Here is a 115343-nt window from a genome sequence, read left to right as displayed (position 1 = left end):
AGATTCATCCCCTGTCCGCCAATCGGATTATGGATATGTGCCGCATCCCCTACGAAGAAAACGTTCCCCTTCCTGTAGTTCGGCACCTGACGATGGGCGGTCCCAAAGTAAGAGAGCCATTTGGGGTTCTCTACTTGGTAAGGCTCTTTCAAAACTGTATTCAAATGCTCCTGCAAATCTTGCAAAGACAATTCATCCTGGTGAGGAAGTCCTTGTTCGGCTCGATTCATTCCAACTACCCTGTAGCTGCCATCTTTATATGGAAAGAAAGCAACCGCCCCACGGTCATTCAAATGCATGTTAATATAAATTTCATTCAGAGCAGGTACATCAACATCCCCGAGGAAAAAGGTGTATCCTTCATCTTCCCCTTCAAAAGGTACATTCAAATCCTGGCGAACTTTACTATGAGCACCATCACAAGCGAGAAGGTATTTGGCGACATACCTCTTCAGTTCCCCGTTATGTTTCGCAGTGACATACACCCCTTCGTCCGATTCCATGACTTCCACGACTTCGTGTTCCCTGTCAGCACTCCCCCCTAATGAGGAAAGGTGATCTTCTAATATACTCTCGGTCTCACTTTGAGGAATAATAAGCAGATACGGGTATTGACTATCGATATGATAGAGTTCCACCACAGAAGGTCTTTCTCCTCCGAGATGCAGCTTGGAACCAGGTCCCGGATAGCCCTTTTCCAAAAATTCCTGATGAACGCCCAGAAGTTCAAACATTTCAAGCGTCCTCGCCTGAATGCCAAGAGCTTTCGAGAGATCCGATGGACGGGACCGCTTCTCCAAGCAGATATAATCCATGTTCCGTTTTTGCAGCTCATTGGCAGCCATCAGCCCAGCCGGCCCTGCTCCAATAATCAGTACGTCTGTTTCAATCACAGATGTCACCTTTTACACCCCTTTCAATCTTGCTATATGGAAAAGAAGGTTTCAGTAGAAAAATAGATTCTCATTTACCTTACCCTTCTCCTTCTTACTCAACCATGTTAAGACACATTCCCAAGCTTATTTGTACACAGGGCTATTGTTCCTCGGAGCACTTTCTTCAGGGCACGAAATTTTATATTTTCCCACCACCATAAAAGGGCAGCCTGAAGGATATCTGACTGCCCTTTAAACACTCTTCTATTTATTTTAAAGGGAGCGTATGGCTTCTTTTACCGGTTTCGCCCCACCAACTACTTGAAACTCTTTGCCAATCGTTGACTTATTTTCCAATGTAGACAAAATTACACGAGCCACATCTTCACGGGGGATTTCGCCTCTTTCTACGGTTTCAGCAGCCTCTACTTGGCCACTTCCCTCATCATTGGTAAGCATACCAGGATGGATGATCGTGTAATCCAAATCCGTTCTTCTCAGCCAATCATCCGCATAGTGTTTCGCAGCGACATAAGGAGCGAATGACGAAGGAGCACCTTGAATGGCTTCACGGGTGGTATCAAACGAACTGATCATGACGTAGCGGTCCACGCCTTTTTGTTTCGCAGCTTCTATCGTTTTTACTGCAGCATCCAGATCGATCAGAACGGTCTTATCAGCTCCCGTATTCGGACCTGAACCAGCTGTGAACACGACGGCATCCACACCATTATAAGCTTCAGCTATTGTGTTTGTATCCTCTTCAAGATCCACTAAGACTGTTTCCGCCCCAAGCTCCTTGAAATAAGAAGCTTGTTCTTCTTTACGGATCATGGCTCTCGCTTCCATTCCATCCGTTTCTTGAATAAATTGGACGAGATGTTTCCCTACTTGACCATTTGCACCAACCACAAGTACTTTCATTTTCTTCATCCTTTCTATGCCTCTCGATGGAGTAATCTTAGTCCTACCTTAAATGTTACCCAAATGGACAGAAAGAAAACCGACAACGCTTACACAATCATGCAAGAATGACGCCTCCCTCTATCTTTTCAGAACCACAACTAAGAGACTATTTTAGTTCAAGAAAGGTTACAGGTGGCTGGAAAGGGTATGGACCTACTAACGGAAAATTAAAGGAGGATCATCATTATGAATCGAAGAATCATAGGCGGTGTTTTTTCAAAAGTAGGGCAAGCAGAAAAAGCGATTACGGATTTACAGCATCATGGATATGGATCGGACGACATCTCTGTTTTTGCAAGAGACAAAAGCAAAGTCAATGTGCTGGAAGAAGAAATGGATACATCGGTCACATCTAATCACAGCGGCCGGGGTAAAAAAGCCGGAAAAGGCGCAGGTCTAGGGGCATTATCTGGCGGTGCCTTAGGTGGTATTGGTGGACTCATTGCAGGATTAGGTCTCCTTGCCATCCCTGGCATCGGACAAATTGCTGCCGCAGGACCCATTGCTGCTGCTCTTACAGGAGCAGGTGTAGGCGCTGGGGGTGGCGGGATCGTAGGTGCACTTGTCGGAGCAGGGATGTCTGAGAAAGATGCGCATCAGTACGAAAACCATTTGAAAGATGGAAAAATCATCGTCATCGTTGAAGCGACGGAAAAATTACAGGATAAAGTTTACCGGACGTTCCTTTCCAACAAAACAGAAAACTCGTCCATGTACCCGAACGACTACCAGAACCACGACCACTCCACTCGGCATGATTCTGTTACAGGAGACTACGATCACTCTACCCGCCAGGATTCCATTTCGGGTGAAGGTGAACACTCTACCACTCATGATTCGGTCTCAAGAGAACATGACCATCAAAGTAAAACAGATGTCGTGAAAGAAAAATCATATACCAGTCATTCAGCTGGCAATTCTACCCCTTCTTCGAACGAAAGACGTTCTCGAACGGAGGAAAGACACCGCTCCACCAAACACAACTAATCCGCAATTGAGTTCTTTGGGCAGTGATTTCCCATTAAAATTTTTGAACCTTTTCCTTCTATTTGTCCGTATAATCAAGGGAAGGAGGAGATCCGCATGTTCAAAAAATTATTAGCAAGTGTTGGCGTAGGTGCTGCCAAAGTGGATACACAATTAGAAAAAGACCAATTCATTCCAGGGGAAACGGTCCATGGGAAAGTGGTCATCCAGGGAGGAGATGTTGAGCAATCCATCGACTCCATCCATATCTTCCTCATGACCGAGGCCATCCGTGAAGTGGATGATAAGAAAGTGAAAGAAAAAGTGGCTTTACAGAAGTACCCAATCGCCGGTCAGGAGACCATTAAAGAAGGGGAAACGAAAGAAATCCCATTCTCTCTTCAGCTGCCTTACCATGTCCCTGCTTCACACGGAAGACTTCCGATCTGGTTCGAAACAGGCCTCGACATCCCGATGGCACTTGATCCGGAGGACCGGGATCCTATTAAAATTGCCCCGCATCCATACATTAACCAAGTACTGCAGGCGTTAGAAAACCATTTAGGTTTTCATTTAAGAAAAGTGGAAATGGAATACTCCAAACGTTTTGGATACGTCCAGGAATTTGAATTCGCCCCTGGTGGAGAATACCGTTCTTATTTGGATGAACTGGAAGCTATCTTCTTCCTGCATGAGAACCGCATCGATGTCATGCTTGAAGTTGACCGACGTGCACGTGGTCTCGGTGGGTTGTTTGCAGAAGCTCTGGAAATGGACGAAAGCCGCGCGAAAGTAACGTTCACCGACCAGGAACTGAATGGTTCACTGGAAAGCGTTGCCCGTAAGCTGCAGCAGACCATTGATCAATATAAAAAATAAGAACAGCGGATCCTCACCAACCTTCGGCGAGGATCCGCTTTTTCTCGTTCAATCTATTATGGTGGAACACCAGATTATGATTGTTCACTTTCAGGATGGTATGTTTTTGTCCGGAGAATGAGGACAGTAAAGAAGAGGCCGCCAAAGATAAAACCTGCTCTCAACAACGGATGAGAGGTGATATAGAAAGCTGAAAATAAGAAGGAAAACCAAATCATGATGAGCAGCGATACCTTTGCACGAACAGGAATCCCACGGCCGGCTTTATAGTTTTTGATATAAGACCCGAACCATTTATTCGACATCAGCCAGTTGTACAGACGGTCTGAACTCCGCACATAACAAGCTCCCGTCAACAGTAAAAAGGGGGTCGTTGGAACAAGGGGAAGCACAATCCCCAACACGCCCAGTACAAGGGATATACTTCCAATCACGATTAATAGAACTCTTACCATTTGTTTCATAGACGATCTCCTCAACGCATCATTACGCCTTTGCTCTTCCACAGATCCAGACAGCAAAAGCTTTCTCTCCTCCTCAGCTTACTCCAGATTCTCCTCATCGTTCAACCGATGACATTCCATTTATCCTAACTGGGATGTTTTATGAAAAATTCCCAAGGGTAAACACCTTCTGTTTGTCCGCATTTCACATAAATGAACTCTATCAAATGATCCTAACAGAAGGAGGACTTACAATGGTCGTATCTGGAAAAGTCCATTATAAACATCATCAGATTGATTTTGAAGTCAGGATGAACCATGAAGACATAAAAGAAGGCGAAATTGCCTCTGAGGAAGCAAAGCATGCATTGATCCATGCCATCAACCGGAAATTCCGAGTGAAATATCCTCTCTCCAGCACGATCGATCCCGTCCATGTCCGTCAACTTTAACATTCCCCTTCCTAAAAAAAGAGGCCAAACCAAAGAATGGTTGGACCTCTTTTTTTAACCTCTATATTTGATTGTTAATCCTTTTAAGAAATTCCTGGCATACTGATCACCGAACTGTCTATAATTCTTATGCCCTTCTTTCCTTAATAAACCGCTGAGTTCCCCTTTGGTGATTTTCACATCCGCTGCGTCCAGGATCTCAATAACATCCTCATTCGTCAGCTTCAGTGCAATTTTCACCTTTTTCAACATGACATTATTCACACTGGAATAATTCTTAATCGAACGATCCGGTTTATTCGGCTGACCCGGCTTAGACGGCTGCGGCCCCCGCTCGAATGTGATGAATCCGTTTAAAAAAGACTCCAGCATGCTGTTGGTGCACTTGATGTGATCTTCATCTTCATAAACTTCATCATCTTCGGCATCATAACTATCTTCTGACTTGGTGAGAACCTTTTGAACTTCTTCTTTCGTAAGGTCCACCCCACCAAGCCTGAATATTTCAATCATGTCTTGATCTTTGATATCGAGTGCGTATCGTAAGCGAATTAGTATATCATTATTATCCATTGAAAAGAGCCTCCTATCCTATTTCTTCTTTACACTGAATTCAGGTCAGTGATGCTATTAAGGTCTAATCATAACATGTTCAAGTACATGATAGTTTAACCGAACAAGAAAAGTTTAAGCAACAATAGAAAGGACCTGGCGGATTAGTGCTTCATCAATTATCCTCACTTAGCCCATCTATGCAGGAGGAAATTTATAGGAGGGAATTGACTTTCTCATAAAAAAAGACAGCTTAGCACGGTCTTCTTGTTTCCTAACAGGAAAATCATAATAACTCTTGGATTTGACTAGCAAAATGCTCCCCATCTACTATTCTCTTTCCGCCCCCTTGAACGAAGTTCGGTTTGCCTCCGCCTTTTCCTTCAATGAGTGGCATCGACTGTTTAGCGACCTCGTTCATGTTCCGATTGATTTCCGCTCCGCGCGCAAGAACAAACTGCAGCTGGTCTTCCTGCTCACTGATGAGAATCAAATAAGCGGAGGGAGCTTCTTCTACAATCATTTTACCCAGAGACTGAAGCATCTTGATCGGACGATTACTGAATACGCGCCGGATTACTGACTGTTCTTTGGACGCTGATAGGATTTCCTGTGCTTCATAGTAAAGGAGTTGTTCCTCCAATTCAGCAATTTTCTTATCCTTTTCCTTGCTTGCCTTGATCAGCTCACCTACTTCATCGACAAGCTCTTGTTCCGGCTTCGGAACGATTCGCTTCATTTCCGACAGCACGTGATGCTTCTGACCAAGCTTTTGCAGAACCCGATGACCACACACGAATTCTAAGCGGACCTGGTTCTTATTTTTGGTCCAGCCTAAAAACTTGGCTGCCATGACCTCGCCGGTAGAGTGAGGATGCGTACCGCCACAGCCGTTGTAATCCACCTCCGGGATGATGACAAGACGCACATCTCCTTGAACAGCAAGCGTTTTGCGAAGCGGATATTCTACAGCTTCCTCGACAGACAACCATTTCGTTTCAATCGGATCGTTTGAACGGATGATTTGATTTACCTGATCTTCCGCCTTTTCCAACATTTCAGCGGACAGTTTTTCCGTATCCAAGTCAATGGTCACTGTATCTTTGCCTAAATGAAAGCTCGTGGTCGGAATATTGAACTGATCGTCGAAAACAGCTGAAATGATATGCTGTCCATTGTGCTGCTGCATGTGGTCGAGTCGACGCTCCTCGTTGACATTCCCATGTACCATTTCTGCGTTAGAAACCTCTTCCTTTATGTAATGACGCACTTCGCCATCCACTTCTTCGACATTGAATACCGCCACACCATTCAATGTCCCTTCGTCGTTTGGCTGGCCGCCGCCTGTCGGATAAAACGCGGTTTCTTCGAGAACAACGTACAAACCACGTTCATCTTCATCTGTTCTGGTCACCTTTGAGTCAAAATTCATCATATAGACATCTTCATAGTACAGCTTTCTCGTCATTAGGCGTTCCTCCTCTTCATACTTAAGGGTATCGTAACACGCATTGGAGATCGACTTCTCTATTCCATCCCCTCATATAGAAAAAGAAAAGGCCAGCGCCTGAAACGCTTGCCCACTTTCTCTTTTATATTGACAACCTTCCTGACAACTCATACATGCCTTCATCAATCTGAGCGGTTTTAAAAAAGATGTCATCAAATGCATAGCTCACAGGCGTATGGTTTTCCAGACCGACGACTCTGCCTGATTTCTCTGCAAGAAGCAGTTCCACCGCATGAGCGCCTAATCGACTCGCCAACACCCGGTCTCTTGCGGTAGGAGCACCACCCCGCTGAGTGTGGCCTAATACCGTGACACGTGATTCGATCCCTGCTTCTTCTTTCAACTTGTTATTGAGATCGATTCCACTCACACCACTCCCCTCGGCTACAATAATGATGCTGTACCTTTTATCTCGTGAAGGTCCCTCTTTAATTTGATTCACAATGGTCTCTAAGTCTTCTTTTTTTTCAGGTACTAAAATGTTCTCAGCACCTCCGGCAAGGCCTGACCATAAAGCGAGATTTCCTGTGTCTTTTCCCATCACTTCAATAATAGATGATTTTTCATGGGAAGACGCCGTATCGCGAATGCGATCAATATAATCAATGATTGTATTTAGTCCTGTATCAAAACCGACAGCCTCAGCCACGCCCGGGATGTCGTTATCAATGGTGGCAGGTACTCCCATACATGGAAAGTTCTTTTTTTGTAAAGCAGCAGCAACCGCTAAGGCTTCCTTACCGCCAATTACAACTAAGGAATCGATTCCTTGTTTTTGTAAGTTCTCAATGGCTTTCTCCTGACCTCCATCCGTGTGAATTTCATCACATGTGTAGGCTTGCAGGATCGTGCCTCCACGCTGAATAATAGAGCCCACGGAGGATGCATCCATTATCTCGAAGTTGTCATTAAACAGACCTTTAAAACCATACTTGATTCCAACCATTTCAACGCCTTCATAGATTCCTGACCTTACGACTGATCGTATGGCTGCATTCATTCCCGGAGCATCTGCCCCGCTCGTCAACACACCGATTCTATCCATCTTCATCACTCACTTTCCTACGAATCAACACTATATATTCTATACCCTTCCAATGTCTGCCACAAGTAGACCTCCTTCACCAGGAAGAGATGCCCCCACGGTTTCAGGAGAGTACCAACACGTCCAGCCATAGAATAACCTTATCCCAAACCGTTCATAATGAAACTAATGACAGGTAAAGGAGGGATTAGGAATGAAATCGAAGGCCCAAGTTTCCAAAGAAAAAAGAAGTACCTTAACAAAAACACAAGAAGTTAGATTCCAGAAAGAATTCAAACGAGCAAATAAAATAGTAGAAAACACAAGAATGAAGTAATGGTGCTTCAGATCCCCTTTCTGTCATAAGAAAAACACCGGGTATGGTCAAATGTGCGCCATGCCCGGTGTTTCATTATATTTAGAGATTAACTCTCCATCTTTATCTATATTGTTTTCTCCTCACCCACATCGTTGCTGCCCATTTTTCTCCATTGGTGACTGGTGATCCGCCATGGAGCGTGCGCTCATTGATTTCAGGGTCGGAATAAAAATATTCGAAGTAGACGCCCATGCCTTTTTGAGGAGAAACAGCTAAATTCATATGCGGAAAGTACGTTTCCCCACCCTCTTCGACATCGTTCAAATAAAGAACAAGCGTGCTGATCCTCGGATTGTTCTTCGCCTGGACCTTCGATTTGAAATAATCATAATGTGCTTTATATTCCTGGCCTTGTTTATAATTCAAGATGTGAAGTCCTTCTCCATGTTCAACGGGTACATTCATGATGTGCGCCAACCGGTTTTCGATACGAGTGGTGATATCATCCTCCGGCAGAAATGTGCTGCTGCTTGTACGGATGTCACTCACTTCATGCCGCGAGCCGATTTTTGAGCGGTTCATCCGATTTTGAGAAAGACGGATAAGCTCATCACATTCAGCATCACTGATGACGTTTCCTAAAATAGCAATCTTAGGGTCTTCCATTTTGGCAATAATCGCAATCTCGCGGTCTTCCGTCATAATCCTGTTTCCCTTGTGGTCAAAAATGGAAGCTTCTTTCACTGTTAATGTCAACTTTTCATCAACCTCTTCTTATTTTTATAAGACGTTTTCAAAGAAACGTATATCCAGGAAGAAGATTGGATATTAGAAATATATTACCACCTTTTTATGATTTATTCTTTAAGTTTTTATGAAAATTACAAAATTGTTCACAAATGATAAAAGTTTACTATTTTTGTTTGTCTGACCCCCATATAATGGCTAATTCTATAAAAAAACTACCTCTTCCACATTGGAAAAGGTAGTTTTTCTTCCTACCCATATGAATGGGTAAGTGGGAGGATAATCTAGCCATTACTGCATCTTTTTACTTTGTTGAAGAAGTTTGGATTCTCCTGTCCTTTCCCATTCCTCTACTGTTTCATAGGCTTTTTCAGGAGTATATCCCTTCCCTACAAGCAATCCCATCAAAATGAATTCTTGAAGGATATGGGTAGCATTGATTCCTCTTTTCACATCTTCCAACCCTTCATTCACCAAAAACTCCGTGTACCTCACCCATTCGTCCGGGGTCTTCCCATAGACAACGGTACTCCCATTCCCTTCACTGTTTTCTCCCTCCGCAGCCATGGCATCTGCCTTGGTCGCATGAACCGTCCCAAATGGATGATTAGGTGGAGCGTATATCGAATAAAGTTTGAGCGGCGTATTCCCTGTATTGGTTACATTATGCCATGTTCCAGCAGGGACGATGATGGCGTCATCATCATAGACGTTTCTTTCAAAACTTAGATTGTTTTTACGGTCGCCCATTTGTGCCATTCCCTGCCCCTGTTCAATACGCAGGAACTGATCGACATTTGGATGCACTTCCAACCCAATATCTCCGCCCGGGGGAATACTCATTAAAGTTACCTGTAAGTTTGATCCCGTCCATAAAGCCGTCCGATAGTTTTGGTTCTGCTTCGTCGCTTCATTGATATTGACGACGAATGGATTAGAGCCATAATCTTTTAGCATCACCCTTTCATAATAGCCATATGGTTGGTTAGGTGCAGACCAATATCCTGCAGAATTTCTGTAACCATAACCTGGCTGGTTTAAGTAATACGGATGCGTATAGGGTCCAACATACATTTTCTCAAATCCCTTCCCATTTGTTGTTTTATCCTATGTATGGAATACGTGGAGTGTCCTTGATGTACGTTTTTGGCATAAAACAACATTCTTCTGATACACACGGATATCCCTCGTGAGAAAGAAGACAACCTGAATATTTTCATAAAAAAAGCCTGCCTCTTTGTGTGATAGCGTACACACCTGGAGAGGCAAGCAGGACTACATATGTCTACCTTTTTTCTGCGGCTTTCTTATTAAAGTCGAACTTAATCTTATAGTCTTCATCCAATGTCAAAGCGGTACTGAACGGTTTCTTTCCTTTAAATCCTTTTAAGACCTTCGTCCGTTTTTTCTCGCACAGTGTTTTGATCATATTGGCTGTCAGCGTTTTTCCGGCTAATCTTTTCGGGAAACTCACCTTGCAGCCTTTTTTATATTCAGAACATGCGTAAAATTTGTACCGGTCCATAATCGAACCTGTCTGACATGCCGGGCATTTGGCGATTGGTGTATTCCATTTTTTCTTTTCGCCCGTATTTCGGATCTGAACCTGTTGAATGGAATCAGGAGTCTCCTGGATCAGCTTTTCAATAAACTGACTCGTCTGTTTGATGAACATTTGTTTCGAGCCTTCTCCGCTGCCGATTTTCTTCAAATACGATTCCCACTTCGCAGTCATGGACGGGCTCGATAACAGCGTCCCTTCGATAGCTTCACACAGTGTGATGCCTTTAGCCGTGACGTAGACGTTGTTCTTCTTCACTTCAATGTATTTTTGTGCTTTGATCGTTTCAATGATGCTTGAGCGGGTCGCTTCCGTCCCGAGGCCTTCGACTTCCTTCAGGATTTCCACGTCTTCCTCGTCATCCATGAGCTTTCCACACGTTTTCATCATGTTGATCAACTGACCTTCGGTGTAAGGTTTCGGAGGCTGTGTCATGCTTTCTTTTATATGAAGACGCGCACCAACCTCTTCTCCTTTTTGAACATTCGGAAGCAGCGCATCTTTTTCCTGTTTGGCTTTGGATGGCTTAGGAAAAAGCTCTTTCCAACCCTTGTGCACTTCTCTTCGTCCTGTTGATTTGAAAGGAAGGTCATGAACATGTGTGAAAATCGTCGTCTCTTCATAGACGTAATCATTATGGAACATCGCAAGCGTCGTCGCGAGCACCTCTGTATAAATGTTTCGTTCCTCACGACTCAGCCCATTCAGTTTCTTTTCCGTCGGAATGGACTTCGTCGGGATGATGGCATAGTGCTCCTGAACCTTCTTGCTGTCCACATACCGCTTCCTCGGTTTTAAAGAGATCGGGGTGAAAGAAGTATTCAACGTATCCTGATAGGCCTTCAAGTTGTTCACTAAATAAAAGAACTCGCTTTCGGTAATGTAATTACAGTCGGTCCTCGGATAGGAGACCAGTTTTTTCTCATAGAGCTTTTGCATCGTCTTCAACACTTGTGACGGTGTGTACTTCCAGCGTCTGTTCGCAACACTCTGCAACGTGGAAAGCGAATGCAGTTTCGGTGATTTTTGATGTTTCGTCTTTTTGTCTACACGCTGGATTATCCCTTGGTGGTCGGTCTTTTCCTTCAAGCCATGCTTGTCCATAAGCTCCTGGACCTTAGCTTTGTCCTTTTCCTTGATTTCAGCGAGACCCTTATAGGAACCTGCGTCGGATTGAAAAAGTCCCTCGATTTGGTAGAAAGGCTCAGATACAAAGTTCTCTATCTCCTTGTGCCTCTGGTAAATCAAGTAGACGGTTGGCGATTGCACTCGACCGATCGTTAAGTAGCTTCCGAACCCTTTTTTCTGCAAATGCAGCGTGAATAGACGGCTCGCGTTGATCCCTACCATCCAATCACTGATCTGACGTGCTTTCGCTTCATCAAACATACGTAAATCTTTTTCATTGTTTCGTAGATTGTTAAACCCTTTACGCACTTCGTCCTTCTCAAGAGAGTTAATCCAGAGGCGTCGAACCGGCTTCCCTTTCACCCCTGTTAAACGAAGGATACTATAGAAAATGTTCGACCCTTCCCGGTCGACATCGGCCGCATTTACAAGGACGTCGGCCTGCTGGAACAGACGCTTGACCTCTTTAAACTGCTCCCACTTCCCTTTGGATACTTTTTCAAGAAATCGGTCAGGAACAATCGGCAGCTGATCAAGCTTCCAGCGCTTCCACTCCGGCTTATAGTCGTGCGGTTCTTTCAATTCCACCAGATGACCGACGCCCCACGTGATCGTCGCCCCGTTCGGGAAAATATCATCCGGTTTGAGTACAATATACGTTTTCGTTTTTTCCTGTATTGTAAAAGCCTCTGCATATGCTTTTGCCTGAGAGGGTTTTTCGGCTAAGATGACCACTCGTGTCATGGTCTCCCACTCCCTTCATTGAACCCCAAGAGTACTATGGGATGAACTGTAAATCAAGGATTGCTGTCGTTCTTTTATACTTGGTAGTAGGGTGCGGGACCTTTTGGGTGATGTGCTCTCCGTTTGGCGCGGCTCGCTACTCCTTTGGCGCGACTCGCCACTCCTTTGGCGCGACTCGCTACTCCTTTGGCGCGATTCGCTCTCCTTTGGCGCGACTCACTCTACCTTTGGCGCGACTCGCTCCCCTTTGGCGCGACTCGCTCCCCTTTGGCGCGACTCGCTACTCCTTTGGCGCGACTCGCTCCCCTTTGGCGCGACTCGCTACTCCTTTGGCGCGACTCGCTCCCCTTTGGCGCGACTCGCTACTCCTTTGGCGCGACTCGCTCTCCTTTGGCGCGACTCGCTCCCCTTTGGCGCGACTCGCTCCTCTTTGGCGCGACTCGCTACTCCTTTGGCGCGACTCGCTACTCCTTTGGCGCGACTCCCCCTCTTATTGGATTAGCACTCTAATAGGAACCTTGCTTTTTTAGTAGAACCACTTTTCCCCTTACAATAAGCGCTCAATAATCGATACACCACATGTCTTGAACCTACCTTTAAAAAATCTCTAGCTTCTTTATTGCTAATTGTTTTGGCAACAAGCACAGCATATTCTTTCAAGGCTTGTTCATGAGCAAGAAAAGAGTGATGAGAACAACCTGGACATACCCATTTCATTTTTGTTCTTTTCATTGAATACTTTCCACATGCCGGGCACCTGACTCCTTTGATCAAATCCGAATAACTCAAGTTGAAACGCTTCATGTAATCCGGCACATGATCCTGGTGGGATTCAGCCAGCGCTTGGCCAATTTGTAATAGCTCCTCCTTCTTGAATGTCTTCCCCTGTGCACATCCTCTTTCTTTTCCACGGCATCGACGAGAGAGGAAGCGCGTATTACTTTTTCATAGATGCGAGAGTCTGAGGAGTCAAACTCGAGGGTACATCGACGATTCGTGAATACCACCAGGAAGTCGATGGGGATACGAATCCCTAGCTGCCGCCATAACCATTCATCTAATAAACGCTTCTGCCGTTCCGCCTGTTCCACAGGATCATGGAATCCTTCCGTGTCGCGGCGCATTTCCTTTTTTTCACGATGGATAGAGATCTGACCGATCATATTTTTTGCTTCAAGAATCAAAATGAAGGAAGGAAATAAGATAACCGTGTCGATTTGAAAAAAGTGGTGCCCGTCATGCAGACGCAGGTTGTGAAGGATGTGATGAGGGCCTTTCAAATAATCGAGGTGAAAATCAAGGGACTGTTCGCCATTCCAGCCGGCTTTCATTGCAGAGAGGGTCTCTTCTACTTGGGGGACAGCGGGGTGATGAGGCTTGAGGCGGTTCTTTAGTATTTCCAAATGGACAATATCAGGAGGGATGGTGCGGGGTTTTATGATCATAAGTGAACTCCTTTCCCTTCTATTAAAGTCGAACGCCCCTTTTTTGTCCAGAAAAAAGAGACCAGTCCAGTGGTGGACTGATCTCTATAAGTCTTCTATTTAGAAATCAACATCCTGCCCATAATAAGCGGCTACAAAGAGTTTCTTCATTTCTTCTACGGATGTTTCACGCGGGTTCGTTCCTGTACACGGATCTTCTACCGCGTTTTCAGCCATTGTATCGACATGTTCTTGGAATAATTCTTCGGACACACCAAATTCCTGCAGTGTATTCGGTACGTCCATTTCACGATTCAACTCGCGGACCCATTCAATAAGAGCATCGACGAGTTCCTGATCATTCTGCCCTTCCAAACCGATTCTTTTTGCTAGGGCAGCAAAACGATCTTCGACAACACTTCTGTTGAACTGGATGACATAAGGGAGGTAGATCGCATTGGCACAGCCGTGTGGTACTCCGAAGGTCGGACCACTCTTATGCGCCAGGCTGTGTACATTGCCTAATACCGCATTGGAGAAGGCCATACCAGCCATCGCCTGAGCATAATGGACTTTTTCACGACTTTCTTTATCTCCTTTATAGGAGGAAAGAAGGTGTTCTTTCAATATTTCAGCCGCTTCTTTTGCAAGCGCATCTGTAAATGTCGTGCGTGGTTTCGCTACATACGCTTCAATACTGTGGGTGACCGCATCCATACCACTGTATGCTGTCACACGTTTCGGCATGGATTCAACCATGACAGGGTCGATGATGGCGAAATCGGGTGTCAGTTCAAAGCTGGCTAACGGATATTTCACGCCTGTTTCTGAATCAGTGATGACAGACAGGTTGGAGATTTCGGATGCTGTCCCACTTGTCGTAGGAATACCGATGAATCTCGCCTTGGAACGAAGTTCAGGCAGCTCAAACGGTTTGGTCGCATCTTCAAAACTGAGGTTCGGATGTTCATAGAACAACCAGAAGGCTTTAGCTGCATCCATCGGTGAGCCGCCGCCGATTCCAATGATCCAATCAGGTTCAAAACTCATCACCGTATCCAGATGTTCTTGTACAAGCTTCGTGGAAGGCTCTTCTTTTATTCCTTCAATAAGCTTGGTTTCTATATTCGCTTCTGCTAGATTTTTTTCAATCGTTTCCAGGTTCCCGTTTTCTTTGACGGAACCTCCACCAATCACAAGTAAGGCTTTCTTTCCTTCTACAGATTTCAATATATCAAGAGCATTTTCACTAAAATAAATATCGCGTGGAATTGTAAAACGGTTCATGAAATCTCCTCCTACTTTTTGGTTACATTCGGGAATATTGCCGGTTTTCTTTTTCACCAAACCATTCAGTAGGTTTCATCCTTGAATTCAGTCCATTTGTAACCCCTTATTTAGTGAGAAAGCACTAGTGAACTATATGTTTATACTCCAGCGACCATATGCTGAATTCCCATCCGAACCAGGAATCCTCCTGGGCATGATTTAAGCTAATGAATATGGATTATGATAATATATGTAAGTTAACACTTTGATTTAAGAATGGAGCATCCTTATGGTACAAATCGCAAAACGAGGATACACCTTTTTTATAAGCTTATATGTCCTCATGCATTTTGTCGTTTATTTTATAGGTGGAGACATGCTTTCCACCACTCTTTCCTTATTCGGTTTAGCGGCCTTTGTACTGGGTTACTTCTTCCTGCCGGTGAAACAGGCAGCGATTTCCCTTTTGCTGCTCATTATCGCCTTAATTGTTCATATTTCTGCCGGGACCTCTCTTATTGAAGGGACCGTATCCGGGTTTACCGTGATGAGCGGACTGATCGCGCTCTTACTGATCGTTCCTACGATCAGCTGGGTACTGGAGGAAAAGCCTTATATCGAATCGGTCATCAATTTCGCTCAAAACCTCCTGAATACAAGTCGGAAATTCTATTTCGGAATGATGGTGATCACTCAGATCATTTCCTACTTTTTATTATTCGGATCGATTCCGATGGTTTACAGCATGATCAACGACTTTTTGAGCAATCAAAAAGGAGAGGCATGGGAGAATTATAAAGGAACAGCCCTGTTGCGTGCGTTTTCCTTAACGACGATGTGGGTTGTCAGCATTCCAAGCTTTATTTTTGCCGTCGATGCCCTTGGAGCATCCTTAGGCTTATCCATCTTACAGGGTTTCTTCATCTCATTTGCGGGAATCTTGTTGTCTGTCTTATTCTCTTATTATCAAGAACGCCACTATGGCGTGGATCTAACAGCAGGCATCCAGGAACAGCTTAAGAAGATTGCCGACCAAAAGAAACAGGATACGAAAGGGAACCGTGATGCTCTTGAATTCGGCTTTCTTTTTGTGACGTTATTCGGGTCGATCTTTCTGCTTAATGCGCTTTGGGACGTTCAGCTTCTGCTAATTATACCGATTGTAATCGTGGCCTGGGTCATTCTCTACTTCCTCATTCGTAAGAGGAGCAGCGCGATTACAGAGAACGGAAAAACCTATGTAGCTAAAAGCATTCCCAACAAGGCCCAGCAGTTTTCGATTTTATTAGCCGCCGGGTTTCTGATCAACGCGGTGAATCAGTCGGGATATGGTGAGTACATTATCGATGGCCTCTTTTACGTGACGGACGCCGTACCGTTCCTGAACTTCTTATGGGTTCTTCCTTTTGTTGTGATTATCCTTGGATTCATCGGACTCGGTCCGTTGACGGTCATCGTCCTCGTCTCAGGGATTCTGCAGGGCGTCGATCTTCCCTATCCACCAGAAATCGTTGTACTTGGAATTACATCAGGGAGCGTCATTTCCATTATGTTATCTCCGCTGATTTTACCATCAATCATTTTGAGTTCTGTGAACAAGTTGAGCATCATTAAAAACGGATTGATGTTCAACTATAAATACGCCCTGGCCTTTTATGTCATGGTGCAGATCTACCTTCAGCTTTTTGTGCTGTTTTTCTTATAAAAAAATAAACGGAAACTTATGACGGGCCTTTTCCACTGCCCGTCTTTTTTTCATGATCTCTTTGTTTAAATGTGTTTCTTCTAGAAAGAGAAATGACAGACCGCATTGTTGAATAGGATTTAAGAGAATATGCTTAGCATTCTGGAGAAACAGGAGGGACACCATGAATACGAATGAGAGCTACATTGAAGTGGAACCGGGAATTGAATTATTCGTTCAGGAAACCGGTACAGGAGACCCCCTTGTATTCATTCCGGGTTTTACTTTCACCACTGAAGTCTTCTCTGAACAAGTGAAACATTTTTCAAAAACGCACCGAACCATTGTCATTGATCCCAGAAGCCATGGCCGATCCACGATGACCGTCCATGGGAATGATTACGTCACACACGGGACGGATTTACAAAAAGTGCTGAAGGAATTGAAGGTTGAGAATCCAACGCTTGTCGGCTGGTCCTTCGGCTGTTTGACCGTATGGGAGTACTTTCGCCAGTTTGGAACCGATGGGATCAAGTCTGTCATGATGATCGATATGCCGCCGAAATCTTTATCATTGAAAGAAGACGAAGACTGGGTGGAGGGCCCACTGGATGACCTGGCTGCCGCCTATACGAACTTCCTCCGTCATCCAAAAGGACAGCGGGAATTCATCTCGGCCTATGCCACCGGGGTCATGGTCCAACGGGAACTAAAAAAAGAAGAATTGAAATGGATGGTAGAGCAGTCTTTGAAAACCCCCTACTATATCGCGGCCATCTTATTCTCTTCCGGTCTCTTTTCGGATTATCGAAAAGAAGCGGAAGAAAGCAGTGCATCCGTTCCGACGCTTTTCGTTGTCGCCGAACATTGGGGAGAGACAGCGGCCACTTATCTTAACAAGCTGACGCCTTCCGCTTCCGTGAAGACTCTGGGAGGACACCTCATGTTTTGGGAGCATCATGAGAAGTTCAACCAGATGTTCGAAGAATTTTTGAGTGAGTCTCATTAATTCTTCCTGCTTTCTGCCCAGGGTTCCAAACACCACTATTTATTAGGAGGGCCCTTTTGAAAAGGCTTGATCCAGACAAACTTTTCGTTGAGTTTAGACCTGGGGTTACAAAAAACACTCCCCTGTTAGGACGTAAGTATACACTGACCCACTCCGACATAACGGCAGAGCTTTTTCTTACGCTGGGATTGTCGTATGCCTATGACAAAATCACTCAGATGAGAGATGAAGTGCTTGCGGAATGGAGGATAGAAAATGGTCGTCCCTATCTCTATATCTACGTTTATGTGGATGGACAATATGGATCTGACCAATCCGCTGTTCGAAATGCCATCTTCAGAAGTGAACTACCCTTAGCCCTTGAAGCTATCAGGTATGGGGACCGGTATTTTTTTGAAGCCTATCCCGAATTGGATCATGCTCCCATTCTCATTCGTTTTGATTCCACAGATCCCCGATACAATCGCTATGAGTACTGGGGTACCCCGAAGGATTATAAGTAGACTCGACGGGGTGATCCTGCCCAAGTCACAGATATACAGAAAAAGGTTCATCCACTGCTTTGGATGAACCTTTTTCTCGTTAAGTCAGCCAGTATCGTGTATTCAGATCCTGGTTATTTTTTTAGCACTAACTTCGCCACAGATTCCACATGATACGTCTGCGGAAACATATCCACGGGCTGAATGCCTTCCACTTCATAGCCGTTCTTTACTAAATATTTCATATCCCGCGCCTGTGTTTCCGGGTTACAGGACACATAAACCACTCGCTTCGGCTTAAGCTTCACAACGCTTGATAAGAAGGCTTCGTCACTACCGCTTCTCGGCGGGTCCATAATTACGACGTCTGCTTTCTCCCCGCGCGCAGCCATATCGACCATGAATTCACCAGCATCCCCTTGGTAGAAGCGTGCATTGGTCACGCCATTGCGCTTCGAATTTCGGATGGCATCCCGGACCGCATCCTTGTTCACCTCTACTCCAATGACTTTGCCAGCTTTGCGGCTTGCCACAAGACCGATCGTACCAATTCCGCAGTACGCATCAATCACGGTGTCGTTTCCAGTCAGCTCGGCCATTTCAATCGCTTTTCCATAAAGCTTCTCCGTCTGAACAGGATTGATTTGGTAAAAGGACTTTGCTGAAATTTCAAATTCCAGCCCGCACAACGTATCTGTAATCGTTCCCTTGCCGAACAGCACTTTCTCCTGTTCGCCCAAAACAACACTTGTGTCCCGTTTGTTCACATTCAACAGCATGGTCGTGATATCAGGGTGAGCTTTTCTTAAAGCTTTAACGAAGTTGTTTTTCCCCTTGAACTCAGAGGAGGCAGCAACGAGTACCACCATAACCTCTCCGCTGACTTTGCCGACTTTGATCAACACATGCCGTAAGAAGCCACGTCCAATGTCTTCGTTGTACGGCTGCATTTTCGAATTCCTCATGTAATCCTTGATGGTATCTATGATTTCGTCCGCTTTCGGATCATGAATGAGACATCGATCCATTGGAATGATTTCATGCGTGTGCTGCGCATACAGACCGCCAATGACCTGACGCTTGTGATTCAAACCGAATGTATTATGATTCTTGTTGCGGTAATCATAGGGGTGGTCCATCGTGTAAATAGGATCCGGTTTTCCAAACGGTTTCATCAATTGATCAATGGTTTCCTGCTTGAAACGGGCCTGGGCATCGTTACTCATATGCTGAAGCTGACACCCTCCACATTCATAATAATATGGACAAGGTGGATTGACTCGTTCTTCTGCAGAAGTGATCACATTCTTCACCTCTGCGTCCAAAAACTTCCCTTTTTGAACGATGTTCACCTCAGCCTTTTCACCTGGTAACAGCAAAGGGACTTCCAACTGTTTTCCCTTCCACTCGGCAAGCCCCTTCCCTTCATCAGTGAGACCTGTGCACGTAACCTGTGCGGTTATAGGTTTCTGCCCCCGTGCAGGTTTACCCTTAGCCGTTCTATTCAGAGAAGAATTCTGTTTCCCGTTTGGCCTGCCCACCTTTTTCGGTTTCTTATTCAGCTTTTTATTTCCTTGATGCTTTCGTTTACTCATAGGCACTTCCTGTCTTTGCTTATTTGCCCCTCATTATAAACTACCGGGAGCCGGCGGTAAAACAGAGAGAAGAAAAACGAGCCTCACCCTTAGATTGGGAAGGCTCCTAAATTAACTCTTTTTAAGTATTTGAACCATAAGGAATCCTGCTGTCATCGTAAAAAAGATCAGCAATAGACCCGCAAAACCGTTGGTGAAACCTGTGCGCTCAATGGCAAATCCGAACATTGGAAAGCTGACCATAATGATAAAGCTCTCCATTAAACCGATCAATGAAAAGAAGGTGGATCTGACATTGCTTTTTAATAAGTTTTGCACAAATGAACTGAAGATGGGTTCGAATAAACTCAACAGCTGTGCCAGGAATAGGAAGGATAAGAGAATAGCCCAGTCCACAGCGAAGATGAACAGAATGAAAAACAAAAAGAACAGGCCTAAACCGTAATGTAAAAGATTGAAAAACTCAAACCGTTTTTCGACCTTGTAGGCGATTTTCGCCATGACAACACCCAATAGCCCCTCCACTGTAAAGACAGCACCCACAACAACAGAGGAGTAACCTAACTGGATAAAGTATTCCTGTCCATAAAAAACGAGTATCACCATTACCGCACTTGCCAGAATAAACAACACGACAGGCTGATGAAGGACAGAATTCTGCTTCCATACATCGACGCCTAATTTAAATTGATGGACCCACTGGTTATACCATCGTCCCCCGATGTCCTCTGTCTTCTCGCGTTCCGGTTCTTTCAATAAAAACAGAGGAACCAATGCAAGGATGTGGGTGAAGATGGTTGATCCATAGACCCATTCCCAGCTGATCTCTGCCATGAATCCTCCGAGGAACTTAGCAAGGCTCAAGGATAATAGTGCAAGAGCCGTCATGCTTCCGATCACCTTCGTATAATCTTTCTCCCGGTTTTCATTTTTTAACGTATCGTAAGCAAATGCCTGTTCCGCACCAGAATGGAAAGTAACCATGATTCCCATCGATAAAAAGGCGAGTGTGAACATCGAAAAGGTACCACTGATCAACATGAACAGGCCATAAAAAAGACTGAACACATTCCCGATGACTAAGCTCACTTTTCTCCCGTACAAATCAGCAATCATTCCTGTGGGTACCTCAAACAGGACAATCGCCAAGTGAAGAAAAGCTTCCAGCAAACCAATCTGACCGAACGTCATCCCTCTGTCTCCGAGGTAGATGACCCACAAGGCCCGGTCAAAAAACAACTGAGCAAAAAAGATATAGAAATACAGCATATAGATACTGCGTTTTGTTTTAAACATGGTCATTCGTCCTCTCTTCTACATAAAAAAGCCACACGTGATCATTCCCGTGTGGCAGCCTCCGCTATTTAAAGGAAATCATACATACGTTCACTCTATGGAATTCAGCTAAAAAAGGACACACCTGTCCCTCTGACCGCTGATTTTCCAATAATAGACATCATGAAAAGCAGGTGCTTATCCTCACTTTTGATGTCTAAGGTGAATGCATGCATGAATTTCCCTCCTTTATGTACAAGATTGATCCCCATTATATAACGGTTCAGAACTTAAGACAACTTCATCTGGTCCAATAGCAATCCTCTGACGTTTTTCTCTATTTCATCCGAAAGCGAATCGATCTTTTCAAAAACAGTCCATACAATAAACGACCTTTTTGTTGTATCTCTATGAAAACAATGATACTATACTATTCAGTAATAGTATGACACATTAAAACGAATGAGAACAATTAGTGTGACATAATAAAAGGGGCATAAATGCAGGAAGCTGTACATAACATCATCGCTTTCCCGGCCCTCCTCATCACTAAAAGTAAGGGAGATGGATTGTGACTACTAAAGAAATGGTGTATATCGTGTCAGATTCAGTCGGGGAAACGGCTGAATTAATGGTAAAAGCTGTGGCGAGTCAGTTTTTTGGTCAGGATGTTGAAATCCAGCACTTCTCCTATGTAGAAGATGAGCAGGATATTAATAATGTCATCACAGTGGCGAAGTATCGTCCATCCATCATCGCTTACACCATCGTCCTTCCTGATTTGAAGGAATACCTTGACCACAGGGCTGAAGAAGAACAAATCATTGCGGTGGATTTAATGTATCCGTTGATGAATGCGTTCACTGAAAAATTCAATATGCAGCCTAATCGTCAACCGGGACAGATGAGAAAGTTGGATGAGAACTACTTTAAACGAGTGGAAGCAATTGAGTTTGCTGTGAAGTATGATGACGGACAGGAAGTCAGAGGATTGAAACAAGCCGATATTGTTCTTGTCGGCGTGTCACGAACCTCAAAGACTCCTCTTTCTATGTATCTAGCGAATAAGCAATTCAAGGTGGCCAACGTCCCGCTCATCCCGGAGGTCCCGCCTCCAGAAGAACTTTTTAACATCCCTAGAAAAAAGTGCGTGGGATTGATCATCTCACCGGAAAAGTTAAATGACATTCGCAGAGAGCGATTAAAAAGACTCGGGTTAACAAACTCAGCTAGTTATGCCTCATTGAATCGAATTTTTGAAGAATTAACATGTGCGGAAGACATCATGAAAAAGATTGGATGTCCAGTCATTGATGTCTCCAATAAAGCCATCGAAGAGACGGCCGATATCATTCTGGCCATGTTTAATAAAAGGGGGAGCTTTGCCTAATGGAAAACAATGTTGTATTCATGTTTGATCATGCAGAAAGCGGCAAGAAGGAACTTCTAGGTGGAAAAGGCGCAAACTTAGCGGAAATGACCCGTATCGGTTTACCTGTCCCTTATGGTTTTACGATTACGACCGCTGCCTGTAACGCGTACTATGATGCAGGTGAAGTCATTTCGCCGGAAGTCAAAGCCCAGGTATTACAATCCCTTCAAACTCTTGAATCCAAAACAGATAAACGCTTAGGTGACCCAACCAATCCGCTGCTTGTTTCGGTGCGCTCGGGTGCTGTACATTCCATGCCCGGGATGATGGATACTGTTTTGAACCTTGGCATGAATGATGAAACGGTCAAAGGAATGGCAGAACTTACGAATAACCCTCGCTTTGCCTATGACTCCTACCGCCGGTTCATTCAGATGTTCGGGAATGTTGTTCTGGATATAGAAAACTACCTTTTTGAACAACAGTTGGAAGAGATCCGTGAAGAAAAAGGGTACCACTCCGATACAGAATTGACAGCTGAAGATTGGAAACTAGTCATCGAAGCATTCAAAACCATTGTGGTCAAATATACAAAACGAAGCTTTCCTCAGGATCCCAAAGAACAACTTTTCCTTACGATACAGGCTGTGTTTGACTCATGGAATAACCAGAGGGCCATTCTGTACCGCCGCCTGCATCAAATTCCCGGACACCTTGGGACAGCCGTCAATATTCAAAGCATGGTTTTCGGAAATATGGGGGAAGATTCCGGGACGGGCGTCGCCTTTACACGCAATCCTTCTACTGGTGAGTCCAAACTTTATGGGGAATACTTGATCAACGCACAGGGAGAAGACGTTGTGGCAGGGATCCGTACACCTCAGCCGATTGCGACGCTCAAAGATGAGATGCCGGATGTTTTTCAACAATTGGTGGATACTTGTCAGCTGTTAGAAGACCATTACAAAGATATGCAGGACATTGAATTCACCGTAGAACGCGGCAAGCTGTTCATCCTTCAAACACGGACAGGCAAAAGAACCGCACAGGCTGCCATTCGTATCGCAGTTGAAATGGTGAAAGAAAAAATCATGGATCAGCGTGAAGCTCTTTTACGTGTGGACCCAGATCAGCTCAACCAGCTGCTCCACCACCGCATTGATCCTGACTACAAGAGAGAAAAATTAGCGGCTGGCTTACCTGCTTCCCCTGGGGCAGCCACCGGCCAGGTCGTCTTTGATGCAGATGAAGCCGATCAGCTGTCCAAGGATGGAAAAAAGGTGATTCTCGTCCGACCAGAAACGACGCCTGATGATATCCATGGCATCATCGCCTCTCAAGCTACCGTTACGAGCCGGGGCGGGATGACCAGTCATGCCGCCGTAGTCGCAAGAGGTATGGGGAAAGCCTGTATCTGCGGATGTGACGCGTTGAAAATTCATTTGGAATCCAAACAGTTCATTGCAGGGGATACCACTGTGAACCACGGAGATATCATTACGATCGATGGTTCAACCGGAGAAATATTCCTCGGTGAAATTCCGATGATCGAACCGGAACTTTCAGAGGAATTCCAGTTACTTCTACGCTGGGCAGATGAAGAAAGAAAAATGGGTGTACGGGCGAATGCCGACAATTCAACAGATGCTGCGAAAGCTCTGGAGTTTGGAGCCGGTGGCATTGGACTCTGCCGTACAGAGCATATGTTTATGGACAGCTCCCGCATCCCTACCGTTCAAAACATGATCCTATCAGAATCCATCACGGAACGGAAGGAGTATCTCGATCAGCTCCTCCCGATGCAGCAGCAGGATTTTGAACAGATTTTTGAAACGATGCAGGGCCACCCGATTACCATACGATTGCTGGATCCACCACTTCATGAATTTATGCCGGACAAAGAAGAACTGCTTGTTGAGGTGACGAAACTGCAAATCACAAGTCCTGACTCCAACGAGCTGCAGGAAAAGCAAAACCTTTTACGCAAAGTACGATTATTAGAAGAGGCGAATCCTATGTTAGGCCTCCGTGGCTGTCGCTTAGGTATGATCCATCCTGAAATTTACGAAATGCAGATCCTGGCTATTTTCGAAGCGATGTCTACCGTCATGAAAAAAGGAATCGCCGTGAAACCGGAAATCATGATCCCTCTTGTCAGCCACGTAAATGAACTGAAAGAAATGCGTCAATTGGTCGTTCGGATCAGCCAGCATGTTCAGTCGGAAACAGGACAGGAGTTCGAGTACCTTATTGGAACCATGATTGAAACGCCACGCGCAGCACTTACGGCCGACCAAATTGCTGGAGAAGCTGACTTTTTCTCCTTTGGAACCAATGATCTAACTCAAACGACGTTTGGATTCAGTCGAGACGATGCAGAAGGTAAATTCCTCCAATATTATGTAGATAGCGATGTGCTCCAGAGAAACCCATTCGTTTCCTTAGACCAGTACGGCGTCGGGAAACTGGTGGAAACTGGTGTGAACCTCGGCAAAGAAACAAATCCTGCACTGAAAACAGGGATTTGTGGAGAGCACGGTGGAGAAAAAGAGTCCATTCAATTCTGCTACGATTTAGGACTGGAGTATGTAAGCTGTTCTCCTTTCCGAGTTCCATCGGCAAGACTCGCAGCCGCTCAGTCCACCATCCGCAGTGAACGGAACAAGTCCCTGAAAGAACCGCAGTATAATTAATGGTAAGATGAACACCGAATTTCCTTCTATCTTGATAAAAAATCACGCTCCATCCTCTTGGGATGGAGCGTGATTCTTTTCTGCTTATTCCCTTCTATTTCACGATCCTGGATCATCAATCCCCTACTATAACAAAGAGAAGGCCCCCCATCATTCATGTACGCTTCTCAAGCCATACATTGTGATAGAGGCCTTCTCTATAGACTTTTATTTGGTTACAGCTTTTTTAGATTTAGGAACTGTCCCTGCTTCCGCTGGGTGAACGCCATGCTGGTAGTAATCAGCGTCGATTGGATCCAGTGGCTGACGGCCAAGGATCAGGTCTGCTGCTTTCTCTGCCAGCATCAATACAGGAGCATGGATGTTTCCGTTTGTCACGTAAGGCATAGCCGATGCATCGACCACGCGTACGTTATCAAGTCCGTGAACCTTCATGGATTCCGGGTCTACGACAGACATAGGATCCGATTCAGGCCCCATTTTAGCTGTACAGGATGGGTGAAGAGCTGTTTCCGCATCTTCTCTTACCCAATCAAGGATTTCTTCCTCTGTTTGAACCGTAGGACCAGGTGAAATTTCACCGGCATTGTATGGTTTCATAGATGGCTGGGACATAATTTCACGTGTGATATTGATGGCTTCGATCCACTCACGTTTGTCCTGTTCTGTAGAAAGATAGTTGTAAACCATGCTGGGATGCTCTTTCGGATCTTTTGATTTAATCTTCAATGATCCGCGGGCATCGGAATACATTGGTCCGATGTGCACCTGGAACCCGTGATCTGTCGGTGCTTTTTGTCCATCATAACGCACCGCTACCGGAAGGAAGTGGAACATCAAGTTCGGGTAGTCCACCTCATCGTTGGAACGGACGAAACCTCCGCCTTCGAAGTGGTTCGTCGCAGCTGGACCTGTACGTCCAAGCATCCACTGCAGACCGATCCAAGGCATGCGGCGCTTCTGAAGGTTCGGCTGTTCGGAAACAGGAACCGGGCAAGCGTGCTGGACATATACTTCAAGGTGATCCTGAAGGTTTTCTCCGACACCTGGAAGATCAACGACTGGATCAATGCCAAGGGAACGAAGGTGTTTCGCATCGCCTACACCAGATAGTTGAAGAAGCTGTGGCGTGTTGATCGCACCACCAGCAAGGATGACTTCTCCCGCTTCTACTTGATGCATTTTTCCGTTTCGTTTATACGTTAACCCTTTTGCTTTGGTGCCATCGAAGTCAATGCTCGTAACGAAAGCACGAGTCTTAACTGTCAGATTTTCGCGGTCCATAACAGGGTGCAGGTAAGCACGGGATGCGGACAAGCGCTGCCCTTTGTACACATGCTTATCAAACGGTCCGAACCCTTCCTGGCGAAATCCGTTGACGTCAGGGGTACGGTTATAACCAGCTTCTACAGCTGAATCAAAGAAGGCTTGGAAGAGAGGGTTCTTCGCTGGACCGCGCTCCAATTTGATTGGACCATCGTGACCGCGCATATCATCATCCGGTGATGCCAGCGCATTTTCCAAACGCTTGAAATATGGAAGGCAGTGCGCCCAATCCCAATTGGTCATGCCTTCGTCGGCACCCCAGCGTTCATAGTCTTTCGGGTTTCCACGTTGATAGATCATCCCGTTAATGGAACTGGAACCCCCGAGTACTTTGCCTCGTGCATGAGGAATACGGCGTCCATTCATATAAGGTTCAGGATCGGATTCGTACTGCCAGTCATAAAGGTTTTTTCCTGAAGGGAACGGCAGAGCAGCAGGCATTTGGATCAATAGATCCCAAGAATAGTCACTGCGTCCTGCCTCCAGTACAAGTACACTTTTTTTGCCATCTTCACTAAGGCGGTTTCCCATTACAGAACCTGCACTACCGCCTCCAACGATTACGTAATCATATGATTCAATCATAGCCATACACTGTTCCTCCTTGATGTTAAATTCGGTCAGAAGGAGGTCAAAGTACCCCCTTCTCCCTTTATCTGAGTTTGATCATGAATGTTAAAAATAAATGGTCAGCTTAGAACCAGTTGATTTGTTCTGGTTTAAGGTTTTGGAAAATATGCTTCGTTTCTGTATATTCTTCAATTCCTAATTTACCTAGTTCGCGTCCAATTCCGGACTGCTTGTATCCACCCCACGGCGCGTGTGGGAAATAAAGGTTGAATTCATTAATCCATACCGTACCCATGCGCATCTTCGCTGCACAGCGCTCTGCTTTTGCGATATCGTTTGTGAAGACACCGCCGGCAAGTCCATAGATGGAATCATTCGCAAGTTTCACAGCTTCTTCTTCTTTCGTGAACTTCTCAACTGTGATGACTGGACCGAAACCTTCTTCCTGGACGACCGTCATGTCGGTTGTGCAATCGGTGAAAATCGTCGGCAGGAAGAAAAATCCGTTTTGTAATTCAGGGTCTTCCGGACGTTTACCGCCAACGGCTACTGTAGCCCCTTCTTCAATTCCTGCTTCTACATACTTTTCAACTTTCGCAAGGTGGTCTGCGGAAATCAGTGGTCCCATTTGGGTATCTTCGTCAAACCCGCTTCCTAGTTTGAATTTCTTCACTCGCTCGACAAGCGCGTTTACGAACTCATCGTGAATGTTTTCTTCAACAATCAGTCTTGTCCCAGCAGAACAGATCTGACCGGCGTGGAAAAATACGCCGTTCAATGCCTGATCAACAGCAAGGTCAAAATCAGCATCTGCGAAAATGACATTCGGGTTTTTCCCGCCAAGTTCAAGAGCGAGCTTCTTCACATTCGCACTTGCTGCCTGCATGATTTTCTTCCCGGTCACAATACCGCCGGTGAAAGAAATGAGGTCGACGTCTTCATTGCTGGACAACTCTGAACCTACCGTAGCGCCTGCACCAAGGACAAGGTTCGCTACACCCGCAGGTACGCCCGCTTCCTCCATCAATTCAAATACTTTGATGTGCGTAAGCGGCGTGATTTCACTTGGCTTCATAACTAATGTGTTACCAGTTACAAGCGCTGGAGCCAGTTTCCAGGACGCTTGAAGTAGAGGATAATTCCAAGGGGTAATCTGTCCACAAACACCAACCGGTTCGTGAACGACTTTACTGATGGAGTTCGGCACTGGAGAATCGATGATCTCGCCGCCGTTCTTATCCGCAATCTCTGCATAATAACGGAAAACTCCAGCGATATCGTCCATGTCTCCACGGCTCTCTTCTACTGTTTTACCAGTATCCAAGGATTCTAGATTCGCTAGTTCTTCTTTATCTCTCTCAATTAATTCAGCGATTCTACGTACGATTGCCCCACGCTCCGTTGCCGGGGTCGTCGGCCATTCGCCGTGATCGAAAGCTTCTCTTGCGGCAGCGATGGCTGCTTGTGCATCTGTTTCGTCGCCTTCTGGAACGACAGCGATCGTTTCTTGATTGAATGGATTGATAATCGTACGCGTATTCTCTGAATTTGCGTCTACCCATTTCCCATTAATGTATTGTTTCAATTTTATATTTACGTTCATTTGATCAACTCCAATTCTGAAGTGAATTAAGTTTGTTAAGAATTTATTTAACGTTTTTAACACTAACATGTCTATTAGAGGCTGTCAAAGAAATGGGAACAAAAAATATGCTCCCTCCTCCCCACAAGATTACTTATTCAAAGCGGAGATAACCGCTTTCTCATAAATAAAAGAATCCGTCTAAGAAAAAAGTTTCTTAGACGGATTCTTTAAATTTTTTAGATACACTGCCAATCTTGGGTACCTAACAGTCTCTAAGTCTTGTAAGCAGTGCCGGAGTATCTTCACAGTCTCCAATGAAGGTCATTGGGTTTACTTCGGCCATGAATGTTGTCAAGAATGTATCTCCTGCGAAGTTAGTAGCGAATACTGTCCACGTTCCCATATTCATCTCGTCAATGGACAAGGTAATTTCTACTTCAAATACTCCACTAAATACATCCCCCTGTGCTCTCGCTGTACCTCGAACACGCGCAAATGAGTCACCTTCACATTCAATTTCAAATCTTCTTCCTTGGATGAAGTTAATGGTAGTTCCATCTGAACCAAAGGCCACGTTGAAGTTATCAACCGCCGGGTTACACATTGGACTAGCAGTAAAGCACTGGACCGCTGTTACGTTGATCGTCCCTTCCAGCGTATCACTAAAGCCATTCTCCGTAATGTCTACGACTGCAGGTGCTGATCCTCCTTCAACTCCAATACGGAATTTACAAGGACAATCCTCTCCTGGACATTCAACGTTTGATCCAACCATCGTAGTGACTGTTGATCCATCAACCGTTGTGGTGGCTGTAATGACTACTGATGTTGGCGGAGTTCCTTCAGGTATTGTGAGAGTCGTAGCAAATGTTCCGTCAGCTTCTGATGTTGCAGGGTTAGGAACGAAAATACCGATCTCAGGGAAAATGCTGAAGGTGATTTCTGCATCCTCAACAGGCAGAGCATCACAGAAAATGGAGCCCGTAATATCCCCTTCACACGAGATTTCAGCAGGGACATTCAACGTCAGCTCACAATCTTGTTCACAGGATACGTTTGTAATGATGGTATCCGTGAGAATCTGTCCGTCGACGGTTGCTGTAGCTGTGATCTCAACGTCAGTCGGAGGTGTTCCATCAGGTACGCTGACACCTGTGAAGAAGTTACCTGCAGCTCCTGTAGTCGCAGGGTTCGGGTTAAAATCTACAATAGCAGGGTTTGCAGTAAAGGTAACTTCAACCCCCTCAATCGTCCCATTTCCACAGCTGATATTACCATGGACCATTCCACTACAGTCAATGGATTCCGGTCCAAATAATGCAAGAGTACATTCTTCTTCTGGGCAAGAAACAGCGGTTGGCTGCGTGTCTGAAACGACTTGATCGTTTACATTTGTAGTCGCTGTAATCGTTATATTCGTAAGCTCTGTTCCTTCTGGTACAGTGACTGTTGCGACAAATGTTCCATCGGGACCTGTAATGACTGGATCCGGCGTAATAGTTACAATATCCGGGGAAGCCGTAAAGAAAACTGTTGCTCCTGAAACAGGCTCACAATCACACACCACCATGCCTGATATTTCACGCTCACAAACGATCAAAGCAGGTACAAACAATTCGATGCGGCATATTTCACATACAAAAGGGGCATCTTCAGCATTTTTCCTAATTTCCAGATTCGTCTGTGTGACGATCCAGTCATAAACCTTTTGAGTATTTATACACAGGTTTTCCACCTGGGAAACCTCTATGTTCTGAGCCGAATTCTTTTCATTAATAATAACGGTTGGAGTATCTTCTTCAGACATCTGACTTCCAAATCCTAAATCACACTGCGGTGGTAAGGATACGTTTCGCGGGCAGGAATCCAGTTCAATTAAACCCCTTGGCTCACAAAACTCGCCTGTCAATTCAACAGTTACATCAGTAACTACTTGGATATCCTGGCAAATATTCAAGAAGATTTCTAAAGATTCGTAAAAACCCTCCTGACAATTTACACAGGCATAGCATTGGAAGTTACTAACTTCACAAACAATTTCCGTCCCCTCAGGAGCACAAAGCAACAAGCTTTCTATCCTGCAGAAGGAAATGGCCTCTGATACACAAGTGTCCGTCCCGTCCGTCACCTCTACAACGATATAACCTGATTTACGGATCATGACTTTTTGCAACGTGACCTCTTGCCCACTCGGCAAAGTTACAAGAACATTCTCTCTCCCATTTGGTCTTGTGATTTCTTCGCAAATGAGTGAGCTAGGGGTGAGGGGATCCAGAGGGTTACCATTTTCGTCTGTTAAAAAACAGGTGGTAATCCCTCCCCTGGCCAATAACTCGCATAGTTCAGGATTCATAAATTCACGCCTTTCTTTAAGCATTTATGATAGCGTATGTGTGCCCATAGGCAATTGAATAGTAAAAAAACCTAACAATATGTACATTGTATTCGGGAACTCCTCAGGAGGTTAACAACACTTTCACCAGATCTTTTGGAGTCATGCGCATTAGACAGCCATAATCTTCACACAAAAAAGAGATAGCTGCCTTAATAAGGCAGCTATCTCTTTCGTTTAGTAACTTTTACTCAAACTATAAGGATCACCGTTTCATTCAAAACGGTTCCAATTAACAACACTTTCTAAAGGAAGACGTGTTTTTTGGAAACCAGCTTTAACTCCTTTCCCCAGAGAAATCAACATCACAGACGTATATTCCTCAGGTACATGGAAAGCTTTCAAGAACTGCTCTTCATCGTATCCACCCATTGGTACGGTATCGTATCCTTTCGCTTTTGCAGCGAGCATGAACTGCATCGCAACGATTCCACCGTCAATGTGAGCAATTTTCGCCAGACGCTCTTCAGGGAAGTTTCCATAGTTGTCAAAGATGCTGTTGACGTACATGTCTTTCACATCTTCAGGCATATTGCCTTTTTCAGCGATTTGAGAATAAATTTCGTCCGCTTTCTTATAGGCTTTTTTATCACCAAGAACAGCAATTACAGCCGAAGCATCCACGATTTGCTGCTGATTATTCGCAATGGGAAGCAGTCTCTCCTTCTCTTCCTGCTCGTCTATGACAAGGAAACGCCACGATTGCAGGTTGGATGAAGACGGTGCCAGCGTCGCGGTCTCCAACAGCTCTTCAATTTCTTTACGCTCAATCTTAAAATCCGGGTCATACTGACGTACAGAACGGCGTTCTTTCGCTATGGTCAGAAAATCGGTATCTTCAAGGACTTTCGGAGCTTCCTTCGTCGTATCGATTTCTTTCACTTTATTGAGATATTCTTCTTTGTTCATCGTTTTATTGGACATGGATCCGCACTCCTTTAACTGTATCTTTAACAGTTACAGTATAGATTGTTAACTGTTGTTTTGTCAAATACAGTTACTTATAAAAAGAAAACGAAACCTTATCGTTTCGTTTTACTGTTCAATAAGATCAGATAGAGATTTCGTTTGTAACCCTTCCAAAATCCAAGTCTCCATTTCCTTTTGCAGATCACATAGAGACTGTTGGGAAGTACCTGAAAAACAGTGTTTCCCTTCCGTCTCAAAGTAGTCTTTCACCACGGTTTCAGCACGAATGGCTTCATACACTTCAGAAAGCTTAATGTCTTCAGGCTTTTTACTAAGGGTGTATCCCCCATCACGGCCTTCTTTCGCACTTATGACCCCCGCCTTGACCAAGTGAGTCAAAATCTTACGAAGATAAACAGATTGAGACTCTAGCTTTTCTGCAAGCTTTCCACTCGGACAACGGCTTTCGTTTTCAGCTAAGACAATCAATGCTTTCAGTGCCATACTGAACCAACGCGCATGATTCATTTTATCTGACATCGTTTCACCTCTTCTATCCAAAGTATATTTTGATGCATGTGAAATCAAAAGTCAAAACAATGGAATAATCACACTTCTGTTTTCTTCATGTCGTCAAAAAGTGCGGAATTTGCAAAAATGAATCTTAAGTAACAGCATCTATGAAAACTTATCAAAATTCATCATGGATCTACCTATGACGAACTATAGATTCGACATCCTCCCTCAATATTCTCCTTTTTCTCATAGGTAAGAAGGACATGGAAAGCCACTATCTCCTCGTTTTATACCAAAAACCAAATAATTACAATTCTGATAAACTACCAATAGTACGGTTCTATTACGATTTAAGAGGAGGAAATCGATTTGTCTAAGAAAGCCATCCCTTTCATGTTAGCCGCTGGATTAGTTTTAGGCTCTGCACCTGCTGTAACTTTTGCTGACCCACCCGCTCCAAATGAACAAGCTGATCACGCCTTTGATAATAAGGTGATTAAAAAAATCAGTGCCGAGCGTCTTTTCGACCGGATAGACCTGCTCTCTAAACAGCCGAGGGAAGCTGGAACACAAGGCGAGTATGAGGCTGTTCAGTACATTAAAAGTGAATTTGAAAGCTACGGTTATGAAACAGAATTACAGCCTTTCACCATCCAAGCGTGGGACGGAGGAACTTCCTCCATTTCCATCAATAGCTCAGACTTTGCTGGTGATGTTCATACTTTTAATGGGTCTGTAAACGGTACAGTCGAAGCCTCCCTGGAGTATGTAGGCCTGGCTTACGCTGAGGATGTGCCGGATACCGTTTCCGGCAAAATCGCGTTGATTGAAAGAGGCGAAATCAGTTTTTACGAAAAAGTAAAAAACGTGATCGATAAAGGTGCTGTAGGTGTGATTATGTTTAACCGTGAAGGAGCAGAAGGCAACGATTTCGGTTCTACATATGAAGGGCAGAACATTCCCGCTGTTGCGATCGACCGGGAAGCTGGATTGTCCCTCGTAAATCAACTTCAGTCAGAAGAAGTCACGGCAGAAGTATCCGTACAAAATGCAGGCCCCATCGATCAAACATCTTATAACGTGATTGCCACCATGAAACCGCATAAAAATAAAGATACCGGACAAATCGTCACGGTTGGTGCCCACCATGACTCTGTGGCTGGCGGACCTGGAGCCAACGATGATGCTTCTGGGGTGTCCGGGGTGCTGGAATTAGCTAAGATTATGGCGAAAACTCCTACGGACACCGAGTTGCGCTTTATGACCTTTGGAGCGGAAGAAAAAGGTTTGCTCGGTTCTTATCACTACGTCAGTACACTTAGCGATAATGAAATCAGCCGAATCTCCGCCCATTTTCAAATGGACATGATCGGAAGCCGCGACTCTGGGGATCTAATTATGTTCACACCGGATGGAGAGAAAAATCTAGTCACAGATTTAGGAGCGTCTGCAGGGGCAAGAGTGGCAGAAGTAGTCGAATACGGACAGCTTGGCCGGAGCGACCATGTACCGTTTTATATGGAGGGAATTCCTGCTGCACTGTTCATCCATGCGCCTCTTGAGCCATGGTACCACTCCCCTGAAGATACGTTAGATAAAATCAGTAAAGAGAAATTGAAAGAGACGACAGAAATCGTAGGAGCAGCCGTCTATCAAATTGCAAGACCAGATACACCTGCCCTTGAAAATGCACGCGTTGCGCCTGGTCCTGTTCATTATGAGTTTGATGATCGTCCTCTATAATTTTTAAGTTTTATATAAAGAAGCCAGTCTATCATAGACTGGCTTCTTTATATATTTAATGGATTACGTGAAGAGTTAAAGGCAAGACCTCCAGAATAGAATCATAGCCCCGAGTATTCTTACTAGACACCTTTAATATATGAACCTTTAGGCAGAATGAATTAGTCATGAGGAATAGTTGGAAAAAGAAGCTGCCCCAGATTCAATTACAGGTCAGCTTTTTTTCCTCAATGGTTATGCTCCATTTCTTTAAAATTATTGCTAGGTTCAGCTCCATTCGTACCATGCATATTCGTGTACATCTCTCTTATTTCCTGAATCGTCATTTCTGGATGAATTTGTTCCATTAGATTTTTTGCTTGGCCAAAATTGATGACCGCATTTGATTCTGACATCATTTGATGCATTCTTTCCATTTCCATCATATGATTGTTTTTTTCTTGGGGCATTTCCACCTGGCTGCTTTTAGCGCTAACTCCCGTCACACCGCCGGCAGCAATTATTCCGAATGATAATGCGCCAATAATCCATTTTTTCATCCTTATCAGCTCCTTTTTGTTAATAACCTTAGTATCAATTTAAATTGTCGAGAATTTATGGAGAATCCGTTAAGATTTGGTGACAATATTGGCTTGTACATTTTTGTTTTTTGGTTGGACACCGATCATCCAGTCCGGAAGTGAATGATTATTGCAATTCGAATGATGGACCAAATAAGGAACTACAAGTAACAGGGAGAATCTCACAATCTCAATTAGAAGGAATGCATATACTTACTTTTCTAACAAATGAAAACCTCACAATAAAAGTAATTCAGGCAAAAATAATTCTCATCCACTCATCATAGAGTTAAGTAGGAACAGATTATGTTTTTGAGGAGAATAAGAATGAGTGACTTTCAAATCTTTATTACGTTGGCTTTACTAATGATCGTTATTTTCTCATTTTTATTAGCGAGAAAATTTCACACTACCCTTCACCATAGCCACTGTATGGTCATTTCAATGATGACAGGGACAAGTATTGGGCTTGTCATTGGATTAATGATGGGTTCGATTTTTCCGGGCAATTTGTTCCTTGCTACGGTTTCAGGTATGTCAACCGGAGCATTAATCGCCGGGGTTTGTAACTGGAAGTTAGGAATGGTTTCCTGTATAGAGGGGATATCAGCTGGATTAATGGGTGGAATGATGGGAGCTATGCTGGGAGAGATGATTTCTATTGCCGAATCCATCATTTTATTAGAGCTATTCATTACGTTGGCTGTATGTTCTCTGGTTTTATACCCAACGTTCGCATCCACATCTTCTCCGGAACCGTTCATTCCATCAAAAAAGTGGTTCCTCAAACCTTTGCTTGTATTCTTTCTAGTCGTTGGTTTCTTATTAGCAGGAAGTTGGTATGTCGGTGAACCTGTGAATCAGCAAAAACCACACATTCACCATTCGTCATAAAAATGGAAGATACTTTTTTATTAAAAAACACCCAAGTGGGAAAACCACTTGGGTCTTGGTTCATCTATTCAACGATAAATTTCCCTACCATACCTGCTTCTTTATGACCGGGGACACTACAGAAAAATTCGAATTCCCCTTTTTCTTGAGGTATAAATTTAATCCTTACGGTTTGCCCCGACTTTGCATTCATATGAATCGTTTTAGGATCTTCTCCGTGTCCACCATCATGATCTCCACTTGCATGTACTTTTTTAACGCCGAACATTTGATCAAGAAAGGATAATGATTCAGGATGCTCTGCCATTTCACTCATAAAAGTAATTTCAACGTCCATCTCTTGTTGAGTTAAATCATGGAAGATATCCCCGTCATTGTTTAGGACAAGTTCATATTCCTCACCCTTCTTCAGCTTAATTTCTTTAGGATCATATCCCATTTCAAAAGCGGAAACATTTATAACGTGATCGTTTTCACCGGAGCTTTCATTAGTCTCTTTTCCCTTCTTTTCTTCCGTGTTGCTTCCCTGCCCCTCACTCTCGTCTGCCTGCACTTCCTCTGCAGATGATTTACCTTTAGATGCATCTCCTGATGTTGAACATCCCGCTAGTGAACCACCAATAATAAGTAGAGCTCCTATCAAAAAGAATACCTTACGAGCAATCATTCGACTTCCTCCCTGTTTCCATGTATGACTTGTCTATCTATAATGATAGCCAAAACATTTGATTCCTTATAGTAGAAATCAGTGTACTTTACACCAAGGAGGGTAGTATTACAAATGGTACTATCAGTACCCGGAAACGGTCTTTAACCCTATATTTATTGATATAATTCCCAACAATGCCCCCCTATTATTGCAGGTACTCATCTACGATCCCCTTTTTCACAGCGAAGTCAGCCGCTTGGTGCCGATTTTTGACATGAAGCTTTTGAAGGATATTCCCTAAATGTTTTTTGACTGTGTGCTGACTAATAAATAACTGCTCCCCGATTTCTTCATTAGCCAGACCTTTCACGACAAGGTCCAGGACTTCCATTTCTCTGTCACTCAGGTTATATTGAGAACTTTTCTGACTTTGGAGTTGCTCAGCCATAGACTTAAATTCGTTTAGGAGTTTATTTGCTAATCCAGGTGAAAAAGAGGCTTCTCCTTTTAGAACTCCATGGATATGAGCGAATAATTCATTTAAGTTCATATTCTTCAACAAGTAACCATTGGCTCCGTATTTTATGGATGTATATAAATCTTTCTCTTCATCTGAGACCGTTAACATGATTATTTTGACTTCTTTATTATGCTCACGTATTTCTTTCACCGCTTCCAAACCACTGCATACAGGCATTTGGATATCCATTAACACCACATCAGGTTTCATACTTTCTGTATGCGCCACAGCTTCAGATCCATTGACCGCCTCCCCAATGACTTTCATGCCTTCTTGTAAATTTAGTAACTCGACGATGCCCTTTCTTAAAATCTCATGGTCATCACACACTAAAATTTTTATATTTTTCATCATGCTCTCCTTTCCAAGGGAATCGTCAAAGTAATCTTTGTCCCTTTTCCCCTTATGGTATCTATGCGTAAGTCACCTTCAAATAACTCTGCCCTTTCCTTCATGATTTCCAATCCATAATGTCCTTGGCTGGGCTCAGCCCCTTCGTATTTAAATCCATTTCCATTATCTTTTATCGTTATTTCGAGTCCCCCACTCATTAGCTGGGACGCTTCAAGAGTCACCTCTGTAGCATTGGCATGTTTCGTCACATTTGAGAGTGCTTCCTGAATAATACGAATGACGTGCACTTTTCCATGTTGTGATAATTGAAGATGATGATCGCTTAAAGAATGACTCACTATTAATTTCACTCTTATCCCCGTCTGTCTTTCGAAAATATCAGCATAATTAGCAAGTGATTCATCAAATGGCTGGTTCATTCGAAATGGAGTGCGCAGGTTAAATAGATGATGCCTGATTTCATGGTAAGCTTCATTGGTAATCTTCTCTAAATCATCCGCTAGCGTTTGCAATTTCATAGAATCAATATTCTTTCCTTTATGAGAATGAATCAGACTCTTCAGCACTTGTAATTTCATAGAGATCGATCCGATATCTTGTGCTAAACCATCATGCATTTCACGAGCTAACCGCTCCCTTTCTTCTAAAATCGTGACCCCCTTAAGCTTTTGGTATAATTGACTATTTTCAATTGTAATGGAGAAGATTTGTTTAATACTTTTTACTACCTCTTGCTGGTTCATAGAGGATCTAACCTTATCCGCTCCTCCAGCCACAATGAATCCTAAATTTTCGTCATTACTTTGAAAAGGAATGATTAACTGATCTTCTTTAAATTCGAAATCCTCCCACTGTTTCTTCTCAAAGAACTTCCCCTCGGGAAGATTAAAGCTCTGAGTCGAAGCCGCTAATGAATAGCCATCCTCATCAGGAGGCCTGATTAATATGGCTACTTCAGCTACCTTTAATAGTTTTTGAATTTTATATGAAACAGTTCTGAGTATGGCTTGAGCATCATAATTACTAAGCTCTCGAATAGTCGCCATCTTACGTGATATCTGGTATAAGATTTCTGTCTCATAATGTTTCTGAGTGGCTTCTGCGTAAAGATCTTTGATTACATTCTCCATCTGCTTTCTTTCGGATAGGTCCCTTGCAATAACAGCCATTTTATCTTGATGACCTGGTAAATCTTTCAAATACGAAAGCGTTAAACTCACCGGAACTTCCTTTCCATCCTTCCTCTTTACATAGCTCTCCCAGATACGGGGGGCTTCACTCTCTCTTCTTTTGTGATACTGATCGAAAGAGAGAGACGTATGAAAGAGCATTTCAAACGATCGTGCGTCTTCCAACCCCCATCCACTTAGCCTCTTTGCTCCTTGATTCATATCAAGAATTTTGCCGTTTGAATGAAAGACAAATATCCCATCTACACTGTTATCGAACATGGCCTTTGCTTCAATTTCTTTTTGGTAGGTTTGTAGTTCCAGTTTTTCTAATGCATGAAAAATCCGATGTGAGATGATGATGGAAACCACGATAAAAAGAAGTGAAGAAAAGAGAATATCTATATCTTTTTGTAAATAATCGATGAGTATATAATGTCTGACCAGCTCATAGCTGACAATAAAAAAACTAGTGACGATGATTGCTAAAAATTTATATCTTGTATATTTTTTCAATACTTGTCACTCCACTCATGGTATGAATGATAAGAGAAATGAGGCATTCTCAAGATCTCTTGCATTAAATCATATCACTCTTATACATCTCCATTCACCCTATGTTTTAAAAGGTAAAAGCTTTACATGTAAAAAAGTAGGCTGAATCCTACTACGCTGACACTTTAGCGAGAGGATTCAGCCTCGTTTGTCTTCAAATGTTGGAATAAGATTCGTTTACTTTTCAGTTGAGGGACCTAGCTTAAGTAGTTAACCAATAGCCAACCCAATGTAATAAAAACACCTAGTGATACGATTAAGATTATAATTCCTGTGATGAGCTCCTGTTTGCACTTCCATAGGTATTGATCATAGCTCCATTCCCCTGAGGCAAAACGCACTCCATTAAGATTGGGTTCAATTGAATAAATCTTCCCACTTTCGTCACGTAAGAGAATCTCTTTAATTAATGGATAGGAAGCTAAACATCTTCCTTCATTGCTCCTATTTAGATTGACAGCCTTCCCGTCATCTAAAACTATCCTGGTTAGTTCATAGATAGAATTGTCCTGGATTTCTTTTAAAAAAATCCTAGCCTGATTTTCCATTGCACTGCGTTCTACACACACCTTTACCACCCCTCTTTTATTTTATTTCTAAACTAAATAAAGGTGACCATTTAACAGGCGCTGTAATTCAGGTGCTAGAACTTCCCTCTTGGAGGAGAGATAAAGAGGCGTAATCCTCCTCCCTTATAAATAAAATAAAAGAAGCCTAACGATCAAGAGGAGAGATAGGTATGCTGAAGAAGTTTGTGGACCCCCTTCCCATCATGAATCCCCTTCGCCCCACGAGTCATATTCAAAATGTACCATTCTATGAGGTGACGATGCAGGAAACCTTTCAGAAACTGCACAGAGACCTGCCTCCCACGAAGGTATGGGGCTATAACGGGCTGTACCCTGGTCCAACTTTTCACGCACAGAGACATCAGCCGATCCACGTGTTATGGAAAAATGAACTTCCTGAACGTCATTTTCTTCCCTTTGATACAACCGTTCATGGGGCCGGGAAAAATAACCCGGAAGTGCGGACCGTGGTGCATCTCCATGGAGGGGTGACGCCAGATACAAGTGATGGGTATCCAGAAGCATGGTTCACCCGTGATTTTCAAAAAGTAGGACCCCATTTCACTAATAAGCTCTACACCTACCCCAATCATCAGCCAGCGGCCAACTTGTGGTACCACGACCATGCCATGGGGATCACACGACTCAATATTTACGCCGGGCTTGCCGGTATGTACATCATTCATGACAGGGAAGAAACACGCTTAAATTTTCCATGTGGCCCCTTCGACATCCCGCTGATCATTCAGGACCGTTCTTTTCATAAAGATGGCCGTCTCTTCTACCCATCGGAACCAGACAAACCTGAAACAGCTCCCCACCCCTCTGTCGTACCAGATTTCTTCGGAGATACCATCCTGGTGAATGGCAAAGTATGGCCTTATATGAACGTAGAACCAAGGAGATACCGTTTCCGCATTCTGAACGGCTCAAACTCCCGCTTCTATCGTTTGACCCTTTCCAACGGGACACCTTTTATACAGATTGGCACTGATCAAGGGTTACTTGAAACCCCGGTCCGCGTCCCTTCACTTATATTAGCGCCAGCGGAAAGAGCGGATGTGATCGTCGATTTTTCTACTTGTGTCGGAGAATCAATCGTCCTGCAAAACGATTTTGAAAGGAAAGGGGAAAAACCCGACCCGGAGACGAAGGGGAGTGTGATGCAATTTCGTGTAGTCAATACTCTCAGCTGCCAGGATAAAAGTTCCATACCCGCTCGCCTGGCATCTGTACCCAAACTCACACAATATCAGCAAAATAGGACCTTACGCCTCAACATGCGAAAAGATTCCTACGGGCGCAACATCCACTTGTTAGACGACCGGCTGTGGTCAGAACCCGTTTCAGAGACACCGAAGCTTGGTCAAACGGAAATATGGACGCTGATTAACGAAACCCAGGATATACACCCTATCCACCTTCATTTAGTCCGGTTCCAAATTCTCGATCGCCAACCCTTCGATCGTGATGTCTTTGAAAAGGAAGGACGGCTCATTCCTGCAGGTCCACGTGTTCTTCCAGATTTAAATGAAAGAGGATGGAAGGATACCGTCCGGGCTAATCCTGGTGAAGTTACGCGGATCATCATTCCATTCGGTCCTTATCCTGGATTATTCGTATGGCACTGCCATATCTTAGAGCATGAAGACTATGAGATGATGCGTCCGTATTTAGTCATAAGGTACAGGAAAAAAGGGGAGCAGTAAAAACAAAAAGTTCCGCTCGAGAGAATATCGAGAGCAGAACTTTTTTCATGGTGCGCAAAGAATGAGTTTATTTAAAATTCATTCCGCAACACCGGCAAAGTAAACAATTTTACCAAGCCAATGATTCCTAACAACAGAAAGATCAAGCTATACGTGGAATAAGCCAATATCCATCCAAACACCGCCGGTCCTAGAATCGCCCCGATATTCAGCACAATGATACAGATGCTGAACCCTTGAGCTGGGAACTTCGGAAAAACTTTCGCACTCCAAATGGGCAGATATGCGGCGTATAACATGAAGGAGATTCCAAACGTCAATCCTGAGAAGCATACAATAAGCCATCCTTGAGATAAGAACAGGACCGACATGCTGAGGGAATAAAGGACAATTGTGAGTGTAAAACTCAACCTCATCCCCCACTTACTGATGAGTTCTCCCCCTAACAGTCCGGCCAGTCCTCCTACACCTGTGATCAAGAAGAAAATCGCATTTGAATTAGCGATAGAGAAATTATCCTGAACAAAGTCCGCAGAATACGTCCAATAGGTAGACTCCGTAAATCCGAACAAGAACGACGCGGCATAGAACGGCTTCGTATATTTCGTGAACAATGGATGAAGATCCGCGATTCTGATCCGCTTCACACTTGAATACTCTTTCTGATAGGGTACCGTCTTATACGCCCACCAATAGATGAGGTAGCCCGCAACAGCTCCACCACCCCAAACCAGTCTCCAATTTCCGTCCAGGAGCAAGTAGATGAGAGAAATGAAAATCAACCCCACCGTTGATCCCGTACTGATGATGGCAAGCGTCCGCTTCTGAATATTTTCAGGCAGGTGCTCGCCCACACTTTGGGAGAAAGAAGACCATGTCAGACCGGGACTGAATCCTGCAAGTAAACAGGAGGCTGCAAACACAAGCCAGCTTCCCGTAAGAGAGGCAACCAACAATCCTGTCGAAGCCGTCATGATTCCAGCCATAATGACATGGCGGGACCCAAACCTTGCTACAAAAAGGACAACAATCAATGCCCCTATTAAAAAGGTGACAAATGTAAGGCTGGAAATCACCCCCAGCAAGGAAGTGGAAAGACCAAAAGCCTTCTTAAATTCACTGAACAACAAACCATAGCCGTACCGAAACCACCCAAAAATAATCATTAGCGCAAGCAAACCGATTATTGATATGGAGGGTATTTTCTCTGTTTTAATCATACGTCCACCCCATCATCTCTTAGTTGTTTTCCTGGAAAAGATTTTCCCCTTCTTATTTACCTTTAAAACTTAGAATTGATGAAAAAATTCATAAGAAATTTCTTTTCTTCGTATCACTTTTACTTTAAAAAATTGTCTGGACGAAATAAAAAGAAGTTGGGCTCTCTTTCATCGAGAGCCCAACTTCTTTTTTAATTTATTCACTTATTCCTTAACAATCTCTGCCAAACGATCCACTCGGTTCGTCCAAATCATCCCATCATAATTCTCAGGGATACGTTGAAAGTCTTTCCGATCATCAAAGCCTTCCGACCATTTCCCCTCACCAGCAACAAAAACCACCTTCGTGTTTACTGACTCCATCCTGTTTAAGAACTTAGCAGGAAATCCCCATATCCATGGGGCATATTTCTCTGGTATATGCAGTTGCGTATTTTTACAACTGGAAGGTATATATCCTGACCAGCCTACCGATTCATAAGAGATCAAGCAGCTTTTCAATGTTTCCATGGACATCACACGTAAGCCAGGTACCTCTTCTTTCAATACTTGTATAGGGGCATCTCCCCCATAAACAGAAAGTTTCTCTATCCGTTCCTTTGGAAGCGTTGAAAGGTACTGGGCTAATTGTTCACCTTCCTCAGAATCATTACTCTTTATATTTATAAGGAAAGGTTGCTCAGGGAAACGATTAAGTACCTCATCCAAAGATGGCATCAGGCCGACCCCTTCTCCTCGGAATGGAAACGTTTCTCCGCCGTCCGCCGTGTAACCATAGCCCACATCCAATTGTTTCAATTCTTCTAAGGTATGCTCTCTTGTTACCCCGTGTCCATCGGTTCTACAATCCAAAGTCCAATCATGGAATACGGCAAACTTCCCATCTTTTGTAGGGTGAATATCAAACTCCACAATGTCGGCCCCCTCTTCGAAAGCTGCCTCCATGGAAGGTATCGTGTTCCCAATATAGGGGTGTTCTGGTTCGTAAATTCTTTCAGCCGTACAGGTATCATTTTTGATATTGTCCATGGGATAAGTCTGAGCCATACCTACATGGGCTAAGAGTACAGGGTCTTCCGTACTTTCATTCATCAAATAAGAACTATTGTTTATAAAGATAACCAAAATGAAAACGGCAAAAATAACAGCAACCCGCTTCCCTATCTTTTTCTTTTTCTTTTTCGCTTTCACATTCCCGCCTCCTCCATCCATATATAGCGTAATGGATGACGTCTCGAAACTCGTACAATCGCATTTCATTATACAACACTTTTTCACTGGATCATCCAATAAAAAAATCATGCGCTCCGATGTTATCGGAACGCATGATTTTGCAACTAGTAAAATCACACTTCATCATTAATGGTCAATCGAGACTTTAGATCACAAACGAATAAATCGAATGAGGCGCAAACGTTACAGGACAGGATTTACCATGTAACACGACACTCACCTCTTCGGCTTCATCTGTTTCATTCATCACGACAAGTACAATCGAGTCATCCTCATTTTGAAAAGCGACCCCCTGAAGGGAGTGGTGGTCCATTTGAAGCTTAATTCTTACGGCATTTGGCTTAATGAACTTACTAAAGTGACCAATATAGTAATAAGAACTATTATAATGAAGCTTGTTCTTTTGAGTATCCACAATGACGGGCGCGTCGCAATAATTCCCTACATGGTTTGGTCCGCCTTCTTCATTCAGGACAAGGTTCCAGTCGATCCAGCCTTCCAGCCAATTATTTAAATCGCCCATAATATTTCGTCCGTAACGTTCTCCTGTATGCCAGGCGCCCAGCTGAACTCCGCCTTCAATACAACCTTCTGTGAAAATGATATGTTTATCCGGGAATTTTTCATGGATTTTCGTTAGATTTTCGAACTCTTCACTTACATACCAGTGCAAACCTGTTCCCCATACATATTCAGCCGCTTCAGGATCGGAAAGGATCGTTTTCGCTCTCTCATAAGCCATATCCCGGTTATGATCCCAAACGATGATTTTTTTATCGCCGAGACCCTCACCTTTCAAGGTTGGTCCTAAATGATCCCGAACAAAATCGCGTTCCTCTTCAGCGGAATAACGGCAGGAATCCCACACCTGGGTGGCGTCTGGTTCATTTTGAACCGTTACCCCCCAAATCGGAACACCTGACTCCTCCATGGCATGAATATACTTCGCATAGTAACGCGCCCATGTTTCACGATATTCGGGTAAAAGCTGTCCACCATGGTTCATCTCTTTATTCGTTTTCATCCATGCGGGAGGACTCCATGGAGAAGATAAAATCGTTAAGTCTTCCCCTCTCATCACCCTTGCATCCTTAATCATAGGGATGACATACTTATGTTCCCGATCAATGGAGAACGTACGCAGTTCCTGATCCTCTTCTTCCACATATGTGTAGTTACCCAGAGAAAAGTCACAGCTATGTATATGCGTCCTTCCAAGAGAGTAACCTAATCCCTTCGATGGATGATAGTAGCTCTCGATTACCTCCATCCGTTGTTCTTCAGGGATTTGCGACAACGTATAGGCAGCCGCCTCTGTAAAAGCACCCCCGAATCCCATAACGGTCTGATAGCGCTCTTCAGGAAGGATGGTTATCGCCGGCGCTCCTTCTTCTACTCCCTGCTCGGTAAAGGACAGCTCCTCTTTTTCAGCCAGACGGTCATTGGTGTTTTTAATGGTTTGAATCAATCTCACGTTCTTACCCTCCTACCATTTATTTTTTTAATAGTGCTGATTCATTCTTTAACAAACTCCTCCCTGTCTATCTCATAGCTATCCAAACAGGCAGGGAGGCATGACTTAATTTAAAATGACCTCTATTTTCTTAAACGCACGGTTCCGGACTTTCTCAGCCCATTCTCCTTGGATTTTCTGCCCGTCAATGACCGTTGAACCTTCCTCATCATGGAGAATATAACGAACAATAGATGCTCCTCCGTCTCCAAAAGTTGGTTTCCGGTTTTGATTGTAATAAGTCACTTCAGTCTCTCCAAGGAACGTAAATGTCAATTGATTCTGTTCATCAAACAGCCATTCTGGTAGAACAGGCTGTAGTTTTAACGTTAATTCACTGTCTTCTACTACAAACATCTCTTTACCGGTCATCATCATCTGCCACATGGATAAAAACTCAGCTGTTGTTCCGCTTAAACGGGCTACAAATCCCCTTCCGTGCATCCTTTCGTCAGGATTGACACTGCTTGCGATAAACGATGAATTCTCAAGCGTACTTCTTCCATAAACAGCAGGATCCATAAATGGAGGCAGGGCAGCCTTTAAATCGCTGAAAAAGTCTTCATATAAACCAGCATTCAGCAGGCTTAATAAATACTTGAATTCCATATGCATAAACACAGATTCCCGCTCCAGCCATCCAGGGGTAAAGGCTCTCGCTCTTCCCACTTCATAACTCATTTCATCTAACGAAGTGGATGTTTTATACATAAGTAGTTTTTGGTCGTAAAGGTCAGACTTTCGAACAGACTGATGAAGTTCTTCAGCTGTTTCGGCGCTCATGCCTTTTAATGCTCGTGCAGGTCCTTCTAAGAAGTGCGGAAGCACATGAACATCAAAGGATTGAACATTCACTAGAGGAGCGCCTTTTTCGTTTTTCATCACTTGTCCTTCTTCATCCCGCTTCACATCATATTGAGAAGCTTCATAGTAGAAGTAGGTCGGAATTAACCCTCCCCCCAGTTCTTTCGCTTCTTCGATACCTGCGTCTACTTTTGCCATGAAGAGTTGAAGAATTTCCTGAACATCCGCAGCTGTCAGCACTTCTTCTCTTCCATCCAGTCCGTCCTTAATGGCGGTTCGATAGGATTCTCTAGCTGTAGAAACCGTATCCCAATAGTCAAAGGAGGTAAGGTTCTGGTGTAATGCCGTCTTCACTTCCTGTACCAATGTAAAAATCTCAACAGGCAGAATCGTCTCTTCTTCCAATTCACACTCCAGGATAAATTGCAGCAGTCGTTTCAATTCCACGGTTTCACTCATCCCTGAACCAAAAATCCCAGGCAGTCCATTCATGGAGTCATTCCACCCCGGCTTATTCGCTTCCATTTCAATCCCCATACCATAAGGATCCATGGTTGTGAATTTAAGAAGGGCTAAGGAAAACAATTTGGAAAATAACGTACTTTGATACACTTCGCCTTCCTTTGTCTTCAGCCAGTGACCAGCCTTAGACTCTTGCCATTCGGCAATCGCCCCGTACTGGCGCACCTTCCCATCGGACAATACATATTTTTCTGAACGTGGTTTTATATGAACAGGGCTGGAAAAGTATCGATAGGAACGATCCTTAAATAACAGGGCCTGCTTTTGGTCCGGGAATACTTTAAGGTAGTTCTTAATTAAATCCAGGTTATAGGTCCAATGATCGACCCAGTATCCTTCACCAAACTCTGCATCAATTTCCTGTTCACTATGTGAAAGTACGGTACGTAAAAATTCTTCAGGTGATACGGTTAAACGTAGGTTTCGGTCTACAATCGACTGCACAATCACTCCTGGTGTGAACGCACCTTCCAACTGTTTCTTCATAACATTGACGTCTTCCGCGCGGGAGAACAGGGATTCCAGCCATAAGAGATTTTCTTTTTCAGTAAGCTCAAAATACGACCCTTTCACGACTAATGGGTTATAACCGTCTGCCTGCACTAAACTCATAAACAGTTTGATATTGTAGTCGCCCACTTCGGGATTGAAGAATATATCATTCCGGCGATTCTGATTCACATCCCTGAAGTTGCCGTTCCCTTGAGAGAAGAATTCCGGTGCCACAGAAAAGAAGTTATAATCCCTTTCAAGGTCCCCGTGTTTCCTTGAATAGACATAATAGAGGAATGGATCTTTCTCATTCTCTAATAAAACCGGGTATCCGCCCCGCAGGACATTATCCAAGTAACTTTGCTTCGTATACCCATCAAACATTTCGTTTCCGGATCTGGTATGAATATCACTTGTCAATTCGTCTACAAGAAGCTGAGCTTCCTTGTATTTCCCATCAAAATACCCAGCAGAAGCCACTTCCTCCCGCTTTTCTTGAATGATATCCAGGTCATTGACATGCCCTATCATCGTTCGTAAAACGGATGATTGATGAGGGGAAATCTCCGCGGCATAGGCTGAAAAACCACACGGTACGTTATTTGCCGTGATCTGTTCCTTCTGTAAAAGTTCGGCAACAGATTGAGATTCAAAGTGGTCCGGAAAGCTTAGTGACGTGTTCTCACCAAAGAGAATCGCAGCATCGACGATCGGTTTTAATAAGGATCCGTCTTCGACAAAGCTGGCATAAAAATGTCCTTTCGTGATCTCCTCCACTTCCGCTGTATCCCCTGTTGAAGAGCGGACACGGTAGTAAGGGAGATGATTTTGTAAATTGAACACATCCATCCAGCTTTTCAACGTGTTTCCAACTGCTTTATAGGCCGCATCTTCAATCCCGAAAGGCAGAATGGCAGGAAGACCATCCACGACTTCCATGCTTACTTGCTCTTCAGAGATATTCTCCACTTCCACTTTCCGCATAAGCGATGCATAATTTTCATGCGGCAATGTGAAATAGGTGACCGTCGTTTGAATGCCGTATTCTTCATGACGTTCCCTTACAATCAGTTCATTTTCCTTGATGAACATCGTCCGCTTCCCTTTTCCTTTCAAGCGATCATTAAAAGGTTCAAATAAAAAGGAATCATTCTTGCGTTGAATTTTTATGAAGGTACGAAAACCATTTGTCGACACACGCTCATAAGCCTGATTGGCCGGGTAAAATTCTGTAATCGCATGGCTTTTATCCTGGACTCCAAAGCTCACCATCCCCTGGCCTCTGTTCACATAAAAGGCCCACATCGGCACCCCGTACAAACCAGCCAGTCCAGGTAAAAAGCTCGAGAACGTCTTAGCCTGATCAAAACCTTCAATTACAAAATATTTTTTATCATTAAATGCATAATTCACCATGCATCAGCACCTCTTTCTACACGTTTGATTCGGCCCCAGCATAGGAAAATAAGGAGAAAGTTTAGCACCCTCCTCCTTATTCTCCTGAAAGAAACATAAACCGAAATCGATTTCGATATGGGCCATACTTCTATTGATTTTCATGAATAGGCTCAACCCTTCGTATGAAAGGATCAGATGGGCTTTACCCTTTCACAGATCCAGCGGAAATACTTGTAATAATATATTTAGAGAAGAATAGGAACGCGATCATAATCGGCACAACAGAAATGGCGATCCCGAGATACAATGATCCCAGATTCTGCGCTACCGGTGATCCCTTCAGGAAGCCCATTAAGACTGGTAACGTGTACTTTTCCGGAGAGAAAATAACGACCAATGGCAGAATATAGTTGTTCCATGAACCGATAAATGTAAATATGGACATCGTTGCCACCGCGGGCATCATGATGGGAAGAGCGATGGTATGGAAAATCTTCAGTTCACCTGCTCCATCCATACGGGCTGCTTCCAACAAGGAAGTGTGCAGGGTGGATGCCAGATACTGCCTTAAGAAAAACACAACAAAGGGGCTGGCGATTGCAGGCACGATCAACGGAATAAAGGTATCTAAGAATCCGAGTGTCTTGTTCAACTCATAGAAACCTATAAGCCCTAACTGCCCGGGGACCATCATCATCAGAAGCATAAAGATAAAGAGTTTATTTTTCCCTTTGAAGTCATATACGGCGAAACCGAAAGCTGTTAATGCCGAAAAATACCCACTCAAGATCGTCACCGTAATAGAGACGAACAGGCTGTTTTTAAACCCGGCCCAAATATTGACGTAACTCATCATATTTTTATAGTTTTCCACCAGTTCACTGCCTGGAATAAAGGAAAACCCCATGATGATGTCTTTTGTCTCTCGTGTGGCATTAATAATCATCATATAAAATGGAACAAAGCTGATAATCGCTAATAGAGTTAAGAGACTATATATAAGTGTTTTGTTTAGCAACTTTTTCTTGAACATTCACATTCCCTCTCTTCTTCGCAGCTTTGCTTTTACGTTTTTCCGCTTTAGCCACCGCTTTTTCTCCACTGGCTTCCCGGTACATGGATTTAAAGGTGATGGCAGAAAAGACGACCGTAATCAAGAACAACATGTAAGCAATCGTTGCTGCATAGCCGTAATTGTTGTAGCGGAACGCTTGATTATAAAGATACAAAACCATCGTATTCAAAGCGCCATCAGGATTTCCGAGGCCATCCGTCAAGAGCATCGGTAGGTCAAACAGTTGCAGCCCACCGATCAGGGATGTAATCATGACGTACAGCATAATCGGTTTCAGCAATGGCAGTGTGATATACATGAACGTCTGCATCCGGTTCGCCCCATCAATCAAGGCTGCCTCATAATACTCCTTGGAAATACCGGATACCCCTGCCATCAAAACGATAAAGGTGTAACCAAACCACATCCACGTCAAGATCAGGGAAACGGATACTTGAGCTGTAAATGGCTGGTTCAACCAGTTGATCGGCTCGCCAATCAAACCGATTTTCAATAAGAATTGGTTGATTGAACCGTAATGCCAATCAAGCATAATGTTAAATAGGATCGCAACGGAGCTGATCGTAATTAAGTTCGGCAGGTAAAAGATCGCCCGAAAGAACCCAAGGCCCTTGATACGGAAACGAAGATCTGAGAATAAGGCAGCTAAAAACAAGGCAATTCCCAATTGAAGAGCGAAGTTCAGCCCCCATATTTTCCATGTGTTCACAAACGCTTCCAGGAAATAAGTATCTGTCAGGATGCGGGCATAGTTGGCTAAACCGATAAACTCCGGCGCCCCATACCCTTCATAGTGAGTAAAAGTATAGTAAAAAGTTAAAAGAACAGGGTAAATATTAAACACAAGAAAAATGACAAAGAATGGAGCGATAAAATAATAGCCTTTATGATCTAATTTCTTCACCATGTACACCTTCTTCCTTTTAGGGTGGAAAGAAGACAAGTCCACCTCCCATGAAGGTGACCAACTTGCTTCCTTCTCTTTCTCTCCCCTTTCGTAACTGAAACGAAGGATGAAAGAAAGAGGGGATAGAAACCAGAGGTTTCTATCCTTTCATTGTTTATTCCGGTGTTTTTATATTTGGATATGCATTTTTAACAGCTTTATAGAATTCTTGAATCGCTTCTTCTTTGGTCAATTTACCGTCTACATATTCCGTAACTTTTGAACCAAGCAGCGTATCAATCTGCTGATCATACTCTGTCACGATTCCAGGCTCAATTTTCTTCGCTTCTTCCAAGAAGAATTCATAGTTGTTTTGTCCACCCAGGAATTCCTCGCTGAAGTCATCTTTGATCTTGTTGGTAACAGGAAGATAAGATAGGACATCCCCTGTATCTTTCGCCCAATCTGTCAAAAACTCTTCATCATGTGTCATCATCTTCACGAAATCCCAAGCCAGTTCCTTCTTCTCAGAACCGCTGTAAATACCTAACCACGTTCCACCCCAGAAATAAGGAGACGGACCTGTTGTAACGGCCCAATCACCAGCCGTATCTTCTGCATTCAGTTTAAGCACACTGTGTAAGCCCCATGTTGGAAGAGCATAAGAGAAGACTTCCGTTTTTTCTCCTGAGGCATTTTCATCTACTTCATCCCATCCACCGTTATAGGCAATCGGGCCATTCATAGAAGCGAGCCAGGACGGGGACCACTCTGGTGCAAAGGCAGTGTAATCTTTTTCACGAAGCTTTTTCGCTTGATCAAAATAATTCAACTTGGCTTCTGTCATGATTAATTCATCATTTTCATTCACCCAAGGCTGCGGATCTTCACTCTTAGCGAACCAGCGAATAGATCCTTCATCCGGGAATAAGCGGTAACCTTCGGCTTTTAACTTGTCGCCCACTTCGAACATCTTGTCCCAGGAAGACATCATGCCTCCGACTTCTTTCGGATCTTCTGTACCTAATACTTCCTTAGCGATACTGCGACGATAGAAAATACCGCCTGGTGTCGTCTGCCATGATAACGCCTTCACATTTCCTTCTGAATCCTTACCTAAGTCATAAACGTAAGGGACGTAATCTTCGCTCCATTCGTCTGCGTTATACGGATCAGCCGATAAGTTTTCCCAGTAATCACGTTCGATCCACTGCTTCAAGAAAGCAATTTCACCAGTAAAGACATCCGGTGCACCCACTCCACTTTCCAAAACCGGCTTAAGTTTCGTAGGGTAATCAGCAATTGGAATGATCGTTAACTCTACTTTGACCCCATTTTTCTCTTCGAACGTTTTAATCGGCTCCTTCAATTCATCAGTGAAGGACCAGACTTTCAATACATCATCTGACTTTTCGCCAGTATCGGATGAAGCGGAATTTGAACATCCTGCAATGATTCCCGCAAGCAAAACCAGGGTAAGGACCATACCTAAGATTCGTTTCATGTATCTTACCTCCTAATTAATATGAAAAATAAATGATAAAGACGTTGACTCTTTTGTGCCTGAATCGGTTTCGATTTTTCAAGTTCAACTGGTACGAAACCGGTTTCCATTTTGAGTAAAAAAATTAAATACTTCGGCATGAACTTCTGATCATCAGTTCGACTGGAACAACAACACTTTCAACATTTTTCTGTCTTGTATGGATTTGATGGAGCAGCAGCTCTCCTGACTTTTCGCCAATCAATTCGGTTTGCTGACGGAGAGTGGTCAAGGATGGGTGAAACATTTCCGAAAGTTCGATGTCATCAAAACCGATGACCGAATAATCGTCCGGTACTCCAAATCCAGCCTCCCGTATTGCTTCCATAGCTCCAATAGCCAGGTTATCTCCTGCTGCATATATAGCTGAAGGCGGGTTTCTCAGTACTAACAGTTTCTTCATGGCTTCATAGCCACTCTCTCTTGAAAAGAATTCTCCATCCACAATGTAATCCTCTGGCACCGGCAATTCGAGTTTCCTCATAGCCTCTGCATATCCCTTTAACCGTTGTTTACCGGCAAATGTCGATGAGTGGCCGGCAATGTGAGCAATTTTGCGATGTCCCAAAGAGTAGAAATACTGAACGGCCTCAAAACTACCGCGAACGTTGTCTGAGTAGACCACACATGATTTGTCACTTTTAAGATCAATGACGACAGACGGCAGACTGCTGTTGATCAACTCCTGCACCTGTTCGTCTTCATAGGTTGAGCTGACAATGACCACACCATCTACACCACGATACTTAAAGTAATCCAGGTAACTCTTCTGTTTGTTGCTTATGTTTCTTGAAGCAAAAAGCAAATCGTACCCCTGGACTTCTACATGCTGCCTGAAACTTTCAATCACGGCGTTGAAAAACGGGTGCTTCATGCCAATCCCCAGCGATTCTATAAAAACGACCCCAATGATCCATGATTTCTTAGTAATGAGAGATCTTGCATGGGAGTTTGGCAGATATCCCAGCTCTTCCACAGCATCCAAGATTTTTTTCTTGGTCTTTAAATTGACATCCTCATAATTGTTTAACACCTTAGAAACCGTTGCCGGCGAAAATCCCGTTGCCTTTGCAATGTGGTAAATCGTGACCATATTTGAACACCTCTTGTGCTTCGAAGCAAGAATCGAAAGCGAAATGAAAACCCTTACAAAGATGATTAAAAAAATAGGGCTTCCCATTCTTCCTTCTCTTCAAAAAACTGCTGGAACCTTCCCCTGACCCTCCTCATTTGTTTTGATTAACCGCTTACAAACTTATTGTAATCGACTTCTTTTGTTAATATAATGAACCGAATTTTACATAAGGTGACAGATTTTTAGGTTTATATATGATTCGTCGAAAAAAGGGGTATAGAATATAATTTAAGAATCATAGGACCCGTCTCTTCCTTTCTTGATTAGATGTGTACAAGCATAAAAGAGCACAAAAAAAGGCCTGTGTCAGGAACACAAGCCCGGAGTACTCAATAAAAAGTACGTTCTGTATTCAATTTTTCCCGGTATTCCTTTGGAGAAACTCCCTCCAAATCCCTGAAAACTCTCGAAAATTGTTTGGAATTACCGAATCCTACCTGTTCACTTATTTCAAAAATCTTATGGTTGGGATCAGCTAATAACTTCTTAGCCTTTTCGATCCGGACTTTTTTCAAATAATCGACGAAATTATTTCCCGTATAGTCTTTGAAGGCATGACTGAAATAGGAATAGTTTAAAGAGACATGGTTTGAAACGACGGCCATATTCAAATCCTTATGGGCATTTTCATGGATGAAGGCTATGGCCTTATCCAGGATGGTTTCTCCCGAATACACGCTTTTCATCTCCTTCATATATTCATGGAGACGTATTGTCAAATTTTCAACCGCATGAAAATAGTCATACACATTCTCAAAATTGGACATATCCCCCACTTGATCGTAAAGCTTAAAAACTTCGATGGATTCCATACCAATCTGATTAAAAGCCTGATCAAAAAGGTCCCTGTTAATCGCGTCATTCAGTTCTTCTAAGCAGGAGATTCTACATTCTTTCACCTCTTCTATATTAAAAAGGTGAACTAACGATAACCTGATTTCATCATTTCGATTTGTTCCTAACATATTGAAAATCTTTTGGATCAATGGTTTGTTCACCATCGTACAATCATCTTTTTTAGCCTTTACTTGTCCATATGTGAGGATTTTTTGGTGAGGAAAGATAAATTGATAGGCTAATGCTTCCTTCGCCTGTTCATAGGCCTCCACTAATTTTCCCATGGAAACATGTTGATCACTGATGCCAGCTGCTATATGACTGGCTATATCGAATGGGTTTTCTTCAAAAACCGCATAGAGTCCCTCCAGGCATTCGGTAAATACAACAAGGTTTTCATAACTGTCCACGAAACATAAAGAAACATCGTCATACTTCTGAACCTGGTTCACGATGTGTTGAAAGAAATCGTCCCTGGTCAAAGTGCTTTGGTGACTCTTCCACTGGAAGACCCCAGCATAGAAGCCGGAAGAATACTGATGGAGCTGAAACTTCCGAACAGCTTCTTCCACTTTTTCTTCATTCATTTTTGGATTGAGTAACATATAATTCAATTGGTTGACCAGGTACTCATCCTCATCTTTCTGTAAAGATAATTTCGTCTCCAGTTTTTCTTTGGCTTTGTGAATCAACGCAAACAATTCATTACGATCAACAGGTTTCAGCAGATAGTCCATCACTTGAAATTGAATGGCCTGCTTGGCATATGAAAAATCATCATAACCGCTCAGAATGATCACCAACGGAGGGGTCTCCCTTTCATGCAGATGTTCAATGAGTTGAATCCCATCCATATGGGGCATTTTTATATCGGTGATCACGAGATCAATCGGATGATTTCGACACAATTCCAAGCCTTCTTTACCATCTGCTGCAAGCATGATGTCCGTCTCTGTAAACTTTCTTTCAATCATCGCTTTTATCCCTAAGCGGATCATTCGTTCATCATCTACCACAACAACCTTCATCATGCGGATAACCCTCCCCCTTCTTTAATGACTAAACATGGTACGGTGACGATCACCTCTGTGTAGTGCCCTTCTTTACTATTAATAGTCAATCCATATTCCTTACCATAATACAACTGAACACGTTCATGAACGTTGTAAAGCCCGATGCCGCTCCCTGTCTTCATTCGCTTCGATGTCTCAGTCGTATCTGTCCCTTCTGATAAAGAGACCCTTAAATTTTGAAGGGTTTCACGTTCCATCCCGTCCCCATTGTCTGTGAGGACCACTTTTATATCCTTTCCTTCTGTATAGGCCCGGATGGAAATGATCCCTTTTCTCTCGTTCAGGATATGCTGAAGCCCATGCTTCACTGAATTCTCCACAATCGGCTGAAAAGTCATCTTCAGCACTTCCTGCCCTTCCAAATGAGGGGGAATATCGACCTGTAGATCTAAACGGTGATCTAAACGTATGTTCATCAGCTCAATATAGTTGCGTATATGATTGACTTCCTCCTGTAAGGAGACAAAGTCTTTTTTCCATTTAAGATTGTAGCGCATCATTTCCCCTAATGATGTTAAGGCATCAGAAATATCATATTTCCCATCAATCTCAGCCATCATTTTTATATTCTCTAAGGTATTATAGAGAAAATGGGAATCAATCTGCATTTTCAAAGCATGTAACTCTGCTTCTTTCGTGGCCGCTTCTTTATTGACCGATTCAGCAATTAACGTGTTGATCTTACTTAACATATTGCGATAGTGATTGGATAACCTGCCGATTTCGTCACCACTCTGGATATCTACATCAACCGTAAAATCTCCTTTCTCCACTTTTTTCATAGATTCGATGAGAAGGTGGAGTTTTTTTAGTATGAGCGAGACTAATCCATGGGTGATTAAGGAAAGGAGAAAAATGAGCGAAAGAGCTCCCAGGATGATCATCGTTCGAAGTTGATCCCTTTCCATAAAAGTCTTTTCTAGAGATTTCACGTGCATCAGGTGAATGCCCAGGTCTTCTATATAAGAAGATACGATAAGAAACGGTACCTCTTCATTCGGGTACACCATTGTTTGATTCAAGTCACTGGTATTTTTCTGATCAAACTTCTCCTTTAATTCCTGTGGACTCATGTTGATGTCCTTCAATAAGGACTGGGATTGTTCAAAATAAACACGATTCGCATCAAGGACAAACATCTGCGACTCCAGGTTTTCTACATGGTTAAACACTTTCGGGAAGAAGTTTTCTAAAAGCATCGTCACTTTAATAAGACCTAAATGCTCATCTTTAGGGTATTCCAGTTCCCGGTATAAGGATATTTTTTGAGGTTCTTGAAGAGTTTCCCCTTCACTCCCAGCGTCCTCCTGATGATTCAGTTTCCACATCTCTGTACCCTCGTATTCGAGAAGTTCCCCGAACCAATCTGAATTCTCGATCCGCCGTTCATCATAAATGAGCGGCCACATTTCTTTCACCTGATCATTAGCCGCATAAACATTGATATCTTCAATGGCTGGATTATTGTATTTCAACTGTAAAACATCAGAGAACGTTTCATTTTTAAAATCAAGAAGCTGTTTTACTTCCTGCTCTTCTTTCTGGCTGATAAACTCGGTAAGCTCTTGATTGGCTACCACAATCTGTGCGGTCCGACGAATCTTTTCCTTATTCTCTTCGATGTTCATTTTTTCGAGTTCTACTAAATATTCACTCTCTCTTTTCGCATCATAAATCGATGACTCAAACCTATTCTTAGAAATATTCCAAGTGAAGATCAGAATGGGAACTAAGATAATCACTACATAGAGAACCACCAATTTTTTATGGAGGGAAAGTTGACTCATCCATCCTCCTATCCTTTTGAAGATTTTCTTCCACTTCGCACCCATGTCCTTTCCCCTCCCCACTTCCAATAAATGAATCCTACCTGCTTAATTTCTGCTGATTTTCCTCGTAAACTTTTTGTCTATGCTGTTCCACTATAGAAAGCCCATATTCCTCACGCTTTTCTAAGAAGGATTGAAAAAGCTGATCAAACTCTTCTTCCGATTCAGCTAATAATAACAGCGGCAGTATCCGTCCCCATTCCTCTTCAATCTTACTCGCAGCAATTCCCGCTTCTGATGTCCCGGTAGGTTCAATACCTTCAAATCTACTAAAATTGACGGTTTTTCCTTTTGTCCAATCTATAGATTGTTTAAGTGGAGCCACCGGGTCCGGGGCCCATTCCAGGTATCTATTCGTGTCCATCAGCATCCAATACGTATAAGAAGCTCCGTATTTCTGGTTAAAAGACCCGCGGTCAGATTGAAGTTGATCGAGCACCTCAGGGAGGAATTGCTTTTCACCATTGACGTGATCCCACGTGACTCCTTTTTTACCAAAGAAAACATCCTTCTGGCCTTCATCGCTAATAAGATAGCTTAGAAAACGGATCGCCCGTTCAGGATCCTTCACATCCTTGGATATGAGCGTAACGGTCCATCCTGAAATTCCATCTGCCGGGAGGGTAGGAGCATCGAGATCAGCATTAGCCGGACCATCCACCGCTATATAGACGGAATCTGGATCCTTCGCATATAGCTCTTTCTGCTGGGCCTCCATATCACTCCGTTGATAAAGCATGGCAAAATACCGGCCTTTCGAGATTTTTTCTTCCATTTGAGCACGTTTATCAATATAGATATCTTTGGAAAGCAGCCCCATCTCATTGGCTCGTCTGAATGTCTTTAACCATTCGATATACTCAGGATCGGTTTTCCTATCATAAATTTCCCCTTCCTGCTCCATAGGGATCGCTAAGAAGTTTTGAAGGTGCTCTTCTAATGAATCGTTACCATCGGAAGTGAATTCATGCAGCCCTAATGGAATGAGAGGTTCACCATTCACTTCAGGGAATCGTTCTTGTGCTTCTTTTAAGGCGTCCAAAAACCCTTCAGATGTTCTCATATCCGGTCGTCCTAAAGCTTCATACATGTCTTTACGTACTAAAAACGTTTGATTCGATGGTTTCACACCTTTGTATCGATCAAAATCTTCCGGAGACGATGAAGCATTGGGATACCCGTACACGTGACCGTCTTCCTGCTTATACCATTCCAACTTTGAGTCGTCCGTCACTTTAAAAAAGTAGGGATCGTACTCCTCAGCAAGTTCATCTAAAGGTCGTACCAGATCCCGTTCAATCATCTTTTTCGCTCCATCTTCCCACCAGCCGATGGTTATAAAATCAGGAAGAGAACCGGAAGCAATCATCGTATTTATTTTTTCATTTTCATTGCCCTTAGGGGAGATGAAATTAATCTTCACTCCTGTTTTTTCAGTGATATAATCAGAAACGATATTGTTCCCCCACTGCGTAGTGAACCAGGAAAAATTCACATACCAATCAAAGGTGATCGCGGAGGTATCCACCTTCCAGCCAGGTTGATCACGAGTGATCGGTTGTTCTTCAGCTTTTTCCGCTTCTTGGAAACCGGTTTCATTTTTCTCCATATCTTCACACGCCGCTAGGAAAGCCCCCACCAGCATAAGTAGGATAAGTGTTCTAATTAGAGACTTTATTCGCATGTTCATCCCTCGCTTATATTTCTAGTATATCGAAAAAAGTTGTACGTTCGTAGGGAGATTTGTAATAAACAATCTGAAAATTAAGAATCATGTGCTCGACATGGCGAAATGTTGGATTTTATTATTGCAGTCCTTCTTTTTAGAGGAAATAACCATCTCGTCAGTAGAAAGGGTTTATTGTGGATCAACGTTTTTATAGAAGATTACTATGAAAGTCGATCCACATCTGGAAACCTCGATATGTAAAAGTGCCTGCCCCGTAATTAGCAGGGCAGGCACCATATATGGAACATTATCTATGATCTTTGTTTATGACTGAATAACCGAGCCATCTCAACCGGATAATCAATAAACGGATTCCGATTTCCCTGAAGCTCAAAAATCGCCTGATTCCGGTGAAATTCATAGATTTCAGGTGGTTCATTCCTATGCCACTCAAGCATAAGATCCACATCGATCTTTTCTCTATGATTTGAATCCAATTCATCCGGATATCTCAGCAAGAAATAAAGCATCGCTCGAGCCACCGTGCCTTTGGCGTATTCCGGTTCAAATAATTCATCCTCTGCTTTCCCGCATTGATCCTCGATTCGAAGAACCCCTGCCTCTTGTCCAGCCGGATAATCATGAAAATCATGATAAGGAAAATTACTTCTGATTGAATTACATAGAGGTTCACAAGTGAATAGATGATGCAGATCCCCCCGCATGGGCTCCTGCGCGTCATACCAGGATTGAGGAACGGCATGTTCACAATTGTATTTAAAGGCGGTAACGGCCTCTGCCATCACGTGCAGCAGATTCTCCTCCTCTTTGTTCGCTCTTATCTTTTGTTCCCGTTTTTGGGAAGCAGCATAATCTTCCTGGATGACGTCCTCCGGTTCTCTTACCTCTCCTGAATAGATGCTCTGCAGCTTGCCATCCGGTCGCAGGTCTACCCAAGGATAAACGTATGAGCTCGGGTCGTAGTGCAAATAGTTGTTATGTGTCGACTGAATTAATTCCATAACCTTTTCTATTGCCGTGCTGTTGGCAGGATCCGAAAAATCAACAGGCGCATAATATTCTTGTTTCGTTTGTTCGTTTTTACTTTCATCAAAGTAGAGCTGTTGATTCTTATCAATCGCTGCCTTGTTTTTCTTCGCTTGTTTTATGATTTCGTCTATTCGTTCCGGGTCCGTAGATACGGAAATCGCCTTGCTGATTATTTTATCCATCCATTGATCCCTCCTAATAATCTATGTGAACTGTAAAGCTTTTCTCTACTCTATGCATTCCACTCATTCGTTTCATTCCCCTTTTATAGAAGTAATAAATTTGAATAAAAGTACAGAAAAGTTTACAAGTCTATTTGAATTTTAGATACATGATGAAGAGAGAGGATTATAATAATAAATTGAAAATGCCTGCTCTCAATTCACTAAAATAATATATTGTTAAGGAGTAAAGAATTACAAAAAAAGATGGCGAGCAAATGCTCGCCATCTTTTTATAGCATAGGGAATGACGTAATTACCTCTAGCTACCCACTTATTGATTAAAATTGCTTAAAACAGAAACTAAATTTCTTCATATATCAACCATTTCAACTAAACAAAGATACTTTTTTTAATCAATAGCACATTGATCAATATAAGTATGTTCCAGTCAAAAATCAACCTTGTCTTGATAACTCTGTCACGTATTCAAAAAACTCATCACGGTTCACTTCATACACAAGATTAACCTTACGGCCGTTCTCAGACAACTCCGTTCTTCCCTGGCTCACCCCAGAGTCATGGACGATGCTCTTCACTGTTCTTTTCTTCACGAGCCCTTCATTGCCGACCGTCGCCGTCGTCAACACGTCCCACAAAAAGTAAGTCGAGTTCGTCTGATTATGGACAAGCGGCGGAACCATCGCATAGCACTGACCGAGAAAATCAATGCCCAGATCTTCGCGCTGTGATGCCCATTTTTGACGGACGTCGAGCGTCAACGGAACCATGTTCGTGCTCTCAAGAGCGACCAAGTCGATGACGATCGAGCTGTCCCAGACACGCTTCGCCGCTTCAGGATCCCAGAAGGCATTCCATTCTGCTGTTCCGTCGTGCTCCGGTTCTTCAACGTTTCCAACCTCAAGGAACGTACCGCCCATCCAGATCAATTTCTCGATCTTACCTTCAATATCCGGTGCTTCAGCCAGGGCGCGGGCAAGATCCGTAAGCGGTCCGATGAACACGAGCGTCGTCGGGTCCTCCGTTTTACGGAGTGTCTGAATCAAATGCTCGTGAGCTGGAATCGAGGCAAGCGGTGCATCGATGTTCCCTTTTTCATTCAACAGAGGCAGGGCGTCCACGTAGAACGCATGCATGCGCCAGTCCTTCGGAAAAGCGTTCACCCCGCGCGAGTTCGATGCCGCAACTTCGACCGACTTCCCATGTCCGAACCGATCGATGATCTTACGGCTCGCATAAGCAGCAGGCTCCAAATAGCAATCGGCAGGAATGACGCCCACCCCTGTCAGTTCCACATCATCCATCTGTAATAAAAGGAAAAGCGACACAAGATCGTCGACTCCACCATCATGGTTCAAATATACATTCTTCATCATCCATCTCCACCTCTCGTTGTATGCACGAAAAAAAAAGACCTCTTTCCCGTAAATGAAAAAGGAAAGAGGTCTCGCCGCGCGGTTCTCTCCTTATAGTCCAGCTTTTCTCGGCAGCTGGGTAGAAACGTGTGGGCCATCTTTCCACATATATATAAGGAATGCTGATTTAATTGCTTTCATTTTAGCATAGGGGGGTAAATGGAGGCAATGCTTCATACGCAAGCGATGAATAGTAAGAAAATATAATAGTTCACAAAAAAGATGCTTCTCACTAGTGAAGTTCACTAGTGAGAAGCATCTACTATTAGCGCAAGTGAGGTTCATCCATTACCTCAATTGGGCTTTTGTTTGTCTTATCTTTTTTATAATCTGGTTAAGCACTTCCGAGAACACGAGCCCAAATGCAATGGCACCGGATATCATAAAAGCTTTCGCTGCAATAGAGATAGCGGCGCTGTAGTCATTTTGTACAAAGTTCCGCATCGCATCATAAGCGAGACTGCCTGGTACGAGAGGAATAATCCCTGGTACGCTAAATATAATCATAGGCGTTTTGAATCTCCTCGCCAGCGTCTGGCTGACCAGGGCAATAACAAAGGAGGCGATGAGTGTAGCCGGGACAGTGTCGACTTCTTTCCATACTAAGAATGCGTAAATCATCCAACCAACCATGCCGACGAGACCACATTTGACGAGCGTATTTCTTGGCGCCTGATAGATGATTCCAAAGGCAGCTGATGCAAAAAAGCTTGCTATGGCATATTCAATCCACATAGTCATTCCTCACGATCTCTAAAATAGTGCAAACATAACAGCAATACCTGCCCCAATTGCAAAAGCCGTTAAAAAAGCCTCCGCCCCCTTGGCGAGTCCTGAGATAAGATGACCTGCCATCAAATCTCTTACAGCGTTGGTGATGAGCAGACCAGGGACCAACGGCATGATTGAACCGACAACGATCTTATCAACTTCCTTCCCAATACCGAATGAAAAAAGGGAGAAGGCTGTAAAACCGATCAACAACGAAGCAACGAATTCAGCAACGAATTTAATTTCAAATAATCGAATAAAGTTAATCAATGCAATAAACCCCAGTCCTCCTGCTAAGCAGGCTGGCAGGAAATCGTACCAGCTCCCCTGAAACATGATAGTAAAGAAACCACTCGCTAACGTGGCAGAGATGATTTGCATGAGCATGGAATAGTCTGTAGGACTGGTTTCAATCTTTCTGAGCTCTTTATACGCTACGTGAGTAGACATTTCCCCACTTGCGATCTTTCTGGAGACATTATTCGCAAGGTTCACTTTCTCGAGATTTGTCTCTCGTGCCGAAACTCTTACTAATTTTGCATGGGCACCAGGGCTAATCGTAAACATAATCCCAGTAGGTGTTACATAACTTTGGGATTCATCCCGTCCGAAAGATTGGGCAATCCGCGTCATCGTATCTTCCACACGATAGGTTTCCGCTCCATTTTGTTGCATGATCTTCCCCATTAATAAACATAATTCAATCAAGTCCTCTGTACGATCCACTCGGTCACCTCAATTCGTATTACAGTATGTTTAGTGTATCTATTCATGTACTAAAAGCTTAAAACCCTTTTTAAAATTTCCACAATCTCGAAACTTCTCCACTTTCTTTTGCACGACTGGCCGGATCTTAGCTCCATATTTGTTCTTAAAGGCTTCTCAATGTTGATGTTCATCAAAGAAAATTCGTCGTAGAATATTCGTCTCCATACAGGTACAATACCACATCATCAAGGGCTGTAGTATTGTCAAAAGTTATACATTCTTTACTTTAAACAAAAACTAATAAAAGAACTATCAGGAAAAGAGGTGTGCATTAGTCCCTTTCAACCATTCGGCTATGGGGACTTTAGATATTAATAATATCTGCTATTTTTTCTGTTGGCTAGAATTTACGGTCTTCTAAAAAACCTGAAATGCAAATTTTAAAAGCAAAAAAGGACTACCTCCTTTATTTAGGAAGTAGTCCTTTAATTACTAACTATTTATACATTACTTGAAGAGTTTCCAGCCAGACTTTTTTGTGTGTTTCAAACTTTTTATAGAAGAATCCAGTCAAAACTTATTTGTAATGCAGAAAAAAAACCTATTACATAAGTGGTTTGAGCGTTATTACATCATGCCGCCCATAGGTTCTTTGAGGTAAATAAAGAAAAATAAAGTACAAATTATCTGTAGTTACCAGCAGAATTAGGCTAATTCCCATTATCTTTGATGAAAGGAAATAAACAAAAGTGAGAGAAAGTATGTCAAAAAGTATGCCATTTTTATAGTGACACCAAGCTAGTAAATGATATCTGGATATCCAAATTAGAAAGTAACAAATCATATGCTCAACTTTTTGAACCCAACGTACAGCTTTTTATTGATGACCAACCCAAAATATCTTCCTATTGCTGCTCATCCAGGATAGGCTTCCCTATGCGCTCATCTTCTTTCCACACTTGTTTTACCATCTCTACAATTTATTAAAGATCGTAAGGATCATATCAGCTACCAGATGTCTCTTCTAGCGTGATGTTTCTTTTACCACAATAAGAAACATCTCAAGACGCTTTTTGACCTGGAGCATTACATAAAAATCCAATTATTAGTTTCCCTCCCCTTAAACAGGAACACTTGTTCTGTTATTGTTATATATAATACACTTAATGATTAGTAAACTGGAGGGGTTTTAATGAAGATGTTCAAGGATTTAGAGTTAGCCATCTTTTATAATGATGATGCTACAAAAATAAAGATGAACGAAGAATGGCTGGGAGACCAGATAAGGTACAGACCTGCTCTGGATGATCAGGGAGACCCACTCATCATGTCGATGAACTTTATGGGGATGCCTGTGGAATTTAGTGAAGATGTTGAGGATTTTGAGCTTAAGAGTGAAGACTAACCAAGTTTACATAAAATTCACAAAACAAATTTCTCAAAAGATGACACCAAATGCCTCCTAACTAACGATTATAAAGTAAGGAGGCGAAAAACAAATGAACAATACAATGAAAAACCTGGACAAGTGGCAAGAGGTTTTAGTGGAGCAGGATTTGAACGATGAATTGAAGCAGGTCCTAAAAGAGATGCATATGTATTTTGGTGATCTGGATTATGAGATTAATCGATTGAAAGTTAAAGCTCTTACTTATGAGGGGTATTTAGAAGGTTTGGGCCAAGGAGATTTAATTATGGATGAGCTGTATATGAATGAGGACAAACACTAATTTAATACACCTGGTTTCGTCAAATTCGACGGAGCCAGGTGTATTTCCAATCAAAGGCAAGCTATATTAGACTTCCCAAACAAATCAACGGCTTTTACTTTCAAAATCCATAGTTTGGTCAACAACCATATTATTCGAGCAACAACTTAGAAGGCTGTTGGGGTACGCAGGACTAATAACAATAATTTACGACTAAATCCTATTGTATCAACATGCAAAAGTGTTAATTATAATCTCTTCGGATGAAAATGGGGCAATAATAATAAAATTCTGCCCCATTTATGCCCCAAGAGCATCTCCACATATTTTTTCGAGTTTCTCCATTATAATACGAGACATCTTACACACTTCATTCCATTCCTTTTTCAAAGTAGGCAATTGTTGAGGTAATTCTATTAAAGTGTACTAATAAAGCCTATTGAACTCCACGTTCACATGATTGATACGAGTTTAAGCAGATTAATTAGAAGCTTATTAGAAGAATTTGGTTAACAAGTCGGCATACATTAAAGAGCCCTTAAAAATTGAGAGCCCACTTTTAATATTCCAATTGGATAAATGGTAACTATTAAATTTCATTATAATATTAACCGTTTCTTTAAATAGCTGGAATCCCATTTTGTTTTTTCATTTTACTTTCCCTTTTCCGATATTCCTCTCTCAAGCTATGATGAAAGGGGGAAAATATCATTCTGATTCAGATAATCTATATTGTGATAAAAAAGCATTAAATTGATCAACTGATACTTCTACTGGTCCACCTGAGCCATTTAGTGATTCCATCACACCATCTATAAACCCATTCCATTCTTTTAATAACCCTAAGCGATTCATCTTTGTATATTCTTCTTTGCAATATGAAGGAATCCTCACTTCATCCTCAGAGAGACCAAATTCTTCTCTTTTGAATGGATATTTAAAGTCAAAATAGTGCATATATTCTTTCTTCGATACATACCGCGCTTTAGGAAGCGTATCCTTTAATCGCTTCCACTCTTCCTTCTCAAATGTTTCATCATCAAAATCACAATAATAACCATTTTTAACTTCTACAATTTTTCCACTAGTAAAAAAAGATTTACCATGTACAAATTTCCTGTTCAAAATATACTTACCTGTTATGAATATAACAATATCCCCACTCATTATTTCAAAAATATTCTTCATTAAATACTTCTTGGATACACTTGGATATCTGAAAGCCCATTTTTTGTGCTTTTTACCTTTTTCTATAAAGTCTTTGTAACTTCCTCCACTTTTAGAAAGATAAACTACCCAATATTTTTTGGTCCTTGAATTATAGTCGGTAACATGATTACTGATTGTACTATCTACGATGTGCTTAGCTCTATGTAAGAACCAATATGATAGCTTTTCAGGATCGATAACACTAACGCTATCTGGATTTATATAGTCAAGTGAGATATCGTTATCCAATGTAATGATGAAGCCTTTACCATTAGCGTAATATTGATTATATACTTCCTTACCGTGTGATTTAAATTTACTCACCGACCACTCAACCTCAATGTTAAATGAGCTACCATCACTAAGGATTACTTTAAAATCAGTAATGTGATTAATGTGGTTCTCTTGTAAAGGAAATTCAGGTATTATAACTTTTATATTTTTACCATTATCTAAATAGCCAGTTGGGAATAATTCACGTAATAAATCAACATTACTATATGATAGTTGTTCATAAACGTATCTTTGAAATGTATTCTCTTTCAATAGGTTTTTATTTTCAAATGATCTGCTACGTTTCACCATAGTTTTCCTCCTTGGGTGAAAGTTTCTTCCTATGGACTTATTTAAAAATTGTTTAGCCTTCCCAGTGTCTATTAAAATTCATTAAATTATTTTTCATTTTTAAGGAATTCCCCACGAAAATTTGGTTTATCATACAAAGAGGATTTACTAACCTTTCCATTGAAACCTAGAGTGTTTATCACTTCTTTTAAAGAACAAAAAAGATCTCTACTCATTCTTGGATGAAATGTTACTTCTTCCAAGATTTCATTTGGGTCAACATTGATACTAAATATGTCCTTTTTGATATTCCACTTGTTTCTAACCATGGAAGAATCAATTTCATCTTCTATGGGGGCCTTAAACAATAACCTTACCTCATTCTCGTATTTAAATGCCTCTCTTTTCGTCAATAAAGTATTAGGGATGCTCAATTCGTTTCCTGACGATAATAAAGGAGTTATGTTATTGAATAAATCACTAATTCTTTCATTACTAACGTAATGTACCTTTCCGATAAAATATGATAATTGATGGTAGGGGTTATTTACGTCATAAAGGGCGTTCATAAGTTTTGATACCGTACTCTTCACTTTTATGCCCGTGTGATTGGGTGAATATGTCTTCCATAACCCATCGCATTCACTTTCAAGTGTCCAGCATTGGCCATAGTATTGTTCTCTCATTGGTTCGAAAGTCACTTCTATACCATCAGGGAGGACACCTTTAGAATTTAAAAAGAAGTTTTCATATGGATCTTCCCATAACTTCGGTTTAACTAAAACTAGCTTATTTGTATGTAAAAGTTGTAGGAACCTTTCTAAAGAAAAAACCCTATAAACGATAGTATCTTCGTCAATATCCAGATAGTTTAACTTCATATATTCCTCTTTTAAATCAAGGACACTTTCCCCTTTATCATTTCTGAATTCCAAGTCTCTCAACTTTGCCTTTCTATCAATAGTCATTGTATTATATAACCCCCTCATTCTTCTATCATCTAATAAATAAGGCTTCCTTTTTACTTTCTATACGGTTTCCCATCATGAAAAGCGATTCTTTTTTTCGGTGAATTATTTAATAACGGCGCCTGACTCCGCAGGAAAAAACTTTAGGAAAGTAAGGGGGGCAGGCCCCCATATTATATTAATGCTTTAATTCTTATGCGTTTAAAATTGTTTTAATTTCTTGTGCACTTAAGTGGCTATCATATCTGTCAGATTCTAGTTTCCAAACCTTTAACATCCTCCTATATTTCTCAAGTCGTGGAGAATGAGTGTTATAATCAGGATATTTTTCATCATCCCAAAGTTCCTTATACCTGTCTAACTTGTGAAGTACAAACTTTGTATAAAACATGTGTGTTGTTTCATTGTTGCCATCAAAACCTCGAAATTTAATATCGGTCTTCTCTAACCCCTCTTTATCTTTTAATTTGTCATAAGAGAAAGTAATGGACCTATACATTTGAAGAATATCCCATACTTCTTTGGTTGTAATCTCTTCAACTTCTTCAGCCAAAGTTTGATATAACTCTCCATAATCTTGCACATATCCATTTTCTACAATCTCTTTTTTTAGTCCATAGTATGCTTCATAATCAGGATCTAACTTCTCGAGAATTGAATACTGATTTAGGAGAATCAATCTTTCTGAATTAGATAAACTCAATAATTTCACCTCCTTCATCTTCCATATTTCGGCAAAAGGAGTTAATTTCCTGCAAATTTAAAGTAATTTAAAAAGTTAAATAAAGTCTTGAAATAAGTAACAGGTTACAAAGGCTAGCGTACCTGTTCCCCACCCCGTTAACACTCTAGGGAAGTGGAGGTCAGGCACCAAAACTACTACCCTCCATCCAGCTACAATATTGCTGTGCTAAAAATAAAACAATTAATAGCGCAAAAAAGATGACGAGCATTTGCTCGTCATCTTTTCATAAAATAGGGGATGATGTGATTACATCAGCCCACACATAGGTTCCCCAAGATAAATAATGGAAAATAATCTCCAATTCAAGTCGATTATATATTAAGTTAGACTTCCCTCCCTTATCATGAATAACAGAATATAATCAGAAGAGAGAAATAGTATCCAAAAAGCATGTCATTTTATGGTTACTTACTTCAACCCCACATTTGCCGAGTGTATGTGATACAAAAATGGAATGCTGAGTAAGTTTCTATCCTTATAACAAGAAGCACCTCTAAATTTCACATTCCCTGTAGCGTACATCTACAATAATTCTATAATGTTTTTATAAAATTTCCCTTCTTCTGCAAGCGCGCGTATTTTCTTTTCCAACACAAGATTAAAGTCAATTTCTCTCTCTAAAGATAAAACTAATTCTTGTATAGTCATCAAAACAATATTTACAGTTCGACCTGAACTAAATGCCGCTAATGCTTCTTCGGAAAAACCCGAAAAACTTATAAAAAATCCCCGGGTAAAGCGTGATTTAGAAGAAACTTTTTCGTTAAATATCACCAACTCCCCTTTATCTACTAATTTTTTTGTCCACTTTGCTTCTAATAGATAAATTTCATTCATAAATATAAAACTGCCATCTATCTGCTCACTAATTATTTTAAAACTCTTTCTAGGATTTAAATGATTTTTTTTGAAGAAATCATTTAAATATTCTTCAAAGGCATATCCTCGTTCTTGACTATTTTCTATTTTTGCTAAATTATTTAAAGACTCTATACTTCTTTTAAAATCAAAATCCGTATATGTTTTCGTTTCCACTGATTTCCCCATTAATCTCTTTGCGATATCAACACAATTGTAGAAAATTTCGTCTTCGTCGCTCGAAATCTTCAAATGTAATCTTTTATATTCTAGTAATTCCAACAAAAGCTTCCCAACTCTAATGTCATCAAAATCTAACATCAAATGTCTTAAAAGTTTAGCTTTTGACTTATATTGATATTTCTGGTAAATATCTACATTTAATGAATCTAAAATAAAATCTTGAAAAGTACTATTAGAAAAATCTAAAACATAACCACTTTCCATTTGAAAAATTTTCTCAAAGTATTTTTTTTCATTAAAGCTAAGGTTTGCCATATCTATATACCACCTATCATATTTGGTACGATCGCTCTGATTCTATGAGGAAACTAATTAGATAACCCCATTCAGCAAGTAATAAATTAAAGTAAGATATATATTAATGAACTATTATGCTTAACTTTCTTTCTTACAAAGTTCTTCAATTTTTTTCTCTCGGGAGTAGGATATGTATAAACTATCCTCCCTTTTATTCTTCTCATTTCCCAATTCTTATCTGCGATATAATAAACAGAATCTTTTTCAGAAAAAAGTAAGCCTATATAACTTTTTCAGTCCACTTCAATAGTTTCTCTAAAGACATGAGGAGGTTGTCCTGCACATTCTTTGATTGGACTTATTATGCTTATATCATTCAAAAACCTGTTTGTATTGAACTTAAAGAAATCATTCATCTGGGATATTATGGTTAATTATAACATTATTTAAAAGAGTATCACAGGTGATTAATATTGTGGTATTCGACTCTACACTGGCAGCACGATCACCTATAAAGTTCAATTATGATTATTCACTATAAACCCCTCCATTATTGTGTTTTATGATTTATCTATAGAATTTATAATGATCGAAATATATGATTGTGGACGAGTTTGGTCAATAATCATATTTTTCGAGCAGCAACTTAGAAGGCAATTGGAGTAGGTACGATTGCACAAGATTGACTAGTACAGAATACTATTAAATCAACTTTCTATATGGTTAAAGTGGATATCTAAAAATAAAAATGGGGCAAAAATCATCAAATCCCGCCCCATATACTGTCCCAAATTGTAAAAATTATATAGAGTTTCTTCATTATATTATTTTCATTTCGTGTCAATTATCCATACAATTAATGTATTGCTAGATAAACAGAGAGGAGAAGGTATCAATGTCTCAAAAAAATAAATGGATAAAAGCAGTTATAACATCCTTAAATAATTTGGGCGGTCAAGGATCACTCAATGAAATATATGAAGAGGTAGAAAATGGAAATACAATCAAATTAAATTCATATACAGATTGGAAAGCACAAATTAGGAAAAACCTTTATTTGCACTCAAGTGATTGTGAAATTTTTCGTGGTACTCCCGGTGATGAAACTGACTTAATATACGCCACTGATGAAAAAGGATCAGGAAAGTGGGGACTACGAAATTATAAAGAACCAACAAACATATATTCATTTATCAGAGGACAAGTATATAAACGCTCTGACATTCATGATAATTTTGGGGGTAATAGACAAAGAGGAATATCAGCCTGCAAGAATCATCCAATGATATTTATCTTTTCTGGAAAATCTGGAGAAGACTACGGTTATAAAGATGGCTGGCAAGATGCCAATACCTTCTTTTATACAGGTGAAGGACAATCTGGGGACCAAGTTTTTAAAGAGGGAAACAAAGCACTAAGAGACCATATTAAGAACGGGAAAGATGTTTATTTATTCGAGAAGACAGAAGCATCCCCTTCTGGAATGTATGAATTTAAAGACCAACTTACCAACATTGGATATCATACTATTACAGGTAACGATAAAGAAGGTAATCATAGAAAGATGATTGTCTTTGAGTTTGAGACCACACAGAAAATAAATAATGATAGTAATAGCACAGAACCCACAATAGCCTCAAATGATCTAAGTGACTTGCGTAACATGGCTCTAAAAAATGTAAATGAATACCAAAATACAACCTACCAACAACGCAAAACAATTATTCGAAAGAGAGCAGCAGCAATTAAAAAATATGCTCTAAAAAGGGCTAACGGAATTTGTGAAGCATGTAAAGAAGACGCTCCCTTTCAAACACAAGATGGAAGTCCATTTCTTGAAGTACATCATCTCCAAAAACTTTCGGATGGCGGCCCTGATCACCCTGAAAACGTAGCTGCTATATGTCCTAATTGCCATCGAAAAGCTCATTACAGTAGAGATGCCAAAGAATTCAACAAGTATATAGTTGAATTAATCTCAGAGCAAGAAAATACTCTAACTAATAAAATAGGTGAATAAACTTCAAGATCTAAAAAATGCATATTGTGGAGAGCTACTAGGAGGAATTAGTATTGAAGCCAATAATTAATGTTGTGGGAGTTGTCATTATGAGTAATGGTTATATCCTTTGCGCTTTAAGAAGTGCAAATATGTCACTTGCTCACCATTGGGAGTTTCCAGGAGGCAAAATTAAAGAAAACGAAACACCAGAGGAAGCACTGAAGAGAGAAATAAAAGAAGAACTTAATTGTGACATAGTTGTCCACTCGAGAGTTGAAGAAACCACTCAGGAAAGTGACTCCAACATTATAAACCTTTCTACATATAAAGCTAAAATTATTGCTGGCATACCTGAGGCCATTGAACATGAAGAATTACGGTGGGTGACTATAAAAGAACTTAATAACCTCAAATGGGCACCTGCAGATATCCCGACAGTTAACCGTCTAATGTATGAAATATAAATACTTCATTTTATACATTGACCACTTTCCTTTTATCTTTATAAAGATAAACAGACAAAATCGTGCTTTTCCTAAATGAACGAATTTTCCTTCCGGTTCTAGCAATAAATTAAGAACATGATTTTCGCGGACCTCCAAAACCTCGAATAATGTTTTCTAACCACAAAGGAGATTCTTTACATCCCACCCCACCAAGTGGAGCAGCACATGGACAAATGACATTCATCTCTTCAATGATTTGGTAGCTATCTACATTTACAGATTTATTAACTTCAAAAACCGTGCCTCCGGACAGAATTCGAAATCTTGAAAGGTAAGTTATAATGAAAGCAACTAATTATATGGGGGTATAAAAATGAGTGAAAGAAATGCGGTAATAAAGTTGATTCAGTTCAGTATAAACATCACTAATTTTCATGCAAAAACTACGAGAATGGAATGGGACTTAGATGATATAGTGGATGAGTTTGCACAATCCATTGATGTAGGCGAAGCGGTAAGAGAGTATTTAGACAATGCTCTCCACCAGGACTATATTGATTGGGAATTGACTGCACAAGCAGAGAACGGTAATTCAGCGGAAGAGATACTTGCGAGACTTGAAGCAGATGCAGCAGAGATAAATGGCAGCCCTTAATGAGCTGTTTTTTATTTAGTTTTTCCACCTGCTGTTATGAGTGAAACACAATAGAGGTGCACCATAAATCATAGAATGGAGTGTCTGATATGAACGAAGAGATGAAAGCTTTGGCCGTAGCTCTGATTCAGGTTGAGTTGGACTCATATAGAACCATTAATGACAAGAATGGAGATCAGGATGTAATGGATATAAGCAGCTCTATTATAGAGAACGCGCAGATTACGTCTACGTTGTCTGAAGTGTTCGATGACGGAGTGAATGATTTATCTCCGGAAACGATAGGTGAACGGTTAGATGAATATGCGAAAAGAGGACTTAGTGCTAAAGAAGTTTTTGCGATGTTCAAAGATTCCAGCGAGAAGTTTCAATAAAAAAAGCAACCCTTATCGGGTTGCTCTTTTTGGTCTTGCTTTCTGATTTGTTTTTCTTGCGCCTGACGGGTGAACAGCAGCATCATTAGGAAATCTCACATCTACCTGCTTTGCAATTCCCATCTAATAGAGCCATCCTTTTAATTGTTATATATTCCATTTTTATACATATCGCTATGTAACTATCTTCCCCATTTGTTTAAGACTCGAAACTGAGCTAAATACTCATGACCATCTGTATTTAACATACCCTTTATTAAACTTACTCTTTTGACGTCCATTGTTATTGATAGCTTAACGGGAGATCTATCCAACCTAAAAATTTCATGCTTTTGTTCATCTATCCTGTTCCATTAGTTAGATAGCTTAATGCCTAGATATTCTTCGTGCATAAGTAATAAAGGGCTAAAGCACTATTGAGCAATCGTCTCCCATTACTTGAAGACTTGACCCCGAGATACTTTCTAGTCTTTTAAGAATCACCATGTCTAATCAGTTTGTCAGAATAAAATTCCAATGCTCTAGGGAAACTATTAATCCAAGGATCATAAGAAAAAAGAAAGGTAAGAAATGGGGAGGCATTTCGCCTACTTCCAAGTTTTCACCTGTATCACTGTCATTTCATATTGCAATTACCCTAAGATTTCGGTTTTAAAATAGCTACTACTATTTAATTCATTTTCCACTAATTCTTTTAAAACGTTTATTTTATTGGAACCAGGAATAACACCATATATATCTCTTTCTACTTCATTCTTAATTGAAATAACATGGAGATTATCATTTTTCTCTCTAGAAACTTCTACTCTAAAAATGGACTCATCATTTAACTCTATACTTAAAGTAATATTGTCCTTTTTTTCTTCTAAGACTTCTACTTCATAGACATTTAAATTAAAGTCGATAGTACACTCTAACCATTCATCAAATTGGGATATATAAAATACAGTTTCATCATTCTCAATTCCGTCGCCCCAAAGAGCAATACTACATACAGTAGCATCATTAAATATAAGATGAGCATCTGAAAACTCACCTCTATTTCCCTCCGTAATTTGAATTGCTGTTTCTATCACTTTCCCATTTATTGGAATGTGTTTTCCCACTAGACCTTCTCTACTTATCACCCTATCACTATTTACAACTTTAAATTGATAAGGGAAGCTACTCTTATCATTCAAAAAAAGCATTTGATTATTTGAGAAAGTGATTTCAGTTGTTAGATAGAATTCATAATCACTTTTCTTTTCAAAGTATTGTATAGCAGTTTTTATAGTTTTCCCTTTCACCTTTGATATCTTTTCTAAATCATTAATCAATAGAAGGCCCCGTTTCTAATGGTAATTAATTCATTATTTTCCAAACAAATAATACACCTCATTTTAACATTTCTTATAGTAGAGAGGTGAATATAATCATAAAGTCCAATCCTTAACAAAATTATTCTATATAAGTAAGGTGGGAAAATCTTACTATTAACTAGCTTATGCATGTATTAAAAAGGATGGGGGATAATCCCCATCCTTTCCTCTTAAATAAAAAATTCTTTTTCTATGTTAGAGGTTCATTTTCCTTCTTACATAGGTCTGACCATTTATCAGACATTATTTTATTTGCAACAGCATTTATAAAGTTGGCGTTATTCTGAGCTAAAGCGACCACTTGTTTTTCCCCGGTACTTTTAAGTGTAAATGTTCTTTTCTCTCCGTTCTTATCGACTGAATGACCTGTAATATCAATCCAATGCTTACGATAACGCAACCAATCAATCTTGTGTAATCTCTCTTTAAAGTCTTCAATAGTTAGTTTTGGCGTAGCGCTCTCTTTTTCCTTTTCTTCTTCTAATAAACGGTTGAAGTTATCTTCCGCACTCAACAGTTTATTTGAATTATTTTTTTCAGAAGACATTGCATTAACAATTGGTGTCAACTCATCGACCTTAGCATTAAAGTACACCTTTGCCAGTGCCTTTAATGCAAACGGCCATCCATGAACATAAAGTCTTCGATAGGTATCTTCTTTTTTAGGATTTGGTATAGGATGTTTCCAATCTTGTCCAAATTCTTCTCCTAATATCTCTAAAAACTCTTTGCAATATTTTTCTACATGTTGAATATGGTGATGCTTTAAATCTGAAGGCTTGAATTTCCCATTAGTGGTAACTTCCATGAAAATTTGAGCAAGTGTATTTAAGTCGATAATATTTGCCGTTGCAGTTACAGATGTTCCAGTAGTACGACCATCCGCTAACCTTCCTTCAAAAACGGTTCCAGGAACTACTTGAAGACGTAACTTACTTTGCGGTGAAGATGTATCTAACTTTTGAACCAGATTTAAGTTCTTTTTGGTCCCTCTACCATTTCTATCAGCAAAACTATTACCCGCCATTGTTTCATTCATATTCAACTCGATCTCTAAAGTTACAGTTAATTTATCAATTTCTCCAGAGTCCCTTGCTTCCTTAGTATCTGCAGCACGAAATAAAGCAGCAGTCTGAGTCTGTCCATCTGCTTGCATTACTGCTTTTTTAGGTAAGAAAAGGCGTCCATAAAGAGCATTAGGGTTATTACCATCTAATGATACGAATACAGTATCATCGAAATACTCTTCGGATTGCCACCCACAGATTGTTGGCAAATATAATGGTCGGATCCCCTGAATCCCTTCTAAAATATATTCTTTGAAGTTATGCATATTTTTCATTTTCTGCCCTTTAAAGTCACTCTGTGTTTGTTCATGAGCCTCTCTCATTTCTGCAGAATCGTAACCCTTGATAGAGTGAGGATCAGATGGATCGTATTTCACGACATCAACAAATTGTTGAAGAGATAAATGTGAAAAAGCAACTAAACGGTAGTCAGCAGGAGTTCCTTTACGTGTCATAGTAACAGTCAAGGGGATGTACTTGGTGGGATCCTGTTGAAATGAGTACCTCACGTTTTGAAAATTATCCTCTGCTTCTTCATCATTGAAACAATCAACAATACGCATACCTTTATACTCTTCAAATTTAGGAACCTGGTCGCTTGTGATAACCTTTTGATGTGAGAAAGTTCTCATTAATTAATTACCTCCTGTAAATCGTATTTTTTAAAGTTCACTGCCTGTCCAATAGCACCTGAACCTGAACCAGATAAGACCTTTCCAGCATTCGCCAACCAGTTAGGAACAGTTACTAGTTCTATAGCTAAATTCAAAACACGAATAGTTTTGACTAGTTCAGGTTGGAATTCAAAAGCAGCAATTACTCCAATTACTTCCGTATCAAAGTTTGTTTCCAATTTTCTTTGAGTGACATAAGTTAACACTTGACCAAGTGCTTTGTAGTCAGCATATAACTTAAATTCCCATTCTCTGAAAACATCATTTTGATCGACAGTTTGCAGGTCTACCCTGATTTTACTCTCTTCATATGAGGTTTCTCTTCCAATAACAATTTGCCCTGGTTTCAGTTGGTCGATCTGCTGTCCATACTCGTCTCTTATAAGACACTCCTTTTCAAACTCCACTGGCTCCATAATGATCCTCCATTTCAGAATATATTAAACTACAACGCACTAGCAAATCTCGATAATCACACTTTGTATCTCCGAGATTAGTTTATATGAATATATTACCAGCTGGTATCAGCCAAGTCAATTAAATCTTCGAGATTTAACTATAAAACTTATAAAAATATAGATTCCCTGAAATTGATAGATTCTTGAAGGGCTGGGATAGCTAATTTTAGAAAACCACATTCCCAACCTACAAATGAAAATAATTCCTTTTTAAAAGCCGTTTAACAATATTGGGGTGAGTCTTCCTTATTACCTCAATGCTCTCCATTATGCTCCAGATAATCTAACAGAGACCCCCATTACGAGCAACCTCCTCTTGCTCCGCGCTTACATTTTTATCCATGCAACACTTCCTTCTCTCTAAAATTAGATATAAAAAAAAAGACAGGGAGAAAAACTCCCTGTCTAACGTTCACCCGCTACTGATAATTCCTTCTTAAAACCACTAACTTGAAGCTGGTTGTGTCTCTTTAGCGCTGATTCTTTTCTGACGCTGATGGCTGATACTTTCTTCCACTGCTTGCTTCGCATCCTTCATCGCTTGGCTCTCAAAGATTGAGGTCGTAACACAGCTTTCTAGGTTTTGGTCCATCGCAAAACCGTTCATTAGTTCCAGAAGGACTTGCGTATTTTTATCGCTTCTATTGGCCGCTAAACGCAATCGCTTCATCTCTTCAGTAAATACGTCTTGAAAACGTTGAGCCATTAAACTCATGAGATATTCTTGAGAATGGTCTTTCGATTTTTGTGTTTCCCACTCCTCAATCATTCGATCTAAAGCTTCACCAGGATAACGAATATGTTGCTGTTCCTGATACTCCTTAATTAAGGCTATCGTTTCATCATGCAGAGTGACATTTTGACGCTTTCCCATTCATATCCCCCTATCCTTCTCTCTCAATTTCTCGTTCCAATTTTTTATGATCCAAATCATTAATAAACTGGTCATACGTTTGCCTCAACGAACGTTGAATGCTTCTCAAGGAACGATGCAATTGAATACCTGAAGTCATGGACTTATAAGGGGCATTTGTATTGGTAGTTTGTCCAGGATACTGCTGACGTTCGTACCGTTTCATTTCTTGTAAGAAAGCATTGCCCATTCGTTTATAGAGATCATCCAACTTGTTTTGTTTGTAATATTGATAGCGTTTCTTATCCTTCTGTCCACCCCCATAGGCTTGCTTCAATGCATTTACTTCCTTGTCCAATTTTTCATGCAGCTGCTTCATATCTTTGCCATGATACTTATCTAAATACCTTGTCGTTAGTTCATCTATCTTCGGTCGAATAGGATTCAGCGTTTGATAGCCATAGTGCCACTGTCGCTTATCCTTAGGCAAGTGATTATACACTTCGAGGAACAAGGGTTTCATTTCTTTATTACTCCATTTCATGCTATTATCTTCTTTCTTTTCCTTCACCATATGGTCACGGATCAACGAGTTTATTTGATTCCGTTCTTGCGTTCGATCTAAAAATCCATTCACGACTTCACTTTTCATCGCGTCTAATGTTTTCGGCTTTCGCTTTCCACGGTCACGAGTCGGGTTTGGTTCGACTGTGGCCACATGAATATGAATGTTATCGGTGTTATAGTGAATAGCAGCAGACCAAACCGCACTCTCTTGTAATCCCTCTTTTTTCATCATCGACTGCATGGATTTTCTTGTCACTTCCTTCAAAGCATCTTCATCTAATGTGTGTGTCTTTGAATCATAAACGCCTCGGTTTTTAAGCCAATCATTATCAAAGGTAATGACATCCTGCCACATGATACTGTTCTTCTTTTGAGCTTGTTCAAACAAAGATTTAATGCCCTGCTTTCCTTCCACCGATAAATGGTCCGACTGCTGAGTAAACAAAGCAGATGTTTTATCTGGATCGTCCATATAGTGATTATATAAACTAAACATGGACCGATGAGTATCGCCCTTGCCTTTAGCCTCCTCACGGTCTACGTATTGCACATAATCTTGAAAGCCTTTTTTATTTGCGGTCACGAATTTTGTTTTTAAAACCACTCCAGGCGTTACGGTTTCACTCATGCTTCTTCACCTGGTTCTTCAATCTGCAAGAGATCGTTCATTTCTCGAATCGCTGTATAACAATGAGCCATCGTTTGAATGTTTCGATCGACTAATTGCTGGAGTCTTTGTTCACGATTATTTTCTTCCTGAAAGACAGCTAACTGTTGCAACTGAGCATGCAAAAACTCTTGTCTGCTTAACCCTTTTTCATTCGCGAGTTCGTCAATTCGTTGGACGGTTTTCGGATCCATATAACGAATTCTTACTTCCATAAAAGTCCCTCCTTCTGATTAAGGTCCTAAAACTAGTGAATAAAGAGAAGAGCATAAGGGGTTTTTGTTCCCACTTGGCGTGTGAATCCCGGCAGAGCCGGGCAAAACGAGGGAACAAGAAAATCTCCAGATGTGCGGTCGCTGTGTGGCTAAAATAGGAACGTTCATTCGTGTATTCACCTTGATGTGTGGCCCCTGCACAGAAGATGTGTGGTCCGTGTGTTGACCTTTTTCACAACCTACACCCCATTTAGTTCGAAATCATCTCCCGTTTCTCTTGCAACATCTCAACTTTTTCAACGATGGTTTGGATAGTTAGTTCATGTTCAGCTGCCTCTTGATTGATCTGATCATTTTCATTTTCTAGCTGATGAATTCTAGCCTCCGTTTGCGTTTTCTCCTCCTCTGTTTCGTAAAGAAGCTCTGACTCTAATTCAACGGTTTTCTGATCAATTTCTTTGATTCGTTCATTGATCGTTTGAATGCTTTCCTTCTTCTCTTTTATAGTTTCTTTCGCCTCTTCGATCTCTTCAGATACAGCAGCAACTTCATATTTCTGCTCCGTTAAAATGGTTAGTTTTTTGTCCATTTCCACTTTCCGTTGATCTGTATAAATACGTGCCAGCTCTTTCTTTTCCTCACCCCCTTTCAAGGAATTTTGAGTACTCTCTTTCGTTAAAAGCGGATTGGTATTTTCCTTATTTACATCTAAGGCCATGACATCAAAGGAAGGACTTACCTGTTGGATACTAATGACATATCTACTTTCATCGCTGTACTCTACGTGCGTTGGAAGATCACGTTTTGGATGCTCTTTTTCCTGAGCCGTGAAGCTTAATTTTTCATCTAATAAAGTGGTTGATTTATTAAGGTTCAAGGTGACAACCATCAACTTTTTCGTTGGATTATAAACCCAGTCCTTTATGGTCAGTTCGCCTGATCCTTGTAAGTTCAAAGGTTCATTGACAGGTGTTTGTTGAACTTTACTCTGCTCTTCATCACCAAAGATAAAACCAGAAAATAGGAAAAAAAGAAGCGCCATGGCCATGACGCTTAATCCAGTAAGGTATTTTTTTGAGGTCCCTTCGGTAATATGTTTCGTGTGTTTCTTCATGAATAGCCCTCCTCTTCTACGTCTTGAAAATCTGTTATCTTCCACTGTCCTTCTTCCCTATGAACTTTTATATTTAGAAACACGGGAGACACCTGTTGCTGATCGCTCTGTAAAGAATAGAGCGTGTGTTTAAACTTAACTAATACGCTAGCTTTATTGTTTGTGAGATTACCTGTTTTGATGAATATTTCTACTTCATCCACCTCCGTTTTCCTGTCTCCTTTATAGTTAGCTGTAGGAAAGAAGGTTGCAGCTAAATCTTTGCTCATCACCTTGTGTGCTTCTTTTTTCCTTTCTTGGTAGGTCTCTTTATCCTGTTTAAAAGCAACCTCTATAAACACAGAAACCTGCTTCACTAAAGCGTCATATCTCGCTTGAATGTCAGCAGGTTCCTGTTTTTGTAATGTCATCTCTAATTCAGTGTTTTCTTCCATAACCTTTTCGTTTTTCACTTTTAATTGATGCAAGCTTTTCTGTAGATCATCACTCGATTCTGTACGTGCAGCATATATATTAACCGATGTGAGAACGATTAACAGAACGACAAACAGGACAAAAAGAACACGTCTACTCATCAACGTTCTCCTTTCTTAAAGTCCAAGATATGGTGCAGGATTCACATCAGAACGATACTGTTTTTTGGTCCGAACTTCGAAATGTAGATGGGGACCTGTAGAGTTTCCTGTCGAACCACACTTGCCTACTTTTGTTCCTTTTTGAATCATCTCCCCGTTTTGTACACTTATCGTATACAAATGAGCATAGTGACTATAAAGTCCCTCTTCATGTTTCACAAGAACGTTATTTCCATATCCTGAGTTTTTTCTTACCACCTCAACCACTTGACCGTTATCTACGCTTTGAATAGGCGTTACGGCGTTAGTACAAGCAAAGTCTACACCTCTATGCATGTCCGGTGTTCCATCAAAGGGGTCTGAACGCATTCCGTAATCAGATGTCTGTGTGAGTGCTCCTTCAATGGGCATAACCCAATCTCCCGTTGGTTGTAAATCTGCTTCAATAACACCGCCTTTAAGGTAACTTAAAACGGCCTCAACATAACCAATATCCCCGTAACAAGCTCCTGTTTCTGCCGACTCAGGTCGAATGCAGGAATACATGCCTGTATGCTTCAATTCCTGGTACTTCATTCTTGAAAATTCGATTGCTAACTCTTTGCTGTATTCTCCATTATTGTGTTCGTTTGCGTAATCAATGAACCCTCCACCGAAGTTATAAGCTTGGAGTGTTAGCTTAATATCTCCCCCTGCTTTCTCCAGCATTTCAGAGAAGTATCGGATCCCGACATTAATACTTCTTTCAGGGTCCTCTATCGTGTTTGGAGGTAGACCGAGAGACTCACTTGCTTGCATCACATCATCCAAACGTCCACCAGATTCCTGCATCGTTTTGGCCAAGAGAAGCTCCACATACATGGACACCCCATACTTTTCGGCATATTCTTCAAACAGAGGACGGTACTCTTCTAGTGCAGCTGAAACTTGCGCAGTTCCATTTACCATATCAACGGACCTCACATCCTCACTGGAGGAAGACTTTTGATAACCGATCAGCCCTGTAATGACAGAAGCATATAAGAGCATTTGTAGAAGGAAAAGAGCTACCAGAACACCAATCAACCATAGCCATACTTTCCGAGGGACTAACCCCAGGAGAAGGGACCAAGGCATCCTTATGCACCTCCACCAAACAAGGCTAATTCTTCGTCCGATACCTCCACCTTGAAACGAATGTTTTCAACCGCACGGATGCTTAACATCGTCTCCCCTGTTTGTAGGTAAGGGATATCTTTTAATTCACTTTGGCTTAATTGCCCCATGAATATTTGCTGCATCATCTCTAAGTTGTTACTATCTTGCTGCATAATAATTTTGTATTGGGTCAGTTCAAAAAGCTTCTTGATTTCCTCTACCATACTCTGATCCGAACCCTCAGGAACAAAATCACGAATGGTGTGACTGGCATAGAGAAGAGCACCAAAATACTTCCTGGCCTCCCGGCTAAACTTTGTAAGAAAATCAAGAGCACTCTCACTTTTCTTCTTTGTATTAATGATGTGGTGAGCTTCATCCATCAAGATGAGATATCGTACAGCGTCTTCAAAAGCTAATTCTCCCCGATTATAAGCATCAAACTGAGGTGAGCCGTTCGTTAGCATGGAGTCCCATAAGAGGTTGAGTACATTAAACAATTGCGCTTGGAAAACCTCTGCCCTCATTTGCGATAGGCCCCTCAGGGTAAATGTAACGACCTGTTGCTCATCAAAGTGTTCGATGGTTGATATTCCATTGAAGAGATGCGCGTAAGTCTCTACAAGGTTACGAATGTTTAATTCGATGCTTTCCAGGCGTCGTTTCCTTTCCTGACTCAACTTCTCCTTTTGCTTCCCTTCCTTGATATTTTCATAGAGTTGTTCTTCGATAAAAGCAAGAAAATCGGTGAAGATAGGGTACTCATGGACAGAAAGTTCGGTTATATTTGAATTGGAATCATCGCTCCATAAGCCAAGCTTTTCATAGAGCTTTCTTAAAAGATTTTCATATTCTTTCAATTCACTATCATTCGCTTCAGGTGCTAAGAATTTATAGAATGTCGTCAACTTTGATAAATGCTGAGTAAAGGACGTATATTCGTCCTCTGCCGTTCGATACACCTGCAAAGGGTTGATGACCCCATCTGAACCATCCAGAGCAATTTGCTTCCCGCCTAAAGCTTCCGTTAACTCCACAAATTCTCCTGTGACATCAAACGTCCGGACCTTATATCCTTTAATTGCATTATCCAGCATGATTTTCTTAAGCGTAGTAGATTTCCCTGCCCCCATCGCTCCGACCATGACTCCGTTATAACTTTTACGCTGCTGGTCTCTATGAAAAAGATCAAAGACGACGTTTCCTCCGGTGAGTGTCGTGCCATAGAATGTACCGTAAGGATCGTTTAAGCTAGTAAAATGAAAAGGAAAGCCACCTGCTAACCCTAGTGCGGGTATCGGGTGTCCTTCCCTCTTGTTTCTATAAGTGGATTGTTCTGTATAATTGGTGAGTAGTGATCTCCATTCGAATTCCTGTTCGTTTAAGAAGATGGATCCTCGAAAATTCTCGTCCTGTAACGTCGATAAGACGACTTTCACTTTGTCTTCCAGCTCTTCTCTTGTTGGTGCACTTACATAATGCCTAAGGTGAACACGTTTAACGATTTCTCCTTCTTCAGACACCTGATTGTACAGCTGCCGTAAATCATCATAGTTATTTTGCGCTTCTATAATACCTGCATTATCTTTTTCATTAATCATTCTGGAACTCTGTTCAGCCATCCCTTTGTTTAAACCATCTCGAACTTTGTACCGATCGTCAGAGACAATATCCATTGTAGTAATGACATTCTCCATATTGAAAATAGGTTCTAACCAAAAGTCTGAAACATTTTTAGGGAAGGAATAGACATGGACACAAACTTCATAACCGTCTCCTTTTCGAGTAAAAGTTTCGTGAAATTTAATTCCTCCTTGCGGTTGGATATGGGCCAGCAAAAAAGGGTTATATCCTTTTTCTTGTGTTTCTTCGGCATCACTTTTCTTTTTTAGAAATGAGAACATTCCTTAACCCCTCTTCTCTAATTTAGAATTTTGATTATATAGCTTATAGAGCAAATCAAGCTTCTTTTCATCAGTTAACTCAAGGACCGGAGCGACTCGACCAAGATAGCGCCGACAATTGTTTCTATACTCAGCAAGCTGTTTAAGGCTAGTCGCGTAAATGTATAAATAAAATTCTCTGTTTGTCCGGTAGGTCTCTAAAAAGTGCAGTTCCTCCCTTTTTCTAATTAAAAAACGTTCATAAAGAGGCGCCTTGTTCTGTGTAATCTTGTAATTAATCGCATCTAGTTGTTTTTTCATATTAACCGGAAAATTCATAGATACGATCTTGATATCCGGCGCATATGATTGAAAGAACTTAGCCATCTTCATGATGTCGTACTCGGTTTCCTGGGTAGATGGAGAATAAATATCTTTACTCTGAAGTTGCATCACGTCCATATAGCCCGTGTCTCCTTTTAATTGAAAGGATCCTTCTTCGGTCATGTCCTGAATGGGAAGAATCTCAGCTATAGATGGAATTGCCACCTCTCTCTTTTTCTTTTTAGCGTTCGACCTTTGCTGCTTCTTGTTTTTCTCAGTAGTTTTTCGTTCATCAAAAAGAGCCATTTTTTCGGAACTGTCTTCTTTAAAGAAAGGTTGGTCTTTCTTATTCTTCTTCATTTAAAGTCCTCCCTCATTTTTCTTTCCTGCTACTTCATGAATCAGGTCAAAAATTACGCCGACCGTTTCATGCTCCCATCCAGACAACCACCGAATCTTCCATGCTTCTATTTTTGTTAAGTCTCGTCCAAGCTGTTCCTCAAGAAGTGCCTTAAACCTTTGAAACGTATATCCTTCATCTTTTAACTCTTCATATTTGATCACTATTCCTACCATCCTCCCTTTCTTTTTTATCGATGGCACAATAAGCAATTCGGTCCCTTGTGACAGCTAAGAACAGCGCTTTTGCCATACGCAGCTTTGGATTCGTTTTGGGTCGGATTAACCAACCAACCATCAATAAGATCCAAAAGATTGCATACCACCAGACGAATGAAGAATGAACGACATACCGAAATGTAAAGCCTATGCCGCCGAGGATGAGGACCACAAGTAAGTCTGTAAGGTAAAATAGACGATTGATCTTCAACTCACTTCCAATTTCGGATGGAATCTTATATTGCAATAAAAACACTCCTTCATAACAAAACGCGGACCAAGTTAAGACTCAGGCCCGCGTTTCTTAATTTTATTTATCCAGTTCTCCGTAGTGTTTCGAGATAAGTTATACGTCCGTTTTGCACTTTGAACCTTAGGATTATTAGTAAGTCGCTCACCCAACCGATCTTTCATATATCCTCCTACAGTTCGCTGCTCTGTTCTATATTGATTAGGCATAGGAATATCATCTGGACTTTTTGGAGCTTTTACGTCTGGTGTTTCTAATTTGGCGCTTGCAGCTATTTGGTTTGTCTTTTCCTTAGGTTCATTATCGTTTGCATCTAAACGTGCGCTTCCTGTTTCACTACTACCTATATCTTTCTCTTGTTTTTTATCTTTCTGAGGTTGAGTATATATAGGTTGCTCATTGCTTTGGTTCGATGACGGTACGTCCAATCCTCCTGGGGAATCTTCTTTTGTAGTGTTCATAGAGGACTCTTTCTGAGAAGAAGGATGAGACTGACCCTGAGTTTCATAGCTGGATGAACGATTTCCTGCCTCCGGACTTCTAACTTCTTTTCCTCCCAACGAACCCTTTTGCCCTTCCTGATTGAATCTCATTGGACTTGGCTCTTGTTTTTTTCTATTTCCTTGACTTCTATTTCCTTCAGTTGATGATGAATCACTTTTTCCATTTGTCTTAGATTCCCTCTCATCTTTGCGTCCATAGATACCAGCGACCGCACCAGCTGTCCCGGCACCTGTATTCATCAAGGCTGATACACCACCACTTGTAATAGCTCCTGCAGCTTTCTTCACGGGAGGTCCGAGTGTTTTAGAAGCTAGGTAACCACCCATCGCCACATGCCAGGCATTTTTCAATCCAGCATCAATTCCAAAGAGTTTTTGCACGATATTAGGACCATCAATGACAGCCAAACTTCCTGCAATTAAAGCAATCAGATACCCTAGTCCTTCAAGATTATTATTTATAAAAGTTGTGTAATACATATACACACGAAGACTTAAGAAAATCATGATAAGCGAAGCAAAAATGCTTCCAATATTCTTAATGATCGCTTTCAATCGCTGGCCCGTGGATATATCAGAATACGCCATAATTAGCGCCACGATATGATTAAAGCCAAGCTCAAAACAGAGCTTGGCTACTTTAATCGATATTAATATCATGGTAAAAGCCATAACGGAAAGAGTTACGATGGCAGTAAACCAATCCACATGCCACCTGTAATAATTTTCTGGAAGGAAATCAAACAGACCACTTTTTCCTAACTCAACAAGCCCTTCTTCGCCATTTGATTCCAACCCTACTTTGTTCATTACAAGCTTTTGTCCTTTATTTGATAGGCTATCGCCATTAGATTTTTCAAAACTATCGTCAATCGTTTCATTAATGGATATTTTATCAATTGAGTCTGGGCTTATATGATGTTGTTCTTCTACATCTGGATCTGTCCAGTCTGTTTCTTCATAAATGACTATGTCTGTAATATGGTCTCCCATTACTCGATCGGAGGTGGTAAAAGAATCTGTTTGTACTTTCGCTACGTCCATTGCATCTCCAGTAAAGTCATTAATTTTCCCCATTCCAAAAGACAACAGAGAAATCGTCATGATCGATATAAATAGGTTCATTGGAATGTCAGATCGATTCTTTTCTTTATTAAAGATTAATCGAAAGCCGATCATTCCCAATGAAATGGCCAGCATGATATAGAGAACAGGCTGGATGGTTTCGAGAAAGTTAGTCACGGGATCGCTCGAAAAGAAATCCGTTAAGGTTAAGACCTGATCAACCATTCCTTCCAGACCATCAACAATCATTTTCAAGAATAATATCGTTCCCCACCCTACGATCCTTAACCCAGATGTAAAGATATTATTCGTTGATAAGACTTCGGAAAACCTTAACAATATCTCTAACAGTTCTTCATCGGACACTCCATCACCACCTTTATTATTTTTCCCTTTTTCATCCCTGCTCTACTGGTGTTTCCTGTTCTTCAATTAACTTATCTATTTGTTTGCGAATGTGACTATACACTTGTCGGTTAATTTCTTGGTGATCGCCTAAAAGCTTTAAGTTATAAAGAAAAGCTTCCATAGGTTCATCATTCATTTCCTCCTCACTGTGTTCTAAATGAGGAGCAATTTGTTGGTGGATCAGGGAGAATGTGCTTTTATCAAAGAACTCACCGACTTTTTCCTTCCTCCACCATTCCATAGGTTGTTCTGAATCACTGAATGGTCCATTTTGTGAGTGATTTTCCATATCCTCTACCGCCTCGTCTGTCTGTGCTTTATTAGAATAGCCAGTTTGAAAATCAATAACTAAGTCTGCTGGATGAACATGGCGGTGTGGGGTAGAAATCTCTTCTTCCGTAATTGATCTACCTGGACGGAATTCTGAACTAAGATACGTGTGAGCATATTTCATACTGTACTTTCCTGTATTATAAATAGGAAAGGCACGAATCTTTCTTCCTTTCTTATCACGACGTAATAGCACACGTCGCACTACCGTATCTCCTTCCTCCAATTCCTGCAGTTCATTGGCCGTTAGAAGGTCTCTTCCTTCCGTACTTTCCGTTTTCGACTTATCCAGGGAAAAGGTAGATCCAGACCGTGTTTGAGTATTTAACGTTTGCTTTCCTAACTTGGAAGAAAAATAGGAAGCAGAATCATAGTCAGCACTCAATATATAAATTTCATTTCCACAGTTACCACGAATGGTGGCTTGCCCATCTTCTCCATACAGATCTTTTAATTGAGCATAGGATTGAACAACTAAGTGAAAGCGAATGTTTCTTCCCAAACATACCGTGATTTTATTATCCATATCTGCTATTGCAGGCATATTCCCGAACTCATCTAACATAAAGACCACTTCTCGTAAGCATTTTTGTCCTTTGGCAATGGCTGCATTTTTTGATAACACATAATACAATTGGCTAACGAAAATAGACGGTATAGCATGAGTAGACGTATCATAATCGGGTGTAACCATAAACACAGCAATAGGCTTATTGGAGTTAATAATTTCTTTTACTTCCATAGTGCTACTAGCAGAAATATAAGAAAAAGAAACCTTGCCCGTTTCCTTCTCTACTTTGTCAATCCGAATCGTCGAGCTATCCTTTTGAACTTCTTTAACTTTTGAAGATCCAGGAGCCAAGTCTTGAGAAATAACTAAATGATCTCCGACCTCTAATGAGGTTTTAAAGTTAATGGTCCATGTCCCACTCTCTCCTGATTGATTGATTTCAGTGGTTCCATCCGGAAATGAAATCATTACTTTGGAAAAAGGGCGACCTCGCCCCTTAATACTTTGACCGAAGCCCACTCTTTTTAAATCTAAAGAGTTTTTTGCTGTCATTTTAGCTGTTTCACTCATAGTGAATTTCGTCAATCCATTCATCGCTGTCGTAAAAATGCTTGATCGAGTATTCCCTTTGGAAAAATTACTCGTTGCATATTGACCTTTCGCCACATGGGATTGGGGTAGTTCTTGGAAGAATTGATCCAATGCATTGTATTCTTGGCCATCTTCATCCATTTCATTTCTAGTCCCTAACTCTGAGAGCATGTTGGCGACCGTGTACATCGTAATTTTCTCTTCCATCCCTTCGGTTATGCTTTTCTCTGTAACCGCAAGGATCATAGCATTCACAAGTGATTTAGCTGAATCATCCCACATAGGTTCTTTAGCATTCGGATTGTGGTAAAGCATATGAGTAATGGTTTCGCAAAGAGTTTGAGCTGTAGAATAATCCCCATCCTTATAAGATTGTTTTACCAACTCTAGCAAATTGAAGCTCATGCTTTGCATGGGATTCATTAAGTTTAAGACCTCAACCTCATAACCTCTTCTCTCCAGCGTCTCCCGGCTAGAAGCAAATAACTCGCCTTTAGGGTCATTGATGACTAAAGAGGGCTGATATTCAGCACGAGAGTAGGCATCTATGGTTGGAATAACATAGGTTTGGCCCTTACCACTCCTTGTCGTACCAATAATTAGATTATTGACAGGTGACGGATCAATAAAAGCTTTGTCCCCTTTTCTAGATAATACAGGGCCTCCTTTACCTTTATATGGTTGTTTTCGATCAGGAATGGCCCTGTACTGTTGTTGAATTTCTTTTCTCGTTGCAAATCTCTGGGAACCTTTTTCGTCCGTGCCTACGGGTTTAAAGTTACTTCTAAGTTTGTAAATCATGTTGGCTATACCGACTAAGCCGATTAAGGCCGCTATTCCATAGTAGAGAGGTTGTTCTTGCATATGAAAATCTGTCAAAAATGAAGCTTTAATTTCTATTGGTTTACTGAATTCTGGGAAAGTCTTTAAGGTCGACCACATGGCATATCCCAAATTCCATACGAAAGTACTGACCAGCATCGTGGATATAAAAAAACAGATGCTTAGGAGAATAAGCACCTGTTTTTTAGCAATGACTGATTTCAAATGAATCACCCTCTTATATATTGTTCTTTTGGCCCTCCAGCTCATCTTGTTGTTCCTTAAGCGAATCGATTTTAGATTGATTTTGATCTTCCGACTTTTTCTCTGTTTCTATTTGGCTGTTTATCTTCGTCAACTGTTCCACAATTTCTTGATACTCATTAATCTTTTTATTCAGTTCATCATTTTTCGCTTCACTGGCCATCTTTTTTGCATCTTCCAATTGACCAAGCCTCAAATAAGCGATCCCCTTTTGTTTATACAGTTCAGGAGACATCGCCATATCTTGAATATCCACCGCCTGTTTGTATTCCCCATTATGAAAGGCTATTTTAAATTCACCCAAAGGACTTGGATAAGCTTCTTGAAAGGAAATCAATTCTTCCAGACCATGAACTTTCATGACTTGCTCAGCCAGTGAAGAAGAGTTTTTCTTGCCCACATATTGCAAAGCTTGATCATACTTTTTAAGTTCCACCAGAAAATGAAGCAATGTTTTGCGCTCCGATTCCGTTAAGGTTTCCATTCCTTGTAACTGATCAACAGCTTTTTTCTGCTGACCTGTCCAATAACCTTCATAAGCCGTTTTTACATTCTCCGTTTTTTCCAGCTCGTGTGTTGTGGCTCTTAGATCTTTGCCTTGATTGCTTAGAAGTATAAAAAGAGTGATGGATGTAACTATGGCTACCACTAATGTGGTACTGATCATACTCACAAAAAATTTGCCACGCTTACCAAGTTGCTTCCAACTCGATTTTTGTCCTTCCTTTTCTTTCAATACTCCTGTCATATCAATTTGATAAGATGCTGGTGTATTAGAAGTTAATTGTTGAAGAAAGACATCCCTTTTTGTTTCTTCATTTTTATTTTGCATGGGTAACTCTAAAAGCTTTTGACAAACATGGTCATAAATATTTGATGTTCCTTCTGCTCCCATTTCATATGAGCCGTTGTACAGCTTGTCTCCTTCTTCATTAAATATCATGAAATCTAGCAGAATTGGCTTGGCATTTTTCTTCTTTAATTTAGCATCCAATTTTGCTGTTAGAACGACAATTTCCTGGAAGGAATAAGGGTGAAAGCTCGAAATTTCACCATCCATTTTTGATGTGAATAATACCCTCATGAACCTACACTCCTTTAAAAGATCACCTGACTGTCAATGTATTCAGCGATAGCTGTAGCTCCCATTAGAACGACAAGTCCAACGGCACCACCAATGAACCACACGATAGAGCTTTGGCGACCTCTAACTCCACCCCATATAAGATGGTAGGCTCCTATACCAAAAGCAATGGCAGCCGAGATAATACCCAAAAGCTGCATGGCGGTTAAAATTGATGCCCCAGTAGATTGTAAATTACTAATGGCAGCAAGCATGGAATGATCCGCAAAGTACTTCATTAATATCTCCCCTTATTAAATATTTTTATTGTTGTTTTCTTCATCCACCCCTTTGTAATGGAGCAATGACTTCATAACGACATCTTGGTTTTGTTGAATGTAGTCTTGGTGCTTTTCATGAAGCCAATCATTGTAAGAAATGTCTTGGATGGTTAGCAGTGTTTGAACTAAGTCTTTTGATTGCTTAAGTTCACGATTAGTAACGCCCATTTACCTTCACCCCCTTTCAAGGTTTTTATCCATAAAAAAAAGAAGCGATCTATTAAGGATCACTTCCATTAGGATGATGTTTCGTTGATGAATTTTTGTATGGCTTTATCCCTATCTTCAAGGGTTTTGTATTTCTGTGTTTTTAAGGAGATACGATCCTGTAATTTTCCATCCTGATAATAACTTAGAGATTGGAACAGTTCACTACCTTCCAAACCTATATCATTCAGATCCATATCCCCATCAAGAATCTTTTGATTCTGAGCATTAATTTCTTTCACATTAATTTCTTCAATATTTTCTTCCACTACCTTGATATATTCATCTCTTTTTTCTTCCTCAGACGCATCAGTTACTAAAATATAAACATTGTCACTGTCTTGCAGAGTTTCTTTCATGTCACCTGGTGATAATGACTCGACTTGACCTGTGGCTCCTTGAGATCCGCAACCAACTAGGATTAAAACTATAACAAATCCAGCCAAACCACCGACCCAACGCTTTGCCATCAGATCAATCTCCTCTCAAGTGATTTGTATAACGATTCTAACACCTACTAAAATATAAATCCACATTATGGAAGATAGATCTTTATTATTGATGATTGTTTATGGCGAGATACAATCAACCCTATGTAGAATGATTATTTTTCTACAATGCACATCGTTTCTAGCCTATACGAAGAACTTTATGTATCTAGGATAAACTACATAATGCTTCATCAGTTTATACCTCACTTTATATAAGTAATCCATAATAGATACAACGCTTACCCGGTCACAAGATGCGTTTCACGTAACACGCACCAAACGGTCATCGACTGTTAGGAAAGTTTTATGACCTTTCAATTTCCTAACATAGATATATAGTTTTCAATGTTCAATGTGTGCTATTTAAGCACGTGTTAAAATCGTTATATTTACTTGACAGGTTTCAGCTCACTCATAGGATTTTTGCGTTTAGCAATGGTTCTGAATTGATCATCTTTTACGGTTCGAATTAGATAATAGATACTGGCCAGCTTTTCAGTAGTACCATGACGATCAACCGCCCAAATACCACGCACATCATATCTTTTTCCTTCAAAGGTTTTTACATTGTCAGCTTGTGAAGCAATGTCATAATAAGCAAAGTGCTTTTTATTTGATTTCACCTTTTCTTACCTCCCAATTATGGTTCTCCCGCCACACTAAGATTCGATTGTTCTAATAAAACGTCAATAGCTGAGCGTTTCCCTTCCCGAATAGAAGCTATATCTTCTTCAGAAATGTTATATCGATCATCAATAGAATCAAGAATGTTCTCTCTCGATCTTTTTAGCTTTATCGATAACTCAATGGTTCGAGCTGTATCTTCGATGCTAGGTTTTTTATTTATATGATGCTTTTCTTGTTCTTCACGATTTTTAAACCATTCCGGTAATACCTCCTGACTTTGTGATTGTTTGGAATACGGAGCTTTATTAGCCTGCTTGTTCTTATATTCAATTTCTTCAGCATCCGCCTGTTCTACTGTTCGTATCCCTTTATTTATCCAGGATTGAAGGATGCTCTTAACGTAGCCCCATGTCGGTTTATTTCGGTCCAAGGAACGCTTCATAGCCTCCACAATTAATGGATCCCCAAGGTCTTCAACCCATTTCACTATTTCTTCTGAGATTTGAGGACGTATAATCCCAAAGTTGTTTTGGTAAAATTGAATGCTGTCACAATCCAATCGTTCAGAAGTTGTTGTAGTAATGAATTCTTTTACATTCTTAACTTCTTTAAGTTCTCTGCCATTCTTGTATGTGTCTTTCTGCTGTCTCTCTGGTGACGAGGAGTTGTCGTCTTGCTGTTTTTCTGCTGTTGTTTTGTTGTCGTATTCTTCATCGTTAGATTGATAAATCCCCCAGTTTTCAACGGTTATTACACTATATTTGTTGGTGGTATTTATACTAATGACACTGTCTTCCTGAAGTATTTTTATATAGTCACGAACGGTGGATTCATTCATACTTAATTCAGAAGCAGCTTTTTTACGGCCAAATATAAATTGTCCAGGTTTAAGAGTAACCTTTTGCCTCCCTACTCTCGATTCTGTACTTTTATGGCTTGCCTTCGTCAGACAATAAATGAACACTTTTAACAACTTCTCATTTTCAAAAATTTCACTATGAAGAATTTTACGATGCAGCTTTAACCACCCCTGCACAACCTCACCTCCTAATTTAATAATCTCTTAGAATATAGAGTTTGGTGATGATCCTTCCAAAGCTTTAGCCAATTGATTTCATATCTTTCACAAACAGTAGCTAAATACAGGGTAGAGAAATGAATAACACCAGTCATAATTTCAGCTGATTTCCGTATGTCATGAATCTTAATAGAGTGCTTATCGTGTAATTTTGCAGTTAAATTTACATTAGCTAATACATTAATAGCCTTCTGTAGTTCTTCCTCTAATAGAAGTTGTAAGAGAAAATTATCCTCTTCTACTTCCGGTCCCTCTAAGCGAGAGATCCCCCACCCAACATATTCATTAACAGCTTCAAGTGCTAACCAAGGATTGTTATACTTCTCAATAAAATATTTAGTGGATACAGGAGGAATCTTCCGTTCTCCCCCTTCCTGTTTAGAGATATACTCTCTTGACTGAAACATATCTACAGCTAACTGTTGCTGGGTTTTATTTTTGTTTTTTCTTAAATCCTTCATTAACTGCGCTGATTTGCTTTTATTAATAGTTTCCCCTCCTTACTTATGGATTTGTACCATTGATTGCTTTCTCAGAGGTATATACTAGATTCATAGAGTCAAACAACACCAAAGTTTCTTTCCGGAGCAATATCATCAGATACATCAACATGATTTCTAATCCATGTAATGACTAAATCCTTAGGGTAAAGTGTCCGGCCACCTACATGAACTTTTGGAAAGTCCTTGCGCTTTAATACGTGAGCATCAAGAGATTGTACACTGACATTAAACACACGCTCAGCTAATTTTGTTCGATCAAGTAAATAGGGTAATTCCATTTCTTTCTGAACATCTTCTTGTGCTTTTTTAGCAATATCATAAAAAATATCATAAACCTTGTTATTAAAATCAGATTCGGGTTGCAGTTTAGCTTCAAACATCTACAACATCTCCTTATAAGTTTTTTGTTCCTTTAAGGAACATTGATTTTCAAAAAAATTTGTCCACTTGAACTCTAGAGCAAAAGCTATGTCCTTCGCTGTTTCTACTGTAGGATTTTTAACTCCTGATTCAATATGGGTATAATAGCTTCTCGATATGTTTGATTTAATAGCTGTTTGTTGTTGAGTTAAATCCTTCTGAAGTCGAATCTCTTTTAACCACATCCTCAATTTATTCACCTCCTAAAGTTCCTTTAAGGAACATCTTACAATGTATTATAAGTTCCTTTAGGTAACATTGTCAACAATATCCATATAATTTTTTTACACTTTTAGGAACTTTTCTTTAAGTTACTTTGAGAAACATTTATAATGGATACATAACACACTTTAATCTAGTGAAAAGCATGGTGGTATAAACATGAATTTTTCAAACAGGCTGAAAAGATGCCGACAAATAAAAAAAGAGGAAAATCCAAATTGGACCCAAGATTATATTGCAAGGCAAATCGGCGTAGCTCGAACAACTTACACAGCATACGAGAGAGGTACCAAAATTCCTACTTTAGATACTGTGAACAAGATCGCTGACCTTTTTGATGTATCCACCGATTACCTTTTAGGCCGATCAGATATTTCAGATTTGGATAAAAGCAATGAATTTGATTCCATAAAAGAAGTAAATAAATTGATGGACCAATACGGAATCGAAGATGCAGCTTTTTTTGATTTGGAAAAGTGGAAATCAATGAGTCCAGAGCAAATAAGGGAATTGGAAAGTTACTTTCAATATTTAGTGAAAAAATCTAAAGAACTCGAAGAAAAAGAAAATAAATAAAAAGCAGGGAACTTCATTTATAGGAAGTCCCTGCTTTTTTGTTTAATCTGGATAGAGTGTCCAATTTTACATTTTTCATCCTAAAGAAAAGCATGGGTTATAATAAATGTAAGAAAAAAGATAACCCAACCTATGAACGAATAACATTTACCCTGCCGCAACCACCAGGAGTGCCAAATCTACCGTCCCAATTATTTTTAGTGAGACCTGAGCTGGCATAGAGGAAAGAAGTAGGAACCGTTCTATTGCGAAAAACAATTGCACGACCGTTTCTTTAATAAATATAGTATATTTGGATAAAAGACCCATTCAAAGAAGAGGGCAAATCATAAGAAGAGGTGTTTGAATTGAAAAGAAAATGGAACTACATCGTGGTGGTTCTGCTGACCATCTTTATAGTCGGCTGCAGTGAAAATGCAGAAGATACGTCCACCGGAAATGAAACAGCAGATGTACAAGAGAAAACCACAGCACAGGCGGATGAAAATAAGGAAGAAGAGGGACAACAAGAAGAGCAAGAAGAAGCCGCCCCGGCAGTTGCTGATGAACCAGAAGTGGAAGAAACGAAACCCAATACGAATGAAGACCTCTTCTCGGGCTACGACCGAATAGAGGTGGATGGTGGCGACCAGAACGGAGATCGAGAAGCGAATGTTGTCGTGGATATTGGATTTGGGGACCGGGAATACTGGGCTTTCACCAATAAGCACGGTCAGTTGGTGAGAGTTGTGGCGGAGGAAATCATCCTGCAGGACGACGATACAGAGCCGGTCGTCTCATCCGGAAGATACTTCTGGGACGAAGCTCAAGTGCCTGGGGTCGAGAGTGACCAGTTAGATCAAGGACATGTCATTGCGGACTCTCTCGGAGGCGTCTCCAATGCTTATAACATTACGCCTCAGGAAAGTACGCTGAATCGCCACGGGGATCAAGCCTACATGGAAGATGCCATCCGGGACGCCGGGGGCGCTACTGATTTTGAAGCCATTATCACATATCCTGATACGAACACACAGATTCCTTCCCATTATGAATATACTTATACGATACAAGGCAATGAGGTTGTCGATACCTTCGATAATCTCAATCCGGATGACGTCAATGAATCACTTGGACTCACCGGAGACGACTCCACCGATTCATCCGATTCTAATGGTTCCACCGGGTCCACTGAAGAAGGGGATGTTTCTAGCGTTGATGCAAATGGTAATGGTCAGGTGACGATCCAGGAAGCAAAAGATGCTGGTTTCAGTATGCCGATTACCAGCGACCACTGGTTGTATCAATACATGCAGGATAGAGATGGAGATGGGATGGTGGGGGAATAAGTTCCTCGCTTCTCCCGCATAACACTGCGGTTCGAACCGGCTCCCTCATAACCGAGGCTTTCGTTTTTTTTAGACTCTGCTAAAGTTTAGTGTTAATACGACTACAAATAAAAGGAACTTCCAATTTTATGGGAGTTCCTTTTTTAATATTTGATTTATTCAACTAAAGCCCCCGTTAGTGAAAGACTCGAATTCAAGATAATCTAATTTGAATTCAAGTCTTAAACTCCTCTTAGCTGGAATAGAAAAATACACACAGCAGATTTTTTAAAGGGAGAAAAATTGATTTAACAATCTTTCTAAATTGAATTCCTCTTCACAACTTAAACTTTCCATTTCAATTTCTTTCCCCTTACGTACTGTTTTATCGACCTTCTCCCAACCTTGTTCTCCCCTCTTCAGTTCAATCATGACATTTTCATTAGAAAAATTTTTATATAACATAAATGTCCTATGAGTTGGATCGTCCAAAACGTAGTAAAGCCGGCGCTCTCCCTGGGCTACACCCGCGAAATATTTCCTTAAGCTTTCAATTTGTGTATGCTCTTCCTCCAACAATGCATTGATCATAGAGAGATCATTGGAAGTAAAATAATGTACGTCTTCATAGTTATTGAAATACTCATAAGAACTTAATACGTCCTCAAAAACTCTGTCCTTAAATTTCGCATCTCTTTCCTTCATTAAATTAATGCAGTTATCTGAAGGCTGAGGATTCTCACTCATTACATTACTATGTAGTGGTGTAAGAACTAAGCTCAGTACTAATAAAGACTTAATCATTTGTTGATCACCTCAATACTAAGGTACCTCTTATCAGCAGTTATATCCCTTAAAAGACTAAGCTGAATTCTGACTTTTAAATTGTCTAAACAACGTAGGACCTTATTTAGCAATTGCCCCCGTTTCCGTAAGACTTGATTTCGAGATATTTAAGATGATTAGGAGCTCTTCATATGATTCAATACTATTAGGTGAAAACAAGGTTCAAATAATCTCCATGACCTCTTATAAGTTCAACCTCATTTTCAGATGAAATCCAAAAAAAATGAAAAGTTAGCCCTTCTTCTTCTCCCCCGCCTGTTGGCTTGTAGCCCCATTCATCTGCAACATTTGAGACAGTTATTTTATAAAAGTATCTGTTATGTATAGCACCGTCATCATTCTCCCATAAATCTTCAGCAAGTAGTTGTTCCACATGAAAGTCCCTTAATCCTGTTTCTTCTTCTATTTCTCTTACAACTGCATGTTGGGTGGGTTCTCCAGGCTGTACCGTTCCCTTTGGTATTTGTATCCCTGCCTCAGCAATAGGATGTTGAAATACTAATACCTGTGTCTTACCTTCTTTTTGTCTTGTTACATATCCATATGCTTTTTTAATAGGTGTCACTTTCATCTCTCCTCCCAAGAACTACTAAAACAGTTGCATTATTGAAGAAGTGACCGTCTATATTGAACAAACGTCCCCGTTTCTTGAAGACTCGATATTGAGACATATTTAGATATTTTATTAACCACATATTTAAGTTAGATGCCTAATTATACATATGGACCAGGGTTACATCGATAAAAATTAATATAAAGAAGGTTAATGCGCTCCCATATAGATAAACCTTTTTTTCCTTGAATATCCAAGCAGCTAAGGTTAAAAGTGCAAAAACAACTATGGAACCCTGTAATTTTTGTAATCTATCCTGCTTCTGAACAATATCAAGCATTTCTGAAGGGTCACCTTTAAAAGGTTGTTCATTGATTTCCTTACCATACCAGTTATAACTAATAATTCGATAAGTGGAGGATTCCTTTATATACTCTAACTTTTTAAAACCTAACACTGGTAACTCAATTGAAAAAACAAAAAGTAATCCAGCTATAATGAATATTAATATTTGTGCTAATGTCTTTTTTTTCAAAAGAAACCTCCTTATGAGTAAGTTTAATTGTTTAAAGCTAGGCTTTGTTCCATGTAACTCGATTGGTTAAAATAAATAAGCGGTCGTTAATTGAACAATCGCCCCCGTTTACGTAAGACTCGACTTCAAAGTAATATTAACCCTTCTTTCTTTAACAATAGGAACATTGGAATAAAATAGATCACGTTAGCGACAAATTATTACCTTGTATCTTTTTCCTTTAAAGCTCTCTTTATATCAAAGAAACCAAACGCTCCACAAACAAATGTGCCTAAAACTAAAATAAATGTAAGAATCCAATTTTGTCCCCAACTGCTAATTGCACTGTAAAAACAGGCTAAAGCTATTACAAATGCACCATATTTGTCTCGCCATCTATCTAACTTTGATAACCTTTGATTCATCACACACGTACTCACCTCCAAGGCCATTTATAAATAAAGAAAAGCCACCATTATCGTAAGACTCAGTTTCGAAATAACTCTTACTTTAACAGCCGTTAGTGTAGATGTTCATTAAACACATGCTTTATGTCCCGAAATTACCGAAAAAAATCATTAAAACAATATACATCACTATGCACATAAAAAATACCATAGCAATAGAAGAAATAATTAAAGCAATTATTTTCAAAAAACCTTTCTCGCTTTTCAGTGCAGTAATAAAAGAGCCCAGTAAAAGAGAACCCAATAATAAAAATGACAAAGGTCCAAGTACCAGATTCAATAGCCATACATAAACTAAAAATACAACTATTGAAGCGACTATTAATAATAAAGAAACTAGAGCTAAATTTTTTCTCAACAAACACCACTCCTCGCTATCATTTATTATGAGGGTACAATAAACAACATTCTATTTTTCTTGTTCTATTCTCTTCTTCCGTTAGCACTATAAAAGATGTCCACTATCAACTACCACCGTTTCATTTAACTCTACTACATATACGATAAATGACTGCAATAGTTTCAGTAACGTCTATTATCTCGAAACTGAGTCTTCAACTAACCTGCCCGTTTCTGGAAGACTCAGTTTCAAGATATTCAGAATGTTACTTAATACCAATTATTTCAAATCCTTCTCTTATCTACAAGCCTCTCTTACAACAAACAGAAGGCGCACCATTTGGAATAGGCACGCCTTCTAGAAATATTTACTGTAGAAATCCTGTCTTAACTTACCACTTAAATGTGCATATATTTTAGTTGTTTCACTTTTCTCATGCCCTAACAAGCTTTGGATTACTTCAATTGGCGCTCCATTATTAAGCATGTGGGTAGCATAACTGTGTCTTAATTGATGAGGATGTATTTCTTTATTAATAGCAGCGCGAATGGAGATCCGTTTAATAATATATCGGATAATTTCAATGCTCATTCTCTTTTTAGGTCTTCTCTCGGTAATAAATAAACATTCATCATGATCCTTGCGCTCCTCTATATATCTTTGTAGCCATAGAGAACAACGAATACTAAAGTAGACTTCTCTTTCTTTATCTCCTTTTCCTTTTACAATAACCGATCTTGCAGAGAAATTGACATCCTCTCTATTCAGATTCACTACCTCTCCGATACGACACCCAGTTGAATAAAAGAATTCGAAAAGTGCCTTTTCCATGGAAGTTAAGCATGAGTCTCTAAGTTGTTCTATTTCCATCTCCGTTAGAAATTTTGGGATTCTCTTGCCAACTTTAGGTTCTTTTAATTTTTTAGCTGGATTTTCGTTGATAACACCCTCTTCATGTAGCCACTTGAAAAAGGATCGAAGGAACCGAACCTTGTTTCCAAGACTGGAAGGCTTCAAATGTCCACCCACCTCAACCAGGTAGCTCTTTAAATGATCAATAACTACCTCTTCTGTATTAACGTCTCCAAAGTATTTGACCAACATATTGAACTGTAAGCAATAGGTTTTTAAAGTTAGCAACGAATAACCTTCAATCTTTTTATCGACATAATACTTTTCCCAAGCTTCTGATAAGAACATCTTCTATCACTCTCCAAAACTATGAATCTTAATTTCATTATGGTTCTGAAGATGAATTACTATACTTTAGACTTTTACAGAAAAAGAATTCCAAATGTCCTTTACAGTAAGTCTGCATTTATATCCAATTAATGTAATTAAATATTGATTAATAGAACACATGTTCGTATAATGCTTGTAAGGATGGTGATTAGTTTGAGGTTTCCTTACTACACAACCACAATTCTAGAAGACCTAATAACTCAATGGTATAAATGCCACAAATTTACAGAGCCGGACGATTTAAATGTTTACACCATTGGATCCGAGTCCCAAATATTTGTGACTTGTAGACCTACTCAGGCTAGTTACATGAGGGTAGGGAAGTTTCAAGAAATCGTATTAGATAGTCGCCTCCCTTATATACACCAACGAGAGCAATTCTTCCACGAGCTTTGTCATGCTTTGAGGCATGCAGGTCGACAATCTTTCATGCCTTATTCTTTTTATGAACTTCAGGAAAGGGATGCCAGGCACTTCACTCTATACGCCTCGCTCCCCACTCATATGATTAATGATTATAACCTTTCAAATCCAGCTATTATCGATCAGTTGTCACATGACTTTATGATTCCAAGAAAAGTTTGTATTGAGCGTTTAGAAAAAATTAAGAGTCGAATTGTACCGTCGGATAAGTCTAATTTGATTAATCTAAGGAAGGAGGGATAAATATGGCTAATTACCGGAAAAGAGGTAACAAATGGTATTTCCAAATATATACGGGAGTAGATCCGTCTACTGGGAAAAAGAAATTTACATCTAAAGGAGGGTTCAAGACAAAAAAAGAAGCTCAGATGGCCGCAGCTGAAGTAGAAAAGGAAGTATTTGAAAACACATATGTTAAAGAACAAAATATTACCTTTCAGGAATTTACTTTAGAGTGGCTTAAGACTTATCGTGATACCGCTAAAATTAGTTCTGTGAGAAATCGACAGCATAACTTGGATCACTTAAATAGGTTCTTCGGAAATAAAAAAATAAAAGATATCACGCGTAAACAGTATCAAGCCATGCTTGCTTCGCTTCATAATGCAGGCTATGCGTTTAATACTCTAGATGGTATTCATGCAACAGGTAGAATGGTTTTTAGGAAAGCTGTGGAATTTAACATAATTAAGGACAGTCCTTGTGACTTTGCAAAAATCCCACGTAAAGTAGAAACCGTTGAGGAGGTGGAAAGCAGTAAAGGGGAAATCAAATTTATGGAGAAAGAAGAACTTATTCGTTTTCTAAATGCTGCCAAGGAAAGTGGCATTGATAAAGATTACCCCATGTTTTTGACACTTGCTTATAGTGGACTACGAGTGGGTGAGCTAATCGCCTTAAAATGGTCGGATATAGATATGTATAAAAAAACCTTAAGAGTAACAAAAACGTATTACAATCCCAACAATAGAACAAAAGAGTATCAACTACTGACTCCCAAAACTAAAGGATCGATCAGAACGCTAAAAATGGACGCTGGAGTTATTGAGGTCCTTAAAAGACACAAAGAACACCAAGATGATCTCATTGAGAAAATGAAGAACGAATATACTCAATTGGACTTTGTCTTTGCTAAGGAAGTTCAGAACCTGGGATACCCTGAGTTTTTAAAGACCGTAAACACCCATATGAGACGTTTATTAAAAATTAGTGGTATCCATAAGGAACTTACCCCACACTCCTTGCGACACACCCACACATCTCTATTAATTGAAGCAGGTGTAGGAGTTAAAGAAATTCAACAACGATTAGGTCATGGAGATATAAACACAACCATGAATATATACGCGCACATTACTGAAAACATGGAAGAAAAAGCCTCCCAAAAGTTCAGTGAACTTATGAGAGGCTCGTTAGATTTATAGTGTTTTCTCCGCCAGGTATGTCAAAAGTATGTCATTTTGACTTTTGGGGTGAAGCTAAACCCTTGATATCAAGGGTCATGGGGGCATGATTACATCATGCCGCCCATTCCGCCCATGCCACCCATGTCAGGCATGCCGCCGCCATTATCCTCTTCAGGATGATCAGCGACTACCGCTTCTGTTGTTAGGAACATAGCGGCTACGGATGCTGCGTTTTGAAGCGCAGAACGTGTAACTTTTGTAGGGTCAACGATCCCTTGTTCTACCATGTTCACCCATTCGCCTGTTGCTGCGTTGAAGCCTACGCCGACTTCTTCAGCTTTCAGACGCTCAACGATGATGGATCCTTCAAGACCTGCGTTGTGAACGATTTGGCGAACCGGCTCTTCAAGCGCACGAAGTACGATGCTTGCACCTGTTGCTTCGTCGTCTACAAGGCCAAGACCTTCTACAGAATTGATGATGTTGACAAGCGCTGTACCACCACCGGCAACGATTCCTTCTTCTACTGCTGCTCGCGTAGAGTTCAGGGCGTCTTCGATACGTAGTTTACGCTCTTTCAATTCTGTTTCTGTTGCCGCACCGACTTTGATGACAGCTACGCCGCCAGAAAGTTTAGCAAGGCGCTCTTGTAGTTTCTCTTTGTCGAATTCAGAAGTTGTTTCTTCTGACTGTGCACGGATTTGAGCAACACGGGAAGAGATCTGCTCAGGGTTTCCTGCACCTTCGACGATTGTTGTATTTTCTTTAGTGATGACTGCTTTAGACGCGCGTCCAAGCTGGTCGATCGTTGTATTCTTCAATTCCAGCCCAAGATCTTCTGTGATGACCTGGCCGCCTGTAAGTGTCGCGATATCTTCAAGCATCGCCTTACGACGGTCACCGAATCCAGGAGCCTTAACAGCTACCGCGTTGAATGTACCACGAAGTTTGTTCACAACAAGTGTTGCAAGTGCTTCGCCTTCAACGTCTTCAGAGATCAATAGAAGTGGCTTGGATTGTTGAACCACTTGCTCAAGTACAGGAAGAACTTCCTGGATGTTGTTGATCTTCTTATCTGTAATTAGAATGTAAGGATCTTCAAGAACCGCCTCCATCTTATCCTGGTCTGTAACCATGTAAGGAGAAGCATAGCCGCGGTCGAACTGCATACCTTCAACCACTTCTAGTTCTGTGTTGAAACCTTTAGATTCTTCAATTGTGATAACACCATCGTTACCTACGCGCTCCATCGCTTCAGCAATCAACTGGCCGACTTCATTGTCAGCAGCAGAGATGCTGGCAACCTGTGCGATTGAATCGCGGCCTTCGATAGGTTTAGAGATTTTGCGAAGCTCTTCTGTTGCTACAGCAGTCGCTTTCTCGATACCTTTACGAATACCTACAGGGTTTGCGCCGGATGTAACGTTTTTAAGACCTTCACGGATCATTGCCTGTGCAAGAACCGTTGCTGTCGTTGTACCGTCACCAGCGACGTCGTTTGTTTTGGAAGCTACTTCAGAAACGAGTTGTGCACCCATGTTTTCGAAGTGGTCTTCGAGTTCGATTTCTTTAGCGATTGTCACACCATCGTTAGTGATGAGTGGAGAACCGAATTTCTTATCAAGTACGACGTTACGTCCTTTTGGTCCAAGTGTAACTTTAACAGCATTTGCTAATGTATCTACACCACGCAGCATAGAGCGGCGTGCGTCTTCACTAAATTTGATTTCTTTAGCCATTTAAAATGCCCTCCTCATTAAAATCGTATCTCTTAAGTATTTTTATAGGAATAGTGACTACTGAATAACAGCTAGTACATCTGATTCGCGCAGAATCAAGTATTCGCTGCCTTCATACTTCACTTCTGTTCCTGCGAATTTAGAATAGATCACGCGGTCGCCTTGTGCGACTTCCAGTGCTACTTTTTCGCCGTTGTCTGTGATGCGACCTGTGCCGACAGCAACAACTTTACCTTCTAGTGGCTTTTCTTTCGCAGAGTCCGGAAGTACGATTCCGCTCGCAGTAGTCTGCTCTTCTTCAACTAGTTCAATAACAATACGATCACCAAGTGGCTTTAACAATTAGGACACCCTCCTTGATATGGTTGTTTCAAATTTTTGTCGTTTATTAGCACTCGTCAATGATGAGTGCTAACACAATTATTATAATAAGCAATTCCCTATCGTTTTTCAAGTAGAAACTATAGAAATTTTGCACTTCTTTTTCGACAAAATTCTTACACTGACCCTTATTCCTTACGTCTGGTTTTGAAACTGTGATAGAATACATAAAGTATGTATATTGAAGCTATTAAAAGGTATTTATAAAAGGAGTCGTGCCTTTATGCCGAAACATTATTGGTACATCATTGTGACCTATCTCATCACACAGGTTTCTGCCATTGCGGCTGTCCCGGTTCTCGTCAAGGCAGCGGGGATGTCCCGCTTCGATGCGATTGCCGTCTGGTCTGTGTTCAGTTTTACGATTGCCACCATCATCATCCTTCTCCTGCTCCGCCGCAATCCACAGGATTCCTTAGCCCGGAGCGAGGATAAAGCAGGACCGGGGAAAGTCGTCCTCTGGTCGATCGCCGGTGTCTTTTTAGCATTGTTCGCCCAAGCCATTGCCGCGACCATCGAACGTGAATTGTTCGGTGTCTCACCTGGATCTGAGAATACAATGGGACTGATGGAGATCGCCCGCGAATCGCCGTTATTCATCCTCCTTCCTGTCGTATTCGCACCGATCACGGAAGAGATCATCTTCCGTAAAATCATTTTCGGTTCGATTTATAAGCGGACGAATTTCTGGCTGGCCGTGCTCGTATCCGCTCTCGTCTTCGGAGCGTTCCATTTCGATTTCAGCCACATGTTAGTCTACTTCTCCATGGGAGTCGTTTTCGCCTTCCTTTATGTCAAAACAAAACGAATTATTACACCAATCGTGGCTCATATGGCGATGAACTCGTTTGTTGTCGTTTCGCAGTACTTCCTCACTGAAGAGGATATCCGCCGCATGCAGGAACAGCTGGAGACCATCTTTATTGGAGGCTTTTTATAATATGAGAACATCACCCTTATTCATGGCTTTTCTTTACATGATGATGGGTGTCGCATTCACCTACATCGCCGCCCAGTCGGCAGAAGAAACGGTATGGAATGCGATGACCATTATTCTGGCCATTGTCGCGACATTTAACATTGCCGTAGCCATCCGGCTTTTCAATCTTCACAACAAGATTAAAAATGCCAAGAAGAAATAATGTCGCAAAAAAAGCAGGTCCACACGCGTGGGCCTGCTTTTTTCTATGCTTCCTGCTCTTCTTGATCATCCTGCACCCCTTTTAATATGAACGAAAACGGAATCGCGATAATCAGCACGATCGCAGATACGAGAAACGCTTCATTGAGCGTCTGCAGAGTGGCTGCCTGCATATCGATATCCGGATTCGCAGATACTTGCGCACGTCTCACTTCATAATAAATGGAGAAAAACACGATCCCCAGGGAAGAGGATATCTGCCGGATGATGTTGTTCATCGCAGAGCCTTGAGCAACCAGATGTTCCGGAATGCTGTTCATCCCTGATGTCGTTGCCGGCATGTTCCCCATGCCCATCCCGAGGCCTCTTACCGTGTTCAATAAAAGAATCAGCCAGTACGGGGTGGACAGCTGTAAAAAGCTTAAGCCGAGGGTCGCAAGCGCCATGATCGTGAGACCCGGTGGCACGACGTATTTTGGTCCTTTTTTATCGAGAATACGTCCTCCGATGGACATGAACACCCCACTCGCGGCAGCGGCGGGCAGGAACAACAGTCCAGTCATCACTTCGTTCAAGCCGTACACATTTTGAATCAGTAACGGCAGCAGGAAAATCCCTGAGAACAAGCCGATCGATGCGGCTGAAGTGACGACGATGGAAACGGAATAGGTCGGCACTTTGAAGACAGTCAAGTTCAGCAGTGGGTCCTCCTGGCGGTTTTCGTAAAAGACGAAAAGGACAATGGCGATTAGTCCGCCAACGATCAAGGCGATGTTCAAGGGATCGAACAACGTCTCAAGCGTCCTTCCCCTTCCTAAGGCAAACAGCACCGAACCAATGCCTGCCGCTATAATCAGGAAACCGACGAGGTCAAACCGCTTCGTCGGGTCCGTTTCGGTCCGTTCAAGAAATTTCGATGATAAAATAAGTCCCGTCAGTCCGAACGGAATGTTGAAGGCGAATAACCACGGCCAGTCCAGATACTGGATGAGAAATCCACCGATGGTTGGTCCGATGGCAGGTGCGACCATGGCGGCAACGCCGTACACGCCGACCGCAAGTCCACGCTCATAACGTGGAAACGAGTTAAAGATGAGCGCCATGGCGATCGGCATCATCAACCCGCCGGCCATTCCCTGGATCGCGCGGGATAGGATGACCATACCGAGCGTCGATGAAAAGAATCCGAGCGTGGAACCTGCAAGGAAAATACAGAGTCCAACAAGATACACTTTCTTTTTCCCGAACCGGTCACCGAAATAGCCGGTAAGCGGCATCGTCATCCCCATCGATACCATGAAGATCGTTAAAATCCACCCGACCGCAACGGCATCGGATTCAAAAATCTCGATGAAGCGCGGCAGAATCGGGTTCAGCATACTATTGTTCAAAATGACCGTGAATGTCCCGAAAAGGACCGACACGACCACGAGCCATTTATGAGGCAGTTTACTCAATCGTCTCACCCGCTTTCTTTCGATACGCGAACTAGTATTTACTATACCACCTGAGCTGTTCGTTAACCATGATTCCGCATGTTTCGACTGTAAGCGCCTTCTGTTCTCATGGAGGTTTACAGGGATTCTGAGAGCGGGTATGAGTGATAGCAACGAACAAAAGGAGGTTCTTTTAATATGGGACGTTTAGATAATAAAATTGCCGTCGTGACCGGATCGGCTACAGGAATCGGTGCGGCAACCGTAAAACGCTTCGCCAGTGAAGGGGCAACGGTCGTGTGCGGAGATATTAATGTAGAAGAAGTACAGAAAACCGTGGATGAAGTAAAGAACGAAGGTGGAAATGCAGAAGCAGTCGAACTTGATGTTTCTGATGTGGATAGTGTCCAGCAGTTCGCCAATTACGTAAAAGAGCATTACGGGAAAGTTGACATCCTGTTCAACAATGCGGGCGTCGATCAGGAAGGCGGAAAGGTCCACGAATACCCTGTGGAACTCTTTGATAAAATCATTGCCGTCGATTTGAGAGGTACGTTCTTGACGAGCAAGTACATCCTCCCCCTCATGCTTGAAAATGGAGGCTCTGTCATCAATACATCATCCATGTCCGGCCAGGCCGCAGATCTCGACCGCTCCGGATACAATGCAGCTAAGGGCGGCATCACCAACTTTACAAGAGCGATGGCGATCGACTATGCGCGTGAAGGCATCCGTGTCAACTCGATTTCTCCGGGTACCATCGAAACGCCGCTCGTTCAGGAACTTGCAGGGTCCAAGCAGGAAGAAGAAGGCCGGGAGTTCCGTGAAGCGAATAAATGGGTCACTCCGATGGGACGTCTGGGACGTCCAGAAGAAATGGCAAACGTCGCCCTGTTCCTTGCTTCTGATGAGAGTTCGTATGTGACAGGTGAAGACATCACCGCTGACGGAGGCATCATGGCCTACACGTGGCCGGGCAAGATGCTCATGGACAAAAGCTGGAAAGAAAATACCGAATAACATAAAAAAAAGCTCAGCGTCAGGCTGAGCTTCTTTTTTATTCTGCATTTTTATAATAAATCAAGTTGTCCGTCCATTCCCCAAACTCATGGATGAACCCTTTCCGGGTGCATTCATACTCAAGGCCGATACTCTCTGCCATCTTCATGGAAGGCGCATTATCCAAATTGATATGGGCCTCGACCCTGTGGTAATTCAATTGATCAAAAGCGATCCTTAACGCTTCAGCAACCGCTTCCTTGCCATAACCCTTCTCCCAATGCTGGTTATGCAGCGCATACCCGATTCTTCCCCACTGGAAATCATATCTTACTAAGGTAGAAAAATCGATCATCCCCACATGGGTACAGTCTTCCTTCAGAAAAACACCGAAGACATAGGCGGTATCCTCCATCGCTAACTGCTGATGTTTCTCCACGAGCTCATCAAACCATTCTTTCGTACAAACACTCATATCAAGACGGCCTTCATCATGGCGGCGCTTAGACGGAAAACGCCCCTCATATCCTTGAAGCCAGCTTTCATAATCTCTTTTCTCAAGCGGTCTAATGACCAATCTTTCTGTTTCTGAACCAAACGATAATGTTTCCAAACCCTTTCCTCCTAAAAAAAAGAGAGTGAGAAACCTCAATGATTTCACACTCGTATGTCTTTCTTATTGGTCTTCCTCTGCTTCCTCTTCGTTCAGTGGATAATGCTTCAGGAAATAAACGAGAGCCTGCAGCTCGATAGCAAGGTCGATATGATGAACCCTGACATTCGACGGCACACTGATTCTCGCTGGTGTAAAGTTGAGGATACCTGAGATCCCTGCATTCACCAATCTGTCGGCAATCCCTTGCGCAGCGGATGACGGAACCGTAAGAATAGCAACAGAAATGTCGCCGAGTTTTTCTTCTAAGTCGTCAATGTGCTCGACCCCGACTCCACCGACTTCAGAACCGATCCGCTCCTCGTTCGCATCGAAGGCGATTTCGATTTTCGTATTGTTGTTTTTCGTGAAATTGTAGTTTAAAAAAGCCGTCCCCAGATTTCCGACACCAATCAACGCGACACGTGTCGTTTCATCCTGGTCGAGCGTTTTTCTGAAAAAGGAGAGCAAATACTCGACGTTGTAGCCGTATCCTTTTTTCCCGAGTGCTCCGAAATAGGAAAAATCGCGGCGGATCGTCGCTGAATCGACTTTGACCGCATCGCTCAGTTCCTTCGAAGACACACGCAGTTTGCCCTGGGTATGAAGGTTATTCAAAAAGCGATAATAGAGCGGCAGCCGCTTCGCTGTCGCCTGTGGAATCTTCGTTTGTTCGATATCCATTAGCACCGGACTCCTTTATCTGTTTCTCGTGTAGTCGCCATTCTTCCCGCCTGTCTTTTCTTTCAAGTAGGTCGGGCCGATGACCATTCCTTTATCTAACGCTTTGCACATATCGTAAACCGTGAGAGCTGTGGCGGAGGCGGCCGTTAGCGCTTCCATTTCCACCCCTGTGCTCCCCTTCGTTTTGACGGAAACCTCGATGTGTAAGGTCGGCTGATCTTCTGTATCCCAATCAAAGGACACATCAATGCCTTTTAAAGACAACGGATGGCACATGGGAATCCAGTCGGACGTGTTTTTCGCTGCCATGATGCCTGCGACCTGGGCTACGGAAAGGACGTCCCCTTTTCCGATCTCATGGTTGGTGATTTTATGATAAATCTCTTCGTTCAATTGTACACTTGTTGCTGCGATGGCCGTCCGTACAGAATCTTTTTTGTCTGAAATATCCACCATACGGGCGTGGCCCTGATCATTAAAATGACTGAACTCCGCCATTTTCTTCTACCCCTTTTTGTAAACAGTACTGATTGAAACACTACTCTTATTCTACCAAAAAATCAAACGGAAGTCGTTAAAGATTTCACATACTTCAGGAGCATTGTGTTGCTAGGGGACGCGCCTATGAGATACACTGATTTTATTGAGGTGAAACGACATGATTCTCATGCAATTGAACCAATTGACGAAGCGTTTCGGCGCCGAGTTGATTTTATCGAATATCAAATTGGAAGTGCAGATGAACGACCGGATTGCCATCGTCGGTCGGAACGGAGCAGGAAAATCGACCTTGCTCAAAATGATGGCTGGTGAAATGAGCCACGATGAGGGCAATATTTTCAAATCGAAAGAAACCACGATGGGCTACCTGGCCCAAAATACAGGGCTGCAGTCAGAGGAAACCATTTGGAACGAGATGGAGAAGGTGTTCGAACACCTGAAGGACCTGGAGAAAGAACTCCGCTCCATGGAAGTGCAGATGGCGGACCCCGAACTGCTCGACGATCAAAAACGCTACCAGCAGCTGCTGACGGATTACGACCGCAAGCAGGAATACTTCAAGACGGCCGGCGGCTATCAGTATGAAGCAGATATCCGCGGCGTGTTGAACGGGTTGAATTTCAAAAACTTCAACTGGGACACACCGATTAACTCCTTGAGTGGCGGGCAGAAAACACGCCTGGCGCTCGGAAAGCTGCTGCTCACCAGTCCGGATGTCCTCATCCTCGATGAGCCGACCAACCACTTGGACATCGATACACTGAGCTGGCTTGAAGGTTACCTGCAGGGCTATCAAGGAGCCGTCGTCATCGTCTCCCACGATCGCTATTTCCTGGACAAGATCGTCAACACCGTGTACGAAATCGCGTTTCAATCATCCAAGCGGTACCACGGCAACTACAGCGACTATTTGAAAAAGAAAGAAGCGGACTACGAACAGGAACTCAAACGCTTTGAGAAGCAGCAGGAAGAAATCAAGCGTATGGAAGATTTTATTCAGAAGAACATCGTCCGGGCGACGACAAGTAAACGGGCCCAAAGCCGCCGTAAGCAGCTGGAGAAAATGGACAAGCTTGAAAAGCCGAAGGACGACAACCAATCGGCGAAGTTCAGTTTCCAGACAGCGAAACGAAGCGGCAACGATGTGCTGAAGCTGCGCAACTATGCGTTCCGTTATGATGACAGTGAAAATTACCTTTTTGACAACGTATCCCTTGATTTGAACCGTGGCGATTCTGTGGCGCTCGTCGGTCCAAATGGTGTCGGAAAAACAACGTTATTGAAGACACTCATCGGTGACTTGGAACAGTCGAAAGGTGAAAAGCTGATCGGAACGAACGTGCAAATCGGTTATTACGATCAGGAGCAGACAAAACTGAACTCAACGAAAACGGTTTTGAACGAGCTCTGGGACGAATATCCGATGAAAAACGAAAAGGATATCCGCACCATCCTCGGCAATTTCCTTTTCTCAGGAGAAGATGTGCTGAAGCCTGTCTCCGCGCTCAGTGGTGGCGAAAAAGCGAGACTGTCCTTAGCAAAATTGATGATGCAGGAAGCGAACTTTTTGATTCTCGATGAGCCGACCAACCACCTCGATCTTGATAGTAAGGAAGTGTTGGAAGCAGCGCTTGTGGATTATCCAGGCACCCTTTTATTCGTTTCCCACGACCGTTACTTTATCAACAAGATCGCGACACAGGTTGTGGAAATGAATCCTGAAGAGACCCGCCTGTTCCTTGGTGATTATGATTACTATGTTGATAAGAAGCGGGAAGAGTACGAGCTGCAGCAAATCGAAGAAGCGGAAAGACTACAGAACGAACCGAAGCAGCAGGAAGTGCAGCAGAAGAACAGCTTTGAAGAAGACAAAGCCGCAAAGCGTGAAGAGCGGAAGAAAAATCGACGCATCGCTGAAATTGAAGAAGAAATTGAACAGTTGGAAGCGAGACTCGAAGAAAACGAAGAGCTCCTCTGTGACCCGGACATCTTTCAGGACCACGAACGATCCCTGGAAATCACAGAAGACAACAGCCAGCTCCAGTCTAAACTCGAAGCCCTCATGGAAGAATGGGAAACCCTCCATGACTGATACAGGTAGAAACAGGTGTACCAGGTCATCCAAAATATGGATGACCTGGTACACCATTTTTTTCCACAAATATCATTCTATTCTTTTTTATTGATGGATTCTGCTCACATGTATAAGCGTGTATGAATGATGATTCAGTATCCACATAGTTTTCAACAGTTGAATAGCTTTATTAACAGTTTTCAACAGGGTTATGCACATTATCCACAAAAATATTTATATTTATCCACAAAATTGGTACCGTTTTCTTTCCTGTTTATACTTATCCACTGATGAATTATCCACTGTATGTTTATACACATGTGGATAGAAGTCTTCCCTCTATAGTTCCCTCAAACTTATACACACTCTTTATAAAAAGGGAAAAGCCCTCCTTATTTAAAAGGAGAGCTTCGATCGTTCCTGTTCACGACCTTATTTTTTACGTGCCCCAAAAAGCTCGAGATCCAGTCCTGGATTGGCATTCAAGTCCCATCCAGCCCGGTGCCCCTGATTGTACGCTACAGCTCCAGCCGCAGCAATCATAGCGGCATTATCTGTGCACAAATGAAGCGGTGGAATCAGCAGCTCAGTTTCACTGCTTTCGAATTTCTCCTGCAAGGCTGCTCTTAATCCCTCATTGGCAGCAACACCACCAGCAACAATCATTTGCTTTACACCATACTCCTCAGCAGCACGGAACGCTTTTGTGGACAACACGTCCACAACACTTGCCTGAAAGCTTGCGGCAACATCCTCAGGTTTCAAATATTCATCCCGCTGCTTCGCTTTGTGAAGACGGTTGATCACGGCTGACTTCAATCCACTGAAACTGAAATCATAAGAGCCATCTTCAAGCCAGGCACGAGGAAAATCGATCGACTCTTCCCCTTCCTGAGCAAGACGGTCGATTTGAGGACCTCCTGGATAAGGAAGCTTCAGCGTCCGTGCCACTTTGTCATACGCTTCTCCTGCTGCATCGTCCCGCGTTTCACCAATAATTTCGTAGGATCCATGTTCACGCATCAGCACAAGCTCCGTGTGACCGCCGGATACAACAAGGGAAAGAAGCGGAAATTCAAATTCTTTTTCCAAACGGTTGGCATAGATGTGGCCCGCAATATGGTGCACGCCTACGAGCGGCTTCTGTTTGGCAAAAGCGATCGATTTCGCTGCATTGACACCAACAAGAAGGGCGCCGACCAGTCCAGGTCCTTCCGTTACCGCAATGGCATCCATATCATCAATGGTCATCCCCGCGTCTTCAAGGGCTTCTTCAAGTGTAATCGTCATCTGTTCGATATGGTGCCTTGAGGCAATTTCCGGTACCACACCACCGAAACGCTTATGACTTTCAATTTGAGAAGCTACGATGTTCGTCATCAGTTCTGTTTCGTTTTTGACAATTGCTACGGCTGTTTCATCACAACTCGTCTCAATCGCTAAAATATATTGATCTTCCTTCATTTTAATCCCACCCACATCACTAACGCATCTTCACCATTGTCCGAGTAATACCTTTTGCGGATGCCTCCAGGTACCATGCCGAACTTCCGGTACATATGCTGCGCGGCTGTATTTGAAACTCTCACTTCAAGCGACAGCTGGATCGCTCCATGCTCGATCGCTTCATTACACGTATGGCGAAACAATCGCTCTCCATACTTGTTTCCTCTATGGTCTGGATGAATGGCGATATTCGTGACATGCGCCTCATCAATGATCAACCACAAACCACAGTATCCAATGATCTCGTCCTGTTTTTCTACGACATAATAATACGCGTAAGGATTGTCTTCCATCTCTTTTTCAAAAGTTTCTTCCGACCACGGTACGGCAAAAGAAGCCTTTTCGACTTCCATAACAGCTCCTACATCATTCTTCGTCATTCTCCTGATTGTCGCCATCCTACTTCTTCCCCTGCTGCTCCAACCATTTAGCTTCCGCCTCAGGAATCCGCAAATAGTTCGGAACGAGGTCATGCAACGGGCCAGGTTCCTTTTCTTCTGCTATAGAAGCGATGATAGCAGGGCGAGCATAGTGATAAGGAGCTTTCGGAAGAACCGCCTGATCGCCAAGAATCTCGACGATCTTTTCTTCATGCACAGCTATATCCTGACTCAGGAAAAGAACAGGTTCGTCCAGTTCCTTCAATTGATGAAGCCAATCCTCCATCAAGACGTTCGTCTCATCCTTTTCCAGTGTCATATCTGATCGATACAGCCCTGTATAGACGAGCCCTCGGCGTGCATCAAAGAACGGACAGACATATCCTTGGAAAAAGACTCCCTGCCTTGCTACAGCTTCTAAGCTCGAAACACCTACAACTGGGATTCCGAGCGACCACGCCATCGTCTTTGCCGTCGTCAACCCAATTCGTACACCCGTATAGGACCCAGGCCCATGTGCAACCGCAATTCTGTCCAAGTCACTTGGCTGCATGTCCGTTTCCTTCATGACCTGATCGATCGCAGGCATCAAACGGATGGAGTGGTTCTTTTTGATATTCGTCACATATTCGCCAGCTACAGCCCCATCTCTGATGACCGCAACGCCCATGACATAATTCGAGGTATCTATTGCCAATACATTCATCCTAAAATCTCCTTACATAACGATTCAAAATGATCGGATGCCGTTTCGAATGTGAACACCCGCGTCACGTCGTCCATATAACGAATCGTAATATCCAGCCGTTCATCAGGTAAGAATTCCTCAATGAACTGAGCCCATTCTACGACCGTTACTCCGTCCCCTTCAAAGTACTCATCAAAACCAAGGTCCTCATCACTCTCTTCCAAGCGATAGACATCCATATGATAAAAAGGGACACGCCCCTGATATTCTTTCATGATTGTAAAGGTCGGACTGTTGATCGTCCTTTTCACACCCAATCCTTTGCCCAGACCTTTTGTGAACGTTGTTTTTCCAGCGCCTAAATCGCCCTCTAATGTCAGTACATCGCCCGGTTGCAAACGTTCCCCGAGCTTTTCTGCCAACTGCTGCGTTTCTTCTGTAGAGGAGCTTCTCCATTCAAATGTTTTCATTCAATCACCCTTTTCCTTCAAATGAGTATAACCGGAAGAGGTCAAGGTCTCCCACTTTCCCTTTCGATGAAGCATCACAGCGGATGCAGTCCCCTCTTTCTCTTTCACGTGTCCGATTTTACTTACCATAACACCTGCGTGTTCGGCAGCTTTTATCACTTGTGGCCAGTCTTCCTCAGGCACGGATCCAAGCAATTCAAAATCTTCTCCACCGGATAGTCCCCATTCCTCATGATGTTCAGGGAAAACCTTGCGGATCGCTTTAGAAAAAGGGATGGCTTCTGACTCAATAAACAGATCAACATTAGACGCCTCCGCAATTTCCTTCGCTTCATTCGCAATTCCGTCACTTACATCATTCAAAGTTATCCGTTCAATCTGGGATAACTGTGAGGCAAAAGAAACCCTCGGCACAGGAGTTTGATGACGTTCAATAAGGTATGTAATCTCCGCAGACTTTTCCCGTTGTGGATTCAACAAGCATTCCAAACCTGCCCTGGAATCTCCGAGGCTTCCCGTGACAAACAATACATCCCCAGGCTTCGCTGTGGAACGGTATCTCGCTTTTCCTTTATGAACCATCCCTATAACCGTAACACTTAACGAGAGTTCTCTCCCGGAAACCGTATCGCCGCCGATCAAATCCATTTGATAGGAATCTCCAAGCTTCTTCATTCCCTCATAAATACATTCAAGTTCCTGCTGACTCCAATCAGAAGGAATAGTAATCGAAACCATGTAAAAAGCAGGCGTACTGCCCATCGCAGCAAGATCACTGATATTTGCTGCCAATACACGGTAGCCAATCTTCTCAGGTTCCATCGTCTTCCTTGTAAAATGGACTCCTTCCACCATCGTATCCACAGCTGTAACGATATCATAACCCGAAGGACGGAAGACCGCCGCATCGTCATCAATCCCTTTTATTAAGGAAGATTGTCGGTAGTAATCCGGCTTAATCGATCGTATAAATGAGAACTCATCCATATATATGTCCCTTTCTCTTATGACCGCTTTCTTATCAAAAACCGGTCGGTCGTATAATCGTAATATTCCTATTATACCAAGAGAGAGGCACATTTAAAAAATTCCATAATAAAAGCCTTAGGAAAGGTTCCTAAGGCTGAACGTTTAATTTTAAGTAGTGGCGGTCCGGACGGGACTCGAACCCGCGACCTCCTGCGTGACAGGCAGGCATTCTAACCAACTGAACTACCGGACCAAAATTTTTCATAAAAAAAGAAAGTCAAAAGACTTAATGAAAATTGGTTGCGGGGACAGGATTTGAACCTGTGACCTCCGGGTTATGAGCCCGACGAGCTACCAGACTGCTCTACCCCGCGATAATGTGGGATTACTTTAATAAGTACCCATAAGATTTAATTGTGAACTATTTTCTATTGTACTACATTTTAGAAAATAAATCAATGTGGCGGCGTCCTACTCTCACGGGGA

At 41.7% G+C, this 115343-nt stretch carries 110 protein-coding genes, 2 tRNA genes, 1 pseudogene and 1 riboswitch (1 of these 114 running past the window's edge); of the genes and pseudogenes, 26 read left to right on the top strand and 87 right to left on the bottom strand.

Annotation, left to right across the window (positions count from 1 at the left end; all coding sequences use genetic code 11):
• A protein-coding gene (locus tag J0K78_RS10850; protein WP_206946895.1) for an FAD-dependent monooxygenase crosses the window boundary here: on the bottom strand, positions 1-902 show its 5' portion. The gene continues 718 nt to the left of window position 1, outside the view; 902 of the gene's 1620 nt are visible here — the first part of the coding sequence; the start codon lies at positions 900-902; its stop codon lies beyond the left edge, outside the window.
• A gap of 246 nt (positions 903-1148) precedes the next feature.
• The gene (locus J0K78_RS10845; RefSeq protein WP_206947251.1) at positions 1149-1799 is read right to left on the bottom strand and encodes an SDR family oxidoreductase; all 651 of its coding nucleotides are present in this window, start codon (positions 1797-1799) and stop codon (positions 1149-1151) included.
• Positions 1800-2027: 228 nt separating this feature from the next.
• Between J0K78_RS10845 and J0K78_RS10840 the strand changes: the two genes are divergently transcribed.
• Together J0K78_RS10840 and J0K78_RS10835 are read left to right on the top strand one after the other, a co-directional pair.
• Positions 2028-2828: a general stress protein gene (locus J0K78_RS10840; RefSeq protein WP_206946893.1), complete on the top strand. Its 801-nt coding sequence runs from the start codon at positions 2028-2030 to the stop codon at positions 2826-2828.
• Between the two features lie 96 nt (positions 2829-2924).
• Positions 2925-3686: a sporulation protein gene (locus tag J0K78_RS10835; protein ID WP_206946891.1), complete on the top strand. Its 762-nt coding sequence runs from the start codon at positions 2925-2927 to the stop codon at positions 3684-3686.
• A gap of 74 nt (positions 3687-3760) precedes the next feature.
• Here the strand turns inward: J0K78_RS10835 and J0K78_RS10830 are convergent, their stop codons facing one another.
• Positions 3761-4150 (bottom strand): YbaN family protein, encoded by a 390-nt coding sequence (locus J0K78_RS10830; protein WP_206946889.1) that lies wholly within the window; start codon positions 4148-4150, stop codon positions 3761-3763.
• Positions 4151-4383: 233 nt separating this feature from the next.
• On the opposite strand from J0K78_RS10830, the gene J0K78_RS10825 reads away from it, so the two are divergent.
• A complete protein-coding gene (locus J0K78_RS10825; protein ID WP_160915936.1) occupies positions 4384-4581 on the top strand; it encodes a hypothetical protein in 198 nt (65 codons plus the stop codon).
• A 54-nt stretch (positions 4582-4635) separates the two neighbouring features.
• Here J0K78_RS10825 and J0K78_RS10820 read toward each other — a convergent pair whose 3' ends face one another.
• The 3 genes from J0K78_RS10820 to J0K78_RS10810 all read right to left on the bottom strand — a co-directional run bounded on the left by J0K78_RS10820 (position 4636) and on the right by J0K78_RS10810 (position 7688).
• Positions 4636-5154, bottom strand: a complete 519-nt coding sequence (locus tag J0K78_RS10820; RefSeq protein ID WP_206946887.1) for a YehS family protein — start codon at positions 5152-5154, stop codon at positions 4636-4638.
• 265 nt (positions 5155-5419) lie between these two features.
• Entirely contained in the window at positions 5420-6601 is a 1182-nt protein-coding gene (locus J0K78_RS10815; RefSeq protein ID WP_206946886.1) for an alanyl-tRNA editing protein, read from the bottom strand.
• Positions 6602-6725: 124 nt separating this feature from the next.
• Entirely contained in the window at positions 6726-7688 is a 963-nt protein-coding gene (locus J0K78_RS10810; protein WP_206947250.1) for an ATP-dependent 6-phosphofructokinase, read from the bottom strand.
• Positions 7689-7881: 193 nt separating this feature from the next.
• Here J0K78_RS10810 and J0K78_RS10805 point away from each other — a divergent pair, with 193 nt between their 5' ends.
• Complete coding sequence (locus tag J0K78_RS10805) at positions 7882-8004, top strand: YfhE family protein (RefSeq protein WP_160915927.1); 123 nt, start codon at positions 7882-7884, stop codon at positions 8002-8004.
• 102 nt (positions 8005-8106) lie between these two features.
• On the opposite strand, the gene J0K78_RS10800 is transcribed toward J0K78_RS10805, so the two are convergent.
• From J0K78_RS10800 to J0K78_RS10775, 6 genes are all read right to left on the bottom strand, one after another.
• Complete coding sequence (locus J0K78_RS10800; RefSeq protein ID WP_206947249.1) at positions 8107-8688, bottom strand: 2OG-Fe(II) oxygenase; 582 nt, start codon at positions 8686-8688, stop codon at positions 8107-8109.
• 336 nt (positions 8689-9024) lie between these two features.
• Entirely contained in the window at positions 9025-9690 is a 666-nt protein-coding gene (locus J0K78_RS10795) for a cupin domain-containing protein (protein WP_370551114.1), read from the bottom strand.
• Positions 9691-10018: 328 nt separating this feature from the next.
• Entirely contained in the window at positions 10019-12166 is a 2148-nt protein-coding gene (locus tag J0K78_RS10790) for a type IA DNA topoisomerase (RefSeq protein WP_206946882.1), read from the bottom strand.
• 498 nt (positions 12167-12664) lie between these two features.
• Positions 12665-12898 (bottom strand): hypothetical protein, encoded by a 234-nt coding sequence (locus tag J0K78_RS10785; RefSeq protein ID WP_206946880.1) that lies wholly within the window; start codon positions 12896-12898, stop codon positions 12665-12667.
• Between the two features lie 68 nt (positions 12899-12966).
• On the bottom strand, positions 12967-13611 hold the full coding sequence (locus J0K78_RS10780; RefSeq protein ID WP_206946878.1) for a nuclease-related domain-containing protein: 645 nt from the start codon (positions 13609-13611) through the stop codon (positions 12967-12969).
• A gap of 99 nt (positions 13612-13710) precedes the next feature.
• Positions 13711-14877 (bottom strand): iron-containing alcohol dehydrogenase, encoded by a 1167-nt coding sequence (locus tag J0K78_RS10775; protein ID WP_206946876.1) that lies wholly within the window; start codon positions 14875-14877, stop codon positions 13711-13713.
• Between the two features lie 271 nt (positions 14878-15148).
• Here J0K78_RS10775 and J0K78_RS10770 point away from each other — a divergent pair, with 271 nt between their 5' ends.
• The 3 genes from J0K78_RS10770 to J0K78_RS10760 all read left to right on the top strand — a co-directional run bounded on the left by J0K78_RS10770 (position 15149) and on the right by J0K78_RS10760 (position 18055).
• Positions 15149-16564: a hypothetical protein gene (locus tag J0K78_RS10770; RefSeq protein WP_206946874.1), complete on the top strand. Its 1416-nt coding sequence runs from the start codon at positions 15149-15151 to the stop codon at positions 16562-16564.
• A gap of 163 nt (positions 16565-16727) precedes the next feature.
• Positions 16728-17552, top strand: a complete 825-nt coding sequence (locus J0K78_RS10765) for an alpha/beta fold hydrolase (RefSeq protein WP_206946872.1) — start codon at positions 16728-16730, stop codon at positions 17550-17552.
• Positions 17553-17608: 56 nt separating this feature from the next.
• Complete coding sequence (locus J0K78_RS10760) at positions 17609-18055, top strand: staygreen family protein (protein WP_206946870.1); 447 nt, start codon at positions 17609-17611, stop codon at positions 18053-18055.
• 113 nt (positions 18056-18168) lie between these two features.
• Here the strand turns inward: J0K78_RS10760 and rlmD are convergent, their stop codons facing one another.
• Together rlmD and J0K78_RS10750 are read right to left on the bottom strand one after the other, a co-directional pair.
• Positions 18169-19629 carry a 23S rRNA (uracil(1939)-C(5))-methyltransferase RlmD gene (gene rlmD / locus J0K78_RS10755; RefSeq protein WP_206946869.1) on the bottom strand — a complete coding sequence of 487 codons (1461 nt, stop codon included), beginning with the start codon at positions 19627-19629 and terminating at the stop codon, positions 18169-18171.
• A 111-nt stretch (positions 19630-19740) separates the two neighbouring features.
• On the bottom strand, positions 19741-20925 hold the full coding sequence (locus J0K78_RS10750; protein WP_206946867.1) for an MFS transporter: 1185 nt from the start codon (positions 20923-20925) through the stop codon (positions 19741-19743).
• 550 nt (positions 20926-21475) lie between these two features.
• Between J0K78_RS10750 and J0K78_RS10745 the strand changes: the two genes are divergently transcribed.
• Positions 21476-22294, top strand: a complete 819-nt coding sequence (locus J0K78_RS10745; RefSeq protein ID WP_206946865.1) for a pyruvate, water dikinase regulatory protein — start codon at positions 21476-21478, stop codon at positions 22292-22294.
• Positions 22294-24969, top strand: a complete 2676-nt coding sequence (ppdK, locus tag J0K78_RS10740) for a pyruvate, phosphate dikinase (RefSeq protein WP_206946862.1) — start codon at positions 22294-22296, stop codon at positions 24967-24969. The genes J0K78_RS10745 and ppdK overlap by 1 nt, the downstream gene beginning before the upstream one ends.
• 207 nt (positions 24970-25176) lie before the next feature.
• On the opposite strand, the gene betA is transcribed toward ppdK, so the two are convergent.
• The 5 genes from betA to J0K78_RS10715 all read right to left on the bottom strand — a co-directional run bounded on the left by betA (position 25177) and on the right by J0K78_RS10715 (position 32291).
• A complete protein-coding gene (gene betA / locus J0K78_RS10735; RefSeq protein WP_206947244.1) occupies positions 25177-26880 on the bottom strand; it encodes a choline dehydrogenase in 1704 nt (567 codons plus the stop codon).
• Positions 26881-26989: 109 nt separating this feature from the next.
• Positions 26990-28468, bottom strand: coding sequence for a betaine-aldehyde dehydrogenase (gene betB, locus J0K78_RS10730; RefSeq protein ID WP_206946860.1), 1479 nt, complete (start codon positions 28466-28468; stop codon positions 26990-26992).
• A gap of 244 nt (positions 28469-28712) precedes the next feature.
• Positions 28713-30803, bottom strand: a complete 2091-nt coding sequence (locus J0K78_RS20090; RefSeq protein WP_483300000.1) for a BMQ_0737 family morphogenetic spore coat protein — start codon at positions 30801-30803, stop codon at positions 28713-28715.
• Positions 30804-31055: 252 nt separating this feature from the next.
• Positions 31056-31766 carry a nitroreductase family protein gene (locus J0K78_RS10720; RefSeq protein WP_206946858.1) on the bottom strand — a complete coding sequence of 237 codons (711 nt, stop codon included), beginning with the start codon at positions 31764-31766 and terminating at the stop codon, positions 31056-31058.
• A 111-nt stretch (positions 31767-31877) separates the two neighbouring features.
• On the bottom strand, positions 31878-32291 hold the full coding sequence (locus J0K78_RS10715) for an RrF2 family transcriptional regulator (protein ID WP_206946856.1): 414 nt from the start codon (positions 32289-32291) through the stop codon (positions 31878-31880).
• Between the two features lie 345 nt (positions 32292-32636).
• Between J0K78_RS10715 and J0K78_RS10710 the strand changes: the two genes are divergently transcribed.
• Positions 32637-34010, top strand: coding sequence for a M28 family peptidase (locus tag J0K78_RS10710; RefSeq protein WP_206946854.1), 1374 nt, complete (start codon positions 32637-32639; stop codon positions 34008-34010).
• Between the two features lie 227 nt (positions 34011-34237).
• Here J0K78_RS10710 and J0K78_RS10705 read toward each other — a convergent pair whose 3' ends face one another.
• Positions 34238-34549, bottom strand: a complete 312-nt coding sequence (locus tag J0K78_RS10705) for a hypothetical protein (protein ID WP_206946852.1) — start codon at positions 34547-34549, stop codon at positions 34238-34240.
• A 348-nt stretch (positions 34550-34897) separates the two neighbouring features.
• Here J0K78_RS10705 and J0K78_RS10700 point away from each other — a divergent pair, with 348 nt between their 5' ends.
• Entirely contained in the window at positions 34898-35464 is a 567-nt protein-coding gene (locus J0K78_RS10700) for a hypothetical protein (protein WP_206946850.1), read from the top strand.
• Between the two features lie 64 nt (positions 35465-35528).
• Here the strand turns inward: J0K78_RS10700 and J0K78_RS10695 are convergent, their stop codons facing one another.
• From J0K78_RS10695 to J0K78_RS10680, 4 genes are all read right to left on the bottom strand, one after another.
• Positions 35529-36131, bottom strand: a complete 603-nt coding sequence (locus J0K78_RS10695; protein WP_206946849.1) for a plastocyanin/azurin family copper-binding protein — start codon at positions 36129-36131, stop codon at positions 35529-35531.
• A gap of 187 nt (positions 36132-36318) precedes the next feature.
• Positions 36319-36984 (bottom strand): response regulator, encoded by a 666-nt coding sequence (locus J0K78_RS10690; protein WP_206946847.1) that lies wholly within the window; start codon positions 36982-36984, stop codon positions 36319-36321.
• Positions 36984-38672, bottom strand: coding sequence for a PAS domain S-box protein (locus J0K78_RS10685; RefSeq protein WP_206946845.1), 1689 nt, complete (start codon positions 38670-38672; stop codon positions 36984-36986). The genes J0K78_RS10690 and J0K78_RS10685 overlap by 1 nt, the downstream gene beginning before the upstream one ends.
• A gap of 236 nt (positions 38673-38908) precedes the next feature.
• Positions 38909-39280: a hypothetical protein gene (locus J0K78_RS10680; protein ID WP_206946843.1), complete on the bottom strand. Its 372-nt coding sequence runs from the start codon at positions 39278-39280 to the stop codon at positions 38909-38911.
• A gap of 170 nt (positions 39281-39450) precedes the next feature.
• On the opposite strand from J0K78_RS10680, the gene J0K78_RS10675 reads away from it, so the two are divergent.
• Positions 39451-40989 carry a multicopper oxidase family protein gene (locus J0K78_RS10675; RefSeq protein ID WP_206946841.1) on the top strand — a complete coding sequence of 513 codons (1539 nt, stop codon included), beginning with the start codon at positions 39451-39453 and terminating at the stop codon, positions 40987-40989.
• 71 nt (positions 40990-41060) lie between these two features.
• Here J0K78_RS10675 and J0K78_RS10670 read toward each other — a convergent pair whose 3' ends face one another.
• The 16 genes and pseudogenes from J0K78_RS10670 to J0K78_RS20330 form a co-directional block, all read right to left on the bottom strand.
• Positions 41061-42209 carry an MFS transporter gene (locus J0K78_RS10670; RefSeq protein ID WP_206946839.1) on the bottom strand — a complete coding sequence of 383 codons (1149 nt, stop codon included), beginning with the start codon at positions 42207-42209 and terminating at the stop codon, positions 41061-41063.
• Between the two features lie 204 nt (positions 42210-42413).
• Positions 42414-43400 carry a glycerophosphodiester phosphodiesterase family protein gene (locus tag J0K78_RS10665; RefSeq protein WP_370551112.1) on the bottom strand — a complete coding sequence of 329 codons (987 nt, stop codon included), beginning with the start codon at positions 43398-43400 and terminating at the stop codon, positions 42414-42416.
• Between the two features lie 187 nt (positions 43401-43587).
• A complete protein-coding gene (locus J0K78_RS10660; RefSeq protein WP_206946837.1) occupies positions 43588-44916 on the bottom strand; it encodes a glycoside hydrolase family 30 protein in 1329 nt (442 codons plus the stop codon).
• Positions 44917-45021: 105 nt separating this feature from the next.
• Complete coding sequence (locus J0K78_RS10655; RefSeq protein ID WP_206946835.1) at positions 45022-48189, bottom strand: cellobiose phosphorylase; 3168 nt, start codon at positions 48187-48189, stop codon at positions 45022-45024.
• A gap of 184 nt (positions 48190-48373) precedes the next feature.
• The gene (locus J0K78_RS10650) at positions 48374-49204 is read right to left on the bottom strand and encodes a carbohydrate ABC transporter permease (protein ID WP_206946833.1); all 831 of its coding nucleotides are present in this window, start codon (positions 49202-49204) and stop codon (positions 48374-48376) included.
• Positions 49164-50150, bottom strand: a complete 987-nt coding sequence (locus J0K78_RS10645) for a carbohydrate ABC transporter permease (RefSeq protein ID WP_115825043.1) — start codon at positions 50148-50150, stop codon at positions 49164-49166. The genes J0K78_RS10650 and J0K78_RS10645 overlap by 41 nt, the downstream gene beginning before the upstream one ends.
• Before the next feature lie 157 nt (positions 50151-50307).
• Positions 50308-51636, bottom strand: a complete 1329-nt coding sequence (locus J0K78_RS10640; RefSeq protein WP_206946832.1) for an ABC transporter substrate-binding protein — start codon at positions 51634-51636, stop codon at positions 50308-50310.
• Positions 51637-51760: 124 nt separating this feature from the next.
• Positions 51761-52768 (bottom strand): LacI family DNA-binding transcriptional regulator, encoded by a 1008-nt coding sequence (locus tag J0K78_RS10635; protein ID WP_206946830.1) that lies wholly within the window; start codon positions 52766-52768, stop codon positions 51761-51763.
• A gap of 371 nt (positions 52769-53139) precedes the next feature.
• The gene (locus J0K78_RS10630; RefSeq protein ID WP_206946828.1) at positions 53140-54678 is read right to left on the bottom strand and encodes a response regulator transcription factor; all 1539 of its coding nucleotides are present in this window, start codon (positions 54676-54678) and stop codon (positions 53140-53142) included.
• Positions 54675-56552: a sensor histidine kinase gene (locus J0K78_RS10625; protein ID WP_206946826.1), complete on the bottom strand. Its 1878-nt coding sequence runs from the start codon at positions 56550-56552 to the stop codon at positions 54675-54677. Before J0K78_RS10625 ends, J0K78_RS10630 begins: the two co-directional genes overlap by 4 nt.
• Before the next feature lie 34 nt (positions 56553-56586).
• On the bottom strand, positions 56587-58233 hold the full coding sequence (locus J0K78_RS10620; protein ID WP_206946824.1) for an extracellular solute-binding protein: 1647 nt from the start codon (positions 58231-58233) through the stop codon (positions 56587-56589).
• Between the two features lie 296 nt (positions 58234-58529).
• Complete coding sequence (locus J0K78_RS10615; RefSeq protein ID WP_206946822.1) at positions 58530-59450, bottom strand: endonuclease; 921 nt, start codon at positions 59448-59450, stop codon at positions 58530-58532.
• Positions 59451-59887: 437 nt separating this feature from the next.
• The gene (locus tag J0K78_RS10610; RefSeq protein ID WP_206946820.1) at positions 59888-60826 is read right to left on the bottom strand and encodes a nucleoside hydrolase; all 939 of its coding nucleotides are present in this window, start codon (positions 60824-60826) and stop codon (positions 59888-59890) included.
• Positions 60827-60899: 73 nt separating this feature from the next.
• Positions 60900-61001: riboswitch (purine riboswitch) on the bottom strand.
• Between the two features lie 152 nt (positions 61002-61153).
• Positions 61154-61600: a threonine/serine exporter family protein gene (locus tag J0K78_RS10605; protein ID WP_206946818.1), complete on the bottom strand. Its 447-nt coding sequence runs from the start codon at positions 61598-61600 to the stop codon at positions 61154-61156.
• 18 nt (positions 61601-61618) lie between these two features.
• On the bottom strand, positions 61619-62362 hold the full coding sequence (locus tag J0K78_RS10600) for a threonine/serine exporter family protein (protein WP_206946816.1): 744 nt from the start codon (positions 62360-62362) through the stop codon (positions 61619-61621).
• Between the two features lie 42 nt (positions 62363-62404).
• Positions 62405-62569 (bottom strand): annotated as a pseudogene (locus tag J0K78_RS20330) (IS91 family transposase); the annotation flags it as partial.
• Between the two features lie 967 nt (positions 62570-63536).
• On the opposite strand from J0K78_RS20330, the gene J0K78_RS10595 reads away from it, so the two are divergent.
• Together J0K78_RS10595 and J0K78_RS10590 are read left to right on the top strand one after the other, a co-directional pair.
• Entirely contained in the window at positions 63537-63749 is a 213-nt protein-coding gene (locus J0K78_RS10595) for a hypothetical protein (protein WP_206946814.1), read from the top strand.
• Between the two features lie 94 nt (positions 63750-63843).
• Positions 63844-64074: a hypothetical protein gene (locus J0K78_RS10590; protein ID WP_206946812.1), complete on the top strand. Its 231-nt coding sequence runs from the start codon at positions 63844-63846 to the stop codon at positions 64072-64074.
• A 687-nt stretch (positions 64075-64761) separates the two neighbouring features.
• Here the strand turns inward: J0K78_RS10590 and J0K78_RS10585 are convergent.
• From J0K78_RS10585 to J0K78_RS10570, 4 genes are all read right to left on the bottom strand, one after another.
• Complete coding sequence (locus J0K78_RS10585) at positions 64762-65847, bottom strand: hypothetical protein (RefSeq protein ID WP_206946810.1); 1086 nt, start codon at positions 65845-65847, stop codon at positions 64762-64764.
• Positions 65848-65933: 86 nt separating this feature from the next.
• On the bottom strand, positions 65934-66794 hold the full coding sequence (locus J0K78_RS10580; RefSeq protein ID WP_206946808.1) for a DUF2971 domain-containing protein: 861 nt from the start codon (positions 66792-66794) through the stop codon (positions 65934-65936).
• A 193-nt stretch (positions 66795-66987) separates the two neighbouring features.
• Complete coding sequence (locus tag J0K78_RS10575) at positions 66988-67497, bottom strand: YfbU family protein (protein WP_206946806.1); 510 nt, start codon at positions 67495-67497, stop codon at positions 66988-66990.
• Positions 67498-68061: 564 nt separating this feature from the next.
• The gene (locus J0K78_RS10570; protein WP_206946805.1) at positions 68062-68895 is read right to left on the bottom strand and encodes a restriction endonuclease; all 834 of its coding nucleotides are present in this window, start codon (positions 68893-68895) and stop codon (positions 68062-68064) included.
• Between the two features lie 877 nt (positions 68896-69772).
• Between J0K78_RS10570 and J0K78_RS10565 the strand changes: the two genes are divergently transcribed.
• The 4 genes from J0K78_RS10565 (at position 69773) to J0K78_RS10550 (ending at position 72354) form a co-directional block, all read left to right on the top strand.
• Positions 69773-70897: an HNH endonuclease gene (locus tag J0K78_RS10565; RefSeq protein ID WP_206946803.1), complete on the top strand. Its 1125-nt coding sequence runs from the start codon at positions 69773-69775 to the stop codon at positions 70895-70897.
• Between the two features lie 53 nt (positions 70898-70950).
• Positions 70951-71343, top strand: a complete 393-nt coding sequence (locus tag J0K78_RS10560) for a (deoxy)nucleoside triphosphate pyrophosphohydrolase (RefSeq protein ID WP_206946800.1) — start codon at positions 70951-70953, stop codon at positions 71341-71343.
• A 355-nt stretch (positions 71344-71698) separates the two neighbouring features.
• Positions 71699-71980 carry a hypothetical protein gene (locus tag J0K78_RS10555; protein ID WP_206946798.1) on the top strand — a complete coding sequence of 94 codons (282 nt, stop codon included), beginning with the start codon at positions 71699-71701 and terminating at the stop codon, positions 71978-71980.
• An 89-nt stretch (positions 71981-72069) separates the two neighbouring features.
• Positions 72070-72354: a hypothetical protein gene (locus J0K78_RS10550; protein ID WP_206946796.1), complete on the top strand. Its 285-nt coding sequence runs from the start codon at positions 72070-72072 to the stop codon at positions 72352-72354.
• A gap of 632 nt (positions 72355-72986) precedes the next feature.
• Here J0K78_RS10550 and J0K78_RS10545 read toward each other — a convergent pair.
• The 24 genes from J0K78_RS10545 to J0K78_RS10435 form a co-directional block, all read right to left on the bottom strand.
• Complete coding sequence (locus J0K78_RS10545; RefSeq protein ID WP_206946794.1) at positions 72987-73673, bottom strand: hypothetical protein; 687 nt, start codon at positions 73671-73673, stop codon at positions 72987-72989.
• 232 nt (positions 73674-73905) lie between these two features.
• Positions 73906-75414 (bottom strand): DNA sulfur modification protein DndB, encoded by a 1509-nt coding sequence (locus J0K78_RS10540; RefSeq protein ID WP_206946792.1) that lies wholly within the window; start codon positions 75412-75414, stop codon positions 73906-73908.
• Positions 75414-75872 (bottom strand): hypothetical protein, encoded by a 459-nt coding sequence (locus J0K78_RS10535; protein ID WP_206946790.1) that lies wholly within the window; start codon positions 75870-75872, stop codon positions 75414-75416. The genes J0K78_RS10540 and J0K78_RS10535 overlap by 1 nt, the downstream gene beginning before the upstream one ends.
• Positions 75873-76359: 487 nt before the next feature.
• Positions 76360-76788: a hypothetical protein gene (locus J0K78_RS10530; protein WP_206946788.1), complete on the bottom strand. Its 429-nt coding sequence runs from the start codon at positions 76786-76788 to the stop codon at positions 76360-76362.
• Positions 76789-76798: 10 nt separating this feature from the next.
• On the bottom strand, positions 76799-77962 hold the full coding sequence (gene mobP2 / locus J0K78_RS10525; protein ID WP_206946785.1) for a MobP2 family relaxase: 1164 nt from the start codon (positions 77960-77962) through the stop codon (positions 76799-76801).
• Positions 77959-78216, bottom strand: coding sequence for a hypothetical protein (locus J0K78_RS10520; protein WP_206946783.1), 258 nt, complete (start codon positions 78214-78216; stop codon positions 77959-77961). Before J0K78_RS10520 ends, mobP2 begins: the two co-directional genes overlap by 4 nt.
• Positions 78217-78466: 250 nt before the next feature.
• Positions 78467-79330 carry a hypothetical protein gene (locus tag J0K78_RS10515; protein ID WP_206933057.1) on the bottom strand — a complete coding sequence of 288 codons (864 nt, stop codon included), beginning with the start codon at positions 79328-79330 and terminating at the stop codon, positions 78467-78469.
• Complete coding sequence (locus J0K78_RS10510; RefSeq protein ID WP_206933056.1) at positions 79327-79905, bottom strand: hypothetical protein; 579 nt, start codon at positions 79903-79905, stop codon at positions 79327-79329. The genes J0K78_RS10515 and J0K78_RS10510 overlap by 4 nt, the downstream gene beginning before the upstream one ends.
• 15 nt (positions 79906-79920) lie before the next feature.
• Positions 79921-81021: a lysozyme family protein gene (locus J0K78_RS10505; RefSeq protein ID WP_206946781.1), complete on the bottom strand. Its 1101-nt coding sequence runs from the start codon at positions 81019-81021 to the stop codon at positions 79921-79923.
• Positions 81022-81023: 2 nt separating this feature from the next.
• A complete protein-coding gene (locus tag J0K78_RS10500; protein ID WP_206946779.1) occupies positions 81024-82946 on the bottom strand; it encodes a VirB4 family type IV secretion system protein in 1923 nt (640 codons plus the stop codon).
• A gap of 3 nt (positions 82947-82949) precedes the next feature.
• Entirely contained in the window at positions 82950-83609 is a 660-nt protein-coding gene (locus J0K78_RS10495) for a hypothetical protein (protein ID WP_206946776.1), read from the bottom strand.
• Positions 83610-83813 (bottom strand): hypothetical protein, encoded by a 204-nt coding sequence (locus tag J0K78_RS20085; protein ID WP_242517831.1) that lies wholly within the window; start codon positions 83811-83813, stop codon positions 83610-83612. It lies immediately after the preceding gene.
• Entirely contained in the window at positions 83800-84123 is a 324-nt protein-coding gene (locus J0K78_RS20080) for a DUF5592 family protein (RefSeq protein ID WP_241655963.1), read from the bottom strand. Before J0K78_RS20080 ends, J0K78_RS20085 begins: the two co-directional genes overlap by 14 nt.
• 26 nt (positions 84124-84149) lie before the next feature.
• Positions 84150-86051: a pLS20_p028 family conjugation system transmembrane protein gene (locus J0K78_RS10485; RefSeq protein WP_206946774.1), complete on the bottom strand. Its 1902-nt coding sequence runs from the start codon at positions 86049-86051 to the stop codon at positions 84150-84152.
• A gap of 31 nt (positions 86052-86082) precedes the next feature.
• On the bottom strand, positions 86083-88572 hold the full coding sequence (locus tag J0K78_RS10480) for a VirD4-like conjugal transfer protein, CD1115 family (protein WP_206946773.1): 2490 nt from the start codon (positions 88570-88572) through the stop codon (positions 86083-86085).
• A gap of 13 nt (positions 88573-88585) precedes the next feature.
• Positions 88586-89671, bottom strand: a complete 1086-nt coding sequence (locus J0K78_RS10475; RefSeq protein WP_242517830.1) for a hypothetical protein — start codon at positions 89669-89671, stop codon at positions 88586-88588.
• A 38-nt stretch (positions 89672-89709) separates the two neighbouring features.
• Positions 89710-89973, bottom strand: a complete 264-nt coding sequence (locus J0K78_RS10470; protein ID WP_035541924.1) for a hypothetical protein — start codon at positions 89971-89973, stop codon at positions 89710-89712.
• 15 nt (positions 89974-89988) lie between these two features.
• A complete protein-coding gene (locus J0K78_RS10465) occupies positions 89989-90183 on the bottom strand; it encodes a hypothetical protein (RefSeq protein WP_115895028.1) in 195 nt (64 codons plus the stop codon).
• A 68-nt stretch (positions 90184-90251) separates the two neighbouring features.
• Entirely contained in the window at positions 90252-90692 is a 441-nt protein-coding gene (locus J0K78_RS10460) for a hypothetical protein (protein ID WP_160841182.1), read from the bottom strand.
• A 410-nt stretch (positions 90693-91102) separates the two neighbouring features.
• A complete protein-coding gene (locus J0K78_RS10455; RefSeq protein WP_115895029.1) occupies positions 91103-91336 on the bottom strand; it encodes a hypothetical protein in 234 nt (77 codons plus the stop codon).
• Positions 91337-91353: 17 nt separating this feature from the next.
• Positions 91354-92376 (bottom strand): DnaD domain-containing protein, encoded by a 1023-nt coding sequence (locus J0K78_RS10450; protein ID WP_115895030.1) that lies wholly within the window; start codon positions 92374-92376, stop codon positions 91354-91356.
• A gap of 11 nt (positions 92377-92387) precedes the next feature.
• Positions 92388-92879: a helix-turn-helix domain-containing protein gene (locus J0K78_RS10445; protein ID WP_008590611.1), complete on the bottom strand. Its 492-nt coding sequence runs from the start codon at positions 92877-92879 to the stop codon at positions 92388-92390.
• Positions 92880-92977: 98 nt separating this feature from the next.
• Positions 92978-93301, bottom strand: a complete 324-nt coding sequence (locus J0K78_RS10440) for a hypothetical protein (protein ID WP_008590613.1) — start codon at positions 93299-93301, stop codon at positions 92978-92980.
• Complete coding sequence (locus J0K78_RS10435) at positions 93302-93532, bottom strand: helix-turn-helix transcriptional regulator (RefSeq protein WP_035546713.1); 231 nt, start codon at positions 93530-93532, stop codon at positions 93302-93304.
• Between the two features lie 190 nt (positions 93533-93722).
• On the opposite strand from J0K78_RS10435, the gene J0K78_RS10430 reads away from it, so the two are divergent.
• On the top strand, positions 93723-94139 hold the full coding sequence (locus J0K78_RS10430) for a helix-turn-helix domain-containing protein (RefSeq protein WP_206946769.1): 417 nt from the start codon (positions 93723-93725) through the stop codon (positions 94137-94139).
• A gap of 347 nt (positions 94140-94486) precedes the next feature.
• Positions 94487-95467, top strand: coding sequence for a DNA/RNA non-specific endonuclease (locus tag J0K78_RS10425; protein ID WP_206946768.1), 981 nt, complete (start codon positions 94487-94489; stop codon positions 95465-95467).
• A gap of 267 nt (positions 95468-95734) precedes the next feature.
• Here the strand turns inward: J0K78_RS10425 and J0K78_RS10420 are convergent, their stop codons facing one another.
• The 6 genes from J0K78_RS10420 to xerA all read right to left on the bottom strand — a co-directional run bounded on the left by J0K78_RS10420 (position 95735) and on the right by xerA (position 99366).
• Positions 95735-96250 (bottom strand): hypothetical protein, encoded by a 516-nt coding sequence (locus tag J0K78_RS10420; RefSeq protein ID WP_206946766.1) that lies wholly within the window; start codon positions 96248-96250, stop codon positions 95735-95737.
• A gap of 187 nt (positions 96251-96437) precedes the next feature.
• Positions 96438-96863, bottom strand: a complete 426-nt coding sequence (locus J0K78_RS10415; RefSeq protein ID WP_206946764.1) for an NUDIX hydrolase — start codon at positions 96861-96863, stop codon at positions 96438-96440.
• A gap of 139 nt (positions 96864-97002) precedes the next feature.
• Positions 97003-97380: a hypothetical protein gene (locus tag J0K78_RS10410; protein ID WP_206946762.1), complete on the bottom strand. Its 378-nt coding sequence runs from the start codon at positions 97378-97380 to the stop codon at positions 97003-97005.
• A 200-nt stretch (positions 97381-97580) separates the two neighbouring features.
• Complete coding sequence (locus J0K78_RS10405) at positions 97581-97784, bottom strand: hypothetical protein (protein WP_206947218.1); 204 nt, start codon at positions 97782-97784, stop codon at positions 97581-97583.
• A gap of 124 nt (positions 97785-97908) precedes the next feature.
• The gene (locus tag J0K78_RS10400; protein WP_206946760.1) at positions 97909-98184 is read right to left on the bottom strand and encodes a hypothetical protein; all 276 of its coding nucleotides are present in this window, start codon (positions 98182-98184) and stop codon (positions 97909-97911) included.
• Between the two features lie 339 nt (positions 98185-98523).
• On the bottom strand, positions 98524-99366 hold the full coding sequence (gene xerA, locus J0K78_RS10395) for a site-specific tyrosine recombinase/integron integrase (RefSeq protein ID WP_115895038.1): 843 nt from the start codon (positions 99364-99366) through the stop codon (positions 98524-98526).
• 171 nt (positions 99367-99537) lie between these two features.
• Here xerA and J0K78_RS10390 point away from each other — a divergent pair, with 171 nt between their 5' ends.
• Together J0K78_RS10390 and J0K78_RS10385 are read left to right on the top strand one after the other, a co-directional pair.
• A complete protein-coding gene (locus tag J0K78_RS10390) occupies positions 99538-100074 on the top strand; it encodes an ImmA/IrrE family metallo-endopeptidase (RefSeq protein WP_370551111.1) in 537 nt (178 codons plus the stop codon).
• 2 nt (positions 100075-100076) lie between these two features.
• Positions 100077-101255 (top strand): site-specific integrase, encoded by a 1179-nt coding sequence (locus J0K78_RS10385; protein ID WP_115895040.1) that lies wholly within the window; start codon positions 100077-100079, stop codon positions 101253-101255.
• 89 nt (positions 101256-101344) lie between these two features.
• Here J0K78_RS10385 and groL read toward each other — a convergent pair whose 3' ends face one another.
• Both groL and groES read right to left on the bottom strand, forming a co-directional pair.
• A complete protein-coding gene (groL, locus tag J0K78_RS10380) occupies positions 101345-102976 on the bottom strand; it encodes a chaperonin GroEL (protein ID WP_160915994.1) in 1632 nt (543 codons plus the stop codon).
• Positions 102977-103033: 57 nt separating this feature from the next.
• Positions 103034-103318: a co-chaperone GroES gene (gene groES / locus J0K78_RS10375; RefSeq protein ID WP_089654972.1), complete on the bottom strand. Its 285-nt coding sequence runs from the start codon at positions 103316-103318 to the stop codon at positions 103034-103036.
• Between the two features lie 262 nt (positions 103319-103580).
• Between groES and J0K78_RS10370 the strand changes: the two genes are divergently transcribed.
• Positions 103581-104297 carry a CPBP family intramembrane glutamic endopeptidase gene (locus tag J0K78_RS10370; RefSeq protein WP_206946758.1) on the top strand — a complete coding sequence of 239 codons (717 nt, stop codon included), beginning with the start codon at positions 103581-103583 and terminating at the stop codon, positions 104295-104297.
• Position 104298: 1 nt separating this feature from the next.
• A complete protein-coding gene (locus J0K78_RS10365) occupies positions 104299-104499 on the top strand; it encodes a YdiK family protein (RefSeq protein ID WP_089654970.1) in 201 nt (66 codons plus the stop codon).
• Between the two features lie 43 nt (positions 104500-104542).
• Here J0K78_RS10365 and J0K78_RS10360 read toward each other — a convergent pair whose 3' ends face one another.
• Entirely contained in the window at positions 104543-105955 is a 1413-nt protein-coding gene (locus tag J0K78_RS10360) for an MDR family MFS transporter (RefSeq protein ID WP_206946756.1), read from the bottom strand.
• A gap of 177 nt (positions 105956-106132) precedes the next feature.
• Between J0K78_RS10360 and J0K78_RS10355 the strand changes: the two genes are divergently transcribed.
• On the top strand, positions 106133-106954 hold the full coding sequence (locus tag J0K78_RS10355; protein ID WP_206946754.1) for an SDR family oxidoreductase: 822 nt from the start codon (positions 106133-106135) through the stop codon (positions 106952-106954).
• Between the two features lie 37 nt (positions 106955-106991).
• On the opposite strand, the gene J0K78_RS10350 is transcribed toward J0K78_RS10355, so the two are convergent.
• The 3 genes from J0K78_RS10350 to moaC form a co-directional block, all read right to left on the bottom strand.
• Positions 106992-107546: a GNAT family N-acetyltransferase gene (locus J0K78_RS10350; RefSeq protein ID WP_206946753.1), complete on the bottom strand. Its 555-nt coding sequence runs from the start codon at positions 107544-107546 to the stop codon at positions 106992-106994.
• 63 nt (positions 107547-107609) lie between these two features.
• On the bottom strand, positions 107610-108269 hold the full coding sequence (locus J0K78_RS10345) for a redox-sensing transcriptional repressor Rex (RefSeq protein ID WP_206946751.1): 660 nt from the start codon (positions 108267-108269) through the stop codon (positions 107610-107612).
• Between the two features lie 15 nt (positions 108270-108284).
• The gene (moaC, locus tag J0K78_RS10340) at positions 108285-108767 is read right to left on the bottom strand and encodes a cyclic pyranopterin monophosphate synthase MoaC (protein ID WP_206946749.1); all 483 of its coding nucleotides are present in this window, start codon (positions 108765-108767) and stop codon (positions 108285-108287) included.
• 160 nt (positions 108768-108927) lie between these two features.
• On the opposite strand from moaC, the gene J0K78_RS10335 reads away from it, so the two are divergent.
• Positions 108928-110862, top strand: coding sequence for an ABC-F family ATP-binding cassette domain-containing protein (locus J0K78_RS10335; protein ID WP_206946747.1), 1935 nt, complete (start codon positions 108928-108930; stop codon positions 110860-110862).
• Between the two features lie 414 nt (positions 110863-111276).
• Here J0K78_RS10335 and tsaD read toward each other — a convergent pair whose 3' ends face one another.
• From tsaD to J0K78_RS10300, 7 genes are all read right to left on the bottom strand, one after another.
• Complete coding sequence (tsaD, locus tag J0K78_RS10330) at positions 111277-112308, bottom strand: tRNA (adenosine(37)-N6)-threonylcarbamoyltransferase complex transferase subunit TsaD (RefSeq protein ID WP_206946745.1); 1032 nt, start codon at positions 112306-112308, stop codon at positions 111277-111279.
• On the bottom strand, positions 112305-112748 hold the full coding sequence (rimI, locus tag J0K78_RS10325) for a ribosomal protein S18-alanine N-acetyltransferase (RefSeq protein WP_206946743.1): 444 nt from the start codon (positions 112746-112748) through the stop codon (positions 112305-112307). Before rimI ends, tsaD begins: the two co-directional genes overlap by 4 nt.
• Before the next feature lies 1 nt (position 112749).
• Complete coding sequence (gene tsaB, locus J0K78_RS10320) at positions 112750-113436, bottom strand: tRNA (adenosine(37)-N6)-threonylcarbamoyltransferase complex dimerization subunit type 1 TsaB (protein ID WP_206946741.1); 687 nt, start codon at positions 113434-113436, stop codon at positions 112750-112752.
• The gene (gene tsaE, locus J0K78_RS10315) at positions 113433-113888 is read right to left on the bottom strand and encodes a tRNA (adenosine(37)-N6)-threonylcarbamoyltransferase complex ATPase subunit type 1 TsaE (RefSeq protein ID WP_206946739.1); all 456 of its coding nucleotides are present in this window, start codon (positions 113886-113888) and stop codon (positions 113433-113435) included. Before tsaE ends, tsaB begins: the two co-directional genes overlap by 4 nt.
• A complete protein-coding gene (gene thiL / locus J0K78_RS10310; RefSeq protein WP_206946737.1) occupies positions 113889-114875 on the bottom strand; it encodes a thiamine-phosphate kinase in 987 nt (328 codons plus the stop codon).
• Between the two features lie 158 nt (positions 114876-115033).
• Positions 115034-115110: transfer RNA gene (locus J0K78_RS10305), tRNA-Asp, on the bottom strand.
• Positions 115111-115154: 44 nt separating this feature from the next.
• A tRNA-Met gene (locus tag J0K78_RS10300) sits at positions 115155-115231 on the bottom strand.
• Positions 115232-115343: the final 112 nt, after the last annotated feature.

It is taken from the genome of Halobacillus sp. GSS1, from assembly GCF_017307035.1.
In the GTDB taxonomy this organism is placed as follows: domain Bacteria; phylum Bacillota; class Bacilli; order Bacillales; family Halobacillaceae; genus Halobacillus; species Halobacillus litoralis.
This window is presented reverse-complemented; position numbering and strand designations above follow the sequence as displayed.

Excerpts from the sequence above, each read along its gene's own strand:
- J0K78_RS10535 (WP_206946790.1), bottom strand. The coding sequence starts at position 75,872 with ATGGAGCCAGTGGAGTTTGAAAAGGAGTGTCTTATAAGAGACGAGTAT.
- J0K78_RS10335 (WP_206946747.1), top strand. The coding sequence starts at position 108,928 with ATGATTCTCATGCAATTGAACCAATTGACGAAGCGTTTCGGCGCCGAG.
- J0K78_RS10825 (WP_160915936.1), top strand. The coding sequence starts at position 4,384 with ATGGTCGTATCTGGAAAAGTCCATTATAAACATCATCAGATTGATTTT.
- J0K78_RS10630 (WP_206946828.1), bottom strand. The coding sequence starts at position 54,678 with ATGATGAAGGTTGTTGTGGTAGATGATGAACGAATGATCCGCTTAGGG.
- groL (WP_160915994.1), bottom strand. The coding sequence starts at position 102,976 with ATGGCTAAAGAAATCAAATTTAGTGAAGACGCACGCCGCTCTATGCTG.
- moaC (WP_206946749.1), bottom strand. The coding sequence starts at position 108,767 with ATGGCGGAGTTCAGTCATTTTAATGATCAGGGCCACGCCCGTATGGTG.
- J0K78_RS10720 (WP_206946858.1), bottom strand. The coding sequence starts at position 31,766 with ATGTCCAATAAAACGATGAACAAAGAAGAATATCTCAATAAAGTGAAA.
- J0K78_RS10650 (WP_206946833.1), bottom strand. The coding sequence starts at position 49,204 with ATGTTCAAGAAAAAGTTGCTAAACAAAACACTTATATATAGTCTCTTA.
- J0K78_RS10555 (WP_206946798.1), top strand. The coding sequence starts at position 71,699 with ATGAGTGAAAGAAATGCGGTAATAAAGTTGATTCAGTTCAGTATAAAC.
- J0K78_RS10595 (WP_206946814.1), top strand. The coding sequence starts at position 63,537 with ATGAAGATGTTCAAGGATTTAGAGTTAGCCATCTTTTATAATGATGAT.
- J0K78_RS10440 (WP_008590613.1), bottom strand. The coding sequence starts at position 93,301 with ATGTTTGAAGCTAAACTGCAACCCGAATCTGATTTTAATAACAAGGTT.
- tsaD (WP_206946745.1), bottom strand. The coding sequence starts at position 112,308 with ATGAAGGAAGATCAATATATTTTAGCGATTGAGACGAGTTGTGATGAA.
- J0K78_RS10420 (WP_206946766.1), bottom strand. The coding sequence starts at position 96,250 with ATGATTAAGTCTTTATTAGTACTGAGCTTAGTTCTTACACCACTACAT.
- J0K78_RS10505 (WP_206946781.1), bottom strand. The coding sequence starts at position 81,021 with ATGCCTTGGTCCCTTCTCCTGGGGTTAGTCCCTCGGAAAGTATGGCTA.
- ppdK (WP_206946862.1), top strand. The coding sequence starts at position 22,294 with ATGGAAAACAATGTTGTATTCATGTTTGATCATGCAGAAAGCGGCAAG.
- J0K78_RS10715 (WP_206946856.1), bottom strand. The coding sequence starts at position 32,291 with ATGTCAGATAAAATGAATCATGCGCGTTGGTTCAGTATGGCACTGAAA.
- J0K78_RS10700 (WP_206946850.1), top strand. The coding sequence starts at position 34,898 with ATGAGTGACTTTCAAATCTTTATTACGTTGGCTTTACTAATGATCGTT.
- J0K78_RS10775 (WP_206946876.1), bottom strand. The coding sequence starts at position 14,877 with ATGAACCGTTTTACAATTCCACGCGATATTTATTTTAGTGAAAATGCT.
- J0K78_RS10780 (WP_206946878.1), bottom strand. The coding sequence starts at position 13,611 with ATGATCATAAAACCCCGCACCATCCCTCCTGATATTGTCCATTTGGAA.
- J0K78_RS10845 (WP_206947251.1), bottom strand. The coding sequence starts at position 1,799 with ATGAAAGTACTTGTGGTTGGTGCAAATGGTCAAGTAGGGAAACATCTC.
- J0K78_RS10500 (WP_206946779.1), bottom strand. The coding sequence starts at position 82,946 with ATGTTCTCATTTCTAAAAAAGAAAAGTGATGCCGAAGAAACACAAGAA.
- J0K78_RS10365 (WP_089654970.1), top strand. The coding sequence starts at position 104,299 with ATGAGAACATCACCCTTATTCATGGCTTTTCTTTACATGATGATGGGT.
- J0K78_RS10540 (WP_206946792.1), bottom strand. The coding sequence starts at position 75,414 with ATGAGAACTTTCTCACATCAAAAGGTTATCACAAGCGACCAGGTTCCT.
- J0K78_RS10570 (WP_206946805.1), bottom strand. The coding sequence starts at position 68,895 with ATGGCAAACCTTAGCTTTAATGAAAAAAAATACTTTGAGAAAATTTTT.
- J0K78_RS10385 (WP_115895040.1), top strand. The coding sequence starts at position 100,077 with ATGGCTAATTACCGGAAAAGAGGTAACAAATGGTATTTCCAAATATAT.
- tsaE (WP_206946739.1), bottom strand. The coding sequence starts at position 113,888 with ATGAAAACATTTGAATGGAGAAGCTCCTCTACAGAAGAAACGCAGCAG.
- J0K78_RS10345 (WP_206946751.1), bottom strand. The coding sequence starts at position 108,269 with ATGGATATCGAACAAACGAAGATTCCACAGGCGACAGCGAAGCGGCTG.
- J0K78_RS10430 (WP_206946769.1), top strand. The coding sequence starts at position 93,723 with ATGAATTTTTCAAACAGGCTGAAAAGATGCCGACAAATAAAAAAAGAG.
- J0K78_RS10520 (WP_206946783.1), bottom strand. The coding sequence starts at position 78,216 with ATGGAAGTAAGAATTCGTTATATGGATCCGAAAACCGTCCAACGAATT.
- J0K78_RS10705 (WP_206946852.1), bottom strand. The coding sequence starts at position 34,549 with ATGAAAAAATGGATTATTGGCGCATTATCATTCGGAATAATTGCTGCC.
- J0K78_RS10475 (WP_242517830.1), bottom strand. The coding sequence starts at position 89,671 with ATGGATGGTGAAATTTCGAGCTTTCACCCTTATTCCTTCCAGGAAATT.
- J0K78_RS10355 (WP_206946754.1), top strand. The coding sequence starts at position 106,133 with ATGGGACGTTTAGATAATAAAATTGCCGTCGTGACCGGATCGGCTACA.
- J0K78_RS10620 (WP_206946824.1), bottom strand. The coding sequence starts at position 58,233 with ATGCGAATAAAGTCTCTAATTAGAACACTTATCCTACTTATGCTGGTG.
- J0K78_RS10830 (WP_206946889.1), bottom strand. The coding sequence starts at position 4,150 with ATGAAACAAATGGTAAGAGTTCTATTAATCGTGATTGGAAGTATATCC.
- J0K78_RS10590 (WP_206946812.1), top strand. The coding sequence starts at position 63,844 with ATGAACAATACAATGAAAAACCTGGACAAGTGGCAAGAGGTTTTAGTG.
- J0K78_RS10445 (WP_008590611.1), bottom strand. The coding sequence starts at position 92,879 with ATGAAGGATTTAAGAAAAAACAAAAATAAAACCCAGCAACAGTTAGCT.
- betB (WP_206946860.1), bottom strand. The coding sequence starts at position 28,468 with ATGAACGTAAATATAAAATTGAAACAATACATTAATGGGAAATGGGTA.
- J0K78_RS10790 (WP_206946882.1), bottom strand. The coding sequence starts at position 12,166 with ATGACACGAGTGGTCATCTTAGCCGAAAAACCCTCTCAGGCAAAAGCA.
- J0K78_RS10820 (WP_206946887.1), bottom strand. The coding sequence starts at position 5,154 with ATGGATAATAATGATATACTAATTCGCTTACGATACGCACTCGATATC.
- J0K78_RS10835 (WP_206946891.1), top strand. The coding sequence starts at position 2,925 with ATGTTCAAAAAATTATTAGCAAGTGTTGGCGTAGGTGCTGCCAAAGTG.
- xerA (WP_115895038.1), bottom strand. The coding sequence starts at position 99,366 with ATGTTCTTATCAGAAGCTTGGGAAAAGTATTATGTCGATAAAAAGATT.
- J0K78_RS10675 (WP_206946841.1), top strand. The coding sequence starts at position 39,451 with ATGCTGAAGAAGTTTGTGGACCCCCTTCCCATCATGAATCCCCTTCGC.
- thiL (WP_206946737.1), bottom strand. The coding sequence starts at position 114,875 with ATGGATGAGTTCTCATTTATACGATCGATTAAGCCGGATTACTACCGA.
- tsaB (WP_206946741.1), bottom strand. The coding sequence starts at position 113,436 with ATGAATGTATTGGCAATAGATACCTCGAATTATGTCATGGGCGTTGCG.
- J0K78_RS10460 (WP_160841182.1), bottom strand. The coding sequence starts at position 90,692 with ATGGCAAAGCGTTGGGTCGGTGGTTTGGCTGGATTTGTTATAGTTTTA.
- J0K78_RS10565 (WP_206946803.1), top strand. The coding sequence starts at position 69,773 with ATGTCTCAAAAAAATAAATGGATAAAAGCAGTTATAACATCCTTAAAT.
- J0K78_RS10495 (WP_206946776.1), bottom strand. The coding sequence starts at position 83,609 with ATGAAGAAGAATAAGAAAGACCAACCTTTCTTTAAAGAAGACAGTTCC.
- J0K78_RS10580 (WP_206946808.1), bottom strand. The coding sequence starts at position 66,794 with ATGACTATTGATAGAAAGGCAAAGTTGAGAGACTTGGAATTCAGAAAT.
- J0K78_RS10515 (WP_206933057.1), bottom strand. The coding sequence starts at position 79,330 with ATGAAGAAACACACGAAACATATTACCGAAGGGACCTCAAAAAAATAC.
- J0K78_RS10785 (WP_206946880.1), bottom strand. The coding sequence starts at position 12,898 with ATGAAAAGAACAAAAATGAAATGGGTATGTCCAGGTTGTTCTCATCAC.
- J0K78_RS10690 (WP_206946847.1), bottom strand. The coding sequence starts at position 36,984 with ATGAAAAATATAAAAATTTTAGTGTGTGATGACCATGAGATTTTAAGA.
- J0K78_RS10635 (WP_206946830.1), bottom strand. The coding sequence starts at position 52,768 with ATGGTCACGATTTACCACATTGCAAAGGCAACGGGATTTTCGCCGGCA.
- J0K78_RS10605 (WP_206946818.1), bottom strand. The coding sequence starts at position 61,600 with ATGTGGATTGAATATGCCATAGCAAGCTTTTTTGCATCAGCTGCCTTT.
- J0K78_RS10625 (WP_206946826.1), bottom strand. The coding sequence starts at position 56,552 with ATGGGTGCGAAGTGGAAGAAAATCTTCAAAAGGATAGGAGGATGGATG.
- J0K78_RS10465 (WP_115895028.1), bottom strand. The coding sequence starts at position 90,183 with ATGGGCGTTACTAATCGTGAACTTAAGCAATCAAAAGACTTAGTTCAA.
- J0K78_RS10415 (WP_206946764.1), bottom strand. The coding sequence starts at position 96,863 with ATGAAAGTGACACCTATTAAAAAAGCATATGGATATGTAACAAGACAA.
- J0K78_RS10815 (WP_206946886.1), bottom strand. The coding sequence starts at position 6,601 with ATGACGAGAAAGCTGTACTATGAAGATGTCTATATGATGAATTTTGAC.
- J0K78_RS10510 (WP_206933056.1), bottom strand. The coding sequence starts at position 79,905 with ATGAGTAGACGTGTTCTTTTTGTCCTGTTTGTCGTTCTGTTAATCGTT.
- J0K78_RS10800 (WP_206947249.1), bottom strand. The coding sequence starts at position 8,688 with ATGACGGAAGACCGCGAGATTGCGATTATTGCCAAAATGGAAGACCCT.
- J0K78_RS10610 (WP_206946820.1), bottom strand. The coding sequence starts at position 60,826 with ATGATGAAGAATGTATATTTGAACCATGATGGTGGAGTCGACGATCTT.
- J0K78_RS20090 (WP_483300000.1), bottom strand. The coding sequence starts at position 30,803 with ATGAATCCTGAACTATGCGAGTTATTGGCCAGGGGAGGGATTACCACC.
- rimI (WP_206946743.1), bottom strand. The coding sequence starts at position 112,748 with ATGGCGACAATCAGGAGAATGACGAAGAATGATGTAGGAGCTGTTATG.
- J0K78_RS10615 (WP_206946822.1), bottom strand. The coding sequence starts at position 59,450 with ATGGATAAAATAATCAGCAAGGCGATTTCCGTATCTACGGACCCGGAA.
- J0K78_RS10405 (WP_206947218.1), bottom strand. The coding sequence starts at position 97,784 with ATGAATCAAAGGTTATCAAAGTTAGATAGATGGCGAGACAAATATGGT.
- J0K78_RS10640 (WP_206946832.1), bottom strand. The coding sequence starts at position 51,636 with ATGAAACGAATCTTAGGTATGGTCCTTACCCTGGTTTTGCTTGCGGGA.
- J0K78_RS10840 (WP_206946893.1), top strand. The coding sequence starts at position 2,028 with ATGAATCGAAGAATCATAGGCGGTGTTTTTTCAAAAGTAGGGCAAGCA.
- J0K78_RS10370 (WP_206946758.1), top strand. The coding sequence starts at position 103,581 with ATGCCGAAACATTATTGGTACATCATTGTGACCTATCTCATCACACAG.
- mobP2 (WP_206946785.1), bottom strand. The coding sequence starts at position 77,962 with ATGAGTGAAACCGTAACGCCTGGAGTGGTTTTAAAAACAAAATTCGTG.
- J0K78_RS10765 (WP_206946872.1), top strand. The coding sequence starts at position 16,728 with ATGAATACGAATGAGAGCTACATTGAAGTGGAACCGGGAATTGAATTA.
- rlmD (WP_206946869.1), bottom strand. The coding sequence starts at position 19,629 with ATGAGTAAACGAAAGCATCAAGGAAATAAAAAGCTGAATAAGAAACCG.
- J0K78_RS10390 (WP_370551111.1), top strand. The coding sequence starts at position 99,538 with ATGCTTGTAAGGATGGTGATTAGTTTGAGGTTTCCTTACTACACAACC.
- J0K78_RS10550 (WP_206946796.1), top strand. The coding sequence starts at position 72,070 with ATGAACGAAGAGATGAAAGCTTTGGCCGTAGCTCTGATTCAGGTTGAG.
- J0K78_RS10810 (WP_206947250.1), bottom strand. The coding sequence starts at position 7,688 with ATGGATAGAATCGGTGTGTTGACGAGCGGGGCAGATGCTCCGGGAATG.
- J0K78_RS10795 (WP_370551114.1), bottom strand. The coding sequence starts at position 9,690 with ATGCTAAAAGATTATGGCTCTAATCCATTCGTCGTCAATATCAATGAA.
- J0K78_RS10655 (WP_206946835.1), bottom strand. The coding sequence starts at position 48,189 with ATGGTGAATTATGCATTTAATGATAAAAAATATTTTGTAATTGAAGGT.
- J0K78_RS10805 (WP_160915927.1), top strand. The coding sequence starts at position 7,882 with ATGAAATCGAAGGCCCAAGTTTCCAAAGAAAAAAGAAGTACCTTAACA.
- J0K78_RS10750 (WP_206946867.1), bottom strand. The coding sequence starts at position 20,925 with ATGTTTAAAACAAAACGCAGTATCTATATGCTGTATTTCTATATCTTT.
- J0K78_RS10470 (WP_035541924.1), bottom strand. The coding sequence starts at position 89,973 with ATGAAGTACTTTGCGGATCATTCCATGCTTGCTGCCATTAGTAATTTA.
- J0K78_RS10670 (WP_206946839.1), bottom strand. The coding sequence starts at position 42,209 with ATGATTAAAACAGAGAAAATACCCTCCATATCAATAATCGGTTTGCTT.
- J0K78_RS10770 (WP_206946874.1), top strand. The coding sequence starts at position 15,149 with ATGGTACAAATCGCAAAACGAGGATACACCTTTTTTATAAGCTTATAT.
- J0K78_RS10585 (WP_206946810.1), bottom strand. The coding sequence starts at position 65,847 with ATGGTGAAACGTAGCAGATCATTTGAAAATAAAAACCTATTGAAAGAG.
- J0K78_RS10695 (WP_206946849.1), bottom strand. The coding sequence starts at position 36,131 with ATGATTGCTCGTAAGGTATTCTTTTTGATAGGAGCTCTACTTATTATT.
- betA (WP_206947244.1), bottom strand. The coding sequence starts at position 26,880 with ATGATTGAATCATATGATTACGTAATCGTTGGAGGCGGTAGTGCAGGT.
- J0K78_RS10530 (WP_206946788.1), bottom strand. The coding sequence starts at position 76,788 with ATGGGAAAGCGTCAAAATGTCACTCTGCATGATGAAACGATAGCCTTA.